This window comes from Micromonospora sp. PTRAS2, from assembly GCF_054052245.1.
In genome coordinates this window covers 954,945-1,068,377 of record NZ_JBSWBU010000001.1, presented here as the reverse complement: position 1 = coordinate 1,068,377, position 113,433 = coordinate 954,945, and the positions used below count along the sequence as shown (strand labels likewise).

The following is a 113,433-nucleotide window of genomic DNA, read 5'->3' as shown; positions in this document are numbered from 1 at the left end:
GGTGGTCCAGCTCCTCGACGCCGCCGGCGTCCCGATCGGGTACGCGAAGCTCGGCGTCGACCCGCTCACCCGGGCCCTGGTCGAGGCGGAGGCGGCGGCGCTGGCCCGGCTGGCGACGCTCGCCGTGCCCGGCGTGCAGGTGGCCGAGGTGCTGCACCACGGCGTCTGGGGCGGGCACGCGCTGCTGGTGCAGAGCGCCCTGCCGGTGGGGCTGCCCCGGGCCGCGCCCGCGCCGGCCGCCGAGGCGGAGCGGGCCGCCATGGTCGCGGTGAGCCGTTGCGCCGGCGTGGACCACCGCCCGTACGCGGGCAGCGCCCACGACCGGCGGCTCGGAGCCGAGCTGGCGGCGCTGGGGGACCGGCCGGAGGCGGCCCGGCTGCGCGCGGTGCTGGACGAGGTGCGCCGCGTCGACCCGGTGCTGGGCCTGGGGGCCTGGCACGGCGACTGGAACGGCGGCAACAGCGCCGCCCTGGCCGACGGCCGGGTGCTGGTGTGGGACTGGGAGCGGTTCGCCGACGACGTGCCGCTGGGGTTCGACGCCCTGCACCGGCGGGTGCAGACGGCGATCACCCGGGCCGGGGTGGAGCCCCGGGCGGCGGCGGGGCGGCTGATCACCGGGGCGGCCGACGAGCTGACCCCGTTCGGCCAGCCGGCCGGGGTCGCCGACCTGGTGGCCGTGCTCTACCTGGTCGAGCTGGCGGCGCGCTACCTGCGCGACCGGCAGGCCGAGGCGGGGGCCCGGCTGGGACACGTGGACGCCTGGCTGCTGCCGGCGGTGGAGGAACACCTGGCCGGACGGCCGGGTGCGGGAGGAGTGGCGAAGTGACGCTGGTCAAGGCACAGGCGCGGCGCGCGGTGCGGTCGGTGAGCCGGACGTACGGCCGGTGGACCGCCGGGTCGCGGCTCGCCCCCGACTTCCTCATCGTGGGTGCCCAGCGCTGCGGCACGACCTCGCTGTTCAAGACCCTGTCGCAGCATCCGGCGGTGCTGCCGGCGGTCTACCACAAGGGCGTGCACTACTTCGACACCGGCTACGACCGGGGGATGGACTGGTATCTCGGGCACTTCCCGACGGTGCGCCGGGCCGAGGCGGTCCGCGAGCAGGTCGGGGTGCGCGGGGTGACCGGCGAGTCGAGCCCGTACTACATGTTCCACCCGCTCGCGGGGGAGCGGATCGCGAAGGACCTGCCGGGGGTGCGGCTGCTGGTGCTGCTGCGCGACCCGGTGGAGCGGGCGTACTCGGCGCACACCCACGAGGCGGCGCGGGGCTTCGAGACGGAGGGCTTCGAGCGGGCCCTGGAGCTGGAGCAGGAGCGGATCGCCGGGGAACGGGAGCGGCTGCTCGCCGACCCGACGGCGCACAGCCACCACTTCCAGCACAACGCGTACCTGACCCGGGGCCAGTACGTGGAGCAGCTCGAACGCCTGGAGTCGATCTTCGGCCGGGACCGGCTGCACGTGATCGACGCGGACGACTTCTTCGCCGAGCCCCGGCCAGCGTTCGACGCGGTGTGCGACTTCCTCGGCCTGCCGCACTGGGCGGACATCTCGTTCGGCAAGCACAACGCGCGGTCCCGCTCGCCCATGGATCCGGCGCTGCGGACCCGCCTGGAGGAGCACTTCGCCCCGTACGACGAGCGGTTGAGCACCTGGTGGGGACGCGTGCCGTCGTGGCGACGGTAGCCCCGGCCCGGTCGGCCGCCGGCGAGCTGGGCGGCGCGGCGCGGCACGGGGTCGCGAACCTGCTCGGGGTGGCGGTCGCGGCGGTCGCCGGGTTCGGCCTGAACATCATCGTCACCCGCGGCTGGTCCATGTCCGACGCGGGCCTCTTCTTCGCCGCCACCAGCGCTTTCATGATCGCGTACGCGGCGGCGCGGCTGGGCACCGGCGTCGGCTCGGTCTACTTCATCAGCCGCTACCGCACGCTGGGCCAGCCGGAGCGGCTGCGCGCGTCGGTGCTGGTGGGGCTGCTGCCGGTGCTGGGGGTCGGCACGCTGATCGCGGTGGCCGGCTGGTGGGCGGCCCCCCGGATCGTGGCGCTGACGTTCGACGAGCCGGTGCCCGGTGCGGTACGCGCGCTGCGGGTGCTGCTGGTCTTCGTGCCGGTGGCCGCGCTGTGCGACTTCGCCCTGGCCGCCTGCCGGGGCTTCGGCAAGATGCGCCCGCTGCTGCTGATCGAACGCCTCGGCCGCACGGGGTTGCAGGTGGCCGGGGTGGGGCTCGCCGCCGTCCTCGGCCTCTCGGCGACGACGGCGCTGCCGCTGGCCTGGGTCGCGCCCTACCTGCCGGCCGGCCTGGTCGCCACGGTGTGGCTGGCCCGGCTGGTGCGGCGTGCCGAACGGGGCGCGCAGGTGCCGGCGGTGTCGCTGCGCGAGGAGTTCGGGCCGTACTGGCGCTACAGCGGGCCCCGGGCGCTGAGCGGGCTGGCCCAGATGGCGGTGCAGCGGCTCGACATCGTGCTGCTGGGCGCGCTGCGCGGGCTGTCCGAGGCGGCGCTCTACACGGCGGCCACCCGGTTCCTCGCCCTCGGGCAGCTCTCCGGGCAGGCGCTGTCCACCGCCGTGCAGCACCGGCTGGCCGAGCACCTGGTGCGCGACGACCGGGACGCGGCGGGCCGGCTCTACCAGGCCGCGACGGGCTGGCTGGTGCTGCTGGCCTGGCCGGCGTACCTGCTGTTCGCGGTGTTCGCCGAGCCGATGCTGCACCTGTTCGGCGAGGGATACTCCGCCGGGGCGCGGGTGACCGTGTTCCTGGCCCTGACGATGCTGGTGGCCACCGGCTGCGGCATGGTCGACACGGTGCTCAACATGGCCGGGCGCACGTCCTGGACGTTCTACAACGCGCTGGCCGGCACCCTGGTCAACGTGGTGCTGAACGTGCTGCTCATCCCGCGCTTCGGCATCATGGGCGCGGCGGTCGCCTGGTCGGCGTCCATCGTGATCACCAACCTGGTGCCGCTGGCGCAGCTGCACCACGCGTACCGGCTGCACCCGTTCGGCCGGGGCACGCTCGCCGCCGCCGGCCTCGCGGTGGCGTGCTTCGGCGTGCCGGCGTTGATCGCCCGCGCGGTGCTCGACTCCGGGCCGGTCACCCTCGCGGTGCTCGCGGTGCTCGGCACCGCCGGCTATCTCGCCGGTGCGTGGCGGCTGCGGCGGGTGCTCCAGCTCGACGCGTTGCGGGCCCTGCGCCGGGGCCGCCGACGCTGAGGCCCGGCACGGGTCTCACAGCCACGGAAACGACCGCCGGGCACGTCGGCGGCATGGGGAAGGTGCGGCAGACGATGAAGCGGTTCCACAGGGCAGCGGCGTTCCTGCTCGCCTCGGCGTTGGCCGTCACGGCCTGCTCCGAGCAGGCCCCGGACTTCGTGCCGCCCCCGTCCAGCGCCGCGCCGACGGTGTCCCCCCGCACGACGGACGACCTGGCCACCACGGGCCGGGGCCCGGAGCTGCCCGCGAAGGGCGCCTGGCTGGGCGCGTGGGTGAAGCCGGACTGGCAGACCCCGGAGGGGCGGGTCGAGGCGCTCGCCGCGTTCGCCGCACAGACCCAGGGCAACGTGAACCTGGCGCACATGTTCCACGAGTGGGAGGACGACTTCCCCGGCCCCACCGAGCACGCCTTCCAGGCCGCCGGGAAGCTCCAGATGATCTCCTGGTCCGGCGCGGACACCCGGTCGATCCGCGACGGCGTCTACGACCAGCTCATCCGGCAGCGGGCCGAGAAGATCAAGCAGTTCGGGGTGCCGCTGCTGCTGCGCTGGCGGTGGGAGATGGACCGGCCCAACCTGCAACAGAGCATCCACTCGCCCGAGGACTACGTGGCGGCCTGGAAGCGCATCCGGGGCATCTTCACCGAGGTCGGCGCGACCAACGCCGGCTTCGTCTGGTGCCCGCACGTGCAGGGGTTCGTCGACTCCTCCCGTGACGCCGCCGCGTACTATCCGGGCGACGACCAGGTCGACTGGCTCTGCACGGACGTCTACCCGGGCAAGGGGTTCGAGGGGTTCGCCCCGCAGATGGACAAGTTCATGGCGTTCGCCGCCCAGCATCCGCGTCCGATTGTGATCGGCGAGTTCGGCGTGACCTACCCGGGCTCGCCGGGGCAGCGCGGCGCGTGGCTGCGCGAGGCCGGCGACTACATCAAGCGGCACCCGCAGATCAAGGCGGTCGTCTACTTCGCCGCTAAGCAGACCAAGCCCGCGTACGACAGCACCTTCAACGACGACCCGGACGGCCTGGCCGCATTCCGGGAACTGACGGCCGACCCGTGGTTCTCCGCGCCGCCGCCCCCCACCCCGGCGCACGGCCCACGAACCCAGTGAACTCGTCTTTTCGTCCGGCGCGACCGGCTGTCCCGGCAACGGCCGACGCGTTGTCGGCCACAAGACGCAACCCGGGGTAGACGCCGCGCCTTCCGTGCGCGATTGTGTCATCGAGCTTTCCGTCCCCCGGTCGCCGCCTCAGCGCCCGGCGGTCACCGAACGGGTTCGCCCGCTCGCACGGAGGCACCTCACATCGATCTCCGCCGTTCATCCGGAGTTGCCCGTGGCCCGTTTCCCGGCGCTTGGTCGCCGACCTCTCGCGGTCCTGACCGCCGCCGCCCTGACCGTTTCCGGCATCCTCGTCGCCGGCCCGGCCCCCGCGGCGCCCGACCACACCACCGTGGTCGGTGCGGTCCCCTCCGCCCTCACCCCGAACATCGTGGACGGCACCGTCTTCGCCATCCACGACGCCGGCGACAAGGTCATCGTCGGCGGCTCGTTCACGCAGGTGAAGAACCGCAACTCGGACGTCACGATCGCCCGCAACTACGTGCTGGCCTTCGACAAGGCCACCGGCCAGGTGGACACCGCGTTCGCCCCGGTGGTCGACAACGAGGTCAGCGACATCCTCGCGGGCCCGACCGCCGGCACCGTCTACCTCGCCGGCAAGTTCAACACCGTCAACGGCACCAACCGCCGCAAGCTGGCCCTGCTCAACCTCGCCGACGGCAGCGTGGTCACCAGCTTCCCCAACCTGGCCTTCAACGGCCTGGTCAACGACGTCGTCAAGGTCGGCAACCGGCTGCTCGTCGGCGGCATCTTCACCACCGCCGCCACGAAGCCGCGCGCCGGCCTGGCCTCGCTCGACGCCGTCACCGGCGTGGTGGACGACTACCTCACCACCTCGCTGACCGAGCACCACAACTACGACGGGGTCAGCGGTGCGAGCGCCGGCATCGGGCCCGAGAAGCTGGCCGTCTCGCCCGACGGCACCCAGCTCGTGGTGATCGGCAACTTCAAGAAGGCCGACGGGGTGCTGCACGACCAGGTGGTCCGGCTCGACCTGGGTGCGTCCGCCGCGACCGTGTCGTCGTGGAACACCAACCGGTTCGAGCCGCGCTGTTCCTACAAGTCGTTCGACTCGTACGTGCGGGACGTCAGCTTCTCCCCCGACGGCAGCTACTTCGTCATCGTCAGCACGGGCGCCCCGTACGCGGGGACGCTCTGCGACGCGGCGGCCCGCTTCGAGACGTCGTCCACCGGCACGTCGGTCCAGCCGACCTGGGTCGCCTACACCGGCGGCGACACGTTCCTCTCCGTGAGCATCACCGAGCAGGCGATCTACGTCGGCGGCCACTTCCGCTGGCTCAACAACACCTCCGCCACCAACTCGGCGTTCGCGGGCGCGGTGGCCCGGCCCAGCATCGCCGCGCTCGACCCGCTCAACGGCCTGCCGCTGTCGTGGAACCCGGGCCGGCACCCGCGCGGCTACGGCGTGGCGAAGCTGCTGGTCACCCCGGAGGGCATCTGGCTGGGCTCCGACCAGGAATACATCGGCAACTTCCAGTACCGCCGGGGGAGGATCGCGTTCTTCCCGCTCAGCGGCGGGGCCGCCCCGCACTCCACCGCCACCGCCACCCTGCCGGGCAAGGTCTACCTGGCCGGGTTCAGCAGCGGCTCGGTCAACGCGGTGCAGAGCCGGACGTACGACGGGACGAGCGCGATCGGCGCGGCCACGGCCGTCGACAACACCGACGGCACCGCCTGGTCGTCGGCGAAGAGCGCCTTCTGGGTCGGCGGCACCCTGTTCTACGGGATGAGCGGCGCGCTGTGGCGGCGCACGTTCGACGGCACCACCTTCGGCACCCCGACGAAGGTCGACCCGTACCACGACGAGCTGTGGGACACGGTGGTGACCGGTTCCGGGCCGGAGGGCCAGACGTACGCCGGCAACACGGTGAGCTTCTACCCGGAGATCGCCAACGTGACCGGCATGTTCTACACCAAGGGCCGGCTCTACTACACGCTCAGCGGGCAGAACGGCCTGTACTGGCGTTGGTTCAACCCCGACAGCGGCACCGTCGGGGCGGACAAGTTCACCGCCGCCACGACCGGCTTCTCCGACTCCGGCGGGGTCTTCGTCTCCGGTGACCGGATCTACCTGGTCAGCCGGCTGCTGGGCAACCTGTCGTCGGCCAGCTGGGTCAACGGCGCGCCGTCGGGCAGCTGGACGCTGCGCAGCAGCCGCCTCCTCAGCGGCATCGACTGGCGGGCGAAGGCGGTCTTCGTCGGGCCGTGACCCGAGCGAGATTCGGGCCGTGACCCGAGCACGACGCCAGCGGTGACGAGCCGGGGCCGTACGGGGCATCGCCCTGACGGCCCCGGCTCGCTACTGTCGTGACGTGCCCACCGAGCCTCTCCGCTGCGCCGGCGCGCTGATCGTCGACGACGACGGCCGCCTCTTCTTCCAGCGCCGGTCCCCGCAGCGGGTCCTCTTCCCCGACACCTGGGACATCGTCGGCGGCCACCTGGAGCCGGGCGAGGAGATCGAGGACACGCTGCGCCGGGAGGTCACCGAGGAGACCGGCTGGACGGTGTCGCACATCCTCGGCACGGTCGGCGAATACCGGTGGACCGGCAACGACGGGCTGGCCCGCGTCGAGAGCGACTTCCTCGTCCGGGTCGACGGCGACCTGGCCCGTCCCCGGCTGGAGGCGGGCAAGCACACCGAGTTCCGCTGGCTGACCGAGCGGGACCTGGCCGTGCTGGACGAACACCGCGACGTCAACGACGGGCTGATCCGGCGGATCGCCGAGGACGGCTTCGCGGCGCTGCGCTCGATCGGTCTGTGAGCGACGACGTCGAGCTTCCGCCGCACCGGTTCGCCGGGCTGGTCGCCCCGGCAGTCGACCGGGTCTTCGCCGCCGGCATCCTCGCCGGGCGGGACGGGGGCGGCGCGGAGCTCAGCCAGCGGTACGGCGGGCCGGCGGCCACCGGTTTCCTCGTCGAGTTCCGCACCCGGCTGGCCGCGCCGGGCGGGACGGTCGACCCGGCGGGCTTCGCCGCGGTCACCCGGTACCGGGACCCGGCGTCCTGCCAGCGGGCGCTGGACAAGCAGGTCGCGTACGGGATGCTGCACCGCCGCCCCGACGGCTGCCTCTGCGCCACCGAGCGCGGCCTCGCCTTCCTGGCGGAGCTGTTCCAGGTGCACGCCGAGGTGACCGAGGAACTGTGGGCCGGGCACGACGAGCGGGTGCTCCGGCTGGTCGACACCCTCGGCCGGCTGCTGGCGCACGCGCTGGTCAGCGCCGAGGAGGAGACCGACGTGCTGGGCGACGCGTTCGCGGTGACCGCGCCGCCGTACGAGCCGGACGGCACCGCCCCGGGGGTGCTGCTGCTCAACCGGCTGGGCACGCTGCGCTACCACCGCGCCGACGCGCACGCGGCGGCGTGGACGGCGGCGGGGCACACCGCGCTGACCGTCAGCGAGCTGCCGGCGGGCCCGGAGCGGCTGGCCATCGAGCTGGAGACGGACCGCCGGGCCGCCGGCCCGTACGCGGCGCTGACCGCCGAGGAGCGGCTGACGATGCTGGCGGACCTGTCCGCCCTGCCGGGCTGACGCCCCGGTTGGCGGTGGGCGGGGTCGGCCCCGGCGCTATCCTCCACCGGTGACCCGGAGTCGAACCAGGGAGGCAACTGCATGATCGGGATGGTCCTCGCGGCCGGTGCGGGGCGTCGGCTGCGCCCGTACACCGACACCCTGCCCAAGGCGCTGGTGCCGGTGGACGGTGACACCACCATCCTGGACATCGCGCTGCGCAACCTCGCCGAGGTCGGCCTCACCGACGTGGTGGTCGTCGTCGGGTACGCCGCCGACGCGGTCGTCACCCGCCAGGCGGAGCTGGAGAAGCGGCACGGCGTCACGCTCACCCTCGTGCACAACGACAAGGCCGAGGAGTGGAACAACGCGTACTCGCTCTGGCTGGCCCGGGAGCACTTCGCCAAGGGCGTGCTGCTGGTCAACGGCGACACCGTGCACCCGGTGAGCGTGGAGCGGACCCTGCTGGCCGAGCGCGGGCCGGGCATCCTGCTCGCCGTGGACACGCTCAAGACGCTGGCCGAGGAGGAGATGAAGACCACCTTCGACGCCGCCGGCCAGCTCACCCGCATCACCAAGCTGATGGACCCGGGCGAGGCGTACGGGGAGTACATCGGCGCGACGCTGATCGAGCCGCAGGTGGCCGACGCGCTCGCCGACGCCTTGGAGGCGACCTGGCGGCGCGACCCGAACCTCTACTACGAGGACGGCTACCAGGAGTTCGCCGAGCGGGGCGGCGAGGTGCGGGCCGCGCCGATCGGGGACGTCTCCTGGGTGGAGGTCGACAACCACGACGACCTGGCCCGCGCGCGGGAGATCGCGTGCCGCTACTAGCCCGGACGATCCTCACCCCGCTGCACATCGACGTGCGGCGGGGCGCGGTGGCCGACCTGGCGGCGATCCTGGCCGACGGGCGGATCTCCTCCGGCGGGGACGTCGCCGTGGTGGTCGGGCCGGGGCAGGGCGGGCAGATCGCCGAGCTGATCCGCCCGTCGCTGCGCTCGGCCGACGTGTTCACCGTCGCCGGGGGCACCCTGGAGGCCGCCGACGACCTGGGCGGGAAGCTGCGCGCCCGGTCGTACGACGCGGTGGTCGGCATCGGCGGCGGCAAGACGATCGACGTGGCCAAGTACGCGGCCACCCGGCGCGGCCTGCCCATGGTGACCGTGGCGACGAGCCTGGCCAACGACGGCATCGCCTCCCCGGTGGCGTCGCTGATCACCGGCGGGATCAAGGGCTCGTACGGGGTGCACATCCCGATCGCCGTGATCGTGGACCTCGACTTCGTTGAGGCGGGGCCGGAGCGGCACAACCGGGCCGGCATCGGTGACGTGGTGAGCAACATCAGCGCGCTGGCCGACTGGGAGCTGGCCCGCCAGGTACGCGGCGAGCCGGTCGACGGCCTCGCCGCGTCGCTGGCCCGGATGGGGGCCGAGGCGGTGCTCGCCCACGCGGGCGACATGACCGACGACGCGTTCGTCACCGTGCTCGCCGAGGCGCTGATCTCCAGCGGGCTGGCGATGGCGGTGTGCGGCACGTCCCGCCCGTCCAGCGGCGGCTGCCACGAGATCATGCACGCGATCGACGCGCTCTTCCCCGGCACCGCCTCGCACGGCGAGCTGGCCGGCCTCGGCGCGCTGTTCTGCACGTTCCTGCGCGGCGACGTACGCCGCTTCGCGGAGATGTCGGCCTGCCTGTCCCGGCACAACCTGCCCCGGCTCCCGGCCGAGGTGGGGCTCACCGACGACCAGTTCGTCGAGGCGGTGCAGTTCGCGCCGGCCACCCGCCCCGACCGGTACACCATCCTGGAGCACCTGGCGATGTCGGCTTCCGAGACGCGGGAGCGGCTGGCAGACTACGCCGGTGCACTCCGCGACCTTGGCTGATCCCGCCCGCCCCTCCGTAGCCGACTTCCACCGGGTCAACCGGGGCGGTGGCCTGTTCAGCGAGTCGGTCAGCCAGTGGCTGGGCGCGGTGTTCGCGCTGGTCGCCCAGCGGCTCGGGCTGCGCCCCACGGCGCTGACGCTGGCCAACCTGGTGCTGGGGCTGGCCGCCTCGGTGACCGTGGTCGCGCTCGCCGACGAGGTGGCCGCCGGCACCGTCCCGGCGTGGGCGGTCGGGCTGGCGGCGCTGGTCGGCTGGCAGGTGGCGTACTCGCTGGACTGCGCCGACGGGCAGCTCGCCCGGGTGACCAAGACGGGCAGCCCGGCGGGCGCCCGGGTCGACGTGCTCGCCGACGTGGCCGCCCAGATCGCCCTGGTGGCCGCCCTGTCGGCCACGGCCGTGGCGCAGCGCCCATCGACGCCGACCTGGCTGGTCGCCCTCTTCGCGGGCACCTGGATGGTCAACCTGGTGACGTCGGTGATGCAGTCCGGCCCGAACGCGGCCAGCATGGTCACCTCGACCTCCCTGCCGGTGCGCCTGGTGAAGCTGGTCCGCGACTACGGCGCGGTGATCTTCGTGGCGGGCCTGGTGCTGGCGTTCGCCCCGGCCCTCACCTTCTGGGTGATCGTGGCGTTCACGGTGGTCAACGGCGGCTTCCTGCTGGCGAGCATCGCCTTCTCCGCCCGCGCCTCGTTGTAAGGAAGGGCACCTTGTTAACGCATTCTGCATAGCAGGGGCCCCTTCTTAACCGCCGCTGGGCGGGAGGGTGCGCTGGGCAGGAGAGTGCGCGGGGCGCGAGGGTGCGCGCGGGGCGGGACGGGGGCGGCGCGGTGCGGGCGGTGCAGAAGGTGCGCCATCGACGGGCCGACGTCGACGGGCTGGAGGTCTTCTTCCGCGAGGCCGGGCACCCCGGCCAGCCGGCCGTGCTCCTGCTGCACGGCTTCCCCAGCTCCTCGCACTCGTTCCGCGAGGTCATGCCGACGCTGGCCGACGTCGCGTACGTCATCGCGCCTGATCTTCCCGGCTTCGGGATGTCCTCGTCGCCGACCGTCGAGGAGTACGACTACACCTTCGAGAACCTCTCCCGGACGATCGGGAGTCTCCTCGACCAGCTCGGGGTCGGACGCTTCTTCGTCTACCTGCACGACTTCGGCGCGCCGGTGGGATACCACCTGGCCACCCGCGCGCCGGATCGCGTCCGCGGTCTCGTCGTGCAGAGCGGCAACGCGCACGAGGACGGCCTCGGCAGACAGTGGGACGGCGCCAGGGCGTACTGGGCCGACCCGACCGACGACAGGCGCGCCGAGTTGCCGGACTGGTTGACCTTCGCCGGCACCCGTGACCAGTACGTCGCCGGGCTGCCTGAGCGCCTGCGCACGCTGCACGCGCCCGAGTCGTGGCACCTCGACTGGGAGCGGATGGGCCGGCCCGGCAACCTCGACGCGCAGTTCGCGCTGTTCGGCGACTATGCCAACCACCGCGCCCGGTTCGGCGAGATCGCCGCGTACCACCGGGACCACCAGCCGCCGGCGCTCGTGCTGTGGGGGCGGCACGACGCGTACTTCGATGTCGACGAGGTTCTCGCGTACCACCGCGCCCTCGACCGCATGGACGCGCACGTCTACGACGCCGGGCACTTCCTGCTGGAGACGCACGCGGCCGAGTGCGCCACCCTCATGCGGTCGTTCGTCCTCGACAACGTGTGACGGTGTGGGGGCCGATTTCGGCACCCACCAGGGAAACCCCTTCCGCGCCATCGACGGTTGTCGTACCGTAACAACTCGTAGGCAAGCGCTTTCCCACTGCGTGCGGCGCATACGGGAAGGCGTCCCTACGCACGCGGACGCACGTCCGTCACACCACCCCGTCCCTTGATCCCCTTCGGAGGACACGTGACCACACGTGAGAACGGCGCGACGCCCCGCCACCGGCGGTGGCGGCTCGCCCTGCTGCCGCTCGTCACCGCAGGACTGGTCGCCACCGGCCTGGCCGTAACCCAGACCGGCGCGCAGGCCGCCACCTGGCCGACGCCCAAGAGCACCACCACCGTGACCAGCACCCAGCCGGTCAGCGGCACCAAGGACTTCGGCCTGGTGCGCTACAAGGCCGGCGGCGCGATGGGCGACGGCGGCCAGAGCGAGAGCCAGAAGCCCCTCTTCGAGCTGGCCGACGGAGCCGTGGTCAAGAACCTGATCATCGGCTCTCCGGCCGCCGACGGCATCCACTGCAAGGGCAGCTGCACGCTGATCAACGTCTGGTGGGAGGACGTGGGCGAGGACGCCGCCACGTTCAAGGGCGGCTCGTCGGCGAACTACACCGTCGACGGCGGGGGTGCCCGGTCCGCCTCCGACAAGGTGTTCCAGCACAACGGCGGCGGCAAGCTGACCATCAAGAACTTCGACGTCAGCAACTTCGGCAAGCTGTACCGGTCGTGCGGCAACTGCTCGACCCAGTACAAGCGGACGGTCGTCATCCAGAACGTCACCGTGACCGCGCCCGGCAAGTCGCTCGCCGGCATCAACACCAACTACGGCGACACCGCGACCTTCTCGGGCATCACCATCTACGGCGACAGCAGCAAGAAGATCGCCATCTGCGAGCGCTACACCGGCAACAACACCGGCAAGGAACCCGTCAAGACGGGCAGCGGCCCCGACGGTACGTACTGCAAGTACACGTCGTCCAACATCGTCTACAAGTAGGCCCAGGCGAGCAGAGTCCGACCGTACCCAGGCGGGTCGCGCACACACGGTGCGCGGCCCGCCGCCTCGTCGACACCGCCAGAGACGGGCCCGGCCCGATGACCGGCAGCCCACCCGCCGGGCCGCCGTTTCACAAATGAAAAGCACCGATGGTACGACCTGAGCACCCGGGTGCGGCCCCTCCCCGACGGAGGAACCGCACCCGGTCTCCAGCTATCTCAGGTGGCCAGCGTGCCGGTCAGACCACCGTGCAGGCGACGCCGTTGAGGGTGAAGGCGGTCGGCTCGGCGGTGCTGCCGCTGGTGTTGGCCTGGAAGCCGATGTTGATGGTGGCCCCGGGGGCGATCGTGCCGTTGTAGTCGACGTTACGGGCGCTCACCTGGCCGCTGGACGGCGAGTAGGTGGCACCCCAGCCCGAGGTGATCGACTGGCCCGAGGGCAGGGTGAACGCCAGCGTCCAGCCGTTGATCGCCGAGGTGCCCGTGTTGGTGATGTCGATGCTGGCCGTGAAGCCGGTGCCCCACGAGTTCATCGTGTAGGCGACCCGGGGACCCGTGCCCCCGCCGGACGTGGGGGTGGGGGTCGGGGTGGGGGTGGAGGTGGGCGGCGGCGGGGTGCCGTTCACGCTGGTCACGAAGGTCATGATGCTGCGGGCGGGCAGCGTGACGGTGAGCGAGCCGTTGGACATGGTGAGCGCGTTCTGCGGCGCGACGGTCCGGCTCGCGTCGGTCAGCCAGTTCTGGACGCTGCCGGACGCGGTGGCGCCCGACAGGGTGAACTGCTGGCTCACCGACGAGGTGTTCTTGTTGACGGCGACGATGACGACGGTGTTGCCACCCCGGTACGCCGACACGTAGACGTTCGACGCCGGGTTCGCCGTCGCGTCGATCCGCGTGTAGCCGGGCCGGACGAACCGAGCAAAGTGCGCCATCATGGCACCGCGCTTGCTGATCTGGCCGTCCTCGCGCATGGGGCCGTAGCTGCGCCGCAGGTACCACCACACGTACGCCTGGAACTCGGCGTCCACCATGGCGCGGTGGATGTGCTCGCCCACGTCGAGCGCCTCGGGCCAGGCGTCACCCGAGTTGGTGTTGCTGTTGGGGTAGTAGACCTCGGTCATCCACAGCTCTTTGCCCGCACCCTTCTGCTTGAAGAGGGGGTACGGGAAGTTCGAGTACGACGTCCCGTAGAGGTGGGCCCCGATGATGTCCACGTTGGCCAGCGCGGTGGCGTCGTTGAGGATCGGGTCCGACATGGACTTGATGTACTGGAACGACTCGGGCGCCATGACCTTGGTGCTGATCGAGCCGGCGTTCTCCCGCAGGAACTTGACCATCTCGGCGGAGGTCCACCAGGTCCAGTCGTGCGCGTAGTCGGGCTCGTTCTGCACGGAGATGCTGTAGAGGGGCACCCCGTTGTTACGCATGTACGTGGTGAAGTCGTTGAGGTGCTGCGCATAGGCGGCGTACGAGCTGGCCCGGAGCCGCTTCGCGTTGGTCTGGCTGCCCCGGGTGAAGGTCTCGATCATGCTGGCGGGCGGGTTCCACGGCGACGCGAAGACGGTCACCCCCAGCTCGACGGCGCGCTTCGCCGTCGCGAGGTCGCGGCCGAAGTCAGCCGAGCTCTCGCCGACGGGAATCCGCAGGATGGAGAAGCCCAGGCGGCCCTCACCGGTGCCGAAGGCCGTCTCCCGCTGGGCGGCCGTCAGGTCGCCGATCCAGGCCGCGTGGGCCATGGCGCCGTACCCCTTGATGGTCTGCCGCTGCGCCGACAGGTTGATGGTCGCGGGCGCGGCCGAGGCTCCCGTCGCTCCCAGCAGCGTCCCGGCGGCCGCCGCGACCGGCACGGCCCCCACCGTCGTCAGTACGGTTCTCCGGCTCAGCGTGCGCCGCTCGCCGCCGACCGACTCGGTCTGATCCTGCGTCATGTTGCGTCCTCCTGGCTGGTGGTGGTGATACGCGCGTGCCCCGGTCCTGCCCGGACCGGTCGGCACCGCCCTCCAGCGTCGCCTTGGGGACTGCCCTTGACCCCGGCGTCAATGACCCGTCGGCTCTCATCGACTGACGCCACTGTTAGCGATAACAGATCGAAAGTTTAGGTTCCGTCGATAACACGGGTCAAGCACCCGGTGGGCCGGTGAGCAGGCGAACCGGCACCGGCTCGGGCGACGACCAACACGGTCCAGCCACCAGCAGGAAGGCCGCGAGCGCATCAACAACCTTTCAACGCACGCGGACAGCCTGGGGAAGGCGCGACCCGATCCGGCTGCGACTCCAGGCCAGCCCATCCCCTCACGGGACCGGCTCCGTCCCCGCTGTCCGCGCTCCCGCCCCGCCCCGCCCACCGCGATCTTGCAGTTACGGCCCCGGCAATTAGGGTGAAGCACGTATCCGAGGGGCCGAAAGTGCAAGATCGGTGCGTCGTGGCGGGCGGAGGGGGCGGACCACCTTCAGCGGGTCGCCCGACCGGCCGGCGTCATCCGTGCGACCCGACGGAAGGCTCACTCAGGTGCATGACGACCATGGCGCCCTGGCCCTCACCGAACTCCCAGCCGGCGATCGCCTTGCTGCCCGGCAGGGCGGCGATCGGCCCGAAATCGCTTGGGCACTTACCGGGGCCGAGGTAGTACGCGCCGGCCATCCGTGCCCAGTGAGCGTCGAGGCACAGCCCGCGGAGATGCCGTCGTAGCGCATCGTCGCCGACCTGGTCCAGGGCCGATTCCCAGCGAGGGTCAACCACACTCGCCTCGGACGTGACGTACCCTTCCCGCACGAGGCTCTCGCCGATGTCGGACAGGCCGTCCGGAGCGCTCATCGTCCACGTCGCCGCCCGCATCGCGTCGAACAGCGAGCCGTCCGTCCGTGGCCGCAAAAGCAGGTGGGGAAACAGCCGGTAGCCATCGGGGGTGAGTTCGTCGAGACTCAGCGAGCCGGCCTGTAGCGCCCTGCCGATGTCCCTGCCCCACACCAGGGCCCGGTCGTCGTCCGTCGTGACGGTCAGCAGCGGCTGGAGCGCGGCGGGCCGCACCTCCGTGGCGATGAACGCCGATCTGGCCAGGTCATCCATCCAGCGGTCCGGGTAGAGCCAGTCGCCGCCGTTGTCGCCTGACCTTCCGTTGACGTCGGCGACGAGTTCTGCGGGATCAAGGTCCTCGAGCACATCGCCGGCGGTCTCGTCGTCGTAGTGGAAGACCGCGTACGTCCCCGCCGCGTCGAACTCCGCCAACGGCCGGCCGAGCAGCAGCCCGAACGCGTGACCAAGCAGGTCGTCCCAGTCGGACACGACGTCTCCTTCGGATAGCTGTCGCCCAGCGCGACCGGCACCCCGGGACCGCGCACAGGTGATCATGCCAACCCCGTATGACAGGCTGCGGGGCGCTGGTACGCGACACGGCTCCACACCTGTCGTTCTCTGGATGACCCGGACGCGTGAGATGCCCAGGCGCCCCTGAAGCTCCGCACTCCGGTACGGCCTTCGCCGCCAGAAGCGCCCCGGCACCGCGTGACGGAGTCAGCAGCGGTCCCACCGGGGGCACCTATGATGTCGGTGGCACGAGAGTCGGTGATTGGTAGTTGTCGGTGGCACAAACGGTCGACAATGCAGGATTCCCACTCGGGCGGCGGCGTCTCGCGATAGCCGCAGCGGTCCTGGCCGTGGGTTGCCTCAGTGCGGCCTTCACCCTGCTGCACGGTCAGGAGAGACCGGCACAGGCACAGGCCCAGCCGGCCTCCATGGACAACACCGAGAGTGGCCCCGCCCGCTGCCCGGATGCCTGGGACGAGCACTCTTCGCCGTCCGGCGGTACGGCTGATCTGGTGCCGACAGGGGCTACCGAGGTGCTCCTCTGCACCTACCGGCACGGCAGCGTGATCCCGTTACGGCTGGACGCCAGCAGGAAGCTCACTGAGCGCGTCGATGAGCTTTCGGCGTACCTGAACGGCCTGCCGACCGATCCACCCCAGGATGAGATGTGCCTGCTCGGTCAGACTGTCGAGCATGCGATCGTCTTCGGCTACCCCCAGGAGCGGGCCGTGTCGATACGCCTGGTCGACTGCGACTGGAAGCGGGAAGGCGCGATCAGATACGGCGGCGACCTTCGAGAGGTCACCGCGTACTGGGGTGTCCGCTGGAACGAGTAACACCCCGACGCTGTTCACACCCGCCGCACGCCACCGATTCGCGGTCCACCTGCCCACCCCTGCAGCGATCTTGCAGTTACGGCCCCGGCAAAAGGGGTGAAGCACCCTTCCGAGGGGCCGAAAGTGCAAGATCGGCGCGTAGTGGGATGTGGAGAGGGAGTGTGTTGGCGGGTCAGGCTGGCCAGTTGGCCGGGGGTTCGCCGAAGGCGCGACGAGCGGCCCGCACAGCCAGAGCAGCGAGGGCGGCGTTGGCGCCACCGCCGATCACAGCACCGACGCCGAACGGCGCCACTCGACCAAGAACGATGATTCCCTGCTTGGTCCCGTACTTCGTGATGAAGTGTCGCCCCAGAACCTTGTTGATCTGGCGCAGAGTCTCGCCCGGCACCATGGCGACGATCTGACGTGCCCAGTGTTGCCCCGTACGCTCGGCGACCTTGGTGATGGTGGCGGAGCCGGACCCGCCGAGCATGATTCCCAGGACGATCGTTCGGCGACGCTCAATCTCGTCGATGGGGACCCCGTGGACTTCGGCGACCGAGAGCGCGAAGAGGGCGCTCAGCTCAAGAGACGAGAGGGCCTCGCCGGCCGACAGTGCCAGTGCGACACCCGTGCCGACGCCGGGTGCCGCTGCGGCTCCGCCCACCGCAGCACCCGTCGCGGTCAAGGCACTCACGTACATCCGCTCCAGATTGCGGATCACCTCTGCCGGCGTCGCCTCCGGGTTCCGCTGGCGGGCCCGGGTGATGTTCTTGCGTACCAGTGGGCTCTGCATGTCGATTGCCTTGTGCAGAAGGTCAAGGACTTGCTGCCCACGTACGGCTGCTTCCGAAACCGGCCCGTCGAAGGCATCTGCTGCCATGCCTTGAACTCCTTAGATCGTCACGTCCCCGCTACGCCGTCCTGGCGCGCGGGTCGTTGAGTGAGCGTCTGCGGCGTGGGCGACCCGATGACCGTCCACTGTGGTGAGAACCACCGAGGCTACGGTGCGGCCTCCGGCCAAGGCCAGATCCGAAAGGACGCCCGCCAAGCGGACGATCAGGTGGTGGCACCGGCACGTCCGTCCGCTTCGTTCAGCGAAACCTCGAACGCCCACTGCCGTAGTAGCCGCCGGTGACGTGCCCTCGACTGCTCAGGAAAGCACTGTGCCCCGGCTCCGAAGAAGGGAGCCGGGGCACAGTGCCGTGTGTCGATGCGGGAGGCGGCGTTAGTTGGTCTTGAGGGAGCCGATAAACGCGCGCCAGCCCTGGGCGTCGAAGGCCAGCGTCGGGCCGGACTTGTCCTTGCTGTCTCGGACGGCCACCCCGTCGCGGAGGTCCGCCACCTCGACGCACTGACCGTTGCTCTGGCTACGGGTGCTCTTACGCCACTTCGGCTTCATGGTCGTCCCTTCTTCTGCTACGCCAGACTCCTGGCCACCTCGGCGATCAACTGCCGGGACTTCGATGAGCTGAGGGCCGAGCTGTGCAGGTGCGTATAGGCCAGGGTAACCCGGCGCATGTCCTCTTCACGCTCCAGATACACGTCTCCGGCGAAGCTCTCGACGTAGGCAACCGGGGTGTGCACGTCCTGCGGAAACTCCAGGATGGCGACCGAGCCGAGCATCCCAGGGTGAGCACCTTCGGCATACGGGAGAACCTGGATGTCGATGTTGTCGCGCTTGCTCATGTCGACCAGGTGGAGAAGCTGCTCCCGTAGCACTTCCCGCCCGCCGACCTCGCGGTGAAGTGCGCTTTCGTCGATGATCGTCCAGAGGTTGAGTAGTGGCTCTTCCGTCAGACACACCTGTCGTGCCATCCGCACCTGGAGACGCTTCTCTCGCTCCGCTGCCGCCTCGGTCATCCGCTGCTGGTCAAAGATGGCGCGGGCATACCGCTCGGTCTGGAGCAATCCCGGCACAGCAGCCAACTCGAAGTTCCGCACTGCTGTTGCCGCAGACTCCAGCCCGATGTACATGCTGTACGGGTTCGGGAGCTGACCGAACTTCGCCCACCAGCCGCGCTCCTTGCCTTGACGCTGAAGGTCGAGGGCGGTCTGTCGAACCCGTTCGTCAGTGACGTCATACCGCGTGAGCATCACGATCACGTCCGCCCGACTCACGCCCACGTCGCCAGACTCGATCTTGTAGACCTTGGATTCCGAGCAGCCCAGCTCGGCTGCGATCTCCTTGTGTGAGACCTTCGCCGCTTCCCGGAGCCGGTGCAACTCTCGGCCGAGCTGCCATCGAGCGATCGTCGGGCCGCTTGCCCTCGCCACGTCTACCTCCAGAGTCGTGAACACCGCCAGTGTTCCCCTCTCCGCCTCCCAGATCAAGGAACACAAGGCGAACCTCGATCCTCCATGGAAAGTTTCCGTGTAAGCCTAGACTTCTCGCTCCACTCTTGTCACTCTCTGCATGTAAGCCGATACCACTTTCGGGAGGACTCATGGCTCGGCATGCGAAGAACCCGACGCGCCCCGGTCTGCTGCGCCGGCTCTGGCCCTTCGAGCGCCGCCGCGCGAACCCACCCGACTGCATCTGCCCACCGAGGACAGCTCCGGATCGGCCGGCGGCATACCGGGCCGTCGGCGTGGCCCGGGTGCCCTACCTGCCGGATCGGCCGCTGCCGGCCCTCGCCGGGAACCACCGCGCGGGGCGCTGGTCGTGACGGCGCGGCGGAAGCCCGAGCGCGAGGACCGGGGCGAGCAGATCCAGGCCGCCGAGCGGGAGGCCGCCCGGCAGCGGATCCTCGCCCAGGCCGAGGCGGAGCGGATACCCGCCGAGGAGAGCACCCGGGCGAAGCCGGACCGGCGGTGGCAGCGTGAACAGCCCTGAGCTGCTGCCGGTGGGCCGGCGGGTGGCGTACTGGCGGGGACGGCGGAGGCTGTCGCAGCAGGTGTTCGCCGATCGGCTCGGCAGGTCGAAGTCCTGGGTCGACAAGGTCGAGCGGGGTGTGCGGTCGCTGGACAAGGTGTCGACGTTGCGGGACATCGCCGCCGTGCTGCGGATCGACACCGCCGTGCTCCTCGGCCGGGACGCCCAGCCCGCCGCCATGGCCGAGCGGGTCGAGGGGGTGGCGCGGATCCGGGAGGCCCTGTCGACGTACGAGATCGCTCTGGGTCGGCCGCCGGCCCGCCACGGTGCCGTGCCGGCGGACCGGTTGGCCCGGGACGTCGAGCACGCGTGGGTGACGTTCCAGCATGCGCGGTATCCGCAGGTGATCGCCGCCGTGCCGGGCCTGCTGGCAGGCTTGCAGTGGGCCGCCGCGGACGATCCGGGGTGGGGTGGGCCGCTGCTGGTGGAGGGGTACCGGCTCACGGCGTCGGTGCTGGTGAAGCTCGGCGAGGTGGAGCTGGGCTGGCTGGCGGCGGACCGGGCGATGGCCGCCGCGACCGGCGATCCCGTGCTGGTGGCCGCCGCTGCGGTGCAGCTCGGTCAGGTGTTCCGTGCGGCTGGGCGGGCTCGGGCGGCGCAGTCGGCGGTGCTGGCTGCGGCGTACCGGATCGCACCGGCCGATCCGGCGGAGGGTGCCCCCGGGGCGTTGTCGTTGTGCGGGACGCTGCTGGTGCAGGGGGCCCTGTCGGCGGCCCGCCGGGGCGACGACCGCGCCGCCGACGAGCTGCTCGACGAGGCCGCCGGCATGGCCGCCCGGGTGGGCGACGGCCAGGATCATCATCGGACCGCGTTCGGGCCGACGGCCGTGGACCTGGCCCGCGCCGCCGCAGCCCTCGACCTGGGCGACGCGGGCGGGGCGGTCGCCTGGCACGAGCGGACGACCAGGCGGGACGGCTGGCGGTGGCTGCCGCTGGAGCACCGCGCGGCGCATCTGGTCGACGCGGCCCGCGCCTACGCCTGGGCCGACGACCCGGCCCGCGCGGGTCGGGTGCTGCTCGACGCGGACCGGCTGGCACCCGCAGAGGTACGCCACCGGCCGGCCGCCCGGGAGGTGCTCGCCCAGGTGGCCCGCGACCCGCACGCCCCGGCCGCGATCGTTCAGCTCGCCGCCGCCGTCGGGGTGACCTGAGCATGACCGGGCCGTTCCTGTCGCTGGCCCAGATCCGCAACCGGCTGATCCTGACCGCCAGGGCGGTGCTGCGCGACCATCGGGCCGGGCCGGACGGCCGCTGCCGGGTGTGCCGGGTTCCGGAGTGTCGGGTGGCGACCGCCGCCCGCAACGTCATCCGCGCCGCCGCTGACTGCCGAGCGGCGGACGCAGATGGGCGGTAGCTCGTTCGGGCGCTCAGTCAGCTTGAGACGGCGGCCGGCGGTTTCGGCTGGTCCTGTGAACGCACGAAGTTGGTCGCATCGACGGTGGCGCTGACCAGGGCGCATGTCGTGGCGGTGAGGGCGAGCCAGAACGCTGCGGTGCTCTTCCAGTCCTCGGCGATTCGCACCGTGACGACCTCGCGGGTCTCCGGGGTCGCCCCGGAGAGCTTCCCCCGCGTGGCCGACCCGCTCGGATCCGGTTGACGGCGCCAGCCGAAGCGGGCGAAGAACTTGGCCCAGGTGTGGTTCGACCGGCCGCAACCGAAGATCACCCCGTTGACCTTCCGCCCGCACCGGCCGCCCTTCTGGGTGGTCACGCCGCACGTCGTCGGCGCCTTCACGGCGAGCACCCAGGCTGGGATAGCGATCATGATCGACGCCGACCAGGCAAGACTCATGAGGTCGAGCGTCACGAGGTAGTAGACGACGCCGACGATGGCCAGCGCCTCAACGCCGAGCATCAGCAGGGCGTAGTCCCGCTTCAGCATGTGGGGCCTCCAGGTGGTCAAGAAGAGTGACGAGGTCGAGAAGGTCGGTGCGGAGTCGGGCGAGCTCGGCTGCGGTGACGCCGAGTTCGTAGGAGTGGTGGTGACCGGCGCGGGACAGCGCCCACCACAGGTAGCTGGCCCGGTGCCCGAGCTCGGGGCCGGCGTAGTGGGCGAGCAGCAGCAGCTTCGGCCGCTGCGCCCGGGTCAGTCCGATCTCCGGGCAGATCCGGGCCCAGTACCGGTCCATCGCTGCTTCCAGTTCATGGCGCAGCAGCCAGGCGCACGCCCTGGGCCAGGCTCCTCGCGCGCCCCGGATGACGCTGGTGAGCATGCGGTCGGCGGCGGCGAGGTACGGGGACGTCGTCATCGCAACCGCCGCACGAGCGAGGCGGTGTTGTCGACCATGGGCTGGAGGGGCATGGTCCGATGACCGTGGACCGCCTGCGCCACCGCCCTGACCGTCCGGGTGGCCTGCGCGCCGTAGTCGCGGTCGAGCCGGGCGAAGAGGTCCGACCGGGGCACGATGCGGCCGAAGAGCCCGAGGCTGAGCCGGTCCTGGACGCTGTGCGCCCGGCTCAGCTCCTCCTGGATCTGGTGGTAGGGCGTGCCGCGCTCGTGCTGGGCGGCCCGGTAGCGATCCATGCTCACCGACTCGATCGCGGACCGGCAGAACCCGGCCACCATCAGATCCTTCACCTCGTCCCGGATCTCGGCGGCGACCAAGGCGCGGGCATCGTCGAGGTAGCGGTCCGCCGGGTCGGAGACCGGACGGACCTCGACGATCGAGCCCTCCCGGCGAGTCACCGCGCGGACGTCGGCCTCGATGTCGAGCCGACGGATCGCTTCCGGCAGCCGGTCGTCGTGGGTGAACACGATGACCTGCCGGGTCAGGGCGATCTCCCGCAACACCTCGGCCAGGCCGTCGATCTTGGTGGGGTCCATGCTCTGCACCGGGTCGTCGATGATCACGAACCGGTGCGGACTGGCCTCGGCGCAGGCGCGGGGCAGGAAGACCGCCAGCCCGAGGGCGTGCAGCTCACCCTGGCTCATCACCGCGAGGGCGTTGGTCTCGACGCCGTCGGCGGCGACGGGGAACAGGACCCGACGGGTGTTGTTCACTCCTTCCATCCGCAGGTGGCGCATCTCGACGTTGCTCTCCTGCCGCAGCTTCTGCCAGATCCGGTCCGACTGCACGGCGAAGTCGGCCAGTCGATCGGCGCGCATCGCCTTGTCGGCGCTGTCGAGCGCCGTCCGGGCCTTGGTGAGCAGGGCAAGGGCCGGCGCTTCGGCCCGCACCAGGGTCGCGGCGTCGACCCAGCGCCGGATCGCGGCACCGGGCTCACGCCAGGCGTCGTGACGCTGGGCGAGCCAGTCGGCTGCCGCCGACGCGAGCGCGGTGTGTGCTGCGACGACGCCGGGCCAGGCGGCCCGGTCGGCACCGAGCACGGCGAGAGCCTCGCGCATCGCCGTGCTCTGCGCGGGAAGGTGGGGTGCCAGCGCGGTGGCGACTGGTGCCAGGAGCCGACCCACAGCGCCGACCAGCCCGTCGACCGCCCGGCGGGCGTGTACGAGTGCCTGCTCGGCCCTACGCGCCGCCTCGGCGGCTGCGGCCAGCCGGTCGAGTTCCTTCTCCGCCTGCATACGCCAGTCCTGGTCGAGGGTGCCCGCCTGGCACACCGGGCAGGGGCCGTCGCCCCGGTCGTGGTGCACGTCGAGTGCGGCCCGCAGCAGGTGGGCGCTCCGGTCGGCGACGCCGCTGTCGGTGGCGCTCGCCCGCCGCACCGCCGCCTCGGCCTCGGCCAGCGCGGCCAACGCCGGACCGAGGTCGGGCAGGTCCTGCTCGGCGAGCCGCCGCGCGGCTGCCGCCGCGTGCTCCTCCGACGCGGCGGTGTCGCTGCGGGCCAGGTCGGCCAGCCTGGTCAGGTCGGCCCGGCCGGCCTGCGTGCCGAGGGCGCTCAGGGCGTCGCGGGCACGCTCGTCGTCGAGCCTGCCGAGCTGTTCGCGCAGCTCGGTGAAGGCCGTCTTGAGCGCCTTGGCCCGGTCCTCGTAGTCCTTGCGCCGCAGCCTCAGCCGGGCATCGGTGTCGCGCAGCGCCCCGAGGCCGAGGATCGGCGCGATCGCGTCGTACAGTTCGGCCGGCGTGGCGGTGATGATCCGTTCGAGATCCCGGGCGGACAGGAACGGCCGGTAGCGGGCGGCCTGGCCGAGCCACTGCGGCACCTGACCGGGCGGCATCGCGGCGCCGCCGATGGTCGTGGTGACCGTCGCGCAGGTCAGGTCGGTGGAACCGGCCGGCCAGGTGCGGCGGGTCGTCACCTGCTGGCCGGAGTCGAGCCGGAGGCTGAGGCGGATCTCCGGTGCGCCCTCGTGGTGCAGGTTCCGCCAGCCCTCGCGGAAGGCCGACGGGCGCTGCGCCCAGCGCGCGGAGTCCTCGGTCAGCGCGTACTCGATGGCCTCGGCGATGCTGGACTTCCCGGAACCGTTGCGGCCCACGAAGACGGTGAGCCCGGTCTTGGGCAGCCGCCCGACCGTGACCGGCTGGCCGATTCCGCGGAAGCCGGCGGCCCGGATCTCCTCCAGGAACGCCTGGGGCTTGGCGTCGACCGACTCGCCGGGCTCGGGCGACGAGGGAAGGGCCTCACCCCGCAGCACGGCGTCGAGGCCCTGATCGCCGTGGAAGGCGGCACGGACCAGGTCGCCGACCTCGCGGGGCACCTGGGACCGCTGAAGGCGGTCGGAGAGTTCCTGGTAGAGCGTGAGCGTGTCGTCCATCAGACCCCCTGATGTTGTTGGCGCATCGAGGGAATCGCAGATCGGTCGCCTAGACTTTCCTACTTACTGTTATCCGGGGATAACAAGGTTTCAATCGACTGAGCTTCCTGAGAACTCATACCGTGACCGCCAGAGCGAGGAGGTGAGCCATGGAGCCGGAGTTGATGTCGCAACGCGAGATCGCACTGCTCGCACGCGTCAGAAAGCCAGCGGTCATCACCTGGCGTCGGCGGCACCCCGACTTCCCCGCACCTGTCTCGGGCGACCACGGCCAACCGCTCTTCTCCGCAGATGCGGTTGTGGCCTGGCTGCTCCAGACCGGGCTCGGCCACGCCGACCCCGACACCCTGCGCGCCGAGCAGTCCATGCACACGCTGGCGGCGTTCGCCCGGCGGCACGGCGGCCGGCGCACGGTCGTCGTCCTCGGTGCCGCGCTGTGCCTCCGCCACCTCGCCGGCCGCACGCTGCCAGCCGATCCCCTGCCGCTGGCCCGCCGCCTCGATCCCGAGGACGACTTTCTGTTGCGCGAGCTGGCCGACGCGCCTGATCCTGCCAGGCTCACCCAACTGGTCGAGCAACTGATCGAGGGTGCCTACGACCCCTGGCGCAGTTGTCGGTTCCTGCTCAGCTCCGCCAACCGACTGGGCTGGCCGGAACTGACGGCCGACGCGCTCACCCCGGAGACGGTCACCCTGATCCGCCGGGTCGCCGACCTGCCGGCCCGGCTCCGCGCCCACGGCACCGTCACCATCGCCGACGCGAACGCGGGCAGCGGCGACCTGCTGGCCGCGCTCGTGACCGATCAGGACCGCGACAACCTGCGCGTCAACGCGGCCGTCGCCGACGACGAACTCGCTCGCCTGGTGCGCCGGCAGTTGCTCCTCGCCGAGTTGCCCGAGTTCCAGTTCGACGTGCGCGCCGACGAGCTGAGCGAGGAGTTCGCGGACCCGGACCTCATCGTCACCCGGCTCCCCTACCAGCCGGTGGAGAGCCGCGACGCCCTCACCGACCTCGACCGGGTCGAGGCCATCGCCGATCTGCTCGGGCAGAGCCGCACGGCGATCGTCGTCGGCCCCGCCAGCAGCCTCGTCGACAGGCTGCGGGACGGGCCTGCGGTAATGCGCCGAGCGGCGTTGCTGCGCAGCGGTGTCGTCGAGGCGATCGTGCGGCTGCCGGGCGGTGTCTATCCGGCCAGGCCTGGCTATCCCGCCGCGCTGTGGCTGCTGACCCGCGAGCCGAATCCCACCACCAGGGGCCGCGTGCTGCTCGCCGACCTCGGCGGCACCGCGCTCGACCAACCCACCATCGAGTCCGCAGCCGAGGACATCCTGCTCTGGCGCGCCGAGGGGCACCGCCCCGACGGCCACGATCCGCGCACCGGCCGGGTCGTCCCGTTGGAGAGCCTCGATCTGCACCGGGGTGCCGCACTCCGGCCGCCGGGGCCGGCATCGGTCACCCTGCGGACCCGGCTGGCCGACGACCGCCCCGCGCTCGTCGGCGAGGTCGAGCGCCGTCTCGCCGACGCCGAGCAGGAGGCCATCGAGTACGCGGCGGAGCACGGCCCCCTGAACACCGGGGCGGCGCAGCGCGACGGAGTCAGGCCGAAGGAGCTTTCCCTCGCGGCGCTACGAACGGCGCGCCGGGTCCGCCAACTTGCCGGGCACCGCCTCCGCCCTGAGCATGTCGGACCTCGTGGTCACCACCGGGTCATCGGCGCGGCGGAAGTCCTCGCGCAGGCGTCCGACCGCTGGATGGACCGGCTCGTGCTCGCAGCGGAATACCCGCACGTCACCTTCACCGACCCGGGGGACCTCGTGGTCACCCGCGTGCCCCGGTTCGGCGTCTTCCTCGACGACGGCGGCTTCTCGGTGATCGAGTTCCCGGCCTGCGGCCTGCGCATCTCTCGCGGCGACTCGTTGACCCCCCGGGTGCTGCGGGCCCTCCTGGCCACCGCCCGCAACACCGCACGCAGCCCCGGCGCAGTACGCGGCCCACGGCTTGGGGACGCCACGATCCCCGACCTGAGCCGGGACGAGGCGACCCGCCTCGACGAGGTGCTGCGCCGCCTGGAGGAACGCGAGCGTCTGCTCCACCGGCAGGCCGGCCTCCTGGCCGAGTTGCGCGCGCTCGCCGTGACCGGCTTCGCCGACGGCACCCTCACGACTCTGTACCGTACGAACTCCTGACCGAGAGAACGGAACACACAGTGCCACCACGTAAACGCGCCACCGGACAGGCCGAACTGTTCGGCGTGTCCAGCACCAAGCAGATCCAGGACATCCTCTGGAAGGCCGCCGACAAGCTGCGCGGCTCCATGGACGCCGCGCAGTACAAGGAGTTCGTCCTCGGCCTGGTCTTCCTCAAGTACGTCTCGGACGCGTTCGCCGAACGCCGCGACCAGATCGAGGCCAGCCTCTCCGACATCCCGGAGAACCGGCGCGCCGCCTTCCTGGACGAACGCGACGAGTACACCAGCGCCAACGTCTTCTGGGTCCCGGAAACTGCACGGTGGGACTACCTGGTGGAGAACGCGCCCAGTGGCGTCGGCGAACTGCTCGACGACGCCATGGACGCGATCATGCAGGAGAATCGAGCGCTGAAGGGCGTCCTCCCAAAAATCTTCAACCGGGACAACGTCGACCAGAAGCGGTTGAAGGAACTCGTAGACCTGATCAGCGACGCCCGATTTACCGGCCACGGCGATCGCAAGGCGCAGGACGTCCTCGGCGAGACGTACGAGTATTTCCTGGAGCGGTTCGCCCGCGCCGAGGGCAAGCGGGCGGGTGAGTTCTACACCCCGTCCAGCGTGGTGCGGATTCTCGTCGAGGTGTTGGAGCCCTACGAGGGCCGGGTCTACGACCCGTGCTGCGGCTCCGGCGGCATGTTCGTGCAGTCGAAGAAGTTCGTGGAGAAGCACGCCGGGCGGGAGCACACCCACGACATCGCCATCTACGGCCAGGAGGCCAACGAGCGCACCTGGCGGCTGGCGAAGATGAACCTCGCCATCCATGGCATGGACCCGGTAGGCATCGGCGACCGTTGGGGCGACACGTTCGCCGACGACAAGCACCCGGACATGCGGGCCGACTTCATCATGGCCAACCCGCCGTTCAACATGAGCGACTGGGCGCGCCGCGAGTCCGACCCGCGCTGGCGCTACGGCACGCCGCCGCAGAGCAACGCCAACTACGCCTGGCTCCAGCACATGCTCTACAAGCTGGGCGACCGGGGCAGCGCGGGCGTCGTCCTCGCCAACGGCTCGATGTCCTCCAAGCAGTCCGGCGAAGGTGAGATCCGCAAGGCCATGGTCGAGGCGGACTTGGTGGCCTGCATGGTCGCCCTCCCGCCGAACCTGTTCCGCACCACCGCCATCCCCGCCTGTCTGTGGTTCCTCACCAAGGACAAGTCACCGCAGGGCGCGAAGGCGCTGGCCGACCGACGCGGCGAAGTCCTCTTCATCGACGCCCGCGCGCTCGGCACCATGGTCGACCGCACCGAACGCGTCCTCACCGACGAGGACATCGCCAAGATCGCCGACACCTACCACGCCTGGCGCGGCACCAAGTCCGCAAAGGCCAAGGGCCAGACGTACGAGGACCAGCCCGACTTCTGCTACTCCGCGAGTCTAGAGGAGGTCGTAGCTAAGGATTATGTCCTCACTCCCGGCCGTTACGTCGAAGCGGCCGAAACGGAAGAATTCTCAAATGCCGAGCCAATTGGCGATCAGATCGATCGACTCACCAAAGAGCTTTGCACTTACTTCGACGAATCGGCCCACCTTGAGACTGTCGTGCGCCGCCAGCTCGGGAGGCTCGATGTCTGACTGGCCAGTTGTTGAGTATCGAACTCTCTCGTCATCAGATCGATCCGCATTCTCAATGGGACCATTCGGCTCAAAGATAACCAAAGAGAACTACGTTTCCACTGGAGTGCCTGTAGTTCGCGGCGTGAATCTCGCTCGCGGCATCTTCGCCGACGAGGATTTCGTCTACATCGAGCCCCATAAGGCGGATGAGCTCATGGCCGCCAACGTAGCACCCGGAGACTTAGTATTCACACATCGCGGCACTATTGGGCAGGTCTCAATGATACCGCGAAGGCCAAGATTCGATCGCTATGTTATTGGCTCAAGCCAGGTCAAAACCCGACTAGACGAGTCGGTTGCAGTTCCCGAATTCTACTACTATTGGTTTATTTCACCTGCTGGCCAGAGATCCATCCTCGCGAACACTTCAACGGTAGGCGTACCCGGCATCGCAACGCCTTTGACTTCAATAAGGGCGTTGCGCGTTCCACTGCCGCCACTTGCAACGCAACGAGCCATAGTGCAAGCACTGGGGGCACTAGACGCCAAGATTGGAGTAAATGATCGCATCGCGGCAGCCTACGAGAGGCTATTTCAGGCGAAGTTCGCCGCCCTGGGCATGACAGACGAGGGCGAGTGCGCCATCACCGAGTTGATCGACTTCAATCCGCGAACCCCGCGCCCCGCTTTGGAGAGCGCGGTCTACGTCGACATGGCGGCCCTACCTACACGCCAATCATCTATCCGAACGTGGGCGCACCGTCCCCCTAAGGGCGGTAGTCGCTTCCAGAATGGGGACACACTACTGGCCCGCATCACCCCTTGCCTAGAGAATGGCAAAACAGGATTCGTGAACTTCCTCAACGAGAATGAAGTCGGGGTCGGGTCAACCGAGTTCATCGTGATGCGATCCAGGAAGGGAATACCTCACGAATTATCCTACTTCCTTGCACGAGATCAACGCTTCCGAACGAACGCTATCCGCAAGATGGCCGGCTCTTCTGGACGCCAGCGAGTGAGCGCTGTCGACGCAGCGCAGTTTTTCGTCCGCCGACCGGATCCCGGCCAGCTATCGGCCTTTGGAGACGAGGCGGGAGCTGCTTTCCGCCATCTAAAGTCTCTCATGGAGGAGTCACGTGCGCTTGAGCGTCTGCGAGACATTTTACTGCCGGAGTTGATGTCGGGTCGGTTAAAGGTCAAGGACGTCGAAAAGGTTGTCGAAGAAGCAGTTTAGGTAGACAAAGGTTCACGGGGAGGGGCTGGGATGGGGTTGGATGGGCGATTGACCGAGGCTGGCTGGGAGGCACTCGCGCTGGATCAGCTCGGCGAGCTTGGCTGGGAGCCGGATGCCGGGAAGGACTTCGCGCCTGGGTCGGGGCAGCGGCGGGACTGGGCCGAACTGGTGCTCTTCCAGGATCTCCGGGCGGCCGTCGAGCGACTCAACCCCGACCTGCCCCCCACAGCGGTCGCCGACGCGGTGCGGGCCGCTACCGAAGTCGCCTCACGGGAGGCGTTCGCTGAGAACCGGGAGGCGCACAAGCGACTGGTGCACGGCATCTCCATCGTCTACACCGACGCCTACGGTGCCGAGCACAACCCCACCGTGCGCCTGGTTGACCTGCACGACCCCGGCCGCAACGTCTACCGGGCGATCAACCAGGTCACGATCATCGACGGTGATTCCCGGCGGCGGCTCGACGTCGTGCTCTACCTCAACGGGCTGCCGGTCGCCGTCGTCGAGCTGAAGAACGCCGCCGACGAGAATGCCACCCTCACCGGCGCGCACGCTCAGCTTGAGACGTACCTCGCGGAGTTCCCGCTGGCGTTCCGGTACGCCGTGCTGTGCCTGGTCTCCGACGGGATCACCGCGAAGTACGGCACCCCGTTCACCCCGTACGAGCACTTCGCGCCGTGGAACGTTGACGACGAGGGCGTTCCCGTCGACACCACCGCGCCCGACTACGACGGCCCGGAGGCGCTGATCGTCGCTCTCCACGGCCTGTTCAACCAGCGGCGCTTCCTGGAGCTGGCCGGCGGCTTCGTCAACTTCACGCCGAAGGGCAAGCGGATCGCCAAGGCGCACCAGTATTTCGCGGTCGTCCGGGCCGTCGAGTGCATCGTGCGGGCCTCGCGCAGCGACGGGAAGGCGGGCGTCGTCTGGCACACCCAGGGCTCCGGCAAGTCCGAGGAGATGGTCTGCACGGCGGCGCTGACCAGCCGTCAACCGGCGCTGAAGAACCCGACCATCGTGGTACTCACCGACCGCACCGACCTCGACGACCAGCTCTACGGCACGTTCCAGGACAGCCAGTTGCTGCTCGGCCAGGAGCCGGAGCAGGCCGAGACCCGCGCCGAGCTGCGCGACAAGCTGTCGAACCGGAACGCGGGCGGCATCATCTTCACGACGTTGCAGAAGTTCGGGCGTACGCGGGAAGAGCGGGAGGCCGGGCGGGCGCATCCGCTGCTCTCCGACCGGCGCAACATCCTGGTTATCGTCGACGAGGCGCACCGCAGCCACTACGACAGCCTCGACGGCTACGCCCGCCACCTGCGCGACGCGCTGCCCTACGCCACGTTCATCGCCTTCACCGGCACGCCGATCGCCAGCGCCGAGGTGAACACCCGCGCCGTCTTCGGTGACTACATCGACGTGTACGACCTCAAGCGCGCCGTTGACGACGAGGCAACCGTGCGGGTCTACCACGAGCCGCGGATCATCCCGGTGTCGCTGCCGCCGGACATCGACCCGGACAGCATCGACGAGCAGGTGGAGACGCTCACCGCCAGCCTGGACGACGCCGAGCGGCGCAGGGCCGAGGCATACGCGGCCACCATGAACACCATCTACGGTGCCCCCGACCGGGTCGAGACCCTGGCGAAGGACCTCGTCGCACACTGGGAGAAGCGGCGCGAGCTGATGAAGCCTCAGCTCGGCGGGCCGGGCAAGGCGATGCTTGTCTGCGCGACCCGGGAGATCTGCGTCCGGGTCTTCGACGCCATCAAGGAGCTAAAGCAGCAGGACCGCTGGGCGGACCCGGCCGTCGACAAGGGCAAGATGAAGATCGTCTTCCACAGCGCCCCCAGCGACGAGGAGATGTTCCGTCCGCATCACCTGCGCCCGTCGCAGCAGAAGATCGTCCAGGCCCGCGCCAAGAACCCGGACGACCCGCTGGAGCTGCTCATCGTGCACTCGATGCTGCTCACCGGCTACGACGCGCCGCCGATCCACACCATCTACATGGACCGGCCGATGAAGGGCGCCAACCTCATGCAGGCGCTCGCCCGGGTCAACCGTCGCTTCCGGGAGAAGCAGGACGGGCTGCTGGTCGGCTACGCCCCGCTGACCGAGAACCTGCGCAAGGCGCTCACCGAATACACCCCGAGCGACCAGGAGGACCAGACCCTGGGCCGGGACATCGACCGGGCGGTCAGCGAGGTGCACAACGAGATAGCCGCCATCGAGGCCATGGTGGCCCCGGTCAAGTGGCGGGCGATCCTCGACGATGCGAAGATCCCGGCCCGCTGGTTGCGGGCGGTGCGGAAGACGGTCAACTTCCTGCGCGATCCGCGCACCCCTGGCAACGTCGTCGAGCCCGGCACGAAGCCGCTGCACCAGCGGTTCCGCGACTCGGCGGGCCGGCTGGAGCGGTTCTACGCGCTCTGCTCCAGCAGCAACTACTTCGTTGATCGTGCCGGCGACATCCAGCGCCTGCGCCGCGACATCCAGTTTTTCCGGGACGTCCGGGTCTGGATCGTGAAAGAGGAGGCCGCCGACCGGGAGGCCAGGGGCCTGCCCAACACGGCTCAGGTCGAGCGCTACCTGGCCGCGCTCGCCGCCGAGGTGGTCGACGCCGCCGATATCACCGACATCTACGAGGAGGCGGGCCTCGGCAAACTCGACATCACCGAGCTCAACGAGGTCGCGTTGCAGCGCCTGCGGGACTCGGAGACCCCACACCTCGCCGTCTCCGCGCTCCGTCGGCTGATCGAGCAGAAGATGCGTGAGGTCACCAAGCACAACGTGGTTCGTCAGGAGCGATTCTCCGCCCAGCTAGAAGACCTGATGAATCGCTACATGCGCCAGCAGTTGACCAGCGCGCAGCTCATCGTCGAGCTGGTCGAGCTAGCCAAGCAGGTGTCGGCGGACGCCCGGCGCGGCCACCAGTTCGACCCTCCGCTCAACCACGCCGAGCTGGCCTTCTACGACGCCGTCGCGCAGAACGGCGCGGCCACCGAGCTCATGGGCATCGGCACCTTGGCCGAGATCGCCCGGGAGCTGGTCCGGTCGATCCAGTCGTCGATCACGGTCGACTGGTTCTCCCGTGAGCCGGTGCGTGCCAAGCTCCGCAGCCACATCCGCCGGCTGCTGGCTCGCTACGACTACCCGCCGGACCACGAGCGCGCCGCCGTCGATCTGGTCATCCGGCAGATGGAGACCTTCGCCAACGAGTGGGCCCCGGGAGGCAACACCCAGCGGTGACCGGACGTCGACCTAACCGCAGCCAGGCAGGTCAGGTGCGGTGAGGTCACGTTTGACGGACCAGCCGGATCAACTGCACCGACCTGCACACCGTCGACAAACCTCGCCTGCGCCGACGACTCGGCAGGTTGGCACCGGCAGAGCTCCACCGCGTCGAAGAGTGCGTCCGACAGGTTCTCGGCCTGTAGCCGATCCGCTCGTCGTCCTCGCGGTCAGCCAGCAGCAGACCGAGGGGCGACACCTTGGGCGGAAGATCGCGCTCGATCAGGGAAGGAGTGGCATCGTGGCCGCTTGGAGGCCACTATTTCCGCGATCGGGCACGACCTTGCACCCCTCACCCCGCTGCCGTGTCACAGGGTCAGGTGGCTGGCTGGTCGGTGCCGGGAGCCGCGACCGGCACGCCCACCGAGGCTGCGATGTCCGCCATCCGCTTGTCGTACGTGACCAGCACGTCGAGCGCATCACCGAGAACCTGGGCACTCGCCACGTGCAGGGCATCCAACGTGCGGATCCCGGTGGGGAGAGCTGCCGCGAGATCCCGAACCTCCTCGGTCAGCAGGATCTCGGTGAAGTTTCGGGCCAGCATCTGCATGGCGTCCGGATAGTCGCCGATCCGGTCGAGGGTGCGTACCGTCTCGACGAATCCCACCGAGCTGGTCGCCATCGGCACACCAGCCCGGCTTTCCAGGAACTCTTGCAGCTCGGTGGCGTAGGTGCGGCCGGAGAGCAGTGTGATCAGGGCGGACGAGTCGAGGTAGATCAACGTTCGTCGTCCTCGCGGTCGGCCAGCAGCAGGTCAAGGGGCGACACATCGGGCGGTGCATCGTAACGGGGTAGCCGGTCGAGGTCGCTCGTGGTGGTCGCCTTGAGGCGGATCACGCCTTTGGCCACCAGGGAGGTGTATCTGCCGAGCGTCCCAGCGCCCGGCAGCAGCACGGCGATCACGCTGCCGTGCCGCGTCACCTCGATCGTCTCGCCCCGTTCCACCCGGGCGAACATCGCGCTGGGATTGTAGGAGAACTCGCGCACAGACACGGTGCTCATCGCACGCCTCCCTTGTGCCGACAACGCCACCACTGTACCCACAAACCGTTCTACGGCGGCACGACTACGCCTGCCTCGGCAGGGTGAGGATCTCGGCCCCGTCCTCGGTGATGGCGATCGTGTGCTCGCTGTGCGCCGTGCGGCAGCCCGTCTTGCTGCGCAGCGTCCACCCGTCTTCGTCGGTGACCAGCTCGTCGGTGTCCGCCATGATCCACGGCTCCAGGGCCAGCAGCAGCCCGGGGCGCAGCTTGTAGCCCCGGCCGGGTCGCCCGGTGTTGGACACGTGCGGGTCCTGGTGCATGGTCGACCCGACGCCGTGCCCGCCGAACTGGGTGTTGACCGAGTAGCCGGCGGACTGCAACGTCGTGCCGATGGCGTGGGAGATGTCGCCGATGCGTGCCCCCGGCCCGGCGGCGGCGATGCCGGCGGCGAGCGCGCGTTCGGTCGCGGCGATCAGCGACACGCTCTCCGGAGACTTGGAGTCGCCCACGATGAAGCTGATCGCGGAGTCGGCGACGACGCCGCCCACGGAGACGGCGAGGTCGAGGGAGAGCAGGTCGCCGTCGGCGAGTGCGTAGTCGTGGGGCAGCCCGTGCAGCACGGCGTCGTTGACGGAGGTGCAGATGTAGTGGCCGAAGGGCCCGCGCCCGAAGGACGGCGCGTAGTCGACGTAGCAGGACGACGCCCCGGCCTCGACGATCATGGCCTGGGCCCACCGGTCGATGTCGAGGAGGTTGGTGCCCACCTCGCAGCGGCCCCTGAGCGTCTGGAGGATCTCGGCGACCAGGGCGCCGGCCTCCCGTGCCCGGGGCAGTTGGGTGGGGCTCAGGATCTCGATCATGCGGCGCCTTCCTCGTGCCACCAATAACTATCCCGGCCATACTATCCCGGTACTAGAATCGGCCGCATGGTCAGGTTGCCGCTCACCCCCGAGGAGGTCGAGCGCGGGCAGCGCCTCGGCGCCCTGCTGCGCCACGCCCGGGGGGACCGCTCGATGCTCCACACCGCGCTCGACGCCCGCGTCTCGCCGGAGACCCTTCGCAAGATCGAGTCGGGGCGCGTGGCGACCCCGGCCTTCTCGACCATCGCGGCGATCGCCGACGTCCTCGGCCTCTCCCTCGACGCCGTGTGGGCCGAAATCAACCGGGCCGAGATCAACAAGGCCGAGGTCGACAGGCCCGTGCGCGCCATCGAGCCGACCGACCCCCGCCGCCACGCACCCGAGCGGCTCGCCTCGTAGCAGCCGCCGAAAGGCTCGGGAAAGCTCAGCGCGCCAGCGAGGCGTACACGTCGATGAGGCGCTTGGTGACCACGTCGGGGTGGAACGTACGCTCGTAGCGCAACCGCGCCGGTGCGGCCAGCGCCGCCGCGCCCGCGCGGGCCACCGGCAGCGCGGCGGCCATCGCGGCCGGCTCCGGGGCCACCACCCAGCCCGTCTCGCCCTCCTGCACCCCGTGCGGCAGCGGGACGCGACCCACCCCGGGGGCGGCCGTGGCGACGGCGGCCGGGCCGGTGCCGGCGGGCTCGCGGGGGGCGTCCGCGCCGACGAGGTACGGGATGCCGCCGAGGGCGGTGCCGAGCACCGGCCGCCCGCTGGCCAGCGCCTCGATGATCACCGTGGGCAGCACGTCGTGCCAGGTGGACGCGGCGATGATCACCGCGCTGGCGTCGATGGCGGCGCGCACCCCGGCGCGGTCCAGCGGCCCCAGATAGGTGACGTCGGCGCGCTCGGCGGCGGCGGCCTCGGCCAGGTGGCGCAGCTCGCCGTCCCCGGCGATGCGCAGCGGCCCGAGGGAACCGTCCGGGTGCCGCCGCCAGGCGTCCAGCAGCAGCCCCAGCCCCTTCTCGGGGGAGAGCCGCGCCATGTAGAGGAAGCCGTCGCCCAGCGGCGCGGGGATGCCCGGGTCGGGGATGCCGTTCGGCTTCACCACGATCCGCTCCGCCGGCACCCCGTAGTCGCGCAGGTGGTCGCCGACGGCGCTGGTGAGGGCGATGAACCGGTCCACCGAGTGCCAGGTGCCCCGGTGCACGGCCAGGGTGGTGGCCATCAGCGCGCTCTGCGCCCGCGACCCCCGGTAGCAGCGGTGCACGATCGCCGGCACGCCGAGCGCCCGGCCCCGGCAGTCCTGGCAGATCACCCCGTCGCGGAAGTAGAGCCCGGAGGAGCAGACCTGCCGGTAGTTGTGCACCGTCTGCACCACCGGCACGTTGTGCTTGTGCGCGGTCCGCACCACCCAGGGCGAGAGCAGGGGGTACGGGTTGTGCAGGTGCAGCACGTCCGGCCGGTGCTCGGTGATCAGCCGGCTCAGCTCCTGCTGGGCGCGGGGGGCGTAGATCGGGGAGATCGGCAGCAGCGCCTTCGCCGTCTTCGGCAGGCTCGGGATCTCGTCGGAGCTGCGCAGGAACGGCAGCACCTCCACCCCCGCCGCGCGGAGCTGGGCGATCTCCGCGTCGACGATGGTGTTCTCGCCGGACGGCTGGGCTTCCCGATACCGGTTGTGCGCCACCACGATTCTCACGGGAAGGAAGGCTACCGTTGAACGATGCCCGAACTTCCCGAGGTGGAAGCGCTAGCCGGCTACCTGCGGGAGCGCGCCGTGTCCCGGCGCGTCGACCGGGTCGAGGTCGCCGCGATCAGCGCCCTGAAGACGTACGATCCGGCGCCGGCCGCCGTGTCGGGGCGCACGGTGACCGACGCGCGGCGGCACGGCAAGTTCCTCGACGTCGTCTTCGACGGCGACCTGCACCTGGTGGTGCACCTGGCGCGGGCCGGCTGGCTGCACTACCGGGAGTCGTTCCCGTCCGGTGTGCCGCTGCGCCCCGGCAAGGGGCCGATCGCGCTGCGGGTGCGGCTCGACGACGGCTCCGGCTTCGACCTGACCGAGGCGGGCACCCAGAAGAAGCTGGCCGCCTACCTGGTGGCCGACCCGGCGACGGTGCCGGGGGTGGCGAAGCTCGGCCCGGACGCGCTCGCCGCCGACCTGCCCACGTTCGCCGCGCGCATCCGCAGCCGGCGGGGCCAGGTCAAGGGGGTGCTGACGGACCAGTCGGTGCTGGCCGGGGTCGGCAACGCGTACTCCGACGAGATCCTGCACGCGGCGAAGCTGTCGCCGTTCGCGCTGACCGACCGGCTCACCGACGATCAGGTCGCCGCCCTGCACGGGGCGACCGGGCGGGTGCTGGGCGACGCGGTGTCCCGGTCGCTGGGACACCGGGCGGCGGAACTGAAGGGTGAGAAGCGTTCGGGGCTGGCCGTGCACGCCCGCACCGGCCTGCCGTGCCCCGTCTGCGGCGATACGGTCCGGGAGGTCAGTTTCGCCGATTCGAGCCTGCAATATTGCCCGACCTGTCAGACCGGCGGGAAGCCGTTGGCTGACCGACGGTTGTCGCGAATCGTACGGTGAGTAACGACACCCGGGGGTTACGGAGGGGATTCGCCTCCGGAGCGCCGATCCTCCCGGTCCGCGCCTCTACCCGGTCCGTCATCCATCGGTATAGTGGCCCGGTCCCCGGCTTTTCGCACCTGAGGTGGAGCCGGCCGGATCCCATGCGGCGCACTGGGCGCGAACTCCCTCGGGTCGACGTCCGGCGCGGGCCCCGCGTGGGAAACTGAACGGTGGGCGACCCGGGCCCTCACTGCGAGTGAGCGGCGCGCGTCATGCGGGAGGACATGGGTGAGGTGACGACTAGCCTCCAGCGCCCGGTAACCAACACAGGCCGGAGCCAACTCGTGCGGCACGTCGACAGCTTCGAGATCCAGCCGCCGACACCGCCGTCCCACAACGGTGTCCCCCGGTCGGCGTGGGCGCGGGCCCGCCGGCGCGTCTCCCGCTGGCACCGCCCCTACACGGCCGCCCTGCTGCTGGTCGACTTCCTCGCCGTGGTGCTGGCCGACTGGGCCGCGCAGGAGGCGTTCGGGCAGGCCCGGGCCGGCTTCTACAACGCCCAGGCGGACCCGACCTGGTTCTACACGGTCGCGTTCCTGCTGCTGCCGCTCGGCTGGCTGGTCATCCTCTGGGGCAACCGGGCCTACGACCGGCGTTACATGGGGCTCGGGCCGGACGAGTTCAAACGGGTGATCCGTGCCGGCGTGGCGGTGGCCGCCACCGTCTCGTTCATCGCGTTCGCCACCAAGACCGACCTGTCCCGCTACACCGTCGGTTTCGCGCTGCTCGGGGCGTTGGTGCTGATCCTGTTCGGCCGCATCCTGGCCCGGTTCACCCTGCACGCGGTGCGCCGCCGGGTCGGCCAGGCCGGGCACCGGATGGTGTTGGTCGGCACCCTGCCGGAGTGCCTGGAGGTCTACACCGCGGTCACCCGCAACCCGAGCGCCGGGCTGGTCCCGGTGGCCATCCACATCACCGACGGCTACGCGGCGGCCCGGGGCATCCAGACCCCCGTCCCGGTGTACGCGGGCCGCGACGTCCTCGCCCTGGTGCGGGAGGTCGGCGGCGACACGATCGCGGTCTGCGGCTCCGCCAGCGCCGAGCCGGGCGAGCTGCGCCGGCTGGCCTGGCAGCTCGAAGGCTCCGGCGTCGACCTGGTGGTGGCCCCGCAGCTCACCGACATCGCCGGCCCCCGGGTGCACATCCGCCCCATCGAGGGGCTGCCGCTGCTGCACGTCGAGGAGCCGACCCTGTCGGGCCCGGCGCTGCTGGCCAAGAACCTGATGGACCGGGTCGCCGCCGGCCTCGGCCTGCTCCTGCTCGTGCCGGTGTTCCTGGCGATCGGGGCGGCCATCCGGCTCTCCGACCCCGGCCCCGTCTTCTTCCGCCAGCCCCGGGTCGGCCACGAGGGCCGCACGTTCCGGGTGTGGAAGTTCCGCACCATGTACGTCGACGCCGAGGACCGGCTCGCCGGCCTGGTCGACCAGAACGAGACCGACGGCATGCTGTTCAAGATGAAGCACGACCCCCGGGTCTTCCCGGTGGGCCGCTTCCTGCGGGCCTCCTCGCTCGACGAGCTGCCCCAGTTGATCAACGTGCTGTGGGGCGAGATGTCGCTGGTGGGGCCGCGTCCGCTGCCCGCCGACGACGGCGACTTCCTCGGCGACGTGCGCCGCCGGCTGCTGGTGCGGCCCGGCATGACGGGGCTGTGGCAGGTCTCCGGCCGCTCCGACCTGTCCTGGGACGAGGCCGTCCGGCTCGACCTCTACTACGTCGACAACTGGTCTTTGGCATACGACCTGAGCATCCTGTGGCGCACGGTGGGCGTGGTGCTGGCCCGCAAAGGCGCGTACTAGCGCGCGGCGACGACAGCCGTCAGGATCGCGGGGTGGCTGGCAACCTCTCCGCCGTGCTCGGCGTCGTCTCCCTGGTCACCGCGCTGGGCGCCGCCCTGTACGCGGTGGTCCGGCTGCGCGCCCGCCGGGGCATCGCCACCGCCACCCAGCGGGCCACCTACGAGGTGCTGCACACCGCCGGGCTGGCCGCCGAGCCGCTGCGTACGGGCCTGAGCGCGGCGGGCGCGGCGAAGGCCGTACGCCATCTGCGGGCCCTCGTCGGCGCGGCCGGGCTGGCCCTGACGGACCGGGACGCGCTGCTCGCCCTCGACGGGCGCGGCACGCACCACGCCGACCAGCTGGTCGCGGCGGCCCGGCGGGCGGCCTCCGGCGGGCGGTCGACGGTGCTGGGGGAGGCGGAGCTGCACTGCGACCGGGTCGACTGCCCGGTGCGGGGCGCGGTGGTCGCGCCGCTGCGCGCCGACGGCCGGGTGGTCGGCGCGCTGATCGCCGTCGCCGACGGCCCGCCCGCCCCGGGGCTGGTGCAGGCCACCCTGGAGACGGCGCACTGGGCCGGCAACCAGCTCGCCCTGGCCGAGCTGGACGCCTCCCGGGAGCGGCTGGCCCGCGCCGAGGTACGCGCGCTGCGCGCCCAGATCAGCCCGCACTTCATCTACAACGCGCTGACCGCCATCGGCTCCTTCGTGCGCACCGACCCGGAACGGGCCCGGGAGCTGATCCTGGAGTTCGCCGAGTTCACCCGCTACTCCTTCCGGGCGCACGGCGAGTTCACCACCCTCGCGGAGGAACTGCGCTCGATCGACCGCTATCTGACCATCGAACGGGCCCGGTTCGGCGACCGGCTGCAGGTGCGGCTGCAGATCGCCCCGGAGGTGCTGCCGGTGACCCTGCCGTTCCTCTGCCTCCAGCCGTTGGTGGAGAACGCCGTCCGGCACGGGTTGTCCCGCAAGCCCGGCACCGGCATGGTGAGCATCGAGGCCCGCGACGCGGGCGCCGAATGCCACATCACGGTGGAGGACGACGGAGTGGGCATGGACCCGACGACACTGACCGCCGGCATCGCCGAGCTGGCCGGGGCCGGCAGCGACCCCGCCGACGACCCGGGCCAGCACGTCGGCCTGTCGAACGTCGACGAGCGGCTCCGCTCGGCCTTCGGGGACCGGTTCGGCCTGGTCGTCGAGACGGGCCTCGGTTCGGGCACGAAGGTGAGCATGCGGGTGCCGAAGTTCCACCCCGGTGTGCGGGTCGCCTCGTGACCAGCCCCGGCTTCCTGCGGGTGCTCGCCGTCGACGACGAGCCGCCGGCGCTGGACGAGCTGGCGTACCACCTGCGGGCCGACCCCCGGGTGGCCCGGCTGCACACGGCGGGCGACGCCACCGAGGCGCTGCGGGTGCTCCGCGACGCCGACGTGGACGTGGTGTTCCTCGACATCCGGATGCCCGGCCTCGACGGGATGGAGCTGGCCCGGGTGCTGCGCCGGTTCGCCCGGCCCCCGGCGATCGTCTTCGTCACCGCGTACGACGACGGGGCGGTGGACGCGTTCGACCTGGGCGCGACGGACTACGTGCGCAAGCCGGTGCGGGCGGAGCGGCTGGCCGAGTCGCTGCGCCGGGTCATCGGCTCCCGGGTGGTCGCCACGCATCCGGCGGCGCTGGCCCGCGCCGAGGAGGACCCGACGATCCCGATCGAGCTGGCGGGGACGACGCGGATGCTGCCCCGTTCGGCGGTGCGCTGGGTGGAGGCGCAGGGCGACTACGCCCGGCTGCACACCACCGACGGCTCCCACCTGGTGCGGGTGTCGCTGGCCACCCTCGCCGAGCGCTGGGCCGACGCCGGGTTCGTCCGCACCCACCGGTCGTACCTGGTGCAGCTCAAGCTCATCGCCGAGCTGCGGCTGGTCAACTCCGGGTACGTGGTGGTGATCGACTCGGCGGAGCTGCCGGTGAGCCGCCGGCACACCCGGGAGCTGAAGGACAAGCTGGTGCGCGCCGCCAAGCAGGACTGGAACCGCTGACCGGGCGACCCGCCGCCGACGGTCGCGGCCGGGGGTTCCGGCGACGCACTTTCGGTGACCGATCGATCATCGTGCGTATATTCTGCTGCTACCGATTCCGCACGGGGGCGCCGGACCGGGTTGAGCGGAGCCTGCGGTGGCCGTCCCCACCTCTCACGTTGGGACGCAGATGCGCCTACCTCTCCTACGTCGCGCCTCCGTCGCAGGCATGCTTGTCGGTGCCGTCGTGCTGGCCGGGGCGCCCCCGGCGTTCGCGACGGAGACCGGCACGATCGTCGGACGGCTGACCACCAGCAGCGGTGCCGCCGCCACCAACATCCCCCTCGTGGTCTACCCCAGTGGCGAGTACGAGCACGTCGCCTCGGCCCAGACGGACAGCACCGGAGACTGGACGGTCACCGGCCTGGCCCCCGGCCGGTACACGGTCATGTTCTACGCCGACGGTATCGAGCAGTACTACCGGCAGACGACGGAGCTGCGAGAAGCCGACGACGTGATCGTTACCGCCGGCGAGACGGCCCGGGCCGACGACCAGATCCTGCCGACCGGCTTCCTCACCGGGCAGATCACCGACACCTCGGGCCAACCGGTGTCCGACCTCGGCGTCAACGCGAGCGAGGCCGACGGCTCCCAGTGGGGCGCGGGGCGGACCGATGAGGACGGGCGGTACCGCATCAGGGTGCGGCCCGGCACCTACCATCTGCGTTTCGAACCTGTCGAGGGCTCCTTCCAGAAGCAGTACGTGCCAGGGAAGCTCGACCGGGAGGACGCCGGCCGGTTCGAGGTCACGGCCGACGCGGACACCGTCGTCGACGAGACGGTGCTGCCGACCGGCAGCCTCTCCGGCCGTTTCACCACCACCTCGGGCACGCCGCTGACTTCGGCAGACGTCTCGGTCACCACGGTCAACGGGTACAACGGAATCAACGCGCGGACCGACGCGACGGGCACCTTCACGATCCCGACCCTGCTCGCCGGCTCGTACAAGGTGCGCTTCAGGAAAGGCAGCCGGGAGCAGCACTACCGGGGCAAGCTCGACCTTGAGAGCGCCGACGCGGTGGTGGTGCGGGGCGGAGAGCAGACCAGCATCGAGGACAGCCTGCTCGGCACCGGATCGGTGCGGATCTCGGCGGTGAACTCGGTCACCGGGGCGCGGGTGACCAACTTCTGCGCCCACGCCGCGTACAACGACTACCAGGAAGTGTGCAGTTACAACGGCCAGGTCACCCTCACCGGCGTGCCCCAGGGCCGGCACGACATCTTCCTGTACGCGCCGGACAAGTCGTACTTCTCCCAGGATCTCCTCGGCGTCGAGGTGGTCGCCAACCAGACCACCGTGCTCAGTCCGAAGCTGCTCCCCAAGGCCGTCGTCACCACCACACCCACTGGTCAGGGGATGCGGCCAGCCGGTTCACCGGTGCCAACGACCGGCACGCTCCCGGTGAAGTTGGTCGTCCCCACGAGCTGAGCTGGCACGGGTCGGGGCCGGCGGCGCGCTGCCGCCGGCTCCGATCCGCGTTGTCCACCGGGTTATCCACAGGTGTGGAGAGTTCTCCACAGGTTGTTCACAACGCTCCCCACCGATCTCCACAGCCGCTGCCTACAGTCAGCTGCCATGAGGGAACGCAGGATCCTGGTGGTCGAGGACGAGCGGACGATCGCCGAGTCGGTCGCCGCCCGGCTGCGGGCCGAGGGATTCACGGTGGAGACCGCCGGGGACGGCCCCACGGCGGTCGCCCGGTTCCGGGCGTGGCAGCCCGACCTCGTCGTACTCGACGTGATGCTGCCCGGCTTCGACGGCCTGGAGGTGTGCCGGCGGATCCAGGCCGGGCCGCCCGACACCACGGCGGCGGTCCGCGCCCACCGGCCGGTGCCGGTCCTCATGCTCACCGCCCGCGACGACGAGACCGACCTGCTGGTCGGGCTGGCCGTCGGCGCGGACGACTACCTCACCAAGCCGTTCTCGCTGCGCGAGCTGGCCGCCCGGGTGCACGTGCTGCTGCGCCGGGTCGAGCGGGCGGCGGCCGCCGCGCCCGCCGCGCTCACGGTCGGCGACGTGGAGATCAACCAGGCCGAACGTCGGGTGTCACGGGCCGGCGTCGAGGTGCACCTGACGCCCACCGAGTTCGACCTGCTGGTGCACCTGGCCGGCCGACCGCGCACGGTGCTGCCCCGGGAGCGGCTGCTCGCCGACGTCTGGGGCTGGGCCGAGGGCTCCGGCACCCGCACCGTGGACAGCCACGTCAAGGCCCTGCGGCGCAAGCTCGGCGCGGACCTGATCCGCACCGTGCACGGCGTCGGGTACGCGCTGGAGGTCCAGCCGTGACCGACCGCCTCGTGACCTGGCTCAACAAGGTGCTGCCCCGCCCGCTCGACCCGGTCCGCTCGATCAAGGTGAAGCTCGGCCTGCTGCTGGTCGCGTCGGGTGCCGCCGGGATGGGCTACTTCTGGTGGGCCATCGGCTGGCTGCCGCCGATGACCTCGCTGACCGCGATCGGCCTGGCCCTGCTCACGTCGCAGGTGCTGGCGCACGGGATGACCTCCCCGCTGCGCGAGATGACCGCGGCGGCGGGGGCGATGGCCCGGGGCGACTACTCCCGGCGGGTGCGCGCCACCTCGCGCGACGAGGTGGGCGAGCTGGCCCACGCGTTCAACAAGATGGCCGCCGACCTCGCCGCCGCCGACCAGCGTCGGCGGGAGCTGATCGCGAACGTCTCGCACGAGCTGCGTACCCCGATCACCGCGCTGCGGGCGGTGCTGGAGAACCTGGTCGACGGGGTCGCGCCCACCGAGCCGGCCGCGCTGCGGACCGCGCTGGCCCAGACGGAGCGGCTCGGCCACCTCGTCGCGGACCTGCTCGACCTGTCCCGGTTGGACGCCGGGGTGGTGCCGCTGCGCCGGGTGCGGATCGACCTGGTCGACTTCCTCGGCGAGGCGGTGGAGCACGCGGCGGCGACGTCCGCCGGGGTCGGGCGCGACGTCCGGTTCCGGCTCCGCCCGCCGACGGCCCCGCTGACCGGGTACGCCGACCCGGGGCGGCTCCACCAGGTCTTCGCGAACCTCCTGGACAACGCCGCCCGGCACAGCCCGCCCGGCGGGACGGTGCTGGTCAGCGCGGCGGAACGCGACGGCCGGCTGCACTTCGAGGTGGCCGACGAGGGCGACGGCATCCCGGTCGAGGAGCGGTCCCGGGTGTTCGAGCGGTTCACCCGGGGCGACCGGTCACCCGGCGGCGGCACCGGCCTGGGGCTGGCCATCGCGCGCTGGGTGGTGGAGCTGCACGGCGGCACGATCGCCGTCCTCGATCCGCACCCGGAGTCGCCCGGCGCACCCCCGGGCTGCCGCATCCGGGTCACCCTCCCGGCCACCGCCCCGCTCTGACCCGGTCTCTTCCGCTCTTCTCCCTTCCCGGCCCGACTTGTCCCTTCCCGGCCCGACCGAGGAGTCACCATGCCTGTTGCACCCCAACCCGCCGGGAGATCTTGGTACGAAACGGCCCCCATGAGGGCGCATTCGTACCAAGATCTGAAGGCGTCGGGGGCGACAAGCGGTGCTCGGCCCGTCGTGCTCGGCGCGGTGGGCGGTGCCGCCGTCGTCGCGGCGACGGTCGTCCCGCTCGACCGCCCCGGCCTCGGTTGGCCGCTCGCCGCGCTCGTCGCCACGGCCGCCCTGGTGACGGCGGCCCGCGCCAAGTCCACCCCTGCCGCCACGGCGGCACCGGCGGCACCGGCGGCACCGGCCGATGCCACGGCCACGGCCCCAGCTCCCGCCGAGAGCGGCGGGGACGCAGCGGGGGTGGCCCGTCCCGACGCCACGGGGGCGCCGGGGCGGGCCGCCCGGCTGGCCTGGACCGCCGCGACGATCGCCCTCGTCTCGGTCGGGTACGTCCGGGCCGCCGGCTGGCTCTTCACGCTCTGCCTGCTCGCCGCCGTGGTCACCGGAGCGCTCGCCGTGGTGGGCGCCCGGACGCCGCTCGGCATGCTGGCCGCCGTCGCGCTGACCCCGGCCGCCCCGTTCCGGGCGCTGCCCTGGGCGGTACGGGGTGCGCGCCGCGTCGGCCCGGCCGCCTCGACGCTGCGGCGCGCGCTCGCCACCGGCGCCGCCTCGGTGGGACTGCTCCTCGTCTTCGGCCTGCTGCTCGCCTCCGCCGACGCGGTCTTCGCGGACCTGCTCACCGGCGCGCTGCCCGAGGTCGGCGTCGGCGGGGCGGTCGGCTGGCTGTTCCGCGTCGCCCTGGTCGGTGGCGGGCTGCTCGGCGCGGCGTACCTGGTGATCGCGCCGGCCGACCTGGACAGGCTGCGGGTCGCCCCGGCCCGGTCCGTGCGCCGGCTGGAGTGGGCCGTGCCGCTGGCCCTGCTCGACGCGCTGTTCGCCGCGTTCGTGCTGGTGCAGCTCGCCGTGCTGTTCGGCGGCTCCGCGCACGTGCTGCGCACCGCCGGCCTCAGCTACGCCCAGTACGCCCGCGGCGGGTTCTGGCAGCTCCTCGCGGTCTCCGCGCTGACCCTGCTGGTGATCGCCGGGGCGGCCCGCTGGGCGCCCCGCACCACCCGCGCCGACCGAGTCCTCGTCCGGGTCCTGCTCGGCACGCTCACCGCACTCAGCCTGGTCGTCGTCGCCTCGGCGCTGTATCGGATGCAGGTCTACGCCGACGCGTACGGGGCCACCCGGCTGCGCCTAGTGGTGGCCGCCGTCGAACTGTGGCTCGGGGCCCTGTTCGTGCTGGTCGGCGTGGCCGTGCTGCTGCTGCGGGCGGGCCGGCTGCCCGTGCTGGTGGTGGGCACGGCGGTGCTCGCCCTGCTCGGGCTGGCCGCGGTGAACCCGGACCGGCTGATCGCCGAACGCAACGTCGACCGGCACCGGCAGACCGGCCGGATCGACGTGTCGTACCTGTCGGGGCTGTCGGCCGACGCGGTGCCGGCGCTGGCCCGGCTGCCCGAGCCGCTGCGCTCGTGCGCGCTGCGGGACCTCGCCGGCACGTTGCCGGCCGACGGTGCCTGGACGGCCAACCTGGGCCGGGCGACCGCCCGCGACCTGCTCGCGGCGGGGCCGATCGGCGCGCCGGCCGTCGACTGCGGGAACCGGTGAACCGGGGCGATGCGCCCAGCGGCCACACCGGTCTTGACATTCCCACCGATCGGGCCAGACTGCCGGGGTGGCCGCACCCGACGACCCCGCACCGGCACCCCGGGCACCGGCCCGGGACGAGACGCCGGGCGGCACCCCGGGCCAGGCGACAGGCGCAACGCCGACCGCGCCCGGCCGGACCCGGATCGTGCTGGCCGAGGTGTCCCGCCGGGAGCCCGACGCCGACCGGGCGCGCGCCGAGCTGGCCCAGCAGACCCGGGTCGGCGAGGCGCTCGTCCGGGGCCTGGTGCGGGCCCAGCTCGCCCTGGCGCTGCGGCTGAGCCTGGTGGTGCTGATCGGCCTGGGCGGCCTGCCCTGGCTGTTCGCCATCGCGCCCTCGGTCGGCCGGGTCACCGTGTTCGGCATCAACCTGCCCTGGCTGCTGCTGGGGCTGGTCTCCTTCCCGTTCCTCATCGCCGTCGGCTGGGCGTACGTGTGGCTCGCCGAGCGCAACGAGCAGGACTTCACCGACCTGGTCCAGCGGCCGGAGCGCTGAGATGGGCAACGGGTACGTCGTCCCCGCGATCGTCGCGGTCACCCTGGTCACGGTCGGGATCGGCTTCTACGGGCTGCGGCTGGCCCGGACCACCTCCGACTTCCTCGTCGCCTCCCGCTCGGTCAGCCCGACCTGGAACGCCGCCGCGATCGGCGGGGAGTACCTGTCGGCGGCGAGCTTCCTGGGCGTGGCTGGGCTGATCCTCAAGTACGGCGTGGACGTGCTCTGGTACCCCGTCGGCTTCGCCGCCGGCTACCTGGCCCTGCTGCTGTTCGTGGCCGCGCCGCTGCGCCGCTCCGGGGCGTTCACCCTGCCGGACTTCTGCGAGGTGCGGCTCGGGTCGCGGCGGCTGCGGACCCTCGCCACCGCCTTCGTGATCTTCATCGGCTGGCTGTACCTCGTGCCGCAGCTGCAGGGGGCGGGGCTGACCCTGGCCACGCTGACCGGGGCGGCGTACCCGGTCGGTGCGCTCGTGGTGGCGGTGGTGGTCACCGCGAACGTGGCGCTGGGCGGGATGCGGGCCATCACCTTCGTCCAGGCGTTCCAGTACTGGCTGAAGCTGACCGCGCTCGCCGTACCCGCGATCTTCCTGGTGTTGCAGTGGCAGGCCGACGCCCGCCCGGCGGTGACCCCGCCCGACGGGCCGGCGTTCCGGACCGCGACCACCGTCGTGGTCGAGCACCGCGCGACCCTCACCCTCCCCGACGGCGACATCCGCGAGGTACGCCCCGGCGACCGGCTCGACTTCGCCGCCGGCGACCCGGTGCCGCAGGTCTCCGGCACGGCCACCGACGCCGCGGACTGGCTGCTGCCCAGCGCCGCCGGGGACGACGACCGGGGGCTGTTCGCCACGTACTCGCTGATCCTGGCCACGTTCCTGGGCACCATGGGGCTGCCGCACGTGCTCGTGCGGTTCTACACCAACCCCGACGGGGCGGCGGCCCGGCGCACCACGCTGGTGGTGCTGGCCCTGGTCGGCGTGTTCTACCTGCTGCCCACCCTCTACGGGGTGCTGGGCCGCATCTACACCCCGCAGTTGCTGGTGACCGGGCAGACCGACGCGGTGGTGGTGCTGCTGCCCGGCGCGGCGCTCGGCGACGGCCTGACCGGCCGGCTGCTCGCCGCGCTCGTCGCCGCCGGGGCGTTCGCCGCGTTCCTGTCGACGTCGTCCGGGCTGCTCACCAGCGTCGCCGGGGTGATCTCCACGGACGTGCTGGGGCGGGGCTCGGTGCGCGGCTTCCGGCTGGCCACGGTCATCGCGGGCGGGGTGCCGGCGGCACTCGCGCTGAACGTGTCGGGGATGGACGTCTCCCAGGTGGTCGGGCTGGCCTTCGCCGTCGCCGCGTCCAGCTTCTGCCCGCTGCTGGTGCTCGGCATCTGGTGGCGGGGGCTGACCGACGTGGGGGCCGCCGCCGGGGTGCTGGCCGGCGGCGGGGCGGCGATCGGGGCGGTGCTGGTCACGGTGCTCGGCCCGCCGCTGTCCGGCTGGCCGGCCACGCTGACCGCGCAGCCGGCGGCGTGGACGGTGCCGCTCGCGTTCACGGTGATGATCGCGGTGTCGGTGGCGTCCCGGCGGCGGTTGCCGGCCGACGTGGCCGGCACCATGCTGCGCCTGCACTCCCCCGAGGCGCTCCGCTCCGAAGGAAGGGCCCCTTCTTAACGCATCCGGTAGAGAGGGGTTCCCCTCTCACACTCCGGCGCTCAGGTGGCGCTGACGACTGCGGTGACCTCGATCTCGATCAGCGCGTCGTCGCGGAACAGCTTCGACACCTCGACGGTCGTGCTGGTCGGAAGATCACCGGTGAAGTACTTCCCGCGCACCGCCGCGTACTCGGCGCGGTGGGCCATGTCGGTGAGGTAGGTCCGGATGTTGATCACGTCGGCGAAGGTCGCGCCGTGCGCGGCGAGCAGTTGACCGATGATGTCCAGGGTCCGCTCGGCCTGCGCCGTCATGTCGCCCGGCCCGACGATGTCGCGGTTGTCGTCGTCGAGGGCGACCTGACCGGAGAGCACGAGAAGCGTGGCACCGCCGAGGCGCACCTCGGCGACCTGGGAGTAGGGCCCTGCCGGGGCGGGCGCTCCGCTCGGGTTCACCAGTCTCGTCCGCACTGTCTGCCACCTCGCACCGGGATCCGAAGAACGACCTTCGTCAACCTACCCGAGCCGCCTCCTGCCCGGGGAGGAGGCGCAGGTCGTCCCTGGGCGGGAGCGGTCGCTGGCCAGCGCCGGATACGGTCGGAACATGACTGATGAGCACCCCGCGCTCGCGCTGCGTGGCCTCGCCAAGCGGTTCGACGGCAAGGTGGCGGTGGCGGGCGTCGACCTCGACGTGCCGGCCGGTTCGTTCTACGGGCTGCTCGGCCCGAACGGGGCCGGCAAGACCACCACCCTGTCCATGGCGGTCGGACTGCTGCGCCCCGACGCGGGGGGCGCCTGGGTGCTCGGGCACGACGTGTGGACCGACCCGGTCCGGGCGAAGCAGCTCCTCGGCGTGATGCCCGACGGCGTACGGCTGTTCGACCGGCTCAGCGGGGCGGAGCTGCTGGCGTACCACGGTCTGTTGCGCGGCATGGACCCGGCGGTGGTCGACCAGCGCGCGGCGGAGCTGCTCGACGTGCTCGCCCTCGGCGACGCCGGCCGGACGCTGGTCGTGGACTACTCGGCGGGCATGAAGAAGAAGATCGGCCTGGCCTGCGCGCTGCTGCACGGGCCCCGGCTGCTGGTGCTCGACGAGCCCTTCGAGGCGGTCGACCCGGTGTCGGCGGCCCTGATCCGGGACATCCTGCACCGGTACGTCGTCGGCGGCGGGACGGTCATCTTCTCCAGCCACGTCATGGAGGTCGTCGAGCGGCTCTGCTCGCACGTCGCGATCCTCGCCGAGGGGACGATCAAGCGGGTCGGCACGCTCGACGAGGTGCGCGGCGACCGCTCGCTGGAGGACGTGTTCGTCGAGGTGGTCGGCGGGCGCACAGCGACGGGCGAGGAGCTGGCGTGGCTGTCCCGGTGACCGGCGCGGACCAGCGGGGCGCGACCATGGCGGTGACCGGGCCGGGCGGCCAACCGGCCGAGCGGGTCCGCCCCGTCTCGGCCCGGCACTTCGTCCGGCTGAAGCTGCGGGTGATGGGCAACAACTTCCGGGGCCAGGGCTGGCGCATCGCCATGTTCGTGGGCGGGATGATCGCCGGGCTCTGGTTCGCCGCCACCGGCTTCTTCCTGCTGGCCGCCCCAGGGCTGGCCGACGAGCCGACGTACGCGCTGATGGCCGCCGCGTTCGGCGGCGGCCTGCTGGTGCTCGGCTGGCTGCTGCTGCCGCTGGTCTTCTTCGGGGTGGACGAGACGCTCGACCCGGCCCGGTTCGCCCTGCTGCCGCTGTCCCGGCGCACCCTGGTCACCGGGCTGTTCGCCGCCGCGCTGGTCAGCGTGCCGGCGGCGGCGGCGCTGATCGCGACCGGCGGGCTGGTGCTCACCTCGGGCCTGCTCGGCGGCGCGGCGGCGGCGCTCGTCGCGGCCGTCGGGGTGGTCGCCGGGCTGCTGCTCTGCGTCGCGGCCAGCCGGGCGATGACTAGCGCGTTCGCGACCATGTTGCGCTCCCGTCGGGTACGCGACCTGGCGGCCGTGCTGCTGGCGGTGCTCGCCGCGCTGCTCGGCCCGCTGCAGATCGTGGTGGTGGCCGCCGTACAGCAGGCCGACTGGGACCGGCTGACCGGGGTGGCCCGGGTCGTCGGCTGGACCCCGTTCGGCGCGCCGTGGACGGTCGGCATCGACGTGGCCGAGGGGCGGGCCTGGGCCGTGCCGGTGAAGCTGCTGATCACCGCGCTGACGATCGGCGCGCTGCTGTGGTGGTGGTCCCGGTCGCTGGAGTCGGCCATGGTCGGGGCGGCCAGCGGCGGCCGGATCAGGGTGCGCGGCGGCGGGGCCAAGGTGCGCGGCGGCGCGGCGAAGACCGGCGGCGGCGCGGCGGCGGGCGGTGCGGCGGGGGCCGTTCCCGGCGCGGTCGGGCAGCTCTTTCCGAAGGCCGTCGGCTGGGCACGGCGGGACCGCTTCGGCGCGCTGGTGGCCCGGGAGTGCCGCTACTGGTGGCGGGACGCCCGGCGGCGGGCCAACCTGATCACGATCGCCGTGGTCGGCATCTTCGTGCCGGTGATGGTCAACTTCGGCGGGGCGAGCTTCTCCACCGGGGAGGGCATGGAGTTCGCCGCCCCCGACTCGTCCCCGGTGCTGGTCAGCATCTCGATGGTCTTCGTCGGCCTGCTCGCCTCGGTGACCCTGGCCAACCAGTTCGGCTTCGACGGCAGCGCGTACGCGGCGAACGTGGTCGCCGGGGTCCCCGGCCGGCTGGAGCTGCGGGCCCGGATGGCCGCCTTCTCGGTGTACGTCCTGCCGATGCTCGCCGTCGTCACCGTGATCCTGGGGATGCTGCTGGGTCGGCCGGCGTGGCTGGGCGTGATGGCGGGCAGCCTCCTCGCCACGTACGGTGCGGGGCTGGCGATCAGCGCCTTCGTCTCGGTGCTGGGGGCGTACTCGCTGCCGGAGACGAGCAACCCGTTCGCGATGAACAGCGGGGCCGGGGTCGCGAAGAGCTTCCTCACCCTGCTGTCGATGTTGGGCACGGCGGTGGCGAGCGTGCCGATGGTGGTCGCCGCGGCGTTGCTCGGCGACGCCTGGCTCTGGCTGGCCACGCCCTTGGGGCTGGCGTACGGGCTGGGCGCGGCGCTGCTCGGCGCGTACCTGGCCGGTGACGTGCTGGACCGGCGGGCCCCCGAGCTGCTGACGGCCGTGACCCCGCGCCGCTGAGCGTTGCCCAGCGGCGGGGCCGCGGTTCAGCGGCGGCGCAGGAACGCGTAGAACAGGCCGCTGTTGCTGGAGGAGCTGACGTTGACCAGTTCCCACCCGTAGTGGGCGAGGTATTCGACGGCCTCCAGGAGCTGGGTGACGCCGCTGCTGCTGAGTCGCGGGCGGGCGGCGATGGCGAGGTGCCGGTGGGGATAGCCCCGGAAGTCCACCTCGTTGCGGAGCACGGCGTCGGCGGCCACGACGCGGGTCTGGGCGAGCTGCTGCGGCGTCACGGGACTCATGCCCGGCACGATAGGAGCCCCCCGCACACGCGCCCGAGCTTGCCTGGCTGACGGGCGGCACAATGGGACGATGCCTGTCGTCGAGTCGGTGATCACCGTGCCGGTGCCGCCCGAGCTGGCCTTCGCGGTGTCGCAGACCGTCGCGCCGGCCCGGTACCGCTGGGACCCGTTCGTCCGCGAGCAGCACTTCACCGACGGGGCGACGCGCCCGGGCAAGGGCGTGCGCACCTTCACCCGTTCCCGGCACGGCCTGACGATGGTCAGCGAGTACGTCTCCTTCGCGCCGCCGAGCCACGTCGGGATGAAGATGGTCCGGGGCCCGTGGTTCTTCGAGATGTTCGCGGGCGGGTGGCGGTTCGCCCCCGGCCCGGAGCCCGGCACGTCGGTCGCCACCTGGCGGTACCACTTCCGCTGCCGGCCGGCGTTCCTGCACCCCGTCGCGCACCGGGTCGGGAGTTGGCTGCTCGGCCGGGACATCCGCCGCCGGATCGCCGGGTACGCCGCCGGCTGCACCGACCCGGAGGTGCTGGCCGCCGCCCGCCGCGCCCTGCGCTCGGACGAGTGACCGCGCGGCCCCGCGCCGCGCCGCCGGGCCACCGTGTCTCGCTGCCGGGTCACCGTGTCTCGCTGCTCTCCGTGGTCGCTCTCTCCTGACCCTCCACGCCCGCACCTCCCCTTTGCTCTGCACCCAGCCGCGCAGCACCCTCCTGAGCTGCGAGGGTGCGGGGCCGACGGAGCCGAGGCATACGGCCATCGGTTGCGCTCGGTGAGCGCTGCGTATCCGGGTGCAGAGCAAAGGGGGCGAGGGGGTTGCGGTGCCGGAGAGGACGGAAGGGCTGCGACCGTCGCGGTGCGGCGGCGGCCGGGCCTGGGCGCGGGCCACGGCGGAAGGGTCCGACCGGCGGCCGGCGGGGGCCGGGTGGGGTCACAATGTTTCACGTGAATCCAGAGCCGGGTGCCGAGATCCACCACGTCGACCCGTTCGCCGTACCAGCGGGACAGCGCTCCCCGGCCCGGCGGCTGCGGGGCCGGCTCGCCGCGCCGGTCACGCTGTGGACCGCGCCGGGTCCCGCCGGCCTGACCGTGTCCTCCACGCTGGTCGCCGAGGGGGAGCCGGACCGGCTACTGGGCCTGGTCGACGCGGAGTCGGACCTGTGGGCGGCGGTCGAGGCGGCGGGGCGGTTCGCCGTCGCGCCGCTGGGTCCGCCGCACCGGCAGCTCGCCGACCGGTTCGCCGGCCTGTTCCCGTCGCCGGGCGGCCTCTTCGCCACCGGCGTCTGGACCGAGACCGAGTACGGCCCGGTGCCCACCGACGCCGCAGGCTGGGCCGGGTGCCGGCTCGACACCGCCCGCGAGTACGGCTGGGCGCTGCTCGTCGAGGCCACCATCGAGTGCATCGACCTGACGCGGGAGAGCGACCCGCTGCTGCACTACCGGGGTCGTTACCACGAGCTGACCTGACCAGCCACTACCGGTCACCGGAGTGACCTGGGTCACTCGGCGCAGGCAGGCGACCGCTCGGCGCAGGTGGAGACCCTCGTCGATCCACGTCTTCCCGGGCGGGGCGCGCGGTTCCTACCGTGCGCGAAACCCCCTACGCCTGTGAAGGTGGTGATCCACAGATGTCCACGGACACACCCCCGCCGGACGCACCGGCCGAGCCGGAGACGGCGGGCCCGGCCGCGTCCACGGCGGACCGGTACCTCGCCGTACAGCGTTCGGACGAGTTCGCCGGGTTGCGTCGCGCTCTGCGCGGCTTCATCTTCCCGATGACCGTCGCGTTCTTCCTCTGGTACGCGCTCTACGTGATCCTCTCCGCGTACGCGCGGGACTTCATGGGCACGAGGCTGTTCGGCAGCAACATCAACGTCGCCCTGATCTTCGGCCTGCTCCAGTTCGTCTCGACGTTCCTGATCGCCTGGCTCTACTCCCGGTTCGCCGACCGGAAGATCGACCCGGTCGCCGACCGCATCCGCGCCGAGATGGGGGAGGTGACCCATGAACACGGTCCTCGCGGCTGAGGCGGGCAGCGGCACCGCCCGCAACCTCACCATCACGCTGTTCCTGGTGTTCGTGGCGGTGACCCTGGCCATCACCATCTGGGCCAGCCGGCAGACCAAGACCGCCACCGACTTCTACGCGGGCGGCCGGTCCTTCTCCGGCTTCCAGAACGGTATGGCGATCGGCGGCGACTACATGTCGGCCGCGTCGTTCCTCGGCATCGCCGGCATCATCGCCCTCTACGGCTACGACGGCTTCCTCTACTCGATCGGCTTCCTGGTCGCCTGGCTGGTGGCGCTGCTGCTCGTCGCCGAACTGCTGCGCAACTCGGGCCGGTACACGATGGCGGACGTGCTGGCGTTCCGGATGCGCCAGCGGCCGGTCCGCACGGCGGCGGCGGTCTCCACCATCACCGTGTCGATCTTCTACCTGCTGGCCCAGATGGTCGGCGCGGGCGCGCTGGTGGCGCTGCTGCTGGGCATCAAGCCGGGCACCACGTTCCTCGGCATGGACGCCGACACCGCGAAGGTCGCCACGATCATCATGGTCGGCGCCCTGATGATCATCTACGTCACCGTGGGCGGCATGAAGGGCACCACGTACGTCCAGATCGTCAAGGCGTTCCTGCTGATGACCGGCGCGCTGGTGATGACCCTGCTGGTGCTGGCGAAGTACAAGTTCAACCTGTCGTCGCTGCTCGGCGACGCCGCCGCCTCCTCGGGCAAGGGCAGCGCCTTCCTCGAACCCGGCCTGCGCTACGGCGTCGAGGTGGCCGGGAACGCGACGCAGACGTTCTACAACAAGGTCGACCTGCTCTCGCTCGGCATCGCGCTGGTGCTCGGCACGGCGGGCCTGCCGCACATCCTGATCCGCTTCTACACCGTGCCGACCGCCAAGGCGGCCCGCAAGAGCGTGCTCTGGGCGATCGGCATCATCGGCGCGTTCTACCTGCTCACCCTGGCCCTCGGCTTCGGCGCGGCGGCCCTGGTCGGCGGCCCGGCGATCACCGCCCAGGACAAGGCCGGCAACACGGCCGCGCCACAGCTCGCCGAGAAGCTGGGCATCACCTTCCTCGGCGGCGACCTCGGCGGCGCGACCCTGCTGGCGATCATCGCGGCGGTGGCCTTCGCCACCATCCTGGCGGTGGTCGCCGGGCTCACCCTGGCCTCGTCGTCCAGCCTGGCGCACGACTTCTACGCCAACGTCCTCAAGAACGGGCAGGCATCGGAACGCCAGGAGGTCCGGGTGGCCCGGGTCTCGGCGCTGGTCATCGGCGCGGTCTCGATCGCCCTGTCGATCTACGCGCAGAGCCTGAACGTGGCCTTCCTGGTGGCGCTCGCGTTCGCGGTGGCCGCCTCCGGAAACCTGCCGGCGATCCTCTACAGCCTGTTCTGGAAGCGGTTCAACACCTCCGGCGCGGTCTGGGCGATCTACGGCGGACTGCTCGCCGCCGTGCTGCTGGTGTTCTTCTCGCCGGTGGTCTCCGGGGCGCCGACGTCGATGTTCCCGGACCACGACTGGCACTGGTTCCCGCTGTCCAACCCGGGCATCCTCTCCATCCCGTTCGGGTTCCTGTGCGGGTGGATCGGCACGATGATCTCCAAGGAGAGCGACGAGGAGAAGTACGCCGAGCTGGAGGTGCGTTCCCTCACCGGCGCCGGCGCGCACTGAGGCCGGTACGCACCGGCCCGGGTGCGTACCGAGCCTGCTCGGCTCCGCACCGGCCGAGCTGGTTAAAAGGGGCCCCCTGTACAACGTTTCGCGTTAACAGGGGGCCCTTCCTTCCATCTCGTGCCTGTATAGGCTGGTCGGCATGAAGGTTGCCCCGCGCTTCGGTCCCGGTCACCGCGTCCTCGTCACCGGCGGCGCCGGCTTCGTGCCGTCGCACCTGGTCGACACACTCGTCGCCCGCGGCTGCACGGTGGTGGCGCTGGACAATTTCGTCACCGGTTCCAAGGACAACGTGGCCCACCTGCACGACAAGCCGAACTTCACGCTGGTCGAGGCGGACATCTCCGACGGGCTGCCGACCCACCACCCGGCGCTGGCCGAGCGGTTCGACGCGATCATGCACATGGCCTCCCCGGCCAGCCCCACCGACTTCGCCACCCTGCCGGTGGAGATCCTCCGGGTCGGGTCGGTGGCGACCCTGCACCTGCTGGACCGCGCGGTCGCCGACGGCGCCCGGTTCCTGATGGCCTCCACCTCCGAGGCGTACGGGGACCCGAAGGAGCACCCGCAGCGCGAGACGTACTGGGGCAACGTCAACCCGATCGGCGTGCGCAGCGTCTACGACGAGGCGAAGCGGTTCTCGGAGGCGGCCACGATGGCCTACCACCGGTACCGGGGGCTGGACGCCGCGATCGTGCGGATCTTCAACACGTACGGCCCGCGGATGCGGCCGGACGACGGCCGGGCGATCCCGACGTTCATCTCGCAGGCGCTGCGCGGCGAGCCGATCACCGTGCACGGCACCGGCAACCAGACCCGGTCGATCTGCTACGTCGAGGACCTGGTGCGCGGCATCCTGCTGCTGCTCGACTCGACGGAGACCGGCCCGGTCAACTGCGGCACCGAGCACGAGCTGACCATGCGGCAACTGGCCGAGTTGATCGTGTCACTCTCCGGCAGCACGTCCGAGGTGACGTACGTCACCCGGGCGGCCGACGACCCGGAGATGCGCCGCCCCGACCTGACCCTTGCCCGTGAACTGCTCGGATACGAGCCGGCGGTGGCGCCCGAAGACGGCCTCCGACGCACGATCGAGCACTTCCGCGAGCGGCTAGGGTAGCCGGTCGGCGCGACGCGGCCCGCCGGCCGACCTGCGATTGAGGGCGACACTCGACGGGGCTACGTACCCTCGGGTACATGTCAGCGACCGCTTCCGCCGGCGTTCCGATCCCACACCTGCGTCGCAGCGCGGGGCGTGCCCCGGTGCCCGGCCCCGGCCAGGAAGGCTCGGGGCGCGCCCGCGTGCCCGGGGCCCAGTGGTATCCCACCCACGACGACCGGCCCCGGGGCGGCGGCTTCGGCGGGTCGGACGGCCCCGGGGGACCGGGTGGGCCGGGCGCTCCCCGGCGGGCCGGTGGGCGCGGGCCGCGCCCGAGGTGGGGCCGGATCGGCCTGGTGGCCGGCGTGGCGGTGCTCGTCCTCGCGCTGCTCGGCGGGGCCGGGGCGTGGTTCTACACCCGCAACCTCAACCAGGACCTGGCCCGCACCGACCCGTTCTCGGAGCTGACCGGCGGCCGACCGCCGAAGGCGGTGGACGGTGCGCTCAACATCCTGCTGGTCGGCAGCGACTCGCGGGACCCGGACGCCCCGGTGGACCAGCAGAGCCAGTGGCGGGCCGACACGATCATCGTCATGCACATCCCGGCCGACCACAAGTCCGCCTACCTGGTCTCCATCCCCCGCGACCTGTACGTGCCGATCCCCGAGAACGCCCAGGCGGACTGCGCCTCGGGGCAGCGGGCGAAGATCAACGCCGCGTTCGCGTTCGGCGGCCTGCCGCTGGCCGTGAAGACGGTGGAGTGCTTCACCGACGTCCGCATCGACAACGTGATGGCGATCGACTTCGCCGGGTTCAAGCAGGTCACCGACGCGCTCGGCGGGGTGGACCTGAAGGTGGAGCGGTCGATCACCTCGATCCACAAGCCGTTCCGCAAGTTCACCAAGGGCACCATGCACATGAACGGCGCGGAGGCGCTGGACTGGATCCGGCAGCGCAAGCAGTTCCCCGACGGCGACTTCGCGCGGATGCGCCACCAGCAGGAGTTCCTCAAGGCCCTGATGGACAAGGCGGCCAGCACGGGCACGCTGACCAACCCGAAGAAGCTCAACGCGTTCCTCCAGTCGGTGACGGACGCGGTGACCGTGGACCAGGGCTTCTCGCTGGTCGACATGGCGCTGCAGTTCCGCAGCCTGCGCGGGGAGAACCTGATCTTCGTCACCAGCCCGAACTCGGGCAGCGACACGATCAACGGCGAGTCGGTGGTGGTCTCGGACCGGGAGAAGGCGCTGGCCATGTACCAGGCGATGACGGCCGACAAGATGGCCGAGTGGGTGAAGGCCAACCCGCCGGAGGGCAGCTCGGGGTGACGAGTTTCCGGTAACGGAGACGGATTCGGCTGGTCGTTACTTCGACACACGTCAGCGCCGGTCGGCGGTCGGACCCCATTCCACCGGGGGCCCTACCGCCGACCGGCTGCTTTCGATTGACCGAACGGGTGAATTCCGCAGGCAACTGCCAGGATAACTGCGAATAGCCGGCGGACGAACTCGCCTTGACGGGAAGCGGTACGTACAGTGGTCCCGCCCCCCGATCACGCGAGCTGGAGCACGCATGCCGGTTCATACCAGCCGTCGCCCTCCGTCGCAGGAGCCCGTCGGCGCGGTCGCACGGGTTCCGTCGGCCATCCCGTCGCAACCCCGCAGCGGCGGCCGACCCCCCGCCGACGTCCCCGCCCGTAAGCGCAAGAAGCGCCGCAAGGACCCGCTGTGGGCCCGCCTCACCGTCGTCTTCGGCGCGATCCTCATGATGACCAGCGGGATCGCCATCGTCGGCAGCAAGGCGTTCATCAGCCAGGCCACCGGCAACATCGCGCAGCGCAACCTGCTCGGCGACGCCGGCAAGTCCGACGCCGAGGGCGGGGCGAGCCTGGACGGCCCGATCGACATGCTGCTGCTGGGCGTGGACGCCCGCGAGCGCTGGGCCGCCGACGACGTCCGGGCCGACACCATCATCGTGCTGCACATCCCCGCCTCGCACGACCAGGCGTATCTGATCTCCATTCCGCGCGACACCGAGGCGCAGATCCCGGCGTTCAAGAAGAGCGGCTACGGCGGCGGCACCGACAAGATCAACGCAGCCTTCCAGGCAGGCGCCCGCAACGGCGGCGGTTGGGAGGGCGGCGCGCAGCTGATGGCCCAGACGATCAAGAAGATGACGGGGATCAGCTTCGACGGCGCGGCCATCATCAACTTCGGCGGATTCAAAGGCGTCATCGACGCCCTCGGCACCGTGCGGATCTGCGTGAGCCACGAGGTCAAGTCGCACCACATGTCGTACGTCGACGGCAAGCCGATGTGGAACGCCGACGCGAGGAAGACCGGCAAGCCGATGACCCCGGTGGTGCACAAGAAGGGCTGCCGGGACATGAAGGGCTGGGCGGCCCTCGACTACGCCCGGCAGCGCTACGGCCTGCCGAACAGCGACTACGACCGCCAGCAGAACCAGCAGCAGCTGATCAAGGCGATGGCGAAGAAGGCGACCGAGAACGGCACGCTGACCAACCCGGTGAAGCTCAACGGGCTGATCAAGGCGGCCGGCAAGGCGTTCGTCCTGGACACCGGCGGCGTGCCGATCATCGACTTCATCTACACGATGCGCGGGGTCACCGGCAACGACCTGACCACGCTGCGGACCAACGGCGGCACGTTCCACGCGAACGCCAGCGGGACGAAGGAGTCGCTGAGCCCGCAGACCATGGAGATGTTCCAGGCGATCAAGAACGACAAGCTCGCCGAGTTCGTCTACGCCAATCCGGGCGTGCTGTCGACCCGCAAGTAGCACCCTGATCAGGGGAAACCCTCCGACGGACCCGACGCCCCCCGTAGCCTGACGTGAGAACTATTCACGTGCGGCGACGGGGGGCGTCACGGCCAGGTCGGGGGAATCCGGACGGGGACGGCGGGGACCGGCCCGTCGACGCGTACCCCGCTGGAGCCGGGTCCTGCTCGGGGTCGGCCTCGCCCTGGCGCTGCTGGCCGCCGGCACCGTGGTCGGGCTCCGGGCCCTCGGCCAGCGGTACGAGCGCACGGTGACCCAGGAGGACCTGCTCGACGCGGACGCCCGGCGCGACCGGACGGACCTCGACGGGGCGCTCAACTACCTTCTCGTCGGCTCGGACCGGCGGCCCGGCGCGGCCGGCGACGACCAACGCTCCGACACCATCCTGGTCGTGCACGTGCCGGCCGACACGAAGAGCGCCTATCTGGTCTCGTTCCCCCGCGACCTGTTGGTCAGCATCCCGCCCGGGGGAAACGGCTACGGGGGCGGCAGCGACAAGCTCAACGCGGCGTACGAGCACGGTGGCGGCGGCGAGGCCGGCGTCCAGCTCCTCTCGGCCACCCTCACCCGGCTCACCGGGCTGCGCTTCGACGGGGCCGCCCTGATCGACTTCGCCGGGCTGCGGCAGGTGATCGACCTCCTCGGCGGGGTGCGCATGTGCGTCGACACCGAGGTCCGCTCGATCCACACCCAGACCCTGTTCAGCCCCGGCTGCCAGCAGATGGACGGCGCGCGGGCGCTGGACTACGTCCGGCAGCGCTACGACCTGCCCGGCGGCGACTACGACCGGCAGCGCCACCAGCAGCAGCTCCTGCGGGCGATGCTGGACCGGGCCGGCGAGACGAACCTGCGTCGCGACCCGGTGCGGCTCGACCGGCTCATCCGGGCGGTCGGCGCGTCGCTGACCGTCGACACCAACGGCGTGCCCCTGGAGGACCTGCTGCTCACCCTCCGGGACCTCCCCCCGAACGCGCTGACGGGCGTCCAGATCCCCTCCCACCCGCAGACCATCGACGGCATCTCGTACGTCGTGCTCGACGGCGGGGGCAGCGCCCTCTTCGAGGCGGTCCGGGGCGCCCGGATGCCCGGCTGGGTCCAGGCCAACCCGCGCTGGGTGACCCGCCTCTGACCTGCTGATTCGTCCCGACCCGCCCGGATTCGCACGCCCCCGACCGGACGGCCGGGCGAGGCTCTAGGCTTGGTGACCGTGTTCGGACCCCAGGTTCCCACCGTGCCCGTGACCGAGATCGCCGACGACACCTACCTGCTCGACGTCCGCGAGGACGACGAGTGGGCCGCCGGGCACGCTCCCGGCGCCCACCACCTGCCGATGATGGAGCTGCCCGCCCGGATGGCCGAGGTGCCCACCGACCGCGACGTGGCGGTCATCTGCCGCTCCGGCGGGCGCTCGGCGCAGGTGGTGGCCTACCTGCGGAACAACGGCTGGGACCAGGTGCGCAACGCCGACGGCGGAATGCGCCAGTGGGCGGCCGTCGGCCGACCCGTGGTGGCCGGGGACGGCGGGCCGGGCCAGGTCATCTGAGAGCGACGGGCGACGGGCATGGGTGACCCCCTGGTCTTCGCGCACCGCGGCTCCTCGGCGGACCTGCCGGAGCACACGCTCGCCGCGTACCTGCGGGCCCTCGACGAGGGCGTCGACGGGCTGGAGTGCGACGTCCGGCTGACCCGCGACGGGCACCTGGTCTGCGTCCACGACCGGCGGCTGGACCGCACCAGCAACGGCACCGGCCTGGTCAGCGTCCGCACGCTGGCGGAGCTGGAGGCGCTGGACTTCGGCTCCTGGCACCCGGGCTGCGTGCCGCCCGACGGCGACGAGTTGCCCGACGAGTCGCACACCCGGCTGCTCACCCTCGAACGGCTACTCGACGCGGTGCTGGCCGCCGGCCGCCCGGTGCGGCTGCTGATCGAGACGAAGCACCCCTCGCGGTACGGCGGGCACGTGGAGCGCCGGCTGGTGGCCCTGCTGCGCCGCTACGGCCTGGCCGAGCCGGACCCGGACGCCCTGGTCCAGGTCACCGTGATGTCCTTCTCGCCGCTGGCCGTGCGCCGCGTCCGCGACCTCGCCCCCGGGCTGCCCACGGTGCTCCTGCTGGAGGTGCTGCCGCGCTGGCTGCGGCTCGGCCGGCTGCCGTTCGGCACCCGCATCGCCGGGCCGGGGGTCGAGCTGGTCCGGGCCCGGCCGCGCCTGGTTCCCGCGCTGCGGGCCGCCGGCCACCAGGTGTACGTCTGGACCGTCAACGAGCCCGCCGAACTGGACCTGGTGCTCGACGTCGGGGTGGACGGGATCATCACCGACCGGCCGGCGCACGCGCTGGCCCGGCTGGGCCGGTGAACGGGTCGGGCGGCACCGGCCGCCGAGGTCGGCTCCGCACCGGACGGGGCCGGTGAACCGGCGGGGCGGCGTCGTCCGCTGGCTGGTCAGGCCGGGTTCGCCGGGCGGCGCGGATGCCGGGGCCGCCCGCGCGGGGGTGTCGGGGAGCGGGCCGGCGCGGCACACTCGGGACATGCCGGACCGTACCGACCTCGCCGCCCTGATAACCGGCCATGGCAGGGTTATCGAGATGATCAACTCTGGTGAAGCCGGTCTGCCCGTCCTCGCCCGGCTGCTCCAGGTGGTCCAGCCGGCGATCGGGGCGGCCAGCACCGCCTTCGTGGAGTTCGCGCCCACCGGCGGCCGGGTGATCGCCGCGACCGGGGGCGCCGAGTGGGCCGTCGGCCGGCCCGTGTCGCCCACCGACCCGGCCACCGTCTGCCTGCTCTCCGGCCCGCGGGTCCGCGACATCCGGGTGGACCGCATCCCCGGCCCGATCGGCGCCGAGCTGGTCGACCGGGGGCTGCGCCGGATGGTGGCCGCCCGCGCCGAGATCGGCGGGCTGACCGTCGGCAGCCTGCACGCGTTCTACCCGGACGACGACGACTCGACGGCCGCCGGGCAGCACGAGGTGGTGGCGTACATCGCCTCCTGCATCGCCCACATGTACAGCGACCAGAGCGGGCTGCCGGTGCACGGCGACGGCCCGGTGGTCGCGGCGCTGGCCGACGGGCTCGCCGTGGTCGACCGGGACGGGCGCGTCCGGCTCTGGAACCCGGCCGCCGCCCAGGTGACCGGCCGGTCGGTCGCGGAGTCGCTCAACCGCGCCCTGCCGTTCCCCCTCCCCCCGTCCGGGCAGGTCCTCGACCACCGGCTGCCCGACGGCCGCTGGATCAAGATCACCTCGGGGGAGCTGCCCGGCCCCGGGGCGCTGCGCGTGGTCACCTTCCGGGACATCACCGACCAGCAGCTCCGCGACCAGGACCGGGACCTCTTCGTCGCGGTGACCAGCCACGAGCTGCGCACGCCGGTCACCGTCATCAAGGGGTACGCCGACACCCTCACCGAGCACTGGGACTCCCTCACCGAGGCCGACCGGCGGCAGGCCGCCCGGGTCATCGGGCAGCGGGCCAACGAACTGGCCCGGCTGGTCGACCGGCTGCTCACCTCGGCCACCGAGGGCCGGCCCGGCGAGCCGTCCGTCCCGTTCGACCTGGGCGAGGCGCTCCGGGCCGCCGTCGCCGACCTGCCCACCGATCTGCGCCGCCGGGTCGTCCTGCACGTGCCCGAGGGCCTGCCGAAGGCGCTCGGCAGCCGGCAGTCGCTGACGACGGTGCTGACCGAGCTGGGGACCAACGCCGACAAGTACTCGGCGCCCGGCACCCCGATCGAGATCACCGCCGGAGGCAACGAGCGGACCGTGTCGTTGCGGGTCAGCGACCGGGGCATCGGCATCCGGCCGGAGCACGTCGAGCGGGCGTTCGACCGGTTCTGGCAGGGCGAGTCCGGCGACCGCCGGGGATATCCGGGCGCGGGGCTCGGCCTCTATCTCGTCCGCCGGATCGTTGAACAACAGAACGGCTGGGTGTCCCTCCGGCCGAGGGAAGGTGGCGGTACGGTCGCAGAGGTCCGGCTGCCACGCGGGTGAGCCCGGCCGGCGGGGCCGGGGCCGCGGCGGCGAGGCAGGTCTCCGCGGCCGGGGTGTGGTGGGGCGAGAGGAAGCGACGGTGGCGGGAGAGCCGGTCGAGAGGTCGTGGTGCGTGGTGGTGCCGCACCACCCGACCGGTGCGCGCCTGGCCCGGCACCGGCTCGCCGACGAGCTGGCCGACGTCGTGCCGTCGATGCTCCTGGCCGACCTGGTGGCGGTCCTGGCCGAGCTGGTCGGCAACGCCGTCCGGCATGCCGAGGCGCTCCCCGGCGGGGTGGTCCGGGTGGCCTGGCGGCTGCGCCGCACCCCCGACGGGCAGTTCGTCCAGCTCCGGGTCACCGACGGCGGGGCCGCCGCCGGGCCCCTGGTGCGGGCCGCCAGCCCCGATGCGGTCGACGGCCGGGGCCTGCACATCGTCGCGGGCCTGGCCAGCCGGTGGGGCGTCGACCGGGACGGCCTCGGGCAGTGCGTGTGGGCCGAGTTCGACCCCGCCGCCACGCCCCGCACCGATCTCGTCGCCGCCGGCTGAGCCACGCGGGCCACCGGCTGAGCCACGCGGGCCGGGCGGGCGGGGCGGGTCCTCCCCACCCCGGCGGGCCGTGGGCTCTAGGCTGTCTCGCCGTGAGCAAGCGTAGAAGGATCCAGCGGGCCGCCGACGTCAGCGCCACCGGGAAGCGGGAGAAGGTGCGGGACGTCTTCGTGCCCCGACCGTTCGAGGGGCTGGCCGACGAGCCGGAGTGGATCGCCCTGCGTGAGCTGGTCCCCGCCGCGTCCGCGCCGCTGCGGCTCGTCCCCGAGCTGGTCGAGGAGCACGGCGACCGCCCGGTCACCCTGGCCACCGTGCTGCCGATGGCCGCCCCGGCGATGACCAAGGCGGACGGTCGGGTCTTCGTCGGGCTCCAGCGCCACCAACAGTCCGGCGACGTCTCCCGGGACCTGGCCGAGGCGCTGCTCTGCGCGCTGCGCACCGAGCCGGGCCGGACGGTCACCGTGCCGCCGCTGCCCGGCCCCGGCCCCCGCCTCCAGGACATCCTGGTCGACGGGCCGCTGGAGATCAGCATGCACGAGGGCTTCGAGTTCTGGCTCGACCCGGGGGCGGCCGACGACCCGACCGTCCAGGCGTCGCTGGAGCGGGCCAACGCGGCCATCTACCCGACCGTACGGCTGGCGGCGGCGCGGGCGGCGTACTGGTGTCAGGTGCCGGAGAAGGCGCACGTGCGCTGGGTGCTCCCCGACGACGAGGACGCCGCGCTGGACGCCCTGGCGCGGCTGAGCGCCGCCGGCACGCTGCCCCTCGCCGGGGGCACGAAGTTCGCCGGCATGTTCCGCGCCCACGGCCGCCTCGTGCCGGTCTGGGACCTGCCCGAGGACGTCCCGGCGGCCGACTGGGAGGAGCCGGTGCGGGAGTTCGCCGAGCGCTACGCCGAGGCCCTCGCCGAGAAGGAGCCGCTGGACGCGGCGGGCCGCCGCGCCCGGCACGGCCTGCTCGGCCGGCAGCTCACCCTGCGCTGAGCGAAGTGTTAGGAAGGGCCCCCTGTACAACGTTTTGCGTTAACAGGGGGCCCTTCCTTACTCCCGGACCAGGGGGCAGGACATGCATCGCGGGCCGCCCCGGCCGGAGCCCAGCTCGGAGCCGGCGATCGGGATCACCTCGATGCCGGCCCGCTCCAGTTGCGCGTTGGTGCCGGTGTTGCGCTCGTAGCCGACGCAGAGCCGGGGGGCGATGGCGAGGGTGTTGTTGCCGTCGTCCCACTGCTCCCGCTCGGCGGTGACCGGGTCGAGGCCGGTGTCGATCACCCGGAGCTGGTCGAGGTCCATCGCGTCGGCGGCGGCCCGCAGGAACGGCGCGGGGCCGTCCACCTGCGGCTCGCCGTCGGGGCCGGCGACCACCGTGTACGCGACGAGGCTGCTCGCCACGTTCGCGTACATCAGCACGGCGTCGACGTCGACCATCGTGCAGATGGTGTCCAGGTGCATGGTGGCGCGTTCCTGGGCGATCGGCACCACCAGGATGGTGTGCGCCAGCCCGGCGGCGAAGACCTGCCGGGCGAGCCGCTCCGCGCCGGCCGGGGTGGTGCGCTCGCCGACCCCGACCGCGAGCACGCCTGGGGCCAGCAGCAGCACGTCGCCGCCCTCCAGGTGCTCCAGCCCCGGGTGGTAGACGAACTCGGTGCCGACGAAGCGCGGGTGGTGCCGGTAGATCGCGTCGGTGATGCTCGTCTCTCTCCGCCGGGCGGGCATGGCCAGGCTGGTGACGCCGACGCGGTCGCCGATCCACAGTGACGAGTCGCGGGTGAACAGCAGGTTGGGCAGGGGATCGATGACGAAGTCGTGCCGGTCCATCAGGGAGTAGACGAGCCCGCCGGGCCGTTCCCGGCTGATCCGCAGCTCCTCGTGGGCGAGCCCGGCGATGAGCACGTCGGCGAGGGCGGCGGGGTCGAGGTAGGCGAGGTGGTCGGCCACCCGGCGGCGCAGGGTGTCGCCGAGCCGGGGCGAGCTGAGCACCTGCTCGGTCAGCTCGGTGCGGGCCTCGGCGACGGCGAGGGTCTCGGCGAGGAGGGTGGCGAGGTAGAGCACCTCCACCCCGCGGGCGCGCAGCTCGGCGGCGAACGCGTCGTGCTCCTCCTGTGCCCGTCCGACCCATGGGATAGCGTCGAACAGCAACGAGTCGTTGTTCCGGGGGGTGAGTCGGGCCAGTTCGGGGCCCGGCCGGTGCAGCAGCACGGTGCCGAGGCGGCCGACTTCACTGTCCACGTAGTGGGTCACCCGGCCAAGGGTAGGGCAGGGTTTGGCGGCATCCGGTAAAACGTCTGTGGATGAATATGGCATTCATCCGCACTCACTCCGGCGCTCCGACTTGCCGGGTACCCGGTATGTCAACGTAGGGTAGTGAGGACATAACTTCGAGGGACCTTTTGCCGGAGGTCGCGATGACTGTCTTTCCCGCACGTCGAGCCGCACCCACCGCACGGGCACTGCCGCCCGTCTCGGTGCCACACCCCAGGGCGGATGCCCCCGGGGTGCTCGACCCGACCCGTCCGAGCCCCCTGGAGTGGGCCCGGCGGCGGCGCGCCGAGCGGGGGGCCCGCCGGTTGGAAGCGGCCGGGGCCCGCGCCCTGGGCCGGCTCGACCATCTGGGGCCGGGGTGGCACGTCGTCGAGTGGCCCCGCACGGACACCACGGATCTCCTCCTCGACCCCGCCCAGGACGACCGGGCCGGGTTCCTCGCCATCGGGCCGGGCGGCCTGTTCGCGGTGACCATCGCCGACCATGGTCGCGCCCGGGTGCTCGTAGCCGGTGACGTGGTGCAGATCAACGGCAAGCGCCCGCCGTACGTGGCCGAGGCCCGCCGGGACGCCAAGCGGGCGAGCAAGGTGCTCTCCCAGGCGGTGGGACTGCCCATTCCCGTGACGCCGGTGCTGACCTTCGTCGGTTCCGGCGTCATCAGCGTGTACGGCCTGCCGAAGGACTGCCTCATGGCCACCCACCGCGAGCTGGACCGCCTGCTCGTGGCCGGGGGCAACCGGATCACCCCGGCCACGGCCGAGAAACTCGCCCGCGTGGCGCAGCACCCGGGGACCTGGATGAACGGCACGTACCGTCCAGCGGGCGACTACCGGTGGTACGACGGCGGCCGAACGGCGGCTGACAAGCCGGCCAACCGCCGGTAACGTCTCCCGCGACGCCACGCGGTCCGGCCCGCACCCGGAGCAACCACCGGCCGCGCCGGCGCCGGACGCCCGGGTGAGGGCAACCGATCCCCGGCGTCCCGGCGGCCCCAGCGCGGTCGGCGGGACCCACGACGACCGGTTAGCGTGGACAGACCGTCGGTGTACATAGGAGGCGCGGTGGCCCACGTCGAACTCTCGCTCTCGGAAGTGTTCGCGCCCACCGCCCGGACACCGCTGGAGCAGGAGTCCGACAACTTCGGGCAGTGGTCCGTCACCGTGACCCGGGCCGACGAGCCCTGCCTCCTGATCGACGCCGACACCCGGGTCGTCGCGGTGTCGGCGTCCGGTTGCGAGCTGCTCTGCCTGGGCTGTCCCGACGACGTGATCGGCCTGCCGCTGCTCGACGGCTGCCTGCGGCTGCTCGACTTCACCGCCCACCGGGGCGAGCTGACCGAGCAGGAGACCGACAAGATCCCGCCGCTGCTCGCCCTGCACTCCGGGCGTCTCGCCCGAGGGCTGCTGCGGGTGCAGGCCGCGGCGGCGGGCCGGACGGACCCGACGGTCGACGCCATCTCGACGCCGGTGCTCACCGACGGACGGGTCGCCGGGTCGCTGACCTTCTTCTCCGAGGTCTGACCCGGCTCCGCTGCGGCCCGATCCGGCTGCCCTGTGGAGCGATGGCCGCACTGCGGGCCTGACCTGGGCGAATGTGGCATCCGCCGCACCCCCGGGAGCTGTGGCGGACACCCGCCAGGCCGTAGGGTGCCCTCATGGTCGATGTCGCTCTGCTGCCGGGGGAATACGCGGTGTGCCGGCTGGTCGCCGGTGCCGTCCTCGGGCCCGCCCTCTGGGGCGAACTGGGCGACGCCGAGGTGGTCAGCGTGAGCTGGGCCGCCGACGGGGTCTCCGTGATCTGCCCGGTCCCCCGCGCGCCGGCCGAGGTGGAGACCGACTGGCGGTGCCTGCGGATCGTCGGCCCGCTCGGCCAGGCGGTCACCGGCACCCTGGCCGCGCTCATCGGCCCGTTGACCGAGGCGCGGGTCGATCCGGTGGCGTTCTCCACGTACGACACCGACCACGTGCTGGTCCCGGCCGTGCGGCTGGGCGAGGCGACCGCCGCGCTGCGCCGCGCCGGCCACCGCGTCCTCGACTGACGCCCCCCGGGCGGTCGCCCGCGCGAGACCCCGCCCGGTGGGCCTTCACGGCCGCGCCGATGACTCCTACGATGAGCTCGGCCACCCGGCCACAACGACGTTCTCCGATGCAAGGATCGGCTCGTGCCGCCATCCGCACCGCACCGACCGGTGTCCCGCGCGCCCGGCGCCCCCGGTCCGTCCCGCGCGCCCGGTCACGCCGGTTACTCCCGGGTGCCCGGCTGCTCCGGTTCGCTCCGGGTGCCCGGCGCGGTCGTGTTGCTCGCCGTCCTCGCCGGCATGCTCGCCGGCTGCGGCACGCCGCCGGAGCTGCGCCAGCCCGCCACCCTGCCCAGCGTCGGCACGCCCGGCCCCACCCCGTCGGCCTCCGCCCCGCCCACCGGCCTGGCGACGCCGCCCACCCCACCGGCGGCGGGGCCGCCGACCACCCCGGCCGCCGACCTGGTCGCCGGCCCCTGCCCCGACGGCCCGTCGGTGGACCGGGTCGTCGCGCTGCTGCGCGGCCCGGCCGGGGTGCTGTCCCGCTCGGTCGCGGTACGGGCGGGCGAGGGCCCGCTCTGCGCCGGGGACTGGCAGTACACGGTGCTGCGGGTGACGGGGCACGAGGAGCTGCAGGTGGTCACCCGGGGCTGGCCGGGCGACCTGGAGCTGGTCACCGCCGGCACCGACGTCTGCACCATCGAGGTACGGGTGGCCGGGCCGCCCGGCATCCGGGCACTCGCCTGCGACGCCGTCCCCGGTGCCGTGCCGGGTGCGTAGGCTGGCGGCATGCCGGGAACACCGCCCACCCGTTTCGTCTACCTCGGCCCCGAGGGCACCTTCGCCGAGCAGGCGCTGCGCACCGTGCCGGCCGCCGAGCGCGGCACCCGCACGCCCGCCCGCAGCGTCGGCGAGGCCCTGGAGAGCGTCCGCGCCTCCGAGGCCGACGCGGCCCTGGTGCCGCTGGAGAACTCGATCGGCGGCGCGGTCGGCGTGACCCTGGACGAGCTGGCCGAGGGGGAACCGCTGGTGATCACCCGGGAGGTGATCCTGCCGGTCGAGTTCGTGCTCGGCGCCCGCCCGGGGACGTCGCCGGAGGAGATCCGCTCGGTGGCCGCCCATCCTCAGGCGTCCACGCAGTGCCGGGGCTGGCTGCGCGCCCACCTGCCGGACGCGGTCGTGGTCGACGTGCTCTCCAACGGGGCCGCCGCGGCGGGCGCGGCGACGGGCGAGTACGACGCGGCGATCTGCGCCCCGATCGGGGCCGCCCGGCACCGGCTGGCGGTGCTCGCCGACAAGATCGCCGACCATCCCGACGCGGTGACCCGGTTCGCGCTGCTGTCCCGCCCGGGCCCGCCCCCGCCCCCCACCGGGGACGACCTCACGTCGCTGGCCGTCTACATCGCCCACGACCGGGTGGGCGCGCTGCTGTCGGTGCTGATGGAGCTGGCCGTGCGCGGGGTGAACCTGACCCGCATCGAGTCCCGCCCGACGGGCGAGGCGCTGGGCCGGTACGTCTTCTTCCTCGACTGCACCGGCCACGTCGCCGAGCCGCGGCTCGGGGAGGCGTTGCAGGGGTTGCGCCGGGTCTGTGCCCAGGTGCGGTTCCTCGGGTCGTACCCAAGGCACCGGTGGGCGCAGCCGGCGGGCGACCGGCCCATCCCCGCGCCGGCCGGCCTGTCGGACGCCGACTACGCCGACGCGGCGGCCTGGCTGGCCCGGTTGCGCGCCGGCGAGCTGAGCTGACCCCGGCCTCGCCGGCCCGGCTCGCGGCGGCGAGCTGAGACCGGGGCGCCCCGTGTCGGGCGCCCCGCCCGGGTCAGCTCGTCGCCGGCGCGGCGACGGGTCAGCTCAGCAGGCCGCCGAGCAGGCCGCCCTGCTGCTCCTGGGCGCCGCTGCCCGCGATCGGCGGCTCCTCGGAGGGCTGCACCACCACGAAGCCCTGCCCGGCGAAGCTCATCGTGAACGCCTCGCCGGTGCTGCGGCCCAGCAGCGTGCCCAGGCCGAGCTGCTCGGCCCGGTGGTAGCCGGTCTGGAGGTTGGCCGACCAGCAGACGGCGGCCTGCGGGTCGACGTAGGTCGGGGCGTCGACGTTGAGCACCACCGGGGTGCCCTTCGTGGTGATCGCGATCCGGCCGTGGCCGGTGAAGACGCAGTTGAACAGGCCGGACGAGGAGGCCATCCCGGCGCCGCCGACCATGCGGATGTCGTACTGCAGGGTCGAGTCGAAGGCCAGCACGCTGGATCCGTTGATCGACAGGGCGTCGCCGGGCTCCAGGTCGATGATGTGCACGTCCTTGGCCAGCTCGGCGAGGAAGACGTCGCCCCGGCCGGTGAGCTTCATCAGCGGGACGCCCTCGCCGGTGAGCTTCTGCTTGAGGAACTTGCCCAGGCCGCCGGAGCCGAGCGCCTGGAACTGCACCTGACCCTGGTAGGCGACCATCGACCCGACCCGGGCCATCGCCTCACCGTTCAGCTCGATCTTCAACATCTTGGAGTTCTGCAGCCGCATGCCGGGCTGGGTGGACTCCTTCTCCAGGTTCTCGGCGGAGAACAGCGCGCTGCGCATGGAAGTGCCTCCTGACTCGGGGTTTCTGCCCGGAGGGTAGGTGACCAGCGCAACCGGTGACATCGGCCGAGCGGGGCCGGCCCGCCGTCGCGGGGCGCGGACCGGACGGACGGGGACGGGGACGGGGACGCCGACGCGGACCGGACGGAGGGGACTCCGACGCCGACCCGTCAGCCCCAGCCGAGGTCGTGCAGCCGTTCGTCGTCGATGCCGAAGTGGTGGGCGATCTCGTGCACCACGGTCACCGCCACTTCGTCGACGACGTCCTCCTCGCTGTCGCAGATGCGCAGGATGGGGTGCCGGTAGATGAAGATGCGGTCCGGCAGGACGCCCGCGTAGTCCCAGCCCCGCTCGGTGAGGGCGTGCCCCTCGTAGAGGCCGAGCAGGTCCTCGTCGCCGGGGGGCGGGTGGTCCTCGACGAGGATCACCACGTTGCTCATCAGCCGCAGCAGTTCCTCGGGGACCTCGTCGAGGGCGTCCCCGACCAGTTCCTCGAAGCGCTCCCGGCTCATCTGGACCGCCACGCCCCCATTGTCCCCGAGCCGGCCCCGCGAACGGGGCCCAAGATCCCTCTCGTACGGAAAAGTCCCCGTCCGTGCGGACGGGGACCGTTCCGTGTCACGTGGGTGCGGGGAGCCTCAGGAGGCGAGGCGGGCCGTGAGGCTGATCTGGGCACCCGGGGAGAGCAGGCGCGAGATCGGGCAGTTCTCCTTGGCGGTCTCGGCGAGCTTGGCGAACTGGGCCTCGTCGAGCCCCGGGGCCTGGCCGACCGTCTCCAGGTCGATCCGGGTCACGGTCATCCCCGCGTCGGTCTTGTCGAAGTGCACCTTCGCGGTGGTCTCCACCGACGTGCCGGTCGCGCCGGCGTCGGCGAGTTGCTTGGAGAACGCCATCGAGAAGCAGGCGGCGTGGGCCGCCCCGATGAGTTCCTCGGGGTTGGTGCCCTCGCCCTCCTCGAACCGCGACTTGAAGGAGTAGTTTCCCTGGAGCCCGCCCTTGCCGGTGCGGACCGTGCCGGAACCCTCGGTGAGATCGCCCTGCCAGCGTGCGGAAGCGGTACGGATAGGCATGAGCCGACGCTAACCGAAAGCCGGGCGGTGGGCGACCCGCTGCCCGTGATCCGGCCACACCGATCGTGGCGGTCGCGTTCCCGGCCACGCGGTGCCTGCTGTGTCATGATTCGGCTCAGGCCCACGAGGTTCAGGACCACGATGTTCAGGCCCGCGAACGCGGAGAGGTGGCCGATGTCCGACGATCTTTCCATTCCCCGGCAGGACAGCCGGGCCGGCGGTGCCACCGTCGTGGAGTGGGGTGGGTCCGAGCCTGCCCCGCCGGGGCGGGTGGGTCGCCCGCTGTCCCGGCTCGGGCGGGACCGCCGGATCCCGCTGGTGGCGGCCGGCCTCGGCGGGGTGGCCGCGTTCGCCTCGCTGGTCGGTGAGTGGCTGGTGATGACCGTGCCGACCGGGGGGCCCGCCGAGGGCGACACGCTGCGGGTGCCGGGCGGGGTGTCCGACGTCGGCGGCTTCGGGCTGGGCTATCTGGTGGGCCTGTTCGCGCTGGTCACGGCTGCGGCCCTGGCCCTGCGGGGCAGCGCCGCCGTGCGGCACGACGCGCGGGTCGCCGGCCTCGCCCTGTCGACGGCCCTGATCGGCGTCCTGGTCGCCACGTCGGTGTCGCTGGACGACTCGGGCCGGCGGGCCCTCTACTCCTCGGAGGACGGCTTCCAGGTCGAGTACGGCCGGGGGCTGGTGGCGGCCTTCGCCGCCTGCGTGCTGCTGGCGGCGGCGCTGTACCTCGCCGGCCGGACCGACGCCGGGCGACCGGACGAGAGCGCGCCGCAAGCGGAGCACCCGCCCGCCGAGGAGGCAGACCTGCCCCCCGGGCCGGCCGACCTCACGGTGCAGCCGACGGTCCCCTTCGCCCGCCCGGAATAGCGCCCGGGGCGCGCGCAACCTGGGTGTGGTGTCGAGTTGCCGCCCGGTTCGTCGGGAAGCCATGGCCGCGCCCGGTTACGCGAGGTACGGTGGCTGCCCGCCGTCACTGCTGGTCGAGGCACCGACGACCCAGAGACAGGGCCGGCGCGACGGCGGCGGGCGAAGGAGGAGCCATGACCCGCCCGGGGCTGCCCAAGCTGATCGCCACCGACCTCGACGGGACGCTGGTCCGCAGCGACGAGACCGTCTCCGCGTACACCCATGAGGTGCTCGACCGGGTGCGCGCCGCCGGCATCCCGGTGGTCGGCGCGACCGGCCGGGGCCCGCGACTCACCGAACTGACCCGCAACGACATCCGCGCCGCCGACTTCCTGGTGCTCGCCGGCGGTGGCTGGGTGGTCGACCAGAGCGACCCGGCCGGGCCGGAGGTGCTGCGCGAGGAGCGGCTCTCCCGGCAGGTGCTGGCGCGGCTGCTCGCCGACCTGGAGGCCGAGGTCGGCCCGCTCACCGTGATGGTCGAGGCGTCCGGCGAGACCGGTGCCCCGCTCTGGGGCGACTACCACCCGAGCTGGCCGTACCCGGACCTGTTCGAGCCGCGTACCCGCGACGAGTGCCTCGCCACCGACGTGATCAAGGCGTTCGCCCGGACGGCCGACCACCACGTCGACGCGCTGCTGGAGACCGCCCGCCGGATCGTCGGCCCGGAGGTGGCCGCGCTCACCCAGGCGGGGCTCGGCTTCGTCGAGATCTCCCCGCCCGGGGTCGACAAGGCGTCCGGGCTGCACGTCGTGGCGCAGCGGCTCGGGGTGGACCCGGCCGACGTGCTGGTCTTCGGTGACATGCCCAACGACCTGCCGATGTTCGAGTGGGCCGGGTGGTCCCGGGTGGCCGTCTCCAACGCCCACCCGACCGTCCGCGCCGCCGCCGACGAGGTGACGCTGCGCAACGACGACGACGGAGTCGCGGTCTACCTGGACCGACTACTCTCCCGGTGATGGGAGAGACACCTCGGCTGGTCGCCACGGACATCGACGGGACCCTGCTCACCGACGAGCGGACGCTCAGCCCCCGCACCCGCGACGCGCTGGCCCGGATGTCCGCGCGGGGCACGCCGGTCGTGCTGGTCACCGGCCGCCCGATCCGCTGGCTCCAACTGGTGTACGAGCAGCTCGCCGAGCCGCTGCCGGCGATCTGCGCCAACGGCGCGGTGGTGTACGACCCGGTGGCCGACGAGGTGCTCCGGGCCGACCCGCTCGCGCCGGAGCTGCTCGCCGAGGTGGCCCGGCGGCTGCGCGCCGAGGTGCCCGGGGTCAGCTTCGCGGTGGAGATCGTGGACAGCCGCGAGATGCGGCACGAGGCCGGCTATCCGCTGCGCTGGGACGCCGACGCGGAGGCGATCCGGGCGATCACCTCGCCGGAGGAGCTGCACTCGGTGCCGGCGGTGAAGCTGCTGGCCCGCGCCGGCGAGCAGGACCCGGACGTGTTCGTGGAGGTGGTCGCCGGGGCGCTGCGCGGGCTGGCCGAGGCGACCCACTCGTCGTACACGGGGCTGGTGGAGATCTCGGCGGCCGGGGTGACCAAGGCGGCGGGCCTGGCCTGGTACTGCGCCCGGCTCGGGATCGACGAGCGGGACGTGCTGGCCTTCGGCGACATGCCCAACGACGTGCCGATGCTGACCTGGGCCGGCCGGGGGGTGGCGGTGGCGAACGCGCACCCCGCCGTCCTGGCGATCGCCGACGAGGTGACGGCGGCGAACTCCGCCGACGGCGTGGCCGCGTACCTGGAGAAGGTCTTCGGGGTGGGCTGAGACGCGCGCCGGGCCTGCGACGGCCCGGCGCGCGACGGTGTCAGAGGTATTGCCCGGTGCTGTGTCCCTCGCCGCCCTGCGGCTGACCGATGCCCGGCATGCCCGGCATCATCCCGGCGGGGCCGCTGGGCAGCGCCTGCCGGCCGGAGCGCATCTGCTCCAGCTGCACGCGGGCGGCCATCTGCTGGGCCACCAGGGCCGCCTGGATGCCGTGGAACAGCCCCTCCAGCCAGCCGACGAGCTGGGCGTGGGCGATCCGCAGCTCGCCCTCGCTGGGCGCCTTGTCCTCGGTGAAGGGCAGCGAGATCCGCTCCAGCTCGTCGCGGAGCTCGGGGGCGAGGCCCTCCTTCAGCTCGACGATCGACCGTTCGTGGATCTCGCGCATCCGGTGCCGGCTCGCGTCGTCGAGCGGGGCTGCCTTGACCTCCTCCAGCAGCTGTTTGATCATGCTGCCGATCCGCATCACCTTGGCGGGTTGCTCGACCAGGCGGGTCGGGTCCTCGCCTGCGGCCTCGTCGGTCTGCACGGTGCCGACCGGGCGGCCGTCCGGGCCGACCACCACCACGGTGCCGGATCGCCCGGTGCCGTCGTGGCCCGGCTCGTCGTCTTGTCCAGCGGAGTGCGCTTCGGTCATGCGTTCCATCTTGACCCAGGCGACGGGCCGCCCGCTCGCCGGGACCGGCACCGGTCGCGGGTGTTCCCCGACCGGGCACCCTCGGGGCCTTCTGCCGCGCTACCGTCGCCGGCATGCCCGCCGACCCGCGCTCCGTGCTCGACCGCCCCGCCCCCGCGCCGGACGCCACCGTCGCGTACGGCGGGCACCCGGACCAGGTCGCCGACCTGCGCCGCCCGGCGGGGGACGGCCCGCCGCTCCCCCTGGTCGTGGTGGTGCACGGCGGCTTCTGGCGGGCCGAGTACGACCGCGGCCACACCGGGCCGCTCGCGGCGGCGCTGGCCGCGCTCGGCTATCCGGTGGCCCAGCTGGAGTACCGGCGCACCGGACAGCCGGGCGGCGGCTGGCCGGGCACCCTCGCGGACGTGCTGGCGGGGGTCGCCGCGCTGCCCGGGCTGGCCGGGCCGGTGCTGGGCGGCCGGCTGCGCCCGGGGCCGCCGCTGCTGGTCGGCCACTCGGCCGGCGGCCACCTCGCCCTGTACGCCGCCGCCACCGCACCGGGGACGGTGGCGGGGGTGCTGGCGCTCGCCCCGGTCGCGGACCTGGCCGAGGCGTACCGGCTGGACCTGGACGGCGGGGCGGTGGCCGCGCTGCTCGGCGGCGGGCCGGCGGAGCACCCGCAGCGGTACGCCGCCGCCGACCCCCGCCTGCTGGTGCCCGCCCCGACACGGACGGTGATCCTGCACGGCCTGCTGGACCGGCAGGTGCCGGTGGGGGTGAGCCGGTCATATGCCGCCGCCGCGCGGGCGGCCGGCGGCCCGGTGACGCTCGTGGAGCTTCCCGAATGCGAGCATTTCGGTCTTATCGATCCCGAGTCCGCCGCCTGGCCGGAGGTGGCCCGTGGGCTGCGAACCTTGCACTTTGATCACTGAACATTGACGCAGCGTCGCCGAACGGGTAGAACGCCGAGGGGACGGTATCGGCCCTGCTCAGCTCCCGGAAGGAACTCGGTGTCCCAGATGAACCGCAGGCGGGCACTCCAACTGTTGGCCGCCCTCGGTACCACGGGCCTGACCGCCGCCTGCGCCACGGACGGCGACGAAGGGCCGGCGGCCCCCACCGGCAAGCCGGTCAAGATCGGTCTCATCGCACCGCAGACCGGTGGCTTCAAGGCCATCGGCGACGAGATCGTCAACGGCTTCCAGCTCTATCTCACCCTCAACGGCCAGCAGCTCGGCGGGCATCCGGTGACGGTGGTGACCGCCGACGAGGGTGAGACCGCCAAGACCGGCAAGGCGGCCGTCGACAGCCTGCTCAAGCAGGGCGTGCTCGCGCTCACCGGCGTGGTCAACTCGGCCGTCATGGTGGGCATCCGGGACACCGTCGAGAAGGCCCGGGTGCCGCTGGTCGGCTCCAACGCCTCGCCGAAGAGCCTCCAGAGCGTCGTCTACATCTGGCGCACCTCCTACGTGCTGGACGAGCCGGGCCGGGCGATCGGCCCGTACATGGCGCAGCGGCTGCCCACCGGCAGTCGGGTCGCCATCATCGCCCCCGACAACCTCGGCTCCCGCGACGTGATCCAAGGGCTCCAGGCCCAGTTCAGCACCGCCGGAACGGGCGATCCCCGGATCGCCGACCCGGTGATCTGGACCGACACCAGCAGCACGCCGGGCGGCACGGCGTACACCGCCGACATCCGCACCGCCCTGGCCCGCCAGCCGGACGCGATCTTCTGCCACTTCGCCGGGCCGGCGGCGGTGCAGTTCATCAAGCAGCTCTACCGCGAGGGGTGGACGGGCCCGATCTACGCGCCCGGCTTCCTCACCGAGGGCACCGTGCTCGACGAGGTGCAGGAGGTGGAGGCGCGCAACATCGTGACCGCGCTGAACTACTCCGCCGACCTGAACAACACCGCCAACCGCACCTTCGCCTCGGCGTACCGCAAGACGCACGGCGCGTCCCCGACCACCTACGCGATGGCGTCGTACGACGCGGCGCAGGTGCTGGACAAGGCGATCCGGCTGGCCGGGGGCGACCCGACCCCGCAGCAGGTCAACCTGGCGCTGGGCAAGATCGGCCAGATCGACAGCCCGCGCGGGGCGTGGCAGTTCAACCAGCCACGAACACCCCAGCAGAAGTGGTACCTGCGCAAGGTGCAGCGCGACGGTCAGGTGCTCTCCAACGTCCTGATCAACGAGCTGGCCACGCTCGGCTGACCGCCCGCCCGACGACACCGCACGGGCCGGTCTCCCCCCAGGTGGGACCGGCCCGTACGCGGGTGGGTCGCGCCCGTCAGTCGCGCAGCTCCGCGATGCAGCACTTCACGCTGCCGCCGCCCTTGCGCACCTCGGTCAACTCGACCGGCACGGGGGTGTAGCCGGCCGCCTTCAGCTTGCCGGCGAGCCGGGACGCCTCGCTGTTCAGGACCACGTTCGCCCCGTCGCTGACCAGGTTCAGGCCGAACGCCAGGGCGTCGATGTCGTCCGCGACGATCGCGTCGGGGAAGAGCTGGGCGAGGACCCGCTGGCTGGCCGCCGAGAACGCGCCCGGGTAGTAGACGATGTTCCCGTCGTCGATCGAGGCCAGCGCCACGTCGAGGTGGTAGAAGCGGGGGTCGACCAGGTGCAGCGACACCACCGGCCGACCGAGCGCCTCCTGCGCCTCGGCGTGCGCTGGCAGCTCGGTGCGGAAGCCGTGGCCGGCGAGGACCAGCCCGCCGTGCGCCTCCGGCAGGTACGCGAAGTCGCCCTCGCCCTCGTTGGTCTCGTTCGGGGCGATGAAGTGCCAGCCCCGCTCCTCGTAGAAGGCACGGTGCGCGGCGGCCTCGGCGGCCCGCTGCTCGTGCTTGAACCGGGCGCCGTAGACCGTCCCGTCGACGACGAACGCGCCGTTGGCCGCGAACACCATGTCGGGCAGGCCGGCCTCGGGGGTGAGCAGGTGCACGTCGTGGCCGAGGCCGAGCAGCGTCTCGCGCAGCCGGTCCCACTGCTTGACCGCCAGCGCCGCGTCGACGGGCGTGGTGACGTCCATCCACGGATTGATCGCGTACGCGACGGCGAAATGCTCGGGCGAACACATGAGATATGTCCGCTTTCTGGGGATCCGGTGCTGGTTCACGGAAACCAAGAGTAGGTAGCCTTGAACCTTGGTAACAGCCACAACCATTGCTTCCTGAGGGCGGAACGTTGCAGATAGACGCGGTGGATCAGCGAATCATTGCGTTGCTGGTGGCGGACGCCCGCGCCTCGTACGCCGACATCGGCAGCCGGGTCTCGCTCTCCGCCCCGGCCGTCAAGCGCCGGGTGGACCGGCTGCGCGCCGCCGGGGTGATCCGGGGATTCACGGCCGTCGTCGACCCGGCCGCCGTCGGCTGGACCACGGAGGCCTTCGTCGAGCTGTTCTGCGCCGGGCGGACCACCCCCGCCCAGATCGGGGTGGCCGTGCGCCGGCATCCGGAGGTGGTCGGGGCGTACACGGTCTCCGGGGAGGCCGACGCGCTGGTGCACCTGCGCGCGGCGGACATCTCGCACCTGGAGGAGGCCCTCGAACGGCTGCGCGCCGAGTCGTTCGTGACCTCCACCCGCAGCACCATCGTGCTCTCCCGCCTCGCCGAGTCCCCCGGCGTCGGCCCCTCCACCTGAGGGACGCCGGCCTGAGCCGCTCGGGCGGCGCGGGAACCGGAGTCGGGCACGCGGCGTCGAAGCGGCATGACCCGGGCAACCGTCACCGCCGTCGGCACGCTGGCCGCCCTGACCCTGCTCGCCGGCAGCGCCCCCGCGGGGCCGGCCCCGCAGCCGGCGCCGCCGACCGCCGCGCCCCGGCTGGTCTCCTTCGACACCTGCGCCGACGCGCTGGCCCGGCTGCGCGCCGCCGCCTCCGCCTCGGTCGGGCCCTGGGGCTTCCAGCCCGGCTGGCGGACCGGCTTCGCCACGGGCGGGGCCGGCGAGCCGCTGGCGCTTTCGAGGGCGGGAGACGGTGCCCGGGCGACGCCGGAGCACTCCGGCACCAACGTCCACGAGCCGGGCGCCGACGAGCCGGACCTGGTCAAGACCGACGGCCGGCGGATCGTCACCGTCACCGGGGGCGTGCTGCGGGTCGTCGACCCGGCCACCCGGCGCACGAGCGGGCGGCTGGACCTGACCGGCGACGACGCGCGACCCGGGCCAGGGGAGGGCAGCCTGCTGCTGCACGGCGACCGGGCGCTGGTGCTGCTCCGGGGCAGCACGCCGATGCTCCCGAACGGCACGTCGGCCCGCCGGCCGGCGGGCGGGCCCACCGGGGCCAGGCTGCTCCTGGTGGACCTGGCCGGGCGGCCCGCGCTGGTCGGGACGTACCGGATCGACGGGAGCCTGCTCGACGCGCGGCTGACCGGCCCGACGGCCCGGGTCGTGGTCCGCTCCCAGGCCCGGCTGGTCCTCCCCGAGCCGGGCGACGGGGCCACCGAGGCGCAGCGGCTGGCCGCGAACCGGGCGGCGATCGGCCGGGCCGACCTGGACGCGTGGCTGCCGGCGTACGACTGGACCGAGGGCGACCGGCGCGGCGGCGGCCGGGTCGGCTGCGACCGGCTGGCCGCCACCGCCGACACCACCGGCACGGCCCTGCTGACCGTGCTCAGCTTCGACCTGGCCGCCGGCCGCCTCGGCGACGGCGACCCGGTGAGCGTGGCCGGCGACGCGGACACCGTCTACGGCACCGCCGGCAGCCTCTACCTCGCCGGGCAGCGGCAGCGGCCGGGCCAGCTCCGGCCGCGCGGCTGGGGCGGGCCGGCGGGACGCGACCCGGGCACCGCGATCTACCAGTTCGACACCCGCGCGCCGGGCCGCCCCCGCTACCTGGCCGCCGGCACCGTGCCGGGCACGCTGCTCGACCAGTACGCCCTGTCGGAGTGGCAGGGCCACCTGCGGGTGGCCACCACCAGCGGCGACGACCGGTGGTCCCGCCCGACGACCGAGTCGGGGGTGTACGTGCTGGCCCGGCGGGGCGACCTGCTGACCCGGGTCGGCGCGGTCACCGGCCTCGGCCGGGGCGAGCGGATCCACTCGGTGCGCTACCTCGGCCCCACCGGTCACGTGGTGACCTTCCGGCGCACCGACCCGCTCTACACGCTCGACCTGACCGACCCGGCGGCGCCCCGGGTCACCGGCGAGCTGAAGATCACCGGGTACTCGGCTTACCTGCACCCGGCGGGGCCGGGGCGGCTGCTCGGGGTCGGACAGGAGGCGGATGCCGACGGGCGGGCGCAGGGCCTCCAGGTCTCGCTGTTCGACGTCGCCGACCCGACCCGGCCCACCCGGCTGGCCCGCCACCACGTGCCGGGGGCCGGTTCGGCCGTGGAGTTCGACCCGCACGCCTTCCTGTACGACCCCGGGACGGGGCTGGTGGCGCTCCCCGTCCACGACGGCGGGCTGCTCCTGCTGCGGGTCGCCGGGGCGACCATCGTGCCGGCCGGCACGGTCACCCACCCCGGGCGCGCCCCGGTGAGCCGGTCGTTGCTGGTCGGCGGCGTCCTCTGGACCGTCTCCGACGTCGGCCTGCGGGCCGACGACCCGGCCGGCGTCGCCGGGCCGGTCAGGATCGCCTGGCTCCCGGCGACCTGACCCTGCGAGCCGGCGGGTGGGGCCCGGCACTCGGGCCGACCGGGCCCCACCCGCCTCCGCGTCGTCGGGGGAGCCCTGCGGGCGGCAGAGGTCAGCCGGCCGCGGAGAGCCCTGCCGGCGGTCTCAGAGATACATGCCGGTGCGGTGCTCGCCCTGGTCCCGCCGGCCGGGCTTGTCGCCCTCGCCGAAGAACCGCTTCCCGCCGAACTCGCCGTGCAGCCGGTCGTCCAGCTCGTCGGCGAGGCCGGTCATCACCTGCACGGCCAGCATCAGGTGGGTGGCCTGGAAGTCGCGACCGAAGACCGGGATGGACGCCCAGACCGTGTCGTCGGCGCAGTAGAGCCGCCCGATCGGCATCCGGTTGGTCAGCTCGGACAGCTTCACGTAGAGCCGCTCGGTGGGCTCGACCTCCGTGAGCACCGGCGAGAAGACGTCGACCAGCGGCGGGTTGTCGCGGACCCGGACGAAGACCATCGCCGATCCGGCCCGGATGTTGATGTCGCCGTCGGAGTCGACCTGCAACTTGTCGGAGTCGGACTTGAGCATGGCGGACACCACGGTCCGCACCTGCTCGGCGAGGGCCAGCACGTCGGTGCGCGGCCCCTGGGCGGCGGCCAGCGCCTCGTCGAGGTCCGCCTCGACGTCCTGGTCCGGGCCGAACTCGCTGCGCGCGGTGCCCAGCGGCTCCATCGGCACGGGCCCGCCCTCGGCGTCGTGCACCAGATAGACCAGGAACGCCGGGTGCGGGGCCCCGTAGACGTCCCGCAGGGTGCGGGAGAGAAGGGCGGCCAGCCGGGTCGCCTCGGTGGTGTCGCCGGTCAGCCCGAAGTGCTCGCCGGAGCCCTCGACCACCCCGGGCGGGGACCAGCCGAGCGCCACCATGTCGGCGACGGCCGCCCGGTCCAGCCGGTAGCCCTGCGGGAGGGTCGCGTTGCCGACGGCCCACGCGGAGAGCCGGCCGTCGTCGGCGAGGTCGATGCTGATGGAGTAGATGGCGTCGCCCGTGCCGGAGGCGGTGGGGTCGAGGGTCAGCTCGACGTGCGTGCCGGCGGGCAGCTCCCGCAGCCGCTCGGCGAGCGCCCGGGCGAACTCGCGCCACGCCTGGGTCACCTTCGCCCGCAGGTCGGCCGTGGTCGGCTCGTCCAGCAGGATCGACTCGTGCTGGTGCTCCGCCGGGCCGCCGGACGCCGACGGGCCGCCGTGCTCCGGCTCGCCGTCGTGCCCGGGGGTGCCGCCGGGCGGGTCCGAGGCCGGCGTCGAGGGGTGGCCTACCGTCATGATCGCCTCCGTCCGTTGCGGTCACCCTACCCAGGCCGCCCGGAACCCGGATCAGGCCGGACCGGGATCGGACATCGACGCGCAGGGGCAGCCGTCAGGCCGGGGCCGGGGCAGCCGTCAGGCCGGGGGCCGTTCCCCCAGCTCGACCGGCCAACCGCCCGCCAGCGCGCTGAGCCGGTCGGCCGCCGCGACCGGATCGGCCCCGCGTCCCACGGCCACCCCCAGCAGGTACGCGGAGACCGGCGCACCGGGCCGCAGCACCTGGTGCGCGACGTCCCGGGCCAGGTCGAGCACCACCGGCACCGGCACCTCGGCCGGGTCGAGGCCCAGCTCCGCGCAGGCCGCCGTCACCCAGTCCTCCAGCGTCGTCAACGTGTCCACCCCTCCGCCCGGCGTACGTCCTCGTCAGTGTCGCAGTCGAACCAGGGCGGCGGGCCCGTCCCGGACCAGGGCACGTCGCGCACCGTCAACCCGGCGAGCAGGGCCCGCACCGCCGCGCCGCCGAGCGAGCCGCCCCGGGCGGAGGCGAGGCGGCCGAACGCGGCCCGCAGCGGCGCGACCCGCCACACCCCGCAGAGCTGCTGCCGCCGGCCGTCGCCGTCGACGAGGCACACCCCGTCCACGGTCGGGTCGGCGAGCTGCTCGCGCAGCAGGCGTACCGCGTCGCGGGTGAGCAGGGGCAGATCGGCGGCGAGCAGCGCCACGGTCGTCGTGCCGACGGGCAGCAGGGACACGCCGGCCGCGGCGGCGGCCACCGGCCCGCCTCCCGGGGGGCGTTCCTGGGTCGACCGGACGCCCGGCGGCACCGGGCCGGCCGGGCCCACCACGATCCGGACGTCGGCGTCGGCGACGGCGTCGAGCACCCGGTCGCGCATCGGCCGGCCGCCGACCGGCACCCCGGGCTTGTCCACGCCGCCCATCCGGCGCGCGGCCCCGCCCGCCAGCACGACCGCCGCCCAGTCCCCCACGCGGCCACCGTACCGCCCGGTGGGGCCGAGGGGGCATGTCGCGCAGTCGACAGGCGGAGCGCCGCAGGTCGATCCGGCGGGCCTGTAAATCTTGTTGCTTACTTCCTAAAGTGACGACTCAGGAACGTTACGTTTCGAAGTCCGCCCCACTCGTCGGGTCCGGCCGATCACGACCGCTCCTTCAGCCGGGCGTGACGTTCTTCGAGGTGGACGGAGGTGCCACATGCCAGCAGGTGACCACACCGAGCTGCCCGTCCTGGTCGGCCGGGATTCCGAACGCGCGCTGCTGCGCGAGGCGCTGGACCAGGCCCGCGCGGGATGCGGCGGCGCGATCTTCGTGGTCGGCGGCGACGGCCTGGGGAAGTCCCGGCTGACGTTGGAGGCGACGCAGCACGGGCGGCAGGCCGGCATGGCGGTGCTGGTGGGCCGCGCCGGCTCGACCGGCCCGGCGGTGGCCCTGCGCCCCCTGACCGAGGCGCTCGCCCCCCTGTCCCGCACCGAGCCCGCCCTGGAACACGCGAGCCTGCGGCCCTACCGGTCCGCCCTCGGCAGGCTCATCCCCCAGGACCTGTCGGTGGGGACGGCGGGTCCACCGTCGCCCGTGCTGCTCGCCGAGGCGGTGCTGCGGCTGCTCTCGGTCACCGGGGCCGGGCGGGGCTGCCTGCTCGCCCTGGAGGACCTGCACGACACCGACCCGGCGACCCTGGCCGTGGTGGAGTACCTGGCCGACAACCTCGCCGACCAGGGCGTGCTGCTGCTGGCCACCCTCCGCGCCGAGCCCGGGCCGGCGTGGGACCTGGCGCAGGCCCTGGGCCGGCGGTGCAGCGGCACCGTCCTGCGCCTCGAACCGCTGAGCCGGCGCGCCGTGCGCCTGCTGGTGGCGTCCCGGCTGGGCCTCGCCCCCGAGCGGATCGCCGAGGCGGTTCTCGACCGGCTCTGCCGCGACAGCGCCGGCAACCCGTTCCTGGCGGCGGAGCTGCTCCGCGCCATGCTCGACAGCGGCAACCTGGCGGTGCACGGCGACGGGTGCCGGCTGGTCGACGGCGTCCGCACCGAGGTGCCGCCGACCGTGCGGCGCAGCGTCACCGACCAGGCCGACCGGCTCGGCCCCGCCGGACGGCACCTGCTCACCGCCGCGGCCGTGATCGGCGAGCGGTTCCCGGTCTCCGTGCTCGGCCTGGCGCTGAAGATGGGGCAGGACGACCTGCTCCGACACCTGCGCGCGGCGGTCACGGCCGGACTCGTCACCGCCGAGGGCGGCGACCACGACTGGTACGCGTTCCGCACCATGACCACCGCCGTCGCCCTGCTCGGCCAGCTCACCCCCACCGACCGGGCCGCTCTGGCACACCAGGCGGTGGACGCGGTGAACGAGCTGCACCCGGGCCTGCCCGGGGACTGGTGCCGGTTCACGGCCCGGCTCACCCGGCTGGCGGGCGACGTGCCGGGCGCCGTACGGCTGCTCGCCCTCGCCGGTCGCCGGGACCTCAACGCCGGGCGGCTCCGGTCGGCCGCCGAGACCCTCGACGGGGCGTGGCGGCTGGCGGCGACGGGGGTCGACGTCGCGCTGCGCGCCGACGTGCTGCACGAGCTGCTGTGCGCGCTGCTGGAGAGCGGCGAGGCCGGACGCGGGCTGCGGCTGCTCGACAGCCTCGACGACCTGTGCCACCCGGCGGTCCCGCCCGAGCGGCTGGCGGCCGTACACGTCCTGTTCGCCCGGCTCGCCCTGCTCGCCGGGCGGCGTACCGACGCCGCCGCGCAGCTCGACTCCGCCCGGACGCTGCTCGGCCCCGGCGCGTCCGAGCGGCAGACCGCGCCGGTCGACGCCGTCGCCGCCCACCTGGGCCTGGACGCCCCGGGGCGGGCCACCCGGCTCGCCACGCGTGCCGCCGCGGCGGCGGAGAGCGCCGGGCTGCCCGGCGTCGCCTGCCTCAGCTGGCAGGCGCGGGGGGTGCTGGCCCGCCGGACCGGGCCGGAGGGGGCCCAGCCCTGCTTCACCCGGATGCGCCGGATCGCCGAGCGGCACCACCTGCCGCTGTGGCGCACCCGGGCCGCCGCCCTGCTCGCCGAGCAGCGGTGGCTGCTCACCGGTGACGCCGACGCGCTGGCCCGCAGCGCGGAACGGGCCCGGCAGCTCGGCGCCCACGCGCTGCGCCACGCGGTCGACGTCCGGCTCGCCTGGGACCACGCGCTGCGGGCCGAGTACGCCGAGGCCGAACGGCTCGTCGAGGAGTGCACGACCGACGCGCAGCGGCTCGGGCTGGGCGAGTCCGCGCCGCTGCTGTCGCTCGTCCGGGCCGTCTGCGCGGGGCACCGGGGGCGACGGCACGAGCTGGACGCGGCCCTGACCGGCCTGTCGGGCGACGGCGAGCCGGTGGCGGCCCTCGCCCACGGCATGGCCGCGGCGGTGTGCGCGCTGCTGGAGGAGGACCCGGCGCGGGCGCGCCGGGAGCTGGACCGGGCGGCGGCGTACGACGCAGGCTGTCCCGCGCCCTATCCGCTCGCCGGCCAGCACGGGCTGGCCCTGCTCCTGGCGGTGCTGCCCGGCGACGCCGACCGGCGGCTCGGCGACGACGCCGGTGGCACGCCCGCCGGGCGGCTGCACTGGAACCGGCAGTTCGCCCTGCTGGCGAGGGCGGTGCTGCTGGGGCGGCGGGGTGACCGGGAGGCGGCCGGCGCGACGGTGGCGGCCCTCCGCCGGACCCCCGCCCACCCCGTGGCGCTCCACCTCGGCCTGCGGCTCGTCGCGCCCTGCGCCCACGCGGACCGGTGGGGTGAGCCGGTCGACTGGCTGCGCGGCGCGGAGGAATACTTCCGGCTGGCGGGGGTGCCGGCACCGGCCCGCGCCTGCCGGGCCCAGCTGCGCGACCTCGGGGTGGTGGTGCCGCACCGGCGCACCGACAGTCGGGTCCCGCAGCCGCTGCGGATGATCGGGGTGACCGAGCGGGAATACGAGGTGCTCCAGCTCATGGCGGACTGGTCGGACAACCGGAGCATCGCCAGCGAGCTGTTCATCTCCCCACGCACGGTGGAGAAGCACGTGGCGAGCCTGATCGCCAAGACCGAGCAGGCCAACCGGGCGGCGCTGAACCGCTACGCCGCCCGGGTCCGCGAGGAGGTCAGGCCGGACTGACCGTCCGGTAGCGGCCGCCGAGGAAGACGGCGGGGTCGGCGTCGTCCGTGGCCTCGCACCAGTACGGGGACCCGAGCACCAGCACGTGGTCGGCGACGGCGATCAGCTGGGTCACCGCGCACACGGCCGCCGCCATCGCCCCGTCGAGCAGCGGCATCCCGTCGAGGGCACGGTGCGCCACCCCGGCGAACCGGTCCTCGACGGCGCCGGTGGCGAACCGGTCGGCCAGTGCGCGCTGCCGGCGGCCCAGCAGGTTCACCGCGAACCCGCCCTCGGCGGTGATCGCGGCGAGGGTGCGGCTGGTCCGGGCCAGCGAGACGAGGAGCAGCGGCGGATGCAGGGACACGGACGTGAACGCGTTCACGGTGCAGCCGACGGGGTGCCCGGCCGCGCGGCTGGTGACCACCGCCACGCCGGTGGCCCAGCTGCGCATGAACTCCCGCAGCTCCGGCCCGCCGACGGGGGTTGCCCGCTCCGGACCCGACCCGCGCGGAGCCGCCCGGTCCGGCCCCGCGCCGTCGGCGGGGGTGGCCCGCTCCGGTCCGGTCACCGCGTGCCGGGGGACCACGGTGGTCATCGCGCGCCGGCCAGGTCCGGCCGCCCCGCCGCCCCGCCGGGCCCTCCGGCGGCCGTCCCGTCGAGTTCCGACTGGCAGCGGGCGCGGCGGCCGATCAGCTCCGCCCGGTCCGCGCCGGGCAGCTCCAGCGCCCGGCCGTAGTCCGCGACCGCCTCCGCCCACCGGCCCGCCGCCTCGTGGACGAACCCCCGGTTGTAGAGCAGGTCCGGGTTGTCGCCGTCCACCGCGAGCGCGGCCGTCAGGTCGGCGACGGCCCTCCCGTGGTCCCCGCCGTCGAACGCCAGGGCGGCCCGGCTGGCCAGCGCGGCGACCAGTCCCGGGTCGGCCGCCAGCGCCTCGTCGAGGTAGCGGCGGGCGTCCGCCTCCGCCCCGTCGGCCAGCGCCAGCACACCCCGCAGGTGCAGCAGCCGGGCGTCGGCGGGGTGGCGCAGCAGGCCCTCCTCGACGTGCGGCCGGGCGGCGTCGACGGCCCCGTCGTCGAGCAGCAGGCTGACCAGGTTCACCCGGGCGTCGAGCTGGTCGGGCTCCAGCTCCACCACGTAGCCGAAGTCGGCGATCGCCCCGGCCACGTCACCCAGCTCGGCCTTGAGGTCGGCCCGGTTGTAGTACAGCTCGAAGAACGGCGGCGACAGGCTGATCGCCGTGTCGCAGTCGGCGACCGCGCCGGTGAGGTCGCCGAGGCGCCGCCGCACGTCGGCCCGGTCGAAGTAGTAGTCGGCGTAGTTCGGGTCCAGCTCGATGACCCGGGTCAGGTCGATGAGGGCCTCGTCCAGGCGGCCCAGGGCCAGGTACGCCTTGCCCCGGTTGTGCACGAGCACCGAGCGGTGCAGCCGGTGTTTGTCGCCGGGCAGCTCGCGGTCGAGCCGGTCGAGCCCGTCGTCGACCAGCCGCAGCGCCGCCGCCACCCGGCCGAGCCGCATCTCGATCAGCGCCAGCCCGTTGTTCTGGAACACCGAGTGGAAGGCGCGCTTCTGCGGGTCGGGCAGCAGCGAGGCGAGCGCGATGGAGTTGTTGATGTAGCCCCGGGCCAGGTGGTGGTCCTTCAGCTCCTCGGGATGAAAACGGGTGTAGAGCATCGCCAGCGCGTACCCGGTGGACATCTGCAGCTCGGGGTCCGCGTACCGGCTGCGCAGGTCGAGGTACGTCGGTTCCGCCTCGACGGTGCGGCCGAGCACCACCATGGCCGAACTCGCCCGCGTGCTGAGCAGCCAGAACCGTTCCATCTGCGTGTCCGGGTCGACGATCGCCCGGCCACGGGTCCCGTAGTCGATCACCGCGTGGTAGTAGCCCAGCGCGCCGCAGTGCCGCGCCGCCTCGTACAGCGCCTCCGCGCCGGCCCCGGCGGGGTCGCTGCCGCGTTCCAGGTGCCAGGGGATCGCGCCGAGTTCCAGGCTCCACTCGCCCCGCTCGCGCAGCAGCGCGGCGCGCGCGTCGTGCAACGCCGCCCGCACCTGCGGGTCGGCCTGCCGGTACGCGGCCGACTCGGCCGGGTCGGTGGAGGTGCCGTCGGCGTCGACGTACGCCCGCAGCAGCGCCTCCGGTCCGCGCCCGGCGGGGCCGGCGGCGCGGGGCAGCTCCGGCAGCCGGTCGGCGTACCGGTCGAGGGCACCGGTCAGCTCCGGCTCCAGCGGTGCGCCGTCGGTGCCGACGAGCACCCGCACCACGTCGGGGCGCACCCGCCGCAGGAAGATGGCCAGGAACTCCTGGTCGGTGGGGTCCGCCTGGTCCACCCGGTCGAACGCGAGCCGCAGCGGGAGGCGGCCGGCGCGGGTGGCGTACCCGGCGAGGAACTCCGTCGCGCCGTGGGCCAGCCGGCGGGTGCGGTTGGCCGGATAGATCCGGGTCCGCTCCTCGGGCACCGCCAACGAGGTGAGCGTCTCGGGGGCCGCGTCGAGCGTCCCGCGCAGCTCCGGGGCCGCCGACAGGATCTCGGTCAGGTGCCGCTGCACGAGGTCGGGCCAGCGTTCGTACGCCTGCGGCACGAGTTGCCGCAGGACGCTGCCCAGCCCGGTGTAGGGGCCGCGCAGGCCCCGGTGCGAGTCGACCGCGAGATCGACCTGCTCGCCGTCGACCGGCGCCGGCCCGATCCGCCATTGATGTGCAGTCATGCCGTTGCTCCTCGCTTGGTGGGCCTTGTTCGCGGTGGGTGTCGGGGGAGGTGGGCCGGGCGGGGCCGTCAGCCGGCCGCTGCCGGCTCCGTGGCGGGGGCGGGCCGCCGTCGGGTACGCCCGGCGAGCAGCGGCAGCAGCACGATCTCGAACGCGACCAGCAGCAGCGAGCCGACCGAGTCCCAGAAGCCGGGGCCGGTGGGCGAACCGTGCGCCAGGGCGGTGAAGACCCGGGAGGCGAACTCCAGCACCAGCGGCGCGGTCCACAGGGTGACGGTGATCAGCAGTGCCGCCACTCCCCCGCAGGTGATCAGCGCGAACCAGGGGGCGAGCTGCCGGTCGCGCGGGGACCAGTCGGCGTCGGCCAGGTCCGCCCGGCGCACCCCGGGCAGCCAGGCGAGCCGGTCGCGCAGCCAGGCGCGGCTCACCTCGTCCAGGTTCGTGCAGCCCAGCGCCGTGGTCGCCACGTAGTACAGGTCGGTGCGCAGGAAGACGTAGCACTGCCAGGACATCCGCAGGAGCACGGTGTACGCCACCGCCAGCGCGAGCCGCCCCGGCCAGGACAGGCCGTCGGACAGGCCGGCCCAGGCCACGAGCACCAGCGCGCCGAAGAGCACCGCGTCGGCCAGCAGCCCGGCCAGCATCGGCAGGTAGCGCTGCCGGGCCGGCACGGTGAGCAGGGCGTCCAGCTCGGTCTCCACCACCGCGTAGTAGAGCCGGCGGCCGACCCGCATCTTCGTCGGCAGGCCGAGCCGGCGGGCGGCGAGCAGGTGGTACCACTCGTGCCACAGGATGGCCGGCGACTGGCACAGGGCCAGTCCGAGCTGCACGGCCAGCAGCGACGGGACGAAGAACACGTTCGAGGCGTGCGGTCGCAGCTCCGGCCGGGACACCATGGCCACGGCGGCGGCGACCACGATCAGCGCGTACGCCGCCCAGGCCGGCGGGGAGAAGGCGGCCCGGCCGAGCCGGCGGAAGCGTACCTTCGGCGCGGTGGCCGGCGGTTCCCCGTCGGCGCGGACGAAGCCGAGTTCGCGCAGCGTGTCGACGAAGTCGGCCATGTCGACGGGCTCGCCGAAGGTGCGCTGGTACCACTGCTCCGCCTCACCGACCGGCATCCCGTCGGCGAGCCGGCGCAGCAGCGCGACGCCGTCCTCGGGCAGCAGGGCGAAGGACGTGGCGTCGACCCGGCCGACCGTCACCCCGTCCCGCTCCGGCACGTAGGTGAGCGGATGGAACTCCAGGCGGGTGCTTGACATCGCTCCTCCAGCGCGTGGACCGGGCCTTTCGGGGTGGCCTCCCAGGGGTGGACCCGGCGACGGCCGTCCCGGCTCGGGAGCCGGGACGGCCGGACCGGTCAGCAGCAGTCGGTGCAGTACAGCGGCGCCGACGTGGTGAGCTTGATGGAGCCCGTCTTGCGGATCGTGATCTTCTTCATTTCCGTTCACCTCCTCGGCCGGCTGGTCGTTGGGGCGGCCGGCTGAGGACGAACCTGCCAGCCGGGCGCGCCCGGCGGCATGGGGAGCGACACCCAAACTCCCGCTCCGCGGCGGGGGCGAAGATGGGGCCGTTCCCCCATGTCCCCGGCGTCGCCGCGCCGCGACGCTGTCCGGATGCGAGACGACGCGCTTTCGGTGATCATCTGCGGCTCCAGCGCCGCCATGGCCGCCTCCGGCTACCTGTCCTGGCTGCGCCAGGAGATCGACCTGCCGCTGCGGGTGCTGCTCACCGCCAGCGCCGAGCGGTTCGTGCAGCCCCAGGTCGCCGCCTGGTACGCCGACGAGGTGTACGCCAGCGGCGACCCGGCCCTGAACCCGACCGAGTTCGCCCGGCGCTCGCTCGGCATCGTGGTCCTGCCGGCGACCGCCGCCACGATCGCCGCCGCGGCACTCGGCCTGGCCGGCACCCCCGCGCAGACCGCCCTGCTGGCCAGCGAACGCCCGGCGATCTTCTTCCCGAGCATGAACAGGTCGATGTGGACGAAGAAGACCACCCGGCGGCACGTGGAGGCGCTGCGCGACGAGGGCCACACCGTCGTCGAACCGCAGGAGCGGGTGATCTTCGAGCTGTGGCGACGGGAGAACGCCCTCGGCATCGCCATGCCCCCGCCGGACGCCGTGGCCGAACTCGTGGTGAGCTGGCTGGAGAGCATCCTGGCCGGCGACTCCGAGGAGCCGACCGACAAACAAGGTCATTAAGTAAAGTCAATGTAAAAAGTGCGTCTAACCACAATCGGGAATTCCCCACTAGGCTTCGACCTGTTCCTTTCGTCTCGCAGCCAGAAGGGGATCGACATGGGAATCGCACGGATGGCCGCGCAATTGACGGCCGTAACCACCGCTGTCGTCGGGCTGAGCGTGGCGACCGCCGGCCCCGCCGCGGCCACGGAGTCAGGCTCCTGGCGGGCCTACGGCAACACGAACCCGATCACCTCCAGCCCCAGCACGTGGCACTGCGCCGGCACCAAGACGGTGGTCACCAACGTGCTCGCCCAGGTCTGCGCGATCAGGTCGGCAGGCGGGGGAGCCGTGCAGGCGGCGGTCATCGTGCGCAACAACCGATCGAGCCTCTACTCCGTGACAGCAGCGATGGACCTGTACACCTCCTCGGGCGCCTACCTGGGCGACTGGGTCTGCTCGTCGTCGGGGGTCGGGGCGAACTCGTGGTCGGTGTGCTTCGGGCGGACCCTCACCCAGAGCAGTCCGGTGAACTCGATCGGCGCGGTCAGCGGTGTGGACCTCGGCCAGTCACCGAACGTCTGAACCCGAACCCTGAGTCCCGTCGGGGCGCTGGCCAGTGGCCGGCCGGTGGGTCAGCCGGCCACGGTCTGCGCCTCGTCGGCACCGGCCTCCTCTCCGGCGCGGCCGCAACAGGCGGCGGCCAGGGTCCGCGACCTCGCCGGGGCGGCCGGTCAGGCAGGATGGCGGGATGGGACGGGCGACTGACCGGCGGAACGTGCTGCGGATCGACCTCGACGCGGCCGACCCGGCCCGCGTCGCGACCCGCCGACCGGACAGCCTCTCCGTCGAGGAGCCGCTGGAGATCCGGGTCGGGCCCGCCGGACCGGGCCGGCGGCGGCCGTTGGCGGTGACCATGCGCACCCCCGGCGACGACCTGGACCTGGCGATCGGGTTTCTGCTCACCGAGGGGCTCATCCGCGGCGACGCGGACGTGCGCACCGCGCAGCTCTGCGCCGGCCCGGACACGCCGAACACCTACAACGTGGTCGACGTGGTGCTCGCCCCCGGCGTGCCCGAGCCGGCCGCCGACCCGACCCGCAACTTCTACACCACCAGCTCCTGCGGGGTCTGCGGCAAGGCCAGCATCGACGCGGTGCGGACCCGCTCGCCGTACGCCGTCGCGGACGACCCGCTCACCGTGCCGGCCGCCCTGCTGGCCGAGCTGCCGGACCGGCTGCGTGCCGCCCAGCGCCACTTCGACCGCACCGGCGGGCTGCACGCGGCCGGGCTGTTCACCGGCGACGGGGAGCTGGTGGTGCTACGCGAGGACGTCGGCCGGCACAACGCCGTCGACAAGGTCGTCGGATGGGCCGTCCGGCAGGGCCGTCTGCCGTTGGCCGGGCACCTGCTGCTGGTCTCCGGCCGGGCGAGCTTCGAGCTGACCCAGAAGGCGTGGATGGCCGGGCTGCCGCTGCTCGCGGCGGTCTCGGCCCCCAGCACCCTGGCCGGTGACCTGGCCGAGGAGGCGGGCATGACCCTGGTCGGCTTCCTGCGCGGCCGGACCATGAACGTCTACACGGGCGCCCACCGGATCGGGCCGGTGGACCAGACCAGCGTCAGCGGGGGCTGACAAAGGGCAGGCCCTGGCGACCTCGTGCGTCGCCACACCGAGCGCGGCGGTGCTCTTGCCGCGCGCCGGCTCTTCCGCACCCCGTGGATCGATCAGGTCGCCGCCACCCGGGCGCGGGCCAGGTGGGCGCGGCGGAACAGCGCGAGCACGGCGGTGCCGACGAAGGCCAGGCCGCCGACCGCCACGGCAGCCGCCCGCGTACCCGACTGGTCCTGCACCGCGCCGGCGATGGCCGCGCCGCACCCGGACCCGATCGCGAACAGCGTCACCAGCCACGCGAACGCCTCGACGATCGTCCCGGGCGGCGCCAGCTCGTCGATCAGCGAGAACGCGATGACCAGCAACGGCGGCAGGAAGAACCCGGCGACGAACACGATCACCACCATCGCCCACACCGGCGCCAGCGACGCGACCAGCAGGTAGGCCCCGCCGAGACAGGCGCTCAACACGATGACCCGGCTCGTGGCGGTGCTCTTCCATCGGACGCGACCCGTGACGAGCGCGCCGGCCAGCGCTCCGACAGCGGAAACACCCAGCAGCATGCTCGCACCGCCCCACACGGTGCGCTGCTCCGCGTACGAGACCATGATGATGCTGAGAGCGCCGATCGGCACCACCGTGGCTCCCACGCCGACCAGCAGCAGCACGAGCAGCGGGCTGCGCAGCGGGCCGAGCAGCCCGGCGTTGCCGGGGGCGCCCCGCCAGAACCGCGACGGCCCCGACGACGCGAACAGCGCGGTGCCCGCCAGGCACAGCGCAGCCGTCAGCACCAGCGCCACGGCAGGCGACCACACCGCCACGGTCGCGGCAACCAGCACCGGGCCGGCCACGAAGATGATCTCCTGGCCGACCGAGTCCAGCGAGTACGCCCGTTGCAGGTTCTCCGGCCCGACCAGCCCGGGCCACAGCGCACGCAGGCAGGGCTCCAACGGCGGCGTGGCGAAGCCGGTCACCGCCATGCCGGCCAGCACCACGGCCCGGTTGTCGGGTTGCAGCGCCACCGCCACCACGGCGGCCGACGACGCCACCGCGGCGAGCACCAGCACGGAGGTCTGGCCCCGCCGGTCGACGAGCCGGCTCAACACCGGGCCGCCGACCGCCTGGGACACGGTGAGTGCCGCCAGGGCCGCCCCGATGAACCGGAAGTCGATGCCGTGTTCCCGCAGCGTCAGGGTCAACGCCAGCGCGACCATCGAGGTGGGAAGGCGTCCGACGACGGCGGCCAGCAGCAACCGGGCGACGGACGAGCGGCGGAGCAGGTCGAGATAGCTCAAGGGGTTCCTTCGCAGGGTCAACCGTGCTGGTCGAGCAACTCCTCGACGCGGGCGAACAGCTCGCGCAGGTTCGGCTCGGCGGTGAGGGCATGTGCCTCGGGCAGACTCAGCCAGCGCAGCGCGGCGGCCGGCTGCTCGGGCCGGGCCCGCTCGGGTTGCCCGGTGGCCAGCACGAACCGCAGGTCGGCGTGCTCGTGGGCGGGCTCGGTGGCGCTGGCCGGCACGGGCAGGACCACCACCTGCCGGACCGCGCCGTCCGGCCAGCACACCAGGTCGTCGAGGCTGGTCTCCTCCGCCCCCTCGCGCAGCACGACGTCGAGCGGGTCACGCTCGCCGGGGTCCCCGTGGCCGCCGATCTGCAACCAGGACCGCATCCGGACGTGCCACCGCAGCAGCACGCGCCGGGTCGGCGGATGGACGACCAACGCCGACGCGGTGACGTGCAGCGGCAGCTCACGGGACCAGGGGTCACCAGCCGCCACGAGGTCCAGGACCCGGCGCACGTCGGCGCTCTCGGCGGCGGTGCGCGGCCGGTAGCCGGCGAGCAGTGCCGCGATCGGCGCCGGTGCGGTGTGGTGCATGTGCGGCTCCTGCGGTGCCGGGATCCGGAACGGGTCATCGTATCGAGCCGGAGTCCGTCGCAGGTGGACCTATCCGCACGCGGCGACGACCGGCGATGGCGGCGGCCGGCGGTGGCGGCCGGTTACTCACCAGTTGTTATGGCGATGCTCACGCCACTGTGGATATCGTCGCCCCATCGCGCCGTGCCACGATCGACACACGCTCAGTGAGCGCAGACGTGTCAGCGGTTGTGGGGGGACATGCGCGTCGGCATGCAGCATCGAGCTGGTTTCGGGCAGTGGCTCCGGGCGCTGCGGGACACCCGCGGCCTCACCCAGGAGGAGCTGGCCGAGGCGTCCGGCTCCAGCGTCCGCACCATCCGGGAGATGGAACGCGGCCGGGTCCGCACACCCCAACGTCGTACGGTCGCACTGCTCGCCGACGCGCTCGGCCTGGCGGGCGCGGACCGCGACCGCTTCGTCGGGCTGGCCCGCGCCGGGCACCGCCCGCAGCCCGACCCAGGGGTCGTCGCCGCGGCCCCGGTGCTCCCCTCGGAGCTACCCGCCGCCGTGCCGAACCTCGTCGGCCGGGAGGCCGAACTCACCGTGCTGGCCCGGCTCACCACCGGAGTCACCGACGGCAGCGCCACGACCGCCTCCGTCGTCGTGCTGCACGGCCCGCCCGGCACCGGCAAGAGCAGCCTCGCCGTCGCCGCCGGCCACCGCCTCGGCACCGCGTTCACGGACGGCCAACTCTTCCTCGACCTGCACGGCACCGCGCTCACCGACACCGTGCGGGCCGACGGCGCGCGGGTCGACGGCGCGCGGGTCGACACCCGGCGGGTCGACACGGGGCGGACCGGCGGTGCGTTCGCCGGCATCGTCGATCCGGCCGAGGCGCTGGCTGGGCTGCTGCGCTCGCTCGGAGTGCCCGAGGAGGCGATCCCGGGTCAGCCGGAGCAGCGCGGCCGGCTGTTCCGCACCCTCACCCGGGACCGGCGGCTGCTGATCGTGGTGGACGACGCCGCTGACGAGGCCCAGGTACGCCCGCTCCTGCCGGCCGGGCGGCACTGCCTGACCCTGGTCACCAGCCGGCGACCACTGACCGGGCTCACCGGCGCCGTCCGCGTCCCCGTCGGGCTGCTCGCCCCGGATGCCGCCTGGCGGCTGCTCGCCTCGATCACCGGCGAGGACCGGCTGGCCGCCGACCCGACGGGCACGGCCGAACTGGTGGAACTCTGCGGCCGGCTGCCGCTGGCGATCCGGGTCGCCGGAAACCGGTTGGCCAGCCGACCGGGCTGGCCCGTCGGCCAACTCGTCGCCCAACTCGCCGACCCACGCCGCCGGTTGACCGCGCTGACCGCCGGGGACCTCGACGTCCGGGCGACGTTCGACGTGTCGTACCGCCGGCTCGGCGCGACGATCGCCGGGGTCTTCCGGCGGGCGTCCCTCGTGCCGGGGGCGGAGTTCGACGCCGGCCTACTCGCCGCCGTCACGCACGTCGACGTCGAGAGCGCGGCGGCCGCCGCCGAGGAACTGGTCGACGCCGGCCTGCTGCTGCCCCGGGGCGACCGGTACACCTTCCACGGCCTGACCCGCATCTACGCCCGCGAACGCCTCGCGCTGGAGGAGTAAGGAAGGGCCCCCTGTTAACGCCTGAGGTAGAGAAGGGTCCCCTTCTCACACCCGGGCGGGCGCGACGCAGGCGGGCGCGGGCGCAGCACCGCATGCTCGGCGTGGACGGCAGAGCGGTGGGTCCCACCGGGTGCCCGCCCGATGGGACCCACCCGTGGTGGGAAGCTGAGGTCAGGAGCAGGTGGCGCCGTTCAGGGCGAACGGGGCCGGGTTGGTGGGGGCCCCGTCGGCCGTGAAGCCGAAGCTCACCGAGCCACCGGACGCGATCGTCGCGTTGTGGTTCTCGTTGCTGACCGTGACGGTCGCGCCGGTCTGCTGGAAGACGCCGTTCCAGTGCCCCTGCACGACCTGGCTCCCGCCGAACGTCCAACCCACGTTCCAGCCGGTGACCTGCGGGCCGTCGTTGTAGACGGTGACGGCCGCCTCGTAGCCGGTGCCCCAGGAGTTGACGACGGCGAAGGACACCCGGCAGGTGGCGGCCGTCCCGGTGACCGGCACGATGTCGCCGAAGTCGTCCCGGGCGGTAGCGAAGTCCTGGAACCCGAACCCGGGCCCCGCCGAGCGGGTCGTGGTGCCGGCGGCCAGGACGGTGCCGTTGGCGTTGACGGCGTACACCGGGCCGCCGCTGTCACCGCTGCGGGCCGACTCGTCGCCGTCGAGCTGGGTGGCCTCGACCAGGTCCTCCCGGTCGTCGTAGTGGAACTGCACCTCAAGGTTGCAGACCGGGACGCCGATCTCCCAGGCCGAGGTCGCCCCGGACTGGCACAGGATCTGGCCGGGGAACACCTCGGTCCAGCCGACCACCCGGGCCTTCACCTCGTCGTTCGAGCCGCCGACGTAGAGCCAGCCGCCGGCCGACGGGGTGCTGATGAGCATCGTGTCGTGGTCGGTGTTCTTGTGGGTCTGCACGCCGATCGGCTCGCCCTGACCGTCGCTCCACTGCGACCCCACCGAGCCGCAGTGCCCGGCGCTGAGCAGGTGGTTGGTGCCGGTCGCCACCTCGCGCACGCCGAAGCCGACGGTGCAGCCGGCACCGGAGTCGTTCCAGATCCGGGCCCCGCCGTTCCAGGGCGCGGAGTCGTCCTCACGCGAGCGGGGAACCAGCGGGTCCCGCTCGACGATCGTGGTGCGCACCCCGGTCGCCGGCAGCTTCGGCAGCGCCGCGTCGGCGTCATCGACGGCGATCTCGATGCCCGAACCGTCGGTACGCAACCGCACGTCGTGCGCCGAGTCGCGCGCGTCGCCGTCCACCACGGGCGCGATCCGCGCGGCTGCGGCGGCCAGCTCGGTCTTGGCGTACGCCGCCTTGGCGACCTCGACCGGCGCGATCCGGCGGGCGACGGCGACGGCCGAGGCGACGTCGGCCGGGAGGTTGCCCTTCCACCAGAGCGTGACGTGGTCGCCGACCAGCCCGATCCCGGCGTACCCGCGCGAGGGGGCGCGCTCGACGGCGGCCCGCAGCCCGGTCGCCGCGTCGACCAGCGGCACCTGCGCGATCATCCGGTCCCGGGTGCCGCCCGGGATCAGGTCGAGGATCGTCGTGCCGCCCGCCCCCGGGGCGGGGGCGGCCTGCGCGGGGGCGGGGGCCGCCGCCGGGCCGGCCAACGCGGTGGCACCGGCGAGGACCCCTGCGGCGAGGAGGCGAGAGGTCACCTTCCAGGTTCGTTTCATGACTGAGAGTCAACCCACGACGGTACGCCCGAACCAGGCAGGACGGGCGGCAGGAGGCTCCTGCCGCCCGTCCTGCCGGCCGCCTCCACGGCTCACCCGACGAGCACTTTCATGATCGTCTGTCGTTTTCAGACACTCCCGCCGGCGTGTCGTCTCACCCTGCAGCAGACGATCAAGGACCCACCGAGGGCGACGACACGGCCAGGAGGGACTGGGCCCAACGGCGCGCGCCGGATTCCGGGGCGGTCTCGCAGTAGCGGCGGAAGAGACTGCGACTCTCCTCGCGGCGGATGCCGCCGAACAACTTCGGTGGGGCGAACCAGGGCAGGTCGGGGCTCGGCCGCCAGGCAGCCGCCAGCGCGGCCCCGCCGTCACTCGGCGACTCCAACGCGAAGTAACACTCGTCCACCCTCATCGCCATGGCCGCACCCAGGCACATCACGCAGGGCTCCAGGCTCACCGCGAGTCGCACCGGGTACGGACGGCGACGCCAGCCCAATGCCTCGTCGGCCTGCATCATGGCGAGCAGATCGGCGTGCACGAGTCGCCGCCCGCTCGTCCGCTCCTGCGTGTACGCCCGACCGATGATCTCGTCGCCCAGCAGCACCACCGCCCCGATGGGCTGCTCGCCGGCAGCCAGCCCCTCCTCGGCGACCTCCAGCGCGGCCCCTACCAACTCGTCCGGAGTCATCCTCGAACCCTATCGATCGACGACCCTCTACACCGGATACAAGCCAACAGGCCGTCCACACCGACCTGCACCAACGCCATGCGTGGGATACCGACAGGAGCAGGGGCGCAAAGCAGGGGCAAAGAGCACACACACCAACCCCCTGCGACGCCCGGACCACCCCCGCGTGTGCGGGGAGCAGGAAGGCGCTGAGGGGGTCAGCTCCACCACGGTGGGACCACCCCCGCCTACGCGAGGAGCAGACTTCTTGGCCTGGAGCACTGAAGATCAAGCGTGCAGTCTTCCTTCACTTGCCTGCGCAAGATCGACTGCTGCCTCACACCATTCTCGGCCGCTTCGGGCCGCGCACAGCATACGACGGAACCGAATCGATGCGGGTGTGCCACAAAGCCTGAGAACACGACACCACTCCGCGACAGACAAACGCGCAGCAACAGCCACCGCCCCCCTCTGAGACAGACGATGAATCCGAGCCACGCATAGATCTTGGTGCATTTCGGCCCCCAGAGGGGCCGTTTCCCACCAAGATCTACCGCTTGAGAAGCGAGCCGGAGCGGGCGGGCCCCGGCGAACCCCCACCCACACCAAGCGACAAGCACACGGAGCAGGCCAGACGACACGACGAGCGAACCGACCAGCATCCGCCTGACGAATCAGGGATCACGGCGACGTCGACGGCGACGGAGCACCCCCGGGGGACGGTTCGCCGGCCAGCCGTCGAGCTGCGACGGCGGCACCCCGCGACGCAGCAGGTCGTCGAGGAGCAGGCCGAGCGAGTAGTTCGGATGCGCCTCCAGCACCCGTTCCAACGCCACCGCCGCCAGTGCCCCCTGCCCCGCCCGCCAGCAGGCGAAGGCGAGCAGGGAGCCCGGGGCGGCGATCAGGTCCCGCTCGGCGCGGCGCAGGACGTCCGTCCAGAGGGCGATGTCCCGGTCCCGCCCGTCGGTGCGTTCCCAGGCGTGGTCCCGAACGGGCAGGTGGGTCAGCAGCAGGGTCAGCCAGGCCACCTCGTCGTCGGTGAGCCGCTCTCCCCGGCGGCTCCCCCGCAGGGCACCACGAACGGCGTCGACGCCGGCCCGGCGCAGTGCCCGGCCGCCGAGCAGGTCGGCCTCGCCGGCTGCGGTGATCAGGGCGTCCAGCTTGCGTTCGGCGCGGTCGACCGCGTGGCGCATCGCCACCCGTGCCGGGCCGCCGAAGGGGGCCACCTGCGCGGTCAGGGCCGCCCGGTCGGGCAGCGCCACCTGGCCGGCGAAGACGGCCGCCGCGCTGACCTCGCTGGTGCCGGTGTCGTACGGGGTGCCGTCGGGCGGGCAGCAGGCCGGATCGTCGCACAGGTACGACCAGTAGCGGCCGCCGGTGACCCGCAGCGCGTCGAGCACGGCCAGCCCTGCCGCGGTCAGCGAGTCGCGTACGGCGTCGACGGCGGGGGTGACCCCTGAGGCGTCGCCGTAGCCGAGCACGGTGGCGGACTCGGCCCCCTGCCGGGCGATCACGCCGGCCAGGTGGACGGCCGGGTCCAGCGGGTCATCGCCGGGGCCGGGCAGGTCGGCCCGGGCGGCGAAGACGATCCGCCGGCCCTGCAGGGCGACCACCACCACGCTGTCGGCGGGGTGGAAGCCGAGCAGGTAGGGCACGGCGGCGATGAGGTCGGCGGGGGAGCGGACGGTGAGCCGGGCGGGATCGGTGCGGGTCATGCAGGCAGCGTGGGCCGGGCGGGATGCCCTCCGGGGGGCCTGTGGATGACACGCCGAGTTGTCCACACTACTCACAGTATTCGAGCAGTTCAGCGCGGTGTGCCAGCGGTGTCTCGACGGCGCGGAGGAGAGGCAGGCCGCACGGCAGGGCGGGGCAGCGGCTACCTTGCGCACATGGACCTGGCGTACCTGCGGGCGCATCCGGAGCACCTCCCGACGTTCCTCACCCACCAGCGGATCCGGGAGACCCCGGTGGCCGGCGGGGACGTCTGCGCGGCGTCCCGGTTGACCCTGGACGACGGGCACTCGGTCTTCGCGAAGACGTGGCCCGCGGAGCGGGCGGGGCGGCCGGTGCCGGAGGGCTTCTTCGCGGCCGAGGCGGCGGGGCTGCGCTGGCTGCGGGAGGCCGGCGCGGTGGCCGTACCGGAGGTGGTGGTGGCGCTGCCGGAGCTGCTGGCGCTCGACTGGGTGGAGCCCGGCGGGCCGACGCCGGAGGCGGCCGAGCGGTTCGGCCGGGAGTTGGCCGCGCTGCACCGCGCCGGGGCCCCCGCGTTCGGCGCGGAGTGGGCCGGCTTCGTCGGCGCGCTCCCCCAGGACAACACGCCCGACGACGGCCCCTGGCCGGCGTGGTTCGCCCGTCGGCGGCTGCTGCCGTACCTGCGGATGTCGGTCGACTCCGGCGCGCTCACCGCCGCCGAGACCGCCCTGGTCGAGCAGGTCGTCGAGCGGGTCGGCGAGTTGGGCGGCGACGAGCCGCCGGCCCGGGTGCACGGCGACCTGTGGCCGGGCAACGTGCTCTGGGGGGCCGACGGGCGGGCGTGGCTGGTCGACCCGGCCGCGCACGGCGGCCACCGGGAGACCGACCTGGCCCAGTTGGCGCTCTTCGGCGGCCCGCCGCACCGCGAGCGGATCATGGCGGCCTACCGGGAGGCGTGGCCGCTGGCCGACGGGTGGCGCGAGCGGGTGCCGCTGCACCAGTTGCACCTGCTGCTGGTGCACACCGCCCTGTTCGGCGCGGCGTACCGCGATGCGGTCGGTGCCGCCGCCCGGGACACCCTGCGTGGGGCGGGGCGCGCTACCGTCGAACGGTGACCGCCGCGCGAGGGACCGACGGCGTCCTCGTCGACCGGTACGGCCGCGTCGCCCGGGACCTGCGCGTCTCGCTGACCGACAAGTGCAACCTGCGCTGCACCTACTGCATGCCGGCCGAGGGGCTGCCCTGGCTGGCGGGGCCGCAGCTGCTGAGCGACGACGAGATCGTCCGGCTGGTGCGGGTGGCGGTGGAGCGGCTCGGGGTGACCGAGGTGCGGTTCACCGGCGGGGAGCCGCTGATCCGTCCCGGGGTGGTCGGCATCGTCGCGGCGGTGGCCGCGCTGGAGCCCCGGCCCCGGATCTCGCTGACCACGAACGGGCTCGGTCTCGACCGGCTGGCCCCGGCGCTGCGGGCCGCCGGCCTGGACCGGGTGAACGTGTCGCTGGACACCCTCGACGCCGCTCGGTTCGCCCGGCTGACCCGGCGCGACCGGCTCGCGGACGTCCTCGCCGGGCTGGCCGGGGCCGCCGCCGCCGGGCTCACCCCGGTCAAGATCAACAGTGTGCTGATGCGGGGCGTCAACGACGACGAGGCCCCCGCGCTGCTCCGCTTCGCCCTGGCCCACGGCTACGAGCTGCGGTTCATCGAGCAGATGCCGTTGGACGCCCAGCACGGCTGGGACCGGGCCGCGATGGTCACCGCCGACGAGATCCTCGCCACCCTCCGCGCCGGAGCCGGCCCGGACACCGGGGCCGGCCTCCGCCCCGAAGCCGGCCCGGACACCGAGGCCGGCCTCCGCCCCGAAGTCGGCCCGCCCACGGCAGCCGACCCGCACACCGGGGCTAGCCTGCCCCGTACCGGCTTCGACCTGACCCCCGACCCGGCCGAGCGGGGCGCGGCCCCCGCCGAGACCTGGCTGGTCGACGGCGGTCCCGCCCGGGTCGGGGTGATCGGCAGCGTCACCCGGCCGTTCTGCGGCGACTGCGACCGCACCCGGCTCACCGCCGACGGGCAGGTCCGGGCGTGCCTCTTCGCCACCGAGGAGTCCGACCTGCGCGGCGCGCTGCGGGCCGGGGCGGACGACGACGAGCTGGCCCGGCGGTGGCGGGCGGCGATGTGGGGCAAGCGGGCCGGGCACGGCATCGACGACCCGACGTTCCTCCAGCCGGCCCGGCCGATGTCCGCGATCGGCGGGTGACCGGTGCGCCACGACGTGCCCGACCAGCTCACCATCCGTTACTTCGCCGGTGCGCGGGCCGCCGCCGGCACGGCCGAGGAGACCGCATCCGCCGGCCGCAGCCTGGACGAACTCACGGACGAACTGACACGACGGCACGGCGAGCGCCTCGCCGCCGTGCTGAGGGTGGCGAGTTTCCTGGTCGACGGCGTGACCTGTCACGATCGCCGGACACCGCTGCCGGCAGGGGCGACGATCGACGTGCTGCCGCCGTTCGCGGGCGGCTGAGGAGGCTCGGTGTTGGCGGTTGTGGCTCTGGTGGGCTTCGTGCTGGTCGTGATCGGCCTCATCCACCTCTACCTGTGGAAGCGCCTGGTCGCGGACACCACCACGTCCCGGCGGCTGCGCCGGGCCGGCGTGATCGCGGCGGCGCTGCTCACGCTGCTCGTGCCCGCCACGATGGCCGGCACCCAGAACGGCCTGTACTGGCTGGCCTGGCCCGGGTACGTGTGGCTGGCCCTGATGTTCTACCTGCTGGTCGCGCTGGCCGTGCTGGAGGTGCCGATGCTGGTCGCCCGGCGGATGCTGCGCCGCCGGGCGGTCGCTGCCGAGCCGGCCGCCGCCGCGCCCGAGCCGGTGCTCGTCGGGGCGTCCGGTGCCGCCGAGCCGCCGGCCGCCGAGGCCGTCGACCAGCCCGACCACGACCCGTCCCGCCGGCTGCTGCTGGCCCGCAGCGCGGCGATCTTCGCGGGCCTCACGGCCGCGGGCACCGTCGGGTACGGGGTGCGCAACGCCCTCGGCCCGCCCCGACTGGACCGGGTGCAGATCCCGCTGGCGAAGCTCCCGCGCGGCATGGACGGGCTGCGGATCGCCACCGTCTCCGACATCCACCTCGGCCCGCTGCGCGGCCGGGCGCACACCGAGCGCATCGTCGCGATGATCAACCGGTTGGACGCCGACCTCGTCGCGGTCGTGGGTGACCTGGTCGACGGTTCGGTCGCCGAGCTGGGCGAGGCGGCGGCCCCACTGGGCGACCTGCGCTCCCGCTACGGCAGCTTCTTCGTCACCGGCAACCACGAGTACTACTCCGGCGTGGAGGAGTGGGTGCGGGAGGTGGACCGGATCGGCCTGCGGGTGCTCCAGAACGTCCGCCAGGAGATCCGCACCCCGGCCGGGGTGCTCGACCTCGCCGGGGTGAACGACGTCACCGCCGCCGGGACCGGGCTGGCCGCCCCCGCCGACTTCGCCGCCGCGCTCGGCGGCCGGGACCCGAGCCGCCCGGTGGTGCTGCTGGCCCACCAGCCGGTGGCGGCCGTCGAGGCCGCGAAGTTCGGCGTGGACCTGCAGCTGTCCGGGCACACCCACGGCGGCCAGATGGTGCCGTTCAACCTGGCCGTCCGGCTCCAGCAGCCGGTCGTGTCCGGCCTCGGCGAGGTCGACGGCACGAAGGTGTACGTCACCAACGGCGCCGGCTTCTGGGGGCCGCCGGTGCGGGTGGGGGCGAACCCGCAGATCACCCTTGTGGAGCTGCGCACCCCCTGAAGGGCTTAGCGCGCCCTCGCCCCGGTGTCCAGACAAGGATTGCTCAGGTCACGCGTACGCGTGGCGGCGGGCGGGCGTCGGGGCGGGCGTGACAGGATGCGGCGTGCTCCCGTTCAGCGCCGTACCCCCGGCCGGCCCCTCGCCGTTCGTCGCGGACCTGCACATCCACTCGAAGTACTCGCGCGCGTGCAGCCGCGACCTGACCACGCCGAACCTCGCCTGGTGGGCCCGGCGCAAGGGCATCGGGGTGCTCGGCACCGGCGACTTCACCCACCCCGCCTGGTACGACCACCTGCGCCAGACGCTGCACCCGGCCGAGCCGGGCCTGTACCGCCTCTCCCCCGAGACGGAGCGGGACGTCGCCCGCCGGCTGCCGCCCCGGCTGGCCAGCGAGGCGGAGGCGGACCCGGTCCGGTTCATGCTCAGCGTGGAGATCTCCACGATCTACAAGCGGGACGACCGCACCCGCAAGGTGCACCACCTGGTCTACCTGCCCGACCTCGACGCGGTGGAGCGGTTCAACACCACCCTCGGCCGGATCGGCAACATCGCCTCCGACGGGCGGCCCATCCTCGGCCTCGACAGCCGGGACCTGCTGGAGATCACCCTGGAGGCCAGCCCGGACGGCTACCTCGTGCCGGCGCACATCTGGACGCCGTGGTTCTCGGCGCTGGGCTCGAAGTCCGGCTTCGACGCGATCGCCGACTGCTACGCCGACCTGGCCGGGCACATCTTCGCGGTGGAGACCGGGCTGTCGTCGGACCCGGAGATGAACTGGCGGGTCGGCAGTCTCGACCGCTACCAGCTCGTGTCCAACTCGGACGCCCACTCGCCGCCCGCCCTGGCCCGCGAGGCGACGGTCTTCGCCACGGGCCGCGACTACTTCGCGATCCGCGAGGCGCTGCGCACCGGCGACGGGCTCGCCGGCACCATCGAGTTCTTCCCCGAGGAGGGCAAGTACCACGCCGACGGGCACCGGCTCTGCGGCGTCAACTGGTCGCCGGAGCGGACCCGGGCGGCCGGCGGTCGCTGCCCCGAGTGCGGCAAGCCGCTCACCGTCGGGGTGCTCAGCCGCGTCGAGGAGCTGGCCGACCGGCCCGAGGGGCACCGGCCGGCCCACGCCCGGGACGTCACCCACCTGGTGCCGCTGGCGGAGATCCTCGGCGAGCTGAACCACGTGGGCCCGAAGTCCAAGAAGGTCGAGGGGAAGCTCAACGACCTCGTCGCCGCGCTCGGCCCGGAGCTGGAGATCCTGACCCGCGCCCCGCTCGACGAGATCGGCCGGGTCGGCGGGGAACTGCTCGCCGAGGGCATCGGCCGGCTGCGCCGGGGCGACGTGCGCCGGGTGCCCGGCTACGACGGCGAATACGGGGTGATCACCCTCTTCGACCCGGCGGAGCTGGGCGCGAAGGGGACGGGGGCGCAGGCGGAGACGCTGTTCGACGTACCCGTGCCGGCGCAGCGACCGGCCGCGGAGCCGGCGGCGAAGGCGAAGCGCCCGACCGCCGCGAAGGCCGAGCCGAAGCGGAAGCCCGCCCCACCGGCCCCGCCGCCGCCGATCCCGCCGCAGCCCTCCCCGCACGAGCCGTTCGAGCCGATGCTCGCCGGGATGGAGGAGGTCGGCACCGGGCTGCTGGACCGGCTGGACGCGATGCAGCGGGTTGCCGCGTCCGCGCCGGGCGGCCCGCTGCTGATCGTCGCCGGCCCGGGCACCGGCAAGACCCGCACGCTGACCCACCGGATCGCCTACCTGTGCGCCGAGCTCAACGTGTTCCCGGAGCGCTGCCTCGCGATCACCTTCACCCGGCGGGCCGCCGAGGAGCTGCGGCACCGCCTCGACGGGCTGCTCGGGCCCGTCGCCGAGGACATCACCGTCGGCACGTTCCACTCGCTGGGCCTCACCATCCTGCGGGAGAACGCGGGCATCGCCGGGCTGCCGGCCGACTTCCGCATCGCCGACGACGCCGAGCGGACGGCGGCCAAGACGGAGGCGGGGGAGGACCAGGCGGCCTACACCGCGCTGCTGCGCAAGCGGGACCTGGTCGACCTCGACGACCTGCTCACGCTGCCGGTGGAGCTGCTGCGCGCGGACCGGAAGCTGGTGCAGCGCTACCGGGACCGCTGGCAGTGGATCTTCGTGGACGAGTACCAGGACGTCGACGCCGTCCAGTACGAGCTGCTGCGGCTACTCAGCCCCGCCGACGGCAACCTGTGCGCGATCGGCGACCCCGACCAGGCGATCTACTCGTTCCGGGGCGCGGACGTCGGCTACTTCCTGCGCTTCTCGCAGGACTTCACCGACGCCCGGCTGGTGCGGCTCAACCGCAACTACCGCTCGTCCGCGCCGATCCTCGCCGCCGCCGTGCAGGCCATCGCGCCGTCGTCGCTGGTCCGGGGCCGCCGGCTCGACCCGGCCCGGCTCGACCCCGAGGCCCCGCTGGTCGGCCGGTACGCCGCCGCGTCCGTCGCCGACGAGGCCGACTTCGTCGTACGCACCGTCGACGACCTCGTCGGCGGCCTGTCCCACCGGTCGCTGGACTCGGGGCGCATCGACGGCCGGTCCACCTCGCTGTCCTTCTCCGACATCGCCGTGCTGTACCGCACCGACGCGCAGGCCGCCCCCATCGTGGACGCCCTGGCCCGCGCCAACGTGCCCGTGCAGAAGCGCTCACACGACCGGCTGCGCGACCGGCCCGGGGTGGCCGCCATCGCCCGGGAGCTGCGGCACGCCGACGGCTCCGGCGGCCTGCCCGCCCGGGTGCGGCTCGCCGCGCAGGCGGTCGCCGACCGGTTCGCCGCGCCCACCCTCGACGGCTCCGGCGTGGTACGCCCCGAGGAGGTCCGCGCCGCCGTCGACCTGCTCACCCCGCTGGCCCGCCGCTGCGGCGACGACCTGGAGCTGTTCCTGTCCCAGCTCGCCACCGGCGCGGAGGTCGACGCCCTCGACCCGCGCGCCGAGGCGGTCACCCTGCTCACCCTGCACGCCGCGAAGGGGCTGGAGTTCCCCGTCGTGTTCCTCGTCGGCTGCGAGGACGGGCTGCTCCCGCTGCGCTGGCCCGGCTCGACGCCCGACGAGGACGCGATCGCCGAGGAACGGCGACTGTTCTTCGTCGGCCTCACCCGCGCCCAGGACCGGCTCTACGTCAGCCACGCGGCCCGGCGTACGCGGCACGGGGCGGAGCGGGACTGCCGGCCGACGCCGTTCCTCGACGTGATCGACCCGGGGCTGTTCGAGCGCCTGGGCGAGGCGGAGCCCCGCCGCCCGAAGGACCGCCAACTCCGCCTGCTGTGAAAGGAAGGGCCCCTTATTAACGCCTGAGGTAGAGAAGGGTCCCCTTCTCACGGCACGGGGGCGGGGCGGGGCGGCTCAGGCGGTGAGGGCCGCCAGCCAGGCGCCGGCGAGCAGGGCCGGCCCGAGCGGCAGCAGGGTGTCCCGGTGGGCCCGGCGGGCGGCCAGCAGGCCGAGCACGGCCAGCCCGTGCAGCACGTGCGGCAGGACCAGCCCGGTCAGCAGCGCCGGCCAGCCCAGCCAGCCGAGCGGCAGCCCCAGCACGGCGGCCAGCTTCACGTCGCCGAAGCCGAGCCGCGAGCCGGGCAGGAGGGCGAGCAGCGCGTACCCGAGGAACGACAGCCCCGCCCCGGCCAGCGGCGCGAGCAGCCGGCCGGGCCGGCCGTCGACCGCCGCCGCCGCGACCAGCCCGGCCGCCGCGCCGAGCGCCGCCAGGCCGACCAGCGGGTCCGGCAGCCGCAGGCAGGCCAGGTCGACCGCCGCGAGCACCAGACCGACCGCCGCCACCGCGAGGAACGCCGGCAGCGCCGGGCCGACGCCGGGCGTGACGGCCAGCCCGCCGAACACCACGGCGGCCACCGCCGCCCAGGCCACCGCCCTCCCCCGGGCCGCCCCGCGCCGACCACGGGCGAGCCGGCTGGGCGCGGGCCGGTCCGGAACAGGCCGGGGTACGCCGGTGAAGCGCCCCGCCAGCCACGGCACGAACGCCCCGGTGACCGCTCCGGTCAGGGCGAGAGCGAGGACTCCGACGGTCGGCCGGCTGGTCAGGGCGAGAACGAGCACGCCGGTGGTGGGCACCGGCCGGACGCTACCGCCGGGCGGGTCGGGTCGCCGTCCCGGTGCGCCGTCCGGGGCGTTCCATGCTGACCACCAGCGCGACCCCGGCGACGATCACCGCGCCGCCGAGCAGCACCTGGGCGGTGATCGGCTCCGCGACCAGCAGCGCGCCGAGCGCGACCGCGACGACCGGGTTCACGTACGCGTAGGTGGACACCAGCGAGATCGGCGCGTGGTGCAGCAGCCAGACGTACGCGGTGAAGGCGACCAGCGAGCCGGCGACCATCAGGTACGCGAGGGCGAGCCAGGACCGGCCGGTGACCTGCCCGAGGTCGAGGTCCCGCAGTTCGCCCCGGGCGGCGGCGAGCACGGTCAGCGCCACGGCACCGGCGACCATCTCGTAGACGGTGGCGACGAACGGATCCGTGGGCATCCGCAGCCGCCCGGCCAGGTAGGACCCGACCGACCAGCAGGTGGCCGCCGCGACCACGGTCAGCGCGCCGGCCAGCGGTGCCGCGCCCGACCCGCCGGTCGGCAGCACGAGCAGGACCAGGCCGAGGAAGCCCAGCGTCACCCCGGCGAAGGTCCACACCCGGGGCCGGTCGCCGCCGAGCGTGCGGAGCAGGACGACCAGCAGCGGAACCGTGGCGACGAGCAGCGCCGCGATGCCGGAGGGCACCGCCGTCCCGGGCGGCCCCGACTCGGCGAGCACCACGAGGCCGTTGCCGCCAGCCAGCAGGAGCACGCCGACGAGTGCGGCGGAGCCGAGCTGCCGCCGGTCGACGCGCAGGGCGCCGGCGCCACGGCGTACCAGGAGAACGAGGGCGAGCACGGCGGCGACCGCGCCGAACCGGAGGCCGGCCGACGCGAGGGCCGGCAGCGACTCCACCGCGACCCGGATGGCCAGGTAGGTGGAGCCCCAGAGGACGTAGACGACGGCCAGCGCCGCCCAGATCAGCGCCGGTCGGGCCGACGGCGCGGCGGCTGCGCCGGTCGGCTCCGGCACGTTCGGTAGGGGTGGCGTAACCCGCCGGGGTGGTGATGTCATCGGTTCGCCACGCTACGGTGACCACGGCGTCGGCGTCCCTGGTTGGTGGCCGGCCTCACCGCTCGGGGTAGGAGGGTGTGCATGTCGAACTACGGACCACCGGGTGAGGGTCCCGCCGGGGCGTGGCCCGGGCGCCGGCCCGACGACGGGTACGGCACGCCGGCCGAGCCGTGGGCGGACGAAGCCTGGGGGGACGACGCCTGGAGGGATCCGGATCCGGCGGATCCATCCCGCCGCCCGGGCACGCCGGAGCCGGGGTACCCGGCGCAGGGCGGCTACCGTCCCGGGCCGGCCCCCTACCCGCAGGGCGGCCATCGGCCCGAGCCGGGCCCGCACCCCGGCTATCCGCCCGAGCCGGGCCCGCGATCCGGCCATCGGCCCGAGCCGGGCCCGTATCCGGGCTATCGGCCCGAGCCGGGCCCGTATCCGACGTACGCCGGGCAGCCGCCCGAGCCGGGTCCCGCCGGGCGGTACGGTCCCCCGCAGCCCGGGCCCCACCCGGCTGACCGGGCACCGTGGCCGGGTGACCCCGGCCGGTCCGCGGCCGGTGCCCGGGAACCGCAGCCCGGCCCGTGGGGCGGGCCGGGTCCCCACGATCCGGGGCACCCCGACGTCTACCGGCCGGCCGGCGTCGGCCCGGCGCACCCCGGGGACCGGTACGCCGACGACCGGCAGGCCCCCGCGCCGTACCCGAGGACGGGCGGAGCGCCGCCGTACCCGGGGGAGCCGGTGCCGCCCTACGCCGCGGGGGGTGCGCCCTCGTATCCCGGGCGGCCCCTGCCGCCGTACCCCGGGGAGGCGGGGCCGCCGGCGGACCGCAAGCGCGGACGCGGTCCGCTGACCGCCGTGCTGGCCACCCTGGTCGTGCTCGCGCTCGTCGGCGGCGCGGCCGTGTGGTATCTGCTGCGGCAGGACGACGATCCGCCGCCCGCGGCGGGCCCCGCCGCGCCCAGCGCCGCTCCGACGGCGGAGGACACCCCGGCGGCGCCGACGACCGCGCCCACCGCCCCGGCACCCGAGTCGTCGGCGGATCCCCGGTTCGTGAAGGTGGGGCAGTGCGTCCGCAACGAGGGGCCGGCTGGCGGCAAGCCCAAGCTGCTGATCAGCCCGTGCGGCCCGAAGACGTACGAGGTGCTGCGCCGGTTCGACGGGCAGACCAGCGGGGAGAAGGACGCCGAGGCGAAGTGCGCCAAGGTGACCGGCTACACCAACTGGTACTTCTTCGACAGCCAGCTGGACACCCTGGACTTCGTGCTCTGCCTGAAGCTCCGCTGATCCGCGCCGAAGCCGCGCTGACGCCGCTCATCCGGTGCCACGCCCTCCGTCCGCCACACCCCTGGGGGAGAGATGTCATCCTTCGGACCACCCGGCTCCGGCGCACCCGACGACCCGTACGCCAGGCCGCCCGCCGGCCCTCCGGCCGACCCGGCCCCGCCGCAGTGGGGGCCGGCACCCGCCGGTGACCAGCCGGGGTACCCGCCGGGCCAGCCGGGCTACCCGCCGGAGCAGCCGGGGTATCCGCCGCCCGGCCCGTTCCCGCCCGGCGGCCAGCCGGGTGGGTACCCGCCCCCTGGCCCCTTCCCGCCGGTCAACCAGCCGGGGCCGGCCGGGCCGTGGGGCCCGCCGCCGCCCCCGGGGTACGGGCCACCGCCCGTCGCCCCGCCCGCGCCGCGCCGGGGCGGCCGGATCGCCCTGATCATCGCCCTGGTGGTCGTGCTGCTGCTCTGCCCCTGCCTCGCCCTGGCCGGGTGGGGGATCTGGCAGGCGGCCGACGACGACGGCTCCGCCGCGCCGACGGTGAACACCTCGACGGTGCCGACGGGCGAGCCGAGCGACGTTCCGACGGCCGCACCGACCACGGCCGAGCCGAGCCCGACCGAGGACGACGACCGGGACTTCGCGAGGGGCGACTGCGTGGTCAACGACGGCACGGACGCCAACGCCGACCTGCGGAAGGTCCCGTGCGGACCGGACACGTACGAGGTCCTGCTGCGCATCCCCGGCACCACGAACGGCGACCGGTGCAAGACGGCGTCGCCGGACGCGACCGCCAACTTCGTCAGCGACAACCCGGTCAACGCCCTCGACTACGTGCTCTGCCTGAAGAAGCGCACCCGCTGAGAGCGGGCCCGCTACCCGAAACTAGGGCTGTCTAGCGTGGACGCTAGACAGCCCTAGTTTTGCCTCGACGGCCGACGACACGCCGGTAGGGTCCTCTACGGATGTCTAGCCCCGCAGCTAGACGGCCCGATACTGTGCAATTCGTGGATCCGATCCGCAACCCGTACGCCCCGGGCGCCGGCCAGCGCCCGCCCGAGCTCGCGGGGCGGGGGCGGGAGCTGGACGTCTTCGACGTCGTGCTGGAGCGCATCGCGCGGGGCCGCCCCGAACGCAGCCTGATGCTCACGGGCCTGCGCGGCGTGGGGAAGACCGTCCTGCTCAACACCCTGCGCTCGCAGGCGATCACCCGCCTCTGGGGCACCGGCAAGATCGAGGCGCGACCCGACCAGTCGCTGCGCCGTCCGGTCGCCGCCGCGCTGCACATGGCGGTGCGGGAGCTGGCCCCCCGGCACCGCGCCCCGGACCGGATCGACGCGTTCCTCGGGGTGCTCAAGGCGTTCGCCCAGCGGTCCGCGCCGACCGGCCGGGCGGGCACGGCACCGAAGCTGCGCGACCGGTGGCAGCCGGGCATCGACGTGCCGGCCGCGACCGGCCGGGCCGACTCGGGCGACATCGAGATCGACCTGGTGGAGCTGCTCAGCGACGCCGCGGCGGTGGCCGCCGACGTCGGCACCGGCATCGCCGTCTTCATCGACGAGATGCAGGATCTCGGCCCCGAGGACGTCTCGGCGCTCTGCGCCGCCTGCCACGAGCTGTCGCAGCTCGGCGCGCCGCTGATCGTGGTGGGCGCGGGCCTGCCGCACCTGCCGGCCGTGCTCAGCGCCGCCAAGTCGTACTCGGAGCGGCTGTTCCGCTACCAGCGCATCGACCGGCTCGACCGGATCGCCGCCGACCAGGCGCTCTGCGCGCCGGCCGAGCGTGAGGAGGTCGAGTACGAGCCGAAGGCCCTCGACCTGCTCTATGAGAAGTCGGGCGGCTACCCGTACTTCGTCCAGGCGTACGGCAAGGCCACCTGGGACCACGCGCCGCGGTCCCCGATCACCGACGCGGACGTGCGGGTGGCCGCCCCCGAGGCGGAGGCCGAGCTGGCGGTGGGCTTCTTCGGCTCCCGGTTCGAGCGGGCCACGCCGGCTGAGCGCGAGTACATGCGCGCCATGGCCACCCTGTCCCTGGTGGAGGGGGACGCGGGCGGCCGGGACGACATGGACGCGGCCGTGCCGACCGCCGAGATCGCCCGCGCGCTCGGGCGCAAGCCGGCGAGCCTCTCCCCGGCGCGGGACGCGCTGATCAAGAAGGGGCTGATCTACTCCGGGGAACGCGGCACGGTCGCGTTCACCGTCCCGCACTTCGGCCGCTACCTGCGCACCCAGCCGGCCTGAGCACGCGCCGGGTGGTCAGACCTTCGACCAGGGCGGCGGGAACAGCACCTCGCCCCGGGGCACGGGGCCGTCCCCGCTGGTGCTGGCGGGCAGGACCAGCGCCTGCCACGGCTCGCCCAGGCCGGACCACGGGCTGGTCAGCCCCATCCGGTCGGCGCGGGTGAAGCCGAACCGCCGGTAGTAGCCCGGGTCACCGAGCACCACCACGAGTCGCTCGCCGAGCTCGGTGGCGGCGTCCAGGGCGGCCTGCACGACGGCCGTGCCGTGCCCGACCCGCTGCCGGTGGGGGGCGACCGCCACCGGGCCGAGGGCCAGCGCCGGGGCGCTCCCGCCGTCGTCGCGGACGTGGACCCGGGTGAGCAGGGCGTAGCCGACCACCTCGCCGCCGTACTCGGCGACCATGGCCAGCTCGGGGATCCAGGCGTCGGTGCCGCGCAGGTCCTCGACCAGCCCCACCTCGGGCGGGGTCGACACGTCCGGGCGGGCGAACCCGGCGGTCAGCACCCGCCGGACGGGGCCGGTGTCCGCCGGGCCCTCGGGCCGCAGCCGCAGAGTCGTCACCCGGGCGAGGTTACCCGCCGGGCCGGTTCCACCACCGACGGTCGCCCCGATCGGCGTGGCGCTGCCCGCCGCGACGGGCCCGCATCGGCGTGGCGTTCCCCTGCGCGACGGGCCTCGATCGACGCGCCGACCCGCGGGCCACGGGCCCGGCGGCGACGTCCACGTTCACCGATCGGATCGGGCCGTTGCAGGGGTAGCGGTGCCCGCGACGGGGTATGACTGACCCATGACACCCGTGCGTTCCCTCGCCCGCGTCATGTTGAGCGGCATCTTCGTGGTCAGCGGCGCCCGCAACTTTCAGCATCCGGGGCGGCTGGTGCCGGCGGCGAAGCCGGTCACCGACCGGGTGACCCCGCTGCTCCAGCAGGTCTCCCCGCGCATCCCCACCGACACCGAGACGTTGATCCGCGCCAACGCTGCCACCCAGCTCGTCGGCGGGCTGATGCTGGCCACCGGGAAGTTCACCCGCCCGGCCGCGCTGCTGCTCGCTGGCACGCTGATCCCGACGACGGCCGCCGGCCATCCCTTCTGGAACAGCACCGACCCGGCCGAACGCATGCAGAACCAGGTCCACTTCCTGAAGAATCTCGGGCTCTTCGGCGGGCTGCTGCTGGCCGCCGCCGACACCGAGGGCAAGCCGGGCCTGCGGTGGCGCGCCGGTCACCGGTTCGGCCACTCGCGACGGTCGGTGGCCCGGGCCGTCCGGACGGCCCGCCGCGAGGCCCGGATCGCCGTACGCTCGGCCGCCACCGCCCGTCGACTGCCGGGCTGACCTGCGGCGCGACCCTCCTCTCCGTTGGCCCGCCCCCACCAACGCCACGAATTACCTGAACCGCCCGGTAGGCGTTAACGCGGTGGAAATGTAA

At 73.1% G+C, this 113,433-nt stretch carries 106 protein-coding genes and 3 pseudogenes (1 of these 109 cut by a window edge); 75 read left to right on the top strand and 34 right to left on the bottom strand.

Going from position 1 to position 113,433, the window contains the following annotated elements:
- The 12 genes from ACVMYR_RS05085 to ACVMYR_RS05030 all read left to right on the top strand — a co-directional run.
- Positions 1-826: the 3' portion of a hypothetical protein gene (locus ACVMYR_RS05085; protein ID WP_457121186.1), read on the top strand. The gene continues 416 nt to the left of window position 1, outside the view; the window shows 826 of its 1,242 coding nt (coding positions 417-1,242); the start codon falls outside the window, past its left edge; it ends in the stop codon at positions 824-826.
- Complete coding sequence (locus ACVMYR_RS05080; protein ID WP_077935237.1) at positions 823-1,683, top strand: sulfotransferase domain-containing protein; 861 nt, start codon at positions 823-825, stop codon at positions 1,681-1,683. The genes ACVMYR_RS05085 and ACVMYR_RS05080 overlap by 4 nt, the downstream gene beginning before the upstream one ends.
- Positions 1,671-3,206, top strand: coding sequence for a lipopolysaccharide biosynthesis protein (locus ACVMYR_RS05075; RefSeq protein ID WP_228986414.1), 1,536 nt, complete (start codon positions 1,671-1,673; stop codon positions 3,204-3,206). Before ACVMYR_RS05080 ends, ACVMYR_RS05075 begins: the two co-directional genes overlap by 13 nt.
- Before the next feature lie 74 nt (positions 3,207-3,280).
- Positions 3,281-4,318, top strand: coding sequence for a glycoside hydrolase family 26 protein (locus tag ACVMYR_RS05070; protein WP_228986413.1), 1,038 nt, complete (start codon positions 3,281-3,283; stop codon positions 4,316-4,318).
- Positions 4,319-4,541: 223 nt separating this feature from the next.
- The gene (locus ACVMYR_RS05065) at positions 4,542-6,557 is read left to right on the top strand and encodes a hypothetical protein (protein WP_457121185.1); all 2,016 of its coding nucleotides are present in this window, start codon (positions 4,542-4,544) and stop codon (positions 6,555-6,557) included.
- Between the two features lie 103 nt (positions 6,558-6,660).
- Complete coding sequence (locus tag ACVMYR_RS05060) at positions 6,661-7,110, top strand: NUDIX hydrolase (protein ID WP_176734092.1); 450 nt, start codon at positions 6,661-6,663, stop codon at positions 7,108-7,110.
- Positions 7,107-7,877, top strand: a complete 771-nt coding sequence (locus ACVMYR_RS05055) for a hypothetical protein (RefSeq protein ID WP_457121184.1) — start codon at positions 7,107-7,109, stop codon at positions 7,875-7,877. Before ACVMYR_RS05060 ends, ACVMYR_RS05055 begins: the two co-directional genes overlap by 4 nt.
- 81 nt (positions 7,878-7,958) lie before the next feature.
- Positions 7,959-8,690, top strand: a complete 732-nt coding sequence (locus ACVMYR_RS05050) for a phosphocholine cytidylyltransferase family protein (RefSeq protein ID WP_043960869.1) — start codon at positions 7,959-7,961, stop codon at positions 8,688-8,690.
- A complete protein-coding gene (locus ACVMYR_RS05045) occupies positions 8,678-9,742 on the top strand; it encodes an iron-containing alcohol dehydrogenase family protein (RefSeq protein ID WP_457121183.1) in 1,065 nt (354 codons plus the stop codon). The genes ACVMYR_RS05050 and ACVMYR_RS05045 overlap by 13 nt, the downstream gene beginning before the upstream one ends.
- A complete protein-coding gene (locus tag ACVMYR_RS05040) occupies positions 9,720-10,439 on the top strand; it encodes a CDP-alcohol phosphatidyltransferase family protein (protein ID WP_077935243.1) in 720 nt (239 codons plus the stop codon). Before ACVMYR_RS05045 ends, ACVMYR_RS05040 begins: the two co-directional genes overlap by 23 nt.
- A 101-nt stretch (positions 10,440-10,540) precedes the next feature.
- The gene (locus ACVMYR_RS05035; RefSeq protein ID WP_457121182.1) at positions 10,541-11,446 is read left to right on the top strand and encodes an alpha/beta fold hydrolase; all 906 of its coding nucleotides are present in this window, start codon (positions 10,541-10,543) and stop codon (positions 11,444-11,446) included.
- Positions 11,447-11,632: 186 nt separating this feature from the next.
- A complete protein-coding gene (locus tag ACVMYR_RS05030) occupies positions 11,633-12,442 on the top strand; it encodes a pectate lyase (protein WP_077935247.1) in 810 nt (269 codons plus the stop codon).
- A gap of 238 nt (positions 12,443-12,680) precedes the next feature.
- Here ACVMYR_RS05030 and ACVMYR_RS05025 read toward each other — a convergent pair whose 3' ends face one another.
- Entirely contained in the window at positions 12,681-14,369 is a 1,689-nt protein-coding gene (locus ACVMYR_RS05025) for a cellulose binding domain-containing protein (protein WP_457121181.1), read from the bottom strand.
- A 548-nt stretch (positions 14,370-14,917) separates the two neighbouring features.
- A complete protein-coding gene (locus ACVMYR_RS05020; protein WP_077935249.1) occupies positions 14,918-15,724 on the bottom strand; it encodes a hypothetical protein in 807 nt (268 codons plus the stop codon).
- 449 nt (positions 15,725-16,173) lie between these two features.
- Here ACVMYR_RS05020 and ACVMYR_RS05015 point away from each other — a divergent pair, with 449 nt between their 5' ends.
- Complete coding sequence (locus ACVMYR_RS05015; protein WP_396792933.1) at positions 16,174-16,581, top strand: hypothetical protein; 408 nt, start codon at positions 16,174-16,176, stop codon at positions 16,579-16,581.
- A 172-nt stretch (positions 16,582-16,753) separates the two neighbouring features.
- Here the strand turns inward: ACVMYR_RS05015 and ACVMYR_RS05010 are convergent, their stop codons facing one another.
- The 3 genes from ACVMYR_RS05010 to ACVMYR_RS05000 form a co-directional block, all read right to left on the bottom strand.
- The gene (locus tag ACVMYR_RS05010; protein WP_077935250.1) at positions 16,754-17,443 is read right to left on the bottom strand and encodes a hypothetical protein; all 690 of its coding nucleotides are present in this window, start codon (positions 17,441-17,443) and stop codon (positions 16,754-16,756) included.
- 345 nt (positions 17,444-17,788) lie between these two features.
- Positions 17,789-17,962, bottom strand: coding sequence for a DUF397 domain-containing protein (locus ACVMYR_RS05005; protein ID WP_457121180.1), 174 nt, complete (start codon positions 17,960-17,962; stop codon positions 17,789-17,791).
- A 17-nt stretch (positions 17,963-17,979) separates the two neighbouring features.
- Positions 17,980-18,861 carry a helix-turn-helix domain-containing protein gene (locus ACVMYR_RS05000; protein ID WP_457121179.1) on the bottom strand — a complete coding sequence of 294 codons (882 nt, stop codon included), beginning with the start codon at positions 18,859-18,861 and terminating at the stop codon, positions 17,980-17,982.
- Between the two features lie 146 nt (positions 18,862-19,007).
- Between ACVMYR_RS05000 and ACVMYR_RS04995 the strand changes: the two genes are divergently transcribed.
- The 4 genes from ACVMYR_RS04995 to ACVMYR_RS04980 are packed head-to-tail and all read left to right on the top strand — an operon-like array spanning position 19,008 to position 20,788.
- Positions 19,008-19,229 carry a hypothetical protein gene (locus ACVMYR_RS04995; RefSeq protein WP_457121178.1) on the top strand — a complete coding sequence of 74 codons (222 nt, stop codon included), beginning with the start codon at positions 19,008-19,010 and terminating at the stop codon, positions 19,227-19,229.
- Complete coding sequence (locus ACVMYR_RS04990) at positions 19,226-19,396, top strand: hypothetical protein (RefSeq protein WP_176734093.1); 171 nt, start codon at positions 19,226-19,228, stop codon at positions 19,394-19,396. Before ACVMYR_RS04995 ends, ACVMYR_RS04990 begins: the two co-directional genes overlap by 4 nt.
- Complete coding sequence (locus ACVMYR_RS04985; protein WP_457121177.1) at positions 19,383-20,585, top strand: helix-turn-helix domain-containing protein; 1,203 nt, start codon at positions 19,383-19,385, stop codon at positions 20,583-20,585. Before ACVMYR_RS04990 ends, ACVMYR_RS04985 begins: the two co-directional genes overlap by 14 nt.
- A 2-nt stretch (positions 20,586-20,587) precedes the next feature.
- Positions 20,588-20,788 carry a hypothetical protein gene (locus ACVMYR_RS04980; protein WP_457121176.1) on the top strand — a complete coding sequence of 67 codons (201 nt, stop codon included), beginning with the start codon at positions 20,588-20,590 and terminating at the stop codon, positions 20,786-20,788.
- A 17-nt stretch (positions 20,789-20,805) separates the two neighbouring features.
- Here the strand turns inward: ACVMYR_RS04980 and ACVMYR_RS04975 are convergent, their stop codons facing one another.
- From ACVMYR_RS04975 to ACVMYR_RS04965, 3 genes are read right to left on the bottom strand one after another with little or no spacing between them, the layout of a single operon-like run.
- Positions 20,806-21,315: a hypothetical protein gene (locus ACVMYR_RS04975; RefSeq protein WP_457121175.1), complete on the bottom strand. Its 510-nt coding sequence runs from the start codon at positions 21,313-21,315 to the stop codon at positions 20,806-20,808.
- On the bottom strand, positions 21,275-21,682 hold the full coding sequence (locus ACVMYR_RS04970; RefSeq protein ID WP_457121174.1) for a hypothetical protein: 408 nt from the start codon (positions 21,680-21,682) through the stop codon (positions 21,275-21,277). The genes ACVMYR_RS04975 and ACVMYR_RS04970 overlap by 41 nt, the downstream gene beginning before the upstream one ends.
- Positions 21,679-24,087, bottom strand: coding sequence for an AAA family ATPase (locus ACVMYR_RS04965; RefSeq protein ID WP_457121173.1), 2,409 nt, complete (start codon positions 24,085-24,087; stop codon positions 21,679-21,681). The genes ACVMYR_RS04970 and ACVMYR_RS04965 overlap by 4 nt, the downstream gene beginning before the upstream one ends.
- Positions 24,088-24,236: 149 nt before the next feature.
- Here ACVMYR_RS04965 and ACVMYR_RS04960 point away from each other — a divergent pair, with 149 nt between their 5' ends.
- The 5 genes from ACVMYR_RS04960 to ACVMYR_RS04940 all read left to right on the top strand — a co-directional run bounded on the left by ACVMYR_RS04960 (position 24,237) and on the right by ACVMYR_RS04940 (position 32,560).
- Positions 24,237-26,273: an SAM-dependent DNA methyltransferase gene (locus tag ACVMYR_RS04960; RefSeq protein ID WP_457121172.1), complete on the top strand. Its 2,037-nt coding sequence runs from the start codon at positions 24,237-24,239 to the stop codon at positions 26,271-26,273.
- A 20-nt stretch (positions 26,274-26,293) separates the two neighbouring features.
- Positions 26,294-27,910, top strand: a complete 1,617-nt coding sequence (locus ACVMYR_RS04955; RefSeq protein ID WP_457121171.1) for a class I SAM-dependent DNA methyltransferase — start codon at positions 26,294-26,296, stop codon at positions 27,908-27,910.
- Positions 27,903-29,126, top strand: a complete 1,224-nt coding sequence (locus ACVMYR_RS04950; protein WP_457121170.1) for a restriction endonuclease subunit S — start codon at positions 27,903-27,905, stop codon at positions 29,124-29,126. Before ACVMYR_RS04955 ends, ACVMYR_RS04950 begins: the two co-directional genes overlap by 8 nt.
- 30 nt (positions 29,127-29,156) lie before the next feature.
- Entirely contained in the window at positions 29,157-32,372 is a 3,216-nt protein-coding gene (locus ACVMYR_RS04945; protein ID WP_457121169.1) for a type I restriction endonuclease subunit R, read from the top strand.
- A gap of 68 nt (positions 32,373-32,440) precedes the next feature.
- Positions 32,441-32,560 carry a type II toxin-antitoxin system PemK/MazF family toxin gene (locus ACVMYR_RS04940; protein WP_144082491.1) on the top strand — a complete coding sequence of 40 codons (120 nt, stop codon included), beginning with the start codon at positions 32,441-32,443 and terminating at the stop codon, positions 32,558-32,560.
- A 170-nt stretch (positions 32,561-32,730) separates the two neighbouring features.
- On the opposite strand, the gene ACVMYR_RS04935 is transcribed toward ACVMYR_RS04940, so the two are convergent.
- The 3 genes from ACVMYR_RS04935 to map all read right to left on the bottom strand — a co-directional run bounded on the left by ACVMYR_RS04935 (position 32,731) and on the right by map (position 34,257).
- Positions 32,731-33,135, bottom strand: coding sequence for a type II toxin-antitoxin system VapC family toxin (locus tag ACVMYR_RS04935; RefSeq protein ID WP_077935260.1), 405 nt, complete (start codon positions 33,133-33,135; stop codon positions 32,731-32,733).
- Positions 33,132-33,416, bottom strand: coding sequence for a type II toxin-antitoxin system Phd/YefM family antitoxin (locus tag ACVMYR_RS04930; protein ID WP_077935261.1), 285 nt, complete (start codon positions 33,414-33,416; stop codon positions 33,132-33,134). The genes ACVMYR_RS04935 and ACVMYR_RS04930 overlap by 4 nt, the downstream gene beginning before the upstream one ends.
- A 64-nt stretch (positions 33,417-33,480) precedes the next feature.
- On the bottom strand, positions 33,481-34,257 hold the full coding sequence (map, locus tag ACVMYR_RS04925; protein ID WP_457121168.1) for a type I methionyl aminopeptidase: 777 nt from the start codon (positions 34,255-34,257) through the stop codon (positions 33,481-33,483).
- A gap of 66 nt (positions 34,258-34,323) precedes the next feature.
- On the opposite strand from map, the gene ACVMYR_RS04920 reads away from it, so the two are divergent.
- Complete coding sequence (locus ACVMYR_RS04920; protein ID WP_077935263.1) at positions 34,324-34,656, top strand: helix-turn-helix domain-containing protein; 333 nt, start codon at positions 34,324-34,326, stop codon at positions 34,654-34,656.
- A 25-nt stretch (positions 34,657-34,681) separates the two neighbouring features.
- On the opposite strand, the gene ACVMYR_RS04915 is transcribed toward ACVMYR_RS04920, so the two are convergent.
- On the bottom strand, positions 34,682-35,935 hold the full coding sequence (locus ACVMYR_RS04915; RefSeq protein WP_077935264.1) for a glycosyltransferase family 4 protein: 1,254 nt from the start codon (positions 35,933-35,935) through the stop codon (positions 34,682-34,684).
- Positions 35,936-35,959: 24 nt separating this feature from the next.
- Here ACVMYR_RS04915 and ACVMYR_RS04910 point away from each other — a divergent pair, with 24 nt between their 5' ends.
- The 10 genes from ACVMYR_RS04910 (at position 35,960) to ACVMYR_RS04865 (ending at position 47,952) form a co-directional block, all read left to right on the top strand.
- On the top strand, positions 35,960-36,820 hold the full coding sequence (locus ACVMYR_RS04910; RefSeq protein ID WP_363632621.1) for an Fpg/Nei family DNA glycosylase: 861 nt from the start codon (positions 35,960-35,962) through the stop codon (positions 36,818-36,820).
- Between the two features lie 266 nt (positions 36,821-37,086).
- Complete coding sequence (locus ACVMYR_RS04905) at positions 37,087-38,658, top strand: sugar transferase (protein WP_176734105.1); 1,572 nt, start codon at positions 37,087-37,089, stop codon at positions 38,656-38,658.
- A 32-nt stretch (positions 38,659-38,690) separates the two neighbouring features.
- Positions 38,691-39,914, top strand: coding sequence for a sensor histidine kinase (locus ACVMYR_RS04900; RefSeq protein WP_396792948.1), 1,224 nt, complete (start codon positions 38,691-38,693; stop codon positions 39,912-39,914).
- A complete protein-coding gene (locus tag ACVMYR_RS04895; protein WP_457121167.1) occupies positions 39,911-40,672 on the top strand; it encodes a LytR/AlgR family response regulator transcription factor in 762 nt (253 codons plus the stop codon). Before ACVMYR_RS04900 ends, ACVMYR_RS04895 begins: the two co-directional genes overlap by 4 nt.
- Positions 40,673-40,880: 208 nt before the next feature.
- Positions 40,881-42,140 carry a carboxypeptidase-like regulatory domain-containing protein gene (locus ACVMYR_RS04890; RefSeq protein ID WP_431897452.1) on the top strand — a complete coding sequence of 420 codons (1,260 nt, stop codon included), beginning with the start codon at positions 40,881-40,883 and terminating at the stop codon, positions 42,138-42,140.
- A gap of 147 nt (positions 42,141-42,287) precedes the next feature.
- The gene (locus tag ACVMYR_RS04885) at positions 42,288-42,998 is read left to right on the top strand and encodes a response regulator transcription factor (RefSeq protein WP_396792952.1); all 711 of its coding nucleotides are present in this window, start codon (positions 42,288-42,290) and stop codon (positions 42,996-42,998) included.
- Positions 42,995-44,053: a HAMP domain-containing sensor histidine kinase gene (locus ACVMYR_RS04880; protein WP_431897448.1), complete on the top strand. Its 1,059-nt coding sequence runs from the start codon at positions 42,995-42,997 to the stop codon at positions 44,051-44,053. Before ACVMYR_RS04885 ends, ACVMYR_RS04880 begins: the two co-directional genes overlap by 4 nt.
- Before the next feature lie 183 nt (positions 44,054-44,236).
- Complete coding sequence (locus ACVMYR_RS04875) at positions 44,237-45,757, top strand: DUF4153 domain-containing protein (protein WP_457121166.1); 1,521 nt, start codon at positions 44,237-44,239, stop codon at positions 45,755-45,757.
- A 184-nt stretch (positions 45,758-45,941) separates the two neighbouring features.
- Positions 45,942-46,292 (top strand): DUF485 domain-containing protein, encoded by a 351-nt coding sequence (locus ACVMYR_RS04870; RefSeq protein WP_043963597.1) that lies wholly within the window; start codon positions 45,942-45,944, stop codon positions 46,290-46,292.
- A gap of 1 nt (position 46,293) precedes the next feature.
- Positions 46,294-47,952 carry a sodium/solute symporter gene (locus ACVMYR_RS04865; RefSeq protein ID WP_077935272.1) on the top strand — a complete coding sequence of 553 codons (1,659 nt, stop codon included), beginning with the start codon at positions 46,294-46,296 and terminating at the stop codon, positions 47,950-47,952.
- 41 nt (positions 47,953-47,993) lie between these two features.
- On the opposite strand, the gene ACVMYR_RS04860 is transcribed toward ACVMYR_RS04865, so the two are convergent.
- Entirely contained in the window at positions 47,994-48,401 is a 408-nt protein-coding gene (locus ACVMYR_RS04860; protein ID WP_457121165.1) for a RidA family protein, read from the bottom strand.
- Positions 48,402-48,534: 133 nt separating this feature from the next.
- Between ACVMYR_RS04860 and ACVMYR_RS04855 the strand changes: the two genes are divergently transcribed.
- Positions 48,535-49,299 carry an ABC transporter ATP-binding protein gene (locus ACVMYR_RS04855; RefSeq protein WP_077935274.1) on the top strand — a complete coding sequence of 255 codons (765 nt, stop codon included), beginning with the start codon at positions 48,535-48,537 and terminating at the stop codon, positions 49,297-49,299.
- Between the two features lie 26 nt (positions 49,300-49,325).
- Positions 49,326-51,086 (top strand): ABC transporter permease, encoded by a 1,761-nt coding sequence (locus ACVMYR_RS04850; RefSeq protein WP_457121299.1) that lies wholly within the window; start codon positions 49,326-49,328, stop codon positions 51,084-51,086.
- A 26-nt stretch (positions 51,087-51,112) separates the two neighbouring features.
- On the opposite strand, the gene ACVMYR_RS04845 is transcribed toward ACVMYR_RS04850, so the two are convergent.
- On the bottom strand, positions 51,113-51,367 hold the full coding sequence (locus ACVMYR_RS04845; RefSeq protein WP_043960895.1) for a hypothetical protein: 255 nt from the start codon (positions 51,365-51,367) through the stop codon (positions 51,113-51,115).
- Positions 51,368-51,437: 70 nt separating this feature from the next.
- On the opposite strand from ACVMYR_RS04845, the gene ACVMYR_RS04840 reads away from it, so the two are divergent.
- The 13 genes and pseudogenes from ACVMYR_RS04840 to ACVMYR_RS04780 all read left to right on the top strand — a co-directional run bounded on the left by ACVMYR_RS04840 (position 51,438) and on the right by ACVMYR_RS04780 (position 64,429).
- A complete protein-coding gene (locus ACVMYR_RS04840; protein WP_457121164.1) occupies positions 51,438-51,932 on the top strand; it encodes an SRPBCC family protein in 495 nt (164 codons plus the stop codon).
- 362 nt (positions 51,933-52,294) lie between these two features.
- Positions 52,295-52,828: pseudogene (locus ACVMYR_RS04835) on the top strand (flavin reductase family protein); the annotation flags it as partial.
- 161 nt (positions 52,829-52,989) lie between these two features.
- Complete coding sequence (locus tag ACVMYR_RS04830) at positions 52,990-53,388, top strand: DUF485 domain-containing protein (RefSeq protein ID WP_077935277.1); 399 nt, start codon at positions 52,990-52,992, stop codon at positions 53,386-53,388.
- The gene (locus ACVMYR_RS04825; protein WP_077935278.1) at positions 53,366-55,039 is read left to right on the top strand and encodes a solute symporter family protein; all 1,674 of its coding nucleotides are present in this window, start codon (positions 53,366-53,368) and stop codon (positions 55,037-55,039) included. Before ACVMYR_RS04830 ends, ACVMYR_RS04825 begins: the two co-directional genes overlap by 23 nt.
- A 142-nt stretch (positions 55,040-55,181) precedes the next feature.
- Positions 55,182-56,159, top strand: coding sequence for an NAD-dependent epimerase/dehydratase family protein (locus tag ACVMYR_RS04820; RefSeq protein ID WP_077935279.1), 978 nt, complete (start codon positions 55,182-55,184; stop codon positions 56,157-56,159).
- A gap of 77 nt (positions 56,160-56,236) precedes the next feature.
- Positions 56,237-57,466, top strand: a complete 1,230-nt coding sequence (locus ACVMYR_RS04815) for an LCP family protein (protein ID WP_077935280.1) — start codon at positions 56,237-56,239, stop codon at positions 57,464-57,466.
- A gap of 244 nt (positions 57,467-57,710) precedes the next feature.
- A complete protein-coding gene (locus ACVMYR_RS04810; RefSeq protein ID WP_396792958.1) occupies positions 57,711-58,937 on the top strand; it encodes an LCP family protein in 1,227 nt (408 codons plus the stop codon).
- 250 nt (positions 58,938-59,187) lie between these two features.
- The gene (locus ACVMYR_RS04805) at positions 59,188-60,066 is read left to right on the top strand and encodes an LCP family glycopolymer transferase (protein ID WP_439709562.1); all 879 of its coding nucleotides are present in this window, start codon (positions 59,188-59,190) and stop codon (positions 60,064-60,066) included.
- A 78-nt stretch (positions 60,067-60,144) separates the two neighbouring features.
- Positions 60,145-60,480: a rhodanese-like domain-containing protein gene (locus ACVMYR_RS04800; RefSeq protein WP_043963601.1), complete on the top strand. Its 336-nt coding sequence runs from the start codon at positions 60,145-60,147 to the stop codon at positions 60,478-60,480.
- A gap of 18 nt (positions 60,481-60,498) precedes the next feature.
- Positions 60,499-61,290, top strand: a complete 792-nt coding sequence (locus tag ACVMYR_RS04795; RefSeq protein ID WP_043960906.1) for a glycerophosphodiester phosphodiesterase — start codon at positions 60,499-60,501, stop codon at positions 61,288-61,290.
- Between the two features lie 172 nt (positions 61,291-61,462).
- Positions 61,463-62,917 carry an ATP-binding protein gene (locus tag ACVMYR_RS04790; RefSeq protein WP_457121163.1) on the top strand — a complete coding sequence of 485 codons (1,455 nt, stop codon included), beginning with the start codon at positions 61,463-61,465 and terminating at the stop codon, positions 62,915-62,917.
- Between the two features lie 112 nt (positions 62,918-63,029).
- Positions 63,030-63,446, top strand: coding sequence for an ATP-binding protein (locus tag ACVMYR_RS04785; RefSeq protein ID WP_091275830.1), 417 nt, complete (start codon positions 63,030-63,032; stop codon positions 63,444-63,446).
- A gap of 92 nt (positions 63,447-63,538) precedes the next feature.
- Positions 63,539-64,429: a DUF5926 family protein gene (locus ACVMYR_RS04780; RefSeq protein ID WP_043960908.1), complete on the top strand. Its 891-nt coding sequence runs from the start codon at positions 63,539-63,541 to the stop codon at positions 64,427-64,429.
- 57 nt (positions 64,430-64,486) lie between these two features.
- Here the strand turns inward: ACVMYR_RS04780 and ACVMYR_RS04775 are convergent, their stop codons facing one another.
- Positions 64,487-65,683 carry an arginine deiminase gene (locus ACVMYR_RS04775; protein WP_077935285.1) on the bottom strand — a complete coding sequence of 399 codons (1,197 nt, stop codon included), beginning with the start codon at positions 65,681-65,683 and terminating at the stop codon, positions 64,487-64,489.
- 164 nt (positions 65,684-65,847) lie between these two features.
- Between ACVMYR_RS04775 and ACVMYR_RS04770 the strand changes: the two genes are divergently transcribed.
- From ACVMYR_RS04770 to pheA, 5 genes are all read left to right on the top strand, one after another.
- Positions 65,848-66,588: a hypothetical protein gene (locus tag ACVMYR_RS04770; RefSeq protein WP_043960910.1), complete on the top strand. Its 741-nt coding sequence runs from the start codon at positions 65,848-65,850 to the stop codon at positions 66,586-66,588.
- 177 nt (positions 66,589-66,765) lie between these two features.
- Complete coding sequence (locus ACVMYR_RS04765; RefSeq protein ID WP_077935286.1) at positions 66,766-67,224, top strand: hypothetical protein; 459 nt, start codon at positions 66,766-66,768, stop codon at positions 67,222-67,224.
- A 134-nt stretch (positions 67,225-67,358) separates the two neighbouring features.
- Positions 67,359-67,742 carry an ACT domain-containing protein gene (locus ACVMYR_RS04760; protein ID WP_077935287.1) on the top strand — a complete coding sequence of 128 codons (384 nt, stop codon included), beginning with the start codon at positions 67,359-67,361 and terminating at the stop codon, positions 67,740-67,742.
- A gap of 279 nt (positions 67,743-68,021) precedes the next feature.
- Positions 68,022-68,501 (top strand): hypothetical protein, encoded by a 480-nt coding sequence (locus tag ACVMYR_RS04755; protein WP_457121298.1) that lies wholly within the window; start codon positions 68,022-68,024, stop codon positions 68,499-68,501.
- Between the two features lie 9 nt (positions 68,502-68,510).
- Positions 68,511-69,467, top strand: a complete 957-nt coding sequence (gene pheA, locus ACVMYR_RS04750) for a prephenate dehydratase (protein WP_043960913.1) — start codon at positions 68,511-68,513, stop codon at positions 69,465-69,467.
- 100 nt (positions 69,468-69,567) lie between these two features.
- Here the strand turns inward: pheA and ACVMYR_RS04745 are convergent, their stop codons facing one another.
- From ACVMYR_RS04745 to ACVMYR_RS04735, 3 genes are all read right to left on the bottom strand, one after another.
- A complete protein-coding gene (locus tag ACVMYR_RS04745; RefSeq protein ID WP_077935293.1) occupies positions 69,568-70,290 on the bottom strand; it encodes an AIM24 family protein in 723 nt (240 codons plus the stop codon).
- A gap of 170 nt (positions 70,291-70,460) precedes the next feature.
- Positions 70,461-70,802, bottom strand: a complete 342-nt coding sequence (locus ACVMYR_RS04740; RefSeq protein WP_043963608.1) for a metallopeptidase family protein — start codon at positions 70,800-70,802, stop codon at positions 70,461-70,463.
- A gap of 126 nt (positions 70,803-70,928) precedes the next feature.
- Complete coding sequence (locus ACVMYR_RS04735) at positions 70,929-71,360, bottom strand: OsmC family protein (RefSeq protein ID WP_043960915.1); 432 nt, start codon at positions 71,358-71,360, stop codon at positions 70,929-70,931.
- Between the two features lie 174 nt (positions 71,361-71,534).
- Between ACVMYR_RS04735 and ACVMYR_RS04730 the strand changes: the two genes are divergently transcribed.
- The 3 genes from ACVMYR_RS04730 to ACVMYR_RS04720 all read left to right on the top strand — a co-directional run bounded on the left by ACVMYR_RS04730 (position 71,535) and on the right by ACVMYR_RS04720 (position 74,031).
- Positions 71,535-72,224, top strand: coding sequence for a hypothetical protein (locus tag ACVMYR_RS04730; RefSeq protein WP_431897433.1), 690 nt, complete (start codon positions 71,535-71,537; stop codon positions 72,222-72,224).
- Positions 72,225-72,397: 173 nt separating this feature from the next.
- Entirely contained in the window at positions 72,398-73,219 is an 822-nt protein-coding gene (locus ACVMYR_RS04725) for an HAD family hydrolase (RefSeq protein ID WP_077935295.1), read from the top strand.
- Positions 73,219-74,031, top strand: a complete 813-nt coding sequence (locus ACVMYR_RS04720; RefSeq protein WP_043960918.1) for an HAD family hydrolase — start codon at positions 73,219-73,221, stop codon at positions 74,029-74,031. The genes ACVMYR_RS04725 and ACVMYR_RS04720 overlap by 1 nt, the downstream gene beginning before the upstream one ends.
- A 40-nt stretch (positions 74,032-74,071) precedes the next feature.
- On the opposite strand, the gene ACVMYR_RS04715 is transcribed toward ACVMYR_RS04720, so the two are convergent.
- Positions 74,072-74,674, bottom strand: a complete 603-nt coding sequence (locus tag ACVMYR_RS04715) for a bacterial proteasome activator family protein (RefSeq protein WP_077935300.1) — start codon at positions 74,672-74,674, stop codon at positions 74,072-74,074.
- A gap of 104 nt (positions 74,675-74,778) precedes the next feature.
- Between ACVMYR_RS04715 and ACVMYR_RS04710 the strand changes: the two genes are divergently transcribed.
- Both ACVMYR_RS04710 and ACVMYR_RS04705 read left to right on the top strand, forming a co-directional pair.
- The gene (locus ACVMYR_RS04710; protein ID WP_396789174.1) at positions 74,779-75,576 is read left to right on the top strand and encodes an alpha/beta hydrolase family protein; all 798 of its coding nucleotides are present in this window, start codon (positions 74,779-74,781) and stop codon (positions 75,574-75,576) included.
- A 78-nt stretch (positions 75,577-75,654) separates the two neighbouring features.
- On the top strand, positions 75,655-76,860 hold the full coding sequence (locus ACVMYR_RS04705; protein WP_077935298.1) for an ABC transporter substrate-binding protein: 1,206 nt from the start codon (positions 75,655-75,657) through the stop codon (positions 76,858-76,860).
- Between the two features lie 76 nt (positions 76,861-76,936).
- On the opposite strand, the gene ddaH is transcribed toward ACVMYR_RS04705, so the two are convergent.
- Positions 76,937-77,770, bottom strand: a complete 834-nt coding sequence (ddaH, locus tag ACVMYR_RS04700; RefSeq protein ID WP_396789336.1) for a dimethylargininase — start codon at positions 77,768-77,770, stop codon at positions 76,937-76,939.
- Positions 77,771-77,829: 59 nt separating this feature from the next.
- Here ddaH and ACVMYR_RS04695 point away from each other — a divergent pair, with 59 nt between their 5' ends.
- Together ACVMYR_RS04695 and ACVMYR_RS04690 are read left to right on the top strand one after the other, a co-directional pair.
- A complete protein-coding gene (locus ACVMYR_RS04695) occupies positions 77,830-78,285 on the top strand; it encodes an Lrp/AsnC family transcriptional regulator (protein WP_043960922.1) in 456 nt (151 codons plus the stop codon).
- A 66-nt stretch (positions 78,286-78,351) separates the two neighbouring features.
- The gene (locus tag ACVMYR_RS04690) at positions 78,352-80,241 is read left to right on the top strand and encodes a beta-propeller domain-containing protein (protein ID WP_457121162.1); all 1,890 of its coding nucleotides are present in this window, start codon (positions 78,352-78,354) and stop codon (positions 80,239-80,241) included.
- Between the two features lie 123 nt (positions 80,242-80,364).
- On the opposite strand, the gene ACVMYR_RS04685 is transcribed toward ACVMYR_RS04690, so the two are convergent.
- From ACVMYR_RS04685 to mobA, 3 genes are all read right to left on the bottom strand, one after another.
- On the bottom strand, positions 80,365-81,519 hold the full coding sequence (locus ACVMYR_RS04685; protein ID WP_091275861.1) for a T3SS (YopN, CesT) and YbjN peptide-binding chaperone 1: 1,155 nt from the start codon (positions 81,517-81,519) through the stop codon (positions 80,365-80,367).
- Between the two features lie 117 nt (positions 81,520-81,636).
- The gene (locus ACVMYR_RS04680) at positions 81,637-81,891 is read right to left on the bottom strand and encodes a DUF6457 domain-containing protein (protein WP_077935307.1); all 255 of its coding nucleotides are present in this window, start codon (positions 81,889-81,891) and stop codon (positions 81,637-81,639) included.
- Positions 81,888-82,487 carry a molybdenum cofactor guanylyltransferase gene (mobA, locus tag ACVMYR_RS04675; protein WP_457121161.1) on the bottom strand — a complete coding sequence of 200 codons (600 nt, stop codon included), beginning with the start codon at positions 82,485-82,487 and terminating at the stop codon, positions 81,888-81,890. Before mobA ends, ACVMYR_RS04680 begins: the two co-directional genes overlap by 4 nt.
- 223 nt (positions 82,488-82,710) lie before the next feature.
- Between mobA and ACVMYR_RS04670 the strand changes: the two genes are divergently transcribed.
- Positions 82,711-85,620 carry an AAA family ATPase gene (locus ACVMYR_RS04670; RefSeq protein WP_457121160.1) on the top strand — a complete coding sequence of 970 codons (2,910 nt, stop codon included), beginning with the start codon at positions 82,711-82,713 and terminating at the stop codon, positions 85,618-85,620.
- Here ACVMYR_RS04670 and ACVMYR_RS04665 read toward each other — a convergent pair.
- From ACVMYR_RS04665 to ACVMYR_RS04655, 3 genes are all read right to left on the bottom strand, one after another.
- A complete protein-coding gene (locus tag ACVMYR_RS04665; protein WP_077935305.1) occupies positions 85,607-86,197 on the bottom strand; it encodes a flavin reductase family protein in 591 nt (196 codons plus the stop codon). The genes ACVMYR_RS04670 and ACVMYR_RS04665 overlap by 14 nt on opposite strands.
- Positions 86,194-88,305, bottom strand: coding sequence for a tetratricopeptide repeat protein (locus ACVMYR_RS04660; protein ID WP_457121159.1), 2,112 nt, complete (start codon positions 88,303-88,305; stop codon positions 86,194-86,196). The genes ACVMYR_RS04665 and ACVMYR_RS04660 overlap by 4 nt, the downstream gene beginning before the upstream one ends.
- A gap of 68 nt (positions 88,306-88,373) precedes the next feature.
- Positions 88,374-89,564, bottom strand: coding sequence for a hypothetical protein (locus ACVMYR_RS04655; RefSeq protein ID WP_457121158.1), 1,191 nt, complete (start codon positions 89,562-89,564; stop codon positions 88,374-88,376).
- Between the two features lie 354 nt (positions 89,565-89,918).
- Between ACVMYR_RS04655 and ACVMYR_RS04650 the strand changes: the two genes are divergently transcribed.
- The 3 genes from ACVMYR_RS04650 to fdhD all read left to right on the top strand — a co-directional run bounded on the left by ACVMYR_RS04650 (position 89,919) and on the right by fdhD (position 92,115).
- Positions 89,919-90,503 (top strand): flavoprotein, encoded by a 585-nt coding sequence (locus ACVMYR_RS04650; RefSeq protein ID WP_228986405.1) that lies wholly within the window; start codon positions 89,919-89,921, stop codon positions 90,501-90,503.
- A 96-nt stretch (positions 90,504-90,599) separates the two neighbouring features.
- Entirely contained in the window at positions 90,600-91,067 is a 468-nt protein-coding gene (locus ACVMYR_RS04645; protein ID WP_457121157.1) for a hypothetical protein, read from the top strand.
- A 166-nt stretch (positions 91,068-91,233) separates the two neighbouring features.
- The gene (gene fdhD, locus ACVMYR_RS04640; protein WP_431892949.1) at positions 91,234-92,115 is read left to right on the top strand and encodes a formate dehydrogenase accessory sulfurtransferase FdhD; all 882 of its coding nucleotides are present in this window, start codon (positions 91,234-91,236) and stop codon (positions 92,113-92,115) included.
- A 92-nt stretch (positions 92,116-92,207) separates the two neighbouring features.
- Here fdhD and ACVMYR_RS04635 read toward each other — a convergent pair whose 3' ends face one another.
- Both ACVMYR_RS04635 and ACVMYR_RS04630 read right to left on the bottom strand, forming a co-directional pair.
- Positions 92,208-93,389, bottom strand: a complete 1,182-nt coding sequence (locus ACVMYR_RS04635) for an MFS transporter (RefSeq protein WP_396789181.1) — start codon at positions 93,387-93,389, stop codon at positions 92,208-92,210.
- 17 nt (positions 93,390-93,406) lie between these two features.
- Positions 93,407-93,970, bottom strand: coding sequence for an NUDIX hydrolase (locus ACVMYR_RS04630; protein WP_077935313.1), 564 nt, complete (start codon positions 93,968-93,970; stop codon positions 93,407-93,409).
- A 252-nt stretch (positions 93,971-94,222) separates the two neighbouring features.
- On the opposite strand from ACVMYR_RS04630, the gene ACVMYR_RS04625 reads away from it, so the two are divergent.
- Positions 94,223-95,584, top strand: coding sequence for a helix-turn-helix domain-containing protein (locus ACVMYR_RS04625; protein WP_457121156.1), 1,362 nt, complete (start codon positions 94,223-94,225; stop codon positions 95,582-95,584).
- Between the two features lie 171 nt (positions 95,585-95,755).
- Here the strand turns inward: ACVMYR_RS04625 and ACVMYR_RS04620 are convergent, their stop codons facing one another.
- The 3 genes from ACVMYR_RS04620 to ACVMYR_RS04610 form a co-directional block, all read right to left on the bottom strand.
- Positions 95,756-97,255 (bottom strand): cellulose binding domain-containing protein, encoded by a 1,500-nt coding sequence (locus tag ACVMYR_RS04620; RefSeq protein ID WP_457121155.1) that lies wholly within the window; start codon positions 97,253-97,255, stop codon positions 95,756-95,758.
- 172 nt (positions 97,256-97,427) lie between these two features.
- Positions 97,428-97,946, bottom strand: a complete 519-nt coding sequence (locus ACVMYR_RS04615; RefSeq protein WP_431892938.1) for a nucleoside deaminase — start codon at positions 97,944-97,946, stop codon at positions 97,428-97,430.
- A gap of 653 nt (positions 97,947-98,599) precedes the next feature.
- Positions 98,600-99,640: a DUF4192 domain-containing protein gene (locus ACVMYR_RS04610; protein ID WP_091275896.1), complete on the bottom strand. Its 1,041-nt coding sequence runs from the start codon at positions 99,638-99,640 to the stop codon at positions 98,600-98,602.
- 174 nt (positions 99,641-99,814) lie between these two features.
- On the opposite strand from ACVMYR_RS04610, the gene ACVMYR_RS04605 reads away from it, so the two are divergent.
- The 6 genes and pseudogenes from ACVMYR_RS04605 to ACVMYR_RS04580 all read left to right on the top strand — a co-directional run bounded on the left by ACVMYR_RS04605 (position 99,815) and on the right by ACVMYR_RS04580 (position 106,684).
- Entirely contained in the window at positions 99,815-100,732 is a 918-nt protein-coding gene (locus ACVMYR_RS04605; protein ID WP_457121154.1) for a fructosamine kinase family protein, read from the top strand.
- A pseudogene (locus ACVMYR_RS04600) lies at positions 100,729-101,397 on the top strand (radical SAM protein); the annotation flags it as partial. The gene ACVMYR_RS04605 and the pseudogene ACVMYR_RS04600, both read left to right, overlap by 4 nt.
- Positions 101,398-101,541: 144 nt before the next feature.
- Positions 101,542-101,871 (top strand): annotated as a pseudogene (locus ACVMYR_RS04595) (GTP 3',8-cyclase MoaA); the annotation flags it as partial.
- 3 nt (positions 101,872-101,874) lie between these two features.
- Complete coding sequence (locus tag ACVMYR_RS04590; RefSeq protein ID WP_077935319.1) at positions 101,875-102,138, top strand: MoaD/ThiS family protein; 264 nt, start codon at positions 101,875-101,877, stop codon at positions 102,136-102,138.
- A gap of 9 nt (positions 102,139-102,147) precedes the next feature.
- Positions 102,148-103,392: a metallophosphoesterase gene (locus ACVMYR_RS04585; protein WP_077935320.1), complete on the top strand. Its 1,245-nt coding sequence runs from the start codon at positions 102,148-102,150 to the stop codon at positions 103,390-103,392.
- A gap of 103 nt (positions 103,393-103,495) precedes the next feature.
- Positions 103,496-106,684: a UvrD-helicase domain-containing protein gene (locus ACVMYR_RS04580; RefSeq protein ID WP_457121153.1), complete on the top strand. Its 3,189-nt coding sequence runs from the start codon at positions 103,496-103,498 to the stop codon at positions 106,682-106,684.
- A 75-nt stretch (positions 106,685-106,759) separates the two neighbouring features.
- On the opposite strand, the gene ACVMYR_RS04575 is transcribed toward ACVMYR_RS04580, so the two are convergent.
- Positions 106,760-107,479: a prepilin peptidase gene (locus ACVMYR_RS04575; RefSeq protein ID WP_457121152.1), complete on the bottom strand. Its 720-nt coding sequence runs from the start codon at positions 107,477-107,479 to the stop codon at positions 106,760-106,762.
- Positions 107,480-107,489: 10 nt separating this feature from the next.
- Positions 107,490-108,464 (bottom strand): EamA family transporter, encoded by a 975-nt coding sequence (locus ACVMYR_RS04570; RefSeq protein ID WP_457121151.1) that lies wholly within the window; start codon positions 108,462-108,464, stop codon positions 107,490-107,492.
- An 819-nt stretch (positions 108,465-109,283) separates the two neighbouring features.
- Between ACVMYR_RS04570 and ACVMYR_RS04565 the strand changes: the two genes are divergently transcribed.
- From ACVMYR_RS04565 to ACVMYR_RS04555, 3 genes are all read left to right on the top strand, one after another.
- Complete coding sequence (locus ACVMYR_RS04565) at positions 109,284-109,781, top strand: LppU/SCO3897 family protein (RefSeq protein WP_091276244.1); 498 nt, start codon at positions 109,284-109,286, stop codon at positions 109,779-109,781.
- A gap of 417 nt (positions 109,782-110,198) precedes the next feature.
- A complete protein-coding gene (locus ACVMYR_RS04560; protein WP_457121297.1) occupies positions 110,199-110,627 on the top strand; it encodes an LppU/SCO3897 family protein in 429 nt (142 codons plus the stop codon).
- 143 nt (positions 110,628-110,770) lie between these two features.
- Entirely contained in the window at positions 110,771-112,006 is a 1,236-nt protein-coding gene (locus ACVMYR_RS04555; RefSeq protein WP_457121150.1) for an AAA family ATPase, read from the top strand.
- Positions 112,007-112,021: 15 nt separating this feature from the next.
- Here ACVMYR_RS04555 and ACVMYR_RS04550 read toward each other — a convergent pair whose 3' ends face one another.
- Positions 112,022-112,567: a GNAT family N-acetyltransferase gene (locus ACVMYR_RS04550; RefSeq protein WP_431973895.1), complete on the bottom strand. Its 546-nt coding sequence runs from the start codon at positions 112,565-112,567 to the stop codon at positions 112,022-112,024.
- A 226-nt stretch (positions 112,568-112,793) separates the two neighbouring features.
- Here ACVMYR_RS04550 and ACVMYR_RS04545 point away from each other — a divergent pair, with 226 nt between their 5' ends.
- Positions 112,794-113,339, top strand: coding sequence for a DoxX family protein (locus tag ACVMYR_RS04545; RefSeq protein ID WP_091275912.1), 546 nt, complete (start codon positions 112,794-112,796; stop codon positions 113,337-113,339).
- The last annotated feature ends 94 nt before the right edge of the window (positions 113,340-113,433 follow it).

Excerpts from the sequence above, each read along its gene's own strand:
- ACVMYR_RS04665 (WP_077935305.1), bottom strand. The coding sequence starts at position 86,197 with ATGACCACCGTGGTCCCCCGGCACGCGGTGACCGGACCGGAGCGGGCC.
- ACVMYR_RS04650 (WP_228986405.1), top strand. The coding sequence starts at position 89,919 with ATGCGAGACGACGCGCTTTCGGTGATCATCTGCGGCTCCAGCGCCGCC.
- ACVMYR_RS04855 (WP_077935274.1), top strand. The coding sequence starts at position 48,535 with ATGACTGATGAGCACCCCGCGCTCGCGCTGCGTGGCCTCGCCAAGCGG.
- ACVMYR_RS04645 (WP_457121157.1), top strand. The coding sequence starts at position 90,600 with ATGGGAATCGCACGGATGGCCGCGCAATTGACGGCCGTAACCACCGCT.
- ACVMYR_RS04735 (WP_043960915.1), bottom strand. The coding sequence starts at position 71,360 with ATGCCTATCCGTACCGCTTCCGCACGCTGGCAGGGCGATCTCACCGAG.
- ACVMYR_RS05015 (WP_396792933.1), top strand. The coding sequence starts at position 16,174 with ATGGACAACACCGAGAGTGGCCCCGCCCGCTGCCCGGATGCCTGGGAC.
- ACVMYR_RS04890 (WP_431897452.1), top strand. The coding sequence starts at position 40,881 with ATGCTTGTCGGTGCCGTCGTGCTGGCCGGGGCGCCCCCGGCGTTCGCG.
- ACVMYR_RS04850 (WP_457121299.1), top strand. The coding sequence starts at position 49,326 with ATGGCGGTGACCGGGCCGGGCGGCCAACCGGCCGAGCGGGTCCGCCCC.
- ACVMYR_RS04615 (WP_431892938.1), bottom strand. The coding sequence starts at position 97,946 with ATGACTCCGGACGAGTTGGTAGGGGCCGCGCTGGAGGTCGCCGAGGAG.
- pheA (WP_043960913.1), top strand. The coding sequence starts at position 68,511 with ATGCCGGGAACACCGCCCACCCGTTTCGTCTACCTCGGCCCCGAGGGC.
- ACVMYR_RS04790 (WP_457121163.1), top strand. The coding sequence starts at position 61,463 with ATGCCGGACCGTACCGACCTCGCCGCCCTGATAACCGGCCATGGCAGG.
- ACVMYR_RS04720 (WP_043960918.1), top strand. The coding sequence starts at position 73,219 with ATGGGAGAGACACCTCGGCTGGTCGCCACGGACATCGACGGGACCCTG.
- ACVMYR_RS04975 (WP_457121175.1), bottom strand. The coding sequence starts at position 21,315 with ATGCTGAAGCGGGACTACGCCCTGCTGATGCTCGGCGTTGAGGCGCTG.
- map (WP_457121168.1), bottom strand. The coding sequence starts at position 34,257 with ATGATCGAGATCCTGAGCCCCACCCAACTGCCCCGGGCACGGGAGGCC.
- ACVMYR_RS04660 (WP_457121159.1), bottom strand. The coding sequence starts at position 88,305 with ATGACTGCACATCAATGGCGGATCGGGCCGGCGCCGGTCGACGGCGAG.
- ACVMYR_RS04885 (WP_396792952.1), top strand. The coding sequence starts at position 42,288 with ATGAGGGAACGCAGGATCCTGGTGGTCGAGGACGAGCGGACGATCGCC.
- ACVMYR_RS04825 (WP_077935278.1), top strand. The coding sequence starts at position 53,366 with ATGAACACGGTCCTCGCGGCTGAGGCGGGCAGCGGCACCGCCCGCAAC.
- ACVMYR_RS04770 (WP_043960910.1), top strand. The coding sequence starts at position 65,848 with ATGACTGTCTTTCCCGCACGTCGAGCCGCACCCACCGCACGGGCACTG.
- ACVMYR_RS04795 (WP_043960906.1), top strand. The coding sequence starts at position 60,499 with ATGGGTGACCCCCTGGTCTTCGCGCACCGCGGCTCCTCGGCGGACCTG.
- ACVMYR_RS04845 (WP_043960895.1), bottom strand. The coding sequence starts at position 51,367 with ATGAGTCCCGTGACGCCGCAGCAGCTCGCCCAGACCCGCGTCGTGGCC.
- ACVMYR_RS04830 (WP_077935277.1), top strand. The coding sequence starts at position 52,990 with ATGTCCACGGACACACCCCCGCCGGACGCACCGGCCGAGCCGGAGACG.
- ACVMYR_RS04710 (WP_396789174.1), top strand. The coding sequence starts at position 74,779 with ATGCCCGCCGACCCGCGCTCCGTGCTCGACCGCCCCGCCCCCGCGCCG.
- ACVMYR_RS04745 (WP_077935293.1), bottom strand. The coding sequence starts at position 70,290 with ATGCGCAGCGCGCTGTTCTCCGCCGAGAACCTGGAGAAGGAGTCCACC.
- ACVMYR_RS04945 (WP_457121169.1), top strand. The coding sequence starts at position 29,157 with ATGGGGTTGGATGGGCGATTGACCGAGGCTGGCTGGGAGGCACTCGCG.
- ACVMYR_RS04605 (WP_457121154.1), top strand. The coding sequence starts at position 99,815 with ATGGACCTGGCGTACCTGCGGGCGCATCCGGAGCACCTCCCGACGTTC.
- ACVMYR_RS04980 (WP_457121176.1), top strand. The coding sequence starts at position 20,588 with ATGACCGGGCCGTTCCTGTCGCTGGCCCAGATCCGCAACCGGCTGATC.
- ACVMYR_RS05025 (WP_457121181.1), bottom strand. The coding sequence starts at position 14,369 with ATGACGCAGGATCAGACCGAGTCGGTCGGCGGCGAGCGGCGCACGCTG.
- ACVMYR_RS04545 (WP_091275912.1), top strand. The coding sequence starts at position 112,794 with ATGACACCCGTGCGTTCCCTCGCCCGCGTCATGTTGAGCGGCATCTTC.
- ACVMYR_RS04920 (WP_077935263.1), top strand. The coding sequence starts at position 34,324 with ATGGTCAGGTTGCCGCTCACCCCCGAGGAGGTCGAGCGCGGGCAGCGC.
- ACVMYR_RS04670 (WP_457121160.1), top strand. The coding sequence starts at position 82,711 with ATGCCAGCAGGTGACCACACCGAGCTGCCCGTCCTGGTCGGCCGGGAT.
- ACVMYR_RS04630 (WP_077935313.1), bottom strand. The coding sequence starts at position 93,970 with ATGCACCACACCGCACCGGCGCCGATCGCGGCACTGCTCGCCGGCTAC.
- ACVMYR_RS04910 (WP_363632621.1), top strand. The coding sequence starts at position 35,960 with ATGCCCGAACTTCCCGAGGTGGAAGCGCTAGCCGGCTACCTGCGGGAG.
- ACVMYR_RS05010 (WP_077935250.1), bottom strand. The coding sequence starts at position 17,443 with ATGGCAGCAGATGCCTTCGACGGGCCGGTTTCGGAAGCAGCCGTACGT.
- ACVMYR_RS04620 (WP_457121155.1), bottom strand. The coding sequence starts at position 97,255 with ATGAAACGAACCTGGAAGGTGACCTCTCGCCTCCTCGCCGCAGGGGTC.
- ACVMYR_RS04965 (WP_457121173.1), bottom strand. The coding sequence starts at position 24,087 with ATGGACGACACGCTCACGCTCTACCAGGAACTCTCCGACCGCCTTCAG.
- ACVMYR_RS04970 (WP_457121174.1), bottom strand. The coding sequence starts at position 21,682 with ATGACGACGTCCCCGTACCTCGCCGCCGCCGACCGCATGCTCACCAGC.
- ACVMYR_RS05005 (WP_457121180.1), bottom strand. The coding sequence starts at position 17,962 with ATGAAGCCGAAGTGGCGTAAGAGCACCCGTAGCCAGAGCAACGGTCAG.
- ACVMYR_RS04685 (WP_091275861.1), bottom strand. The coding sequence starts at position 81,519 with ATGACGGTAGGCCACCCCTCGACGCCGGCCTCGGACCCGCCCGGCGGC.
- ACVMYR_RS04820 (WP_077935279.1), top strand. The coding sequence starts at position 55,182 with ATGAAGGTTGCCCCGCGCTTCGGTCCCGGTCACCGCGTCCTCGTCACC.
- ACVMYR_RS04950 (WP_457121170.1), top strand. The coding sequence starts at position 27,903 with ATGTCTGACTGGCCAGTTGTTGAGTATCGAACTCTCTCGTCATCAGAT.
- ACVMYR_RS04995 (WP_457121178.1), top strand. The coding sequence starts at position 19,008 with ATGGCTCGGCATGCGAAGAACCCGACGCGCCCCGGTCTGCTGCGCCGG.
- ACVMYR_RS05070 (WP_228986413.1), top strand. The coding sequence starts at position 3,281 with ATGAAGCGGTTCCACAGGGCAGCGGCGTTCCTGCTCGCCTCGGCGTTG.
- ACVMYR_RS04840 (WP_457121164.1), top strand. The coding sequence starts at position 51,438 with ATGCCTGTCGTCGAGTCGGTGATCACCGTGCCGGTGCCGCCCGAGCTG.
- ACVMYR_RS04755 (WP_457121298.1), top strand. The coding sequence starts at position 68,022 with ATGCTCGCCGGCTGCGGCACGCCGCCGGAGCTGCGCCAGCCCGCCACC.
- ACVMYR_RS04740 (WP_043963608.1), bottom strand. The coding sequence starts at position 70,802 with ATGAGCCGGGAGCGCTTCGAGGAACTGGTCGGGGACGCCCTCGACGAG.
- ACVMYR_RS04690 (WP_457121162.1), top strand. The coding sequence starts at position 78,352 with ATGACCCGGGCAACCGTCACCGCCGTCGGCACGCTGGCCGCCCTGACC.
- fdhD (WP_431892949.1), top strand. The coding sequence starts at position 91,234 with ATGGGACGGGCGACTGACCGGCGGAACGTGCTGCGGATCGACCTCGAC.
- ACVMYR_RS04610 (WP_091275896.1), bottom strand. The coding sequence starts at position 99,640 with ATGACCCGCACCGATCCCGCCCGGCTCACCGTCCGCTCCCCCGCCGAC.
- ACVMYR_RS04960 (WP_457121172.1), top strand. The coding sequence starts at position 24,237 with ATGGAGCCGGAGTTGATGTCGCAACGCGAGATCGCACTGCTCGCACGC.
- ACVMYR_RS04865 (WP_077935272.1), top strand. The coding sequence starts at position 46,294 with ATGGGCAACGGGTACGTCGTCCCCGCGATCGTCGCGGTCACCCTGGTC.
- ACVMYR_RS04815 (WP_077935280.1), top strand. The coding sequence starts at position 56,237 with ATGTCAGCGACCGCTTCCGCCGGCGTTCCGATCCCACACCTGCGTCGC.
- ACVMYR_RS04760 (WP_077935287.1), top strand. The coding sequence starts at position 67,359 with ATGGTCGATGTCGCTCTGCTGCCGGGGGAATACGCGGTGTGCCGGCTG.
- ACVMYR_RS04655 (WP_457121158.1), bottom strand. The coding sequence starts at position 89,564 with ATGTCAAGCACCCGCCTGGAGTTCCATCCGCTCACCTACGTGCCGGAG.
- ACVMYR_RS04725 (WP_077935295.1), top strand. The coding sequence starts at position 72,398 with ATGACCCGCCCGGGGCTGCCCAAGCTGATCGCCACCGACCTCGACGGG.
- ACVMYR_RS04905 (WP_176734105.1), top strand. The coding sequence starts at position 37,087 with ATGGGTGAGGTGACGACTAGCCTCCAGCGCCCGGTAACCAACACAGGC.
- ACVMYR_RS04930 (WP_077935261.1), bottom strand. The coding sequence starts at position 33,416 with ATGAGCACCGTGTCTGTGCGCGAGTTCTCCTACAATCCCAGCGCGATG.
- ACVMYR_RS04715 (WP_077935300.1), bottom strand. The coding sequence starts at position 74,674 with ATGGAACGCATGACCGAAGCGCACTCCGCTGGACAAGACGACGAGCCG.
- ACVMYR_RS04730 (WP_431897433.1), top strand. The coding sequence starts at position 71,535 with ATGTCCGACGATCTTTCCATTCCCCGGCAGGACAGCCGGGCCGGCGGT.
- ACVMYR_RS05050 (WP_043960869.1), top strand. The coding sequence starts at position 7,959 with ATGATCGGGATGGTCCTCGCGGCCGGTGCGGGGCGTCGGCTGCGCCCG.
- ACVMYR_RS04625 (WP_457121156.1), top strand. The coding sequence starts at position 94,223 with ATGCAGCATCGAGCTGGTTTCGGGCAGTGGCTCCGGGCGCTGCGGGAC.
- ACVMYR_RS04810 (WP_396792958.1), top strand. The coding sequence starts at position 57,711 with ATGCCGGTTCATACCAGCCGTCGCCCTCCGTCGCAGGAGCCCGTCGGC.